Annotated in this window: 114 protein-coding genes (1 of these 114 cut by a window edge); 56 read left to right on the top strand and 58 right to left on the bottom strand. The window is 75.6% G+C overall.

The window, feature by feature from the left end; all coding sequences use genetic code 11:
* Window positions 1–334, top strand: the final stretch of a protein-coding gene (locus ACI789_RS11575) for a response regulator (RefSeq protein WP_457009092.1). It extends 362 nt beyond the left edge of the window; only the last 334 of its 696 coding nucleotides appear in the window; its start codon lies beyond the left edge, outside the window; its stop codon occupies window positions 332–334.
* A 32-nt stretch (window positions 335–366) separates the two neighbouring features.
* Window positions 367–783: a peptide-methionine (R)-S-oxide reductase MsrB gene (gene msrB / locus ACI789_RS11570; protein WP_457009090.1), complete on the top strand. Its 417-nt coding sequence runs from the start codon at window positions 367–369 to the stop codon at window positions 781–783.
* 48 nt (window positions 784–831) lie between these two features.
* Here the strand turns inward: msrB and hemQ are convergent, their stop codons facing one another.
* The 3 genes from hemQ to hemE form a co-directional block, all read right to left on the bottom strand.
* Window positions 832–1,548: a hydrogen peroxide-dependent heme synthase gene (gene hemQ, locus ACI789_RS11565; RefSeq protein ID WP_456919167.1), complete on the bottom strand. Its 717-nt coding sequence runs from the start codon at window positions 1,546–1,548 to the stop codon at window positions 832–834.
* Window positions 1,549–1,615: 67 nt separating this feature from the next.
* A complete protein-coding gene (hemG, locus tag ACI789_RS11560; protein WP_457009088.1) occupies window positions 1,616–3,013 on the bottom strand; it encodes a protoporphyrinogen oxidase in 1,398 nt (465 codons plus the stop codon).
* On the bottom strand, window positions 3,010–4,065 hold the full coding sequence (gene hemE, locus ACI789_RS11555) for a uroporphyrinogen decarboxylase (protein WP_457009086.1): 1,056 nt from the start codon (window positions 4,063–4,065) through the stop codon (window positions 3,010–3,012). Before hemE ends, hemG begins: the two co-directional genes overlap by 4 nt.
* 71 nt (window positions 4,066–4,136) lie before the next feature.
* Between hemE and ACI789_RS11550 the strand changes: the two genes are divergently transcribed.
* On the top strand, window positions 4,137–4,769 hold the full coding sequence (locus tag ACI789_RS11550) for a DUF3000 domain-containing protein (RefSeq protein WP_456919171.1): 633 nt from the start codon (window positions 4,137–4,139) through the stop codon (window positions 4,767–4,769).
* Window positions 4,770–4,928: 159 nt separating this feature from the next.
* A complete protein-coding gene (locus ACI789_RS11545) occupies window positions 4,929–6,146 on the top strand; it encodes an HRDC domain-containing protein (protein WP_457009084.1) in 1,218 nt (405 codons plus the stop codon).
* A gap of 153 nt (window positions 6,147–6,299) precedes the next feature.
* Here the strand turns inward: ACI789_RS11545 and dxs are convergent, their stop codons facing one another.
* The 5 genes from dxs to ACI789_RS11520 form a co-directional block, all read right to left on the bottom strand.
* Entirely contained in the window at window positions 6,300–8,213 is a 1,914-nt protein-coding gene (dxs, locus tag ACI789_RS11540; protein WP_457009082.1) for a 1-deoxy-D-xylulose-5-phosphate synthase, read from the bottom strand.
* Between the two features lie 116 nt (window positions 8,214–8,329).
* Window positions 8,330–8,698: a hypothetical protein gene (locus tag ACI789_RS11535; RefSeq protein ID WP_457009080.1), complete on the bottom strand. Its 369-nt coding sequence runs from the start codon at window positions 8,696–8,698 to the stop codon at window positions 8,330–8,332.
* Window positions 8,699–8,756: 58 nt separating this feature from the next.
* Window positions 8,757–8,987 carry a DUF4177 domain-containing protein gene (locus tag ACI789_RS11530; RefSeq protein ID WP_457009078.1) on the bottom strand — a complete coding sequence of 77 codons (231 nt, stop codon included), beginning with the start codon at window positions 8,985–8,987 and terminating at the stop codon, window positions 8,757–8,759.
* A 452-nt stretch (window positions 8,988–9,439) separates the two neighbouring features.
* Window positions 9,440–10,729: a class I SAM-dependent RNA methyltransferase gene (locus ACI789_RS11525; protein WP_457009076.1), complete on the bottom strand. Its 1,290-nt coding sequence runs from the start codon at window positions 10,727–10,729 to the stop codon at window positions 9,440–9,442.
* 78 nt (window positions 10,730–10,807) lie between these two features.
* Window positions 10,808–12,844: an APC family permease gene (locus ACI789_RS11520; RefSeq protein ID WP_457009074.1), complete on the bottom strand. Its 2,037-nt coding sequence runs from the start codon at window positions 12,842–12,844 to the stop codon at window positions 10,808–10,810.
* 151 nt (window positions 12,845–12,995) lie between these two features.
* Here ACI789_RS11520 and ACI789_RS11515 point away from each other — a divergent pair, with 151 nt between their 5' ends.
* Window positions 12,996–13,664 (top strand): potassium channel family protein, encoded by a 669-nt coding sequence (locus tag ACI789_RS11515; protein ID WP_457009072.1) that lies wholly within the window; start codon window positions 12,996–12,998, stop codon window positions 13,662–13,664.
* The gene (locus ACI789_RS11510; protein WP_457009070.1) at window positions 13,664–14,332 is read left to right on the top strand and encodes a potassium channel family protein; all 669 of its coding nucleotides are present in this window, start codon (window positions 13,664–13,666) and stop codon (window positions 14,330–14,332) included. The genes ACI789_RS11515 and ACI789_RS11510 overlap by 1 nt, the downstream gene beginning before the upstream one ends.
* Before the next feature lie 86 nt (window positions 14,333–14,418).
* Here the strand turns inward: ACI789_RS11510 and ACI789_RS11505 are convergent, their stop codons facing one another.
* From ACI789_RS11505 to ACI789_RS11475, 7 genes are all read right to left on the bottom strand, one after another.
* Complete coding sequence (locus ACI789_RS11505) at window positions 14,419–15,189, bottom strand: DUF3159 domain-containing protein (RefSeq protein WP_457009068.1); 771 nt, start codon at window positions 15,187–15,189, stop codon at window positions 14,419–14,421.
* 80 nt (window positions 15,190–15,269) lie between these two features.
* The gene (locus ACI789_RS11500; protein WP_456919194.1) at window positions 15,270–15,647 is read right to left on the bottom strand and encodes an OB-fold nucleic acid binding domain-containing protein; all 378 of its coding nucleotides are present in this window, start codon (window positions 15,645–15,647) and stop codon (window positions 15,270–15,272) included.
* 2 nt (window positions 15,648–15,649) lie between these two features.
* Window positions 15,650–16,438: an alpha/beta hydrolase family protein gene (locus ACI789_RS11495; RefSeq protein ID WP_457009065.1), complete on the bottom strand. Its 789-nt coding sequence runs from the start codon at window positions 16,436–16,438 to the stop codon at window positions 15,650–15,652.
* Entirely contained in the window at window positions 16,435–17,175 is a 741-nt protein-coding gene (locus tag ACI789_RS11490) for a DUF3710 domain-containing protein (RefSeq protein ID WP_457009063.1), read from the bottom strand. The genes ACI789_RS11495 and ACI789_RS11490 overlap by 4 nt, the downstream gene beginning before the upstream one ends.
* 1 nt (window position 17,176) lies before the next feature.
* On the bottom strand, window positions 17,177–17,692 hold the full coding sequence (dut, locus tag ACI789_RS11485) for a dUTP diphosphatase (protein WP_457009061.1): 516 nt from the start codon (window positions 17,690–17,692) through the stop codon (window positions 17,177–17,179).
* An 82-nt stretch (window positions 17,693–17,774) separates the two neighbouring features.
* The gene (locus ACI789_RS11480) at window positions 17,775–18,680 is read right to left on the bottom strand and encodes a hypothetical protein (RefSeq protein ID WP_457009059.1); all 906 of its coding nucleotides are present in this window, start codon (window positions 18,678–18,680) and stop codon (window positions 17,775–17,777) included.
* A gap of 87 nt (window positions 18,681–18,767) precedes the next feature.
* The gene (locus ACI789_RS11475; RefSeq protein ID WP_089306675.1) at window positions 18,768–19,070 is read right to left on the bottom strand and encodes a DUF4193 domain-containing protein; all 303 of its coding nucleotides are present in this window, start codon (window positions 19,068–19,070) and stop codon (window positions 18,768–18,770) included.
* Between the two features lie 318 nt (window positions 19,071–19,388).
* Between ACI789_RS11475 and ACI789_RS11470 the strand changes: the two genes are divergently transcribed.
* Together ACI789_RS11470 and ACI789_RS11465 are read left to right on the top strand one after the other, a co-directional pair.
* Window positions 19,389–20,435, top strand: coding sequence for a phosphotransferase family protein (locus ACI789_RS11470; RefSeq protein ID WP_457009057.1), 1,047 nt, complete (start codon window positions 19,389–19,391; stop codon window positions 20,433–20,435).
* Between the two features lie 58 nt (window positions 20,436–20,493).
* Window positions 20,494–21,042: a LytR C-terminal domain-containing protein gene (locus ACI789_RS11465; protein ID WP_456919200.1), complete on the top strand. Its 549-nt coding sequence runs from the start codon at window positions 20,494–20,496 to the stop codon at window positions 21,040–21,042.
* Window positions 21,043–21,061: 19 nt separating this feature from the next.
* Here the strand turns inward: ACI789_RS11465 and ACI789_RS11460 are convergent, their stop codons facing one another.
* Window positions 21,062–21,880 carry an inositol monophosphatase family protein gene (locus ACI789_RS11460; RefSeq protein WP_457009055.1) on the bottom strand — a complete coding sequence of 273 codons (819 nt, stop codon included), beginning with the start codon at window positions 21,878–21,880 and terminating at the stop codon, window positions 21,062–21,064.
* Between the two features lie 58 nt (window positions 21,881–21,938).
* Here ACI789_RS11460 and ppgK point away from each other — a divergent pair, with 58 nt between their 5' ends.
* Together ppgK and ACI789_RS11450 are read left to right on the top strand one after the other, a co-directional pair.
* Window positions 21,939–22,682: a polyphosphate--glucose phosphotransferase gene (gene ppgK, locus ACI789_RS11455; protein ID WP_457009053.1), complete on the top strand. Its 744-nt coding sequence runs from the start codon at window positions 21,939–21,941 to the stop codon at window positions 22,680–22,682.
* A 305-nt stretch (window positions 22,683–22,987) separates the two neighbouring features.
* Window positions 22,988–24,358 carry an RNA polymerase sigma factor gene (locus ACI789_RS11450; protein ID WP_457009051.1) on the top strand — a complete coding sequence of 457 codons (1,371 nt, stop codon included), beginning with the start codon at window positions 22,988–22,990 and terminating at the stop codon, window positions 24,356–24,358.
* Window positions 24,359–24,420: 62 nt separating this feature from the next.
* On the opposite strand, the gene ACI789_RS11445 is transcribed toward ACI789_RS11450, so the two are convergent.
* Window positions 24,421–25,851, bottom strand: coding sequence for an acyl-CoA dehydrogenase family protein (locus ACI789_RS11445; protein WP_457009049.1), 1,431 nt, complete (start codon window positions 25,849–25,851; stop codon window positions 24,421–24,423).
* A 633-nt stretch (window positions 25,852–26,484) separates the two neighbouring features.
* Between ACI789_RS11445 and ACI789_RS11440 the strand changes: the two genes are divergently transcribed.
* From ACI789_RS11440 to ACI789_RS11430, 3 genes are all read left to right on the top strand, one after another.
* Window positions 26,485–26,709 carry a DUF7455 domain-containing protein gene (locus ACI789_RS11440; protein WP_012949566.1) on the top strand — a complete coding sequence of 75 codons (225 nt, stop codon included), beginning with the start codon at window positions 26,485–26,487 and terminating at the stop codon, window positions 26,707–26,709.
* 143 nt (window positions 26,710–26,852) lie between these two features.
* Window positions 26,853–29,252 carry a VanW family protein gene (locus ACI789_RS11435; RefSeq protein ID WP_457009047.1) on the top strand — a complete coding sequence of 800 codons (2,400 nt, stop codon included), beginning with the start codon at window positions 26,853–26,855 and terminating at the stop codon, window positions 29,250–29,252.
* 81 nt (window positions 29,253–29,333) lie between these two features.
* Window positions 29,334–30,401 carry a YihY/virulence factor BrkB family protein gene (locus tag ACI789_RS11430; RefSeq protein WP_457009045.1) on the top strand — a complete coding sequence of 356 codons (1,068 nt, stop codon included), beginning with the start codon at window positions 29,334–29,336 and terminating at the stop codon, window positions 30,399–30,401.
* Between the two features lie 68 nt (window positions 30,402–30,469).
* On the opposite strand, the gene ACI789_RS11425 is transcribed toward ACI789_RS11430, so the two are convergent.
* Window positions 30,470–30,697: a DUF3039 domain-containing protein gene (locus ACI789_RS11425; RefSeq protein ID WP_457009043.1), complete on the bottom strand. Its 228-nt coding sequence runs from the start codon at window positions 30,695–30,697 to the stop codon at window positions 30,470–30,472.
* Window positions 30,698–30,785: 88 nt separating this feature from the next.
* On the opposite strand from ACI789_RS11425, the gene ACI789_RS11420 reads away from it, so the two are divergent.
* Window positions 30,786–31,715, top strand: a complete 930-nt coding sequence (locus tag ACI789_RS11420; RefSeq protein ID WP_457009041.1) for a pseudouridine-5'-phosphate glycosidase — start codon at window positions 30,786–30,788, stop codon at window positions 31,713–31,715.
* A 10-nt stretch (window positions 31,716–31,725) separates the two neighbouring features.
* Window positions 31,726–32,598, top strand: coding sequence for a carbohydrate kinase family protein (locus ACI789_RS11415; RefSeq protein WP_457009039.1), 873 nt, complete (start codon window positions 31,726–31,728; stop codon window positions 32,596–32,598).
* A gap of 4 nt (window positions 32,599–32,602) precedes the next feature.
* Here the strand turns inward: ACI789_RS11415 and ACI789_RS11410 are convergent, their stop codons facing one another.
* Window positions 32,603–32,944, bottom strand: a complete 342-nt coding sequence (locus ACI789_RS11410; protein ID WP_456919209.1) for a DUF3099 domain-containing protein — start codon at window positions 32,942–32,944, stop codon at window positions 32,603–32,605.
* A 163-nt stretch (window positions 32,945–33,107) separates the two neighbouring features.
* Window positions 33,108–33,692 (bottom strand): HhH-GPD-type base excision DNA repair protein, encoded by a 585-nt coding sequence (locus ACI789_RS11405; protein ID WP_457009036.1) that lies wholly within the window; start codon window positions 33,690–33,692, stop codon window positions 33,108–33,110.
* 74 nt (window positions 33,693–33,766) lie between these two features.
* Between ACI789_RS11405 and ACI789_RS11400 the strand changes: the two genes are divergently transcribed.
* The 7 genes from ACI789_RS11400 to sigB all read left to right on the top strand — a co-directional run bounded on the left by ACI789_RS11400 (window position 33,767) and on the right by sigB (window position 40,397).
* Window positions 33,767–34,747 carry a patatin-like phospholipase family protein gene (locus ACI789_RS11400; protein WP_457009034.1) on the top strand — a complete coding sequence of 327 codons (981 nt, stop codon included), beginning with the start codon at window positions 33,767–33,769 and terminating at the stop codon, window positions 34,745–34,747.
* On the top strand, window positions 34,680–35,360 hold the full coding sequence (locus ACI789_RS11395; protein ID WP_457009032.1) for a 2OG-Fe(II) oxygenase: 681 nt from the start codon (window positions 34,680–34,682) through the stop codon (window positions 35,358–35,360). The genes ACI789_RS11400 and ACI789_RS11395 overlap by 68 nt, the downstream gene beginning before the upstream one ends.
* A gap of 118 nt (window positions 35,361–35,478) precedes the next feature.
* Window positions 35,479–36,219: an ATP-binding protein gene (locus ACI789_RS11390; RefSeq protein ID WP_457009030.1), complete on the top strand. Its 741-nt coding sequence runs from the start codon at window positions 35,479–35,481 to the stop codon at window positions 36,217–36,219.
* A 513-nt stretch (window positions 36,220–36,732) separates the two neighbouring features.
* A complete protein-coding gene (locus ACI789_RS11385; RefSeq protein ID WP_457009028.1) occupies window positions 36,733–37,581 on the top strand; it encodes a DUF4142 domain-containing protein in 849 nt (282 codons plus the stop codon).
* Entirely contained in the window at window positions 37,578–38,663 is a 1,086-nt protein-coding gene (locus ACI789_RS11380; RefSeq protein WP_457009026.1) for a hypothetical protein, read from the top strand. Before ACI789_RS11385 ends, ACI789_RS11380 begins: the two co-directional genes overlap by 4 nt.
* Before the next feature lie 63 nt (window positions 38,664–38,726).
* Window positions 38,727–39,158: a D-aminoacyl-tRNA deacylase gene (dtd, locus tag ACI789_RS11375; protein ID WP_457009024.1), complete on the top strand. Its 432-nt coding sequence runs from the start codon at window positions 38,727–38,729 to the stop codon at window positions 39,156–39,158.
* 249 nt (window positions 39,159–39,407) lie between these two features.
* Complete coding sequence (sigB, locus tag ACI789_RS11370) at window positions 39,408–40,397, top strand: RNA polymerase sigma factor SigB (protein WP_457009022.1); 990 nt, start codon at window positions 39,408–39,410, stop codon at window positions 40,395–40,397.
* Window positions 40,398–40,512: 115 nt separating this feature from the next.
* Here sigB and ACI789_RS11365 read toward each other — a convergent pair whose 3' ends face one another.
* Entirely contained in the window at window positions 40,513–43,260 is a 2,748-nt protein-coding gene (locus ACI789_RS11365; RefSeq protein ID WP_457009020.1) for a bifunctional acetate--CoA ligase family protein/GNAT family N-acetyltransferase, read from the bottom strand.
* Window positions 43,253–44,434 carry an acetoin utilization protein AcuC gene (locus tag ACI789_RS11360; RefSeq protein WP_457009018.1) on the bottom strand — a complete coding sequence of 394 codons (1,182 nt, stop codon included), beginning with the start codon at window positions 44,432–44,434 and terminating at the stop codon, window positions 43,253–43,255. Before ACI789_RS11360 ends, ACI789_RS11365 begins: the two co-directional genes overlap by 8 nt.
* Before the next feature lie 168 nt (window positions 44,435–44,602).
* Here ACI789_RS11360 and ACI789_RS11355 point away from each other — a divergent pair, with 168 nt between their 5' ends.
* From ACI789_RS11355 to ACI789_RS11340, 4 genes are all read left to right on the top strand, one after another.
* Window positions 44,603–45,310 (top strand): metal-dependent transcriptional regulator, encoded by a 708-nt coding sequence (locus tag ACI789_RS11355; protein ID WP_457009016.1) that lies wholly within the window; start codon window positions 44,603–44,605, stop codon window positions 45,308–45,310.
* A gap of 174 nt (window positions 45,311–45,484) precedes the next feature.
* Window positions 45,485–46,081, top strand: coding sequence for a TetR/AcrR family transcriptional regulator (locus ACI789_RS11350; RefSeq protein WP_456919221.1), 597 nt, complete (start codon window positions 45,485–45,487; stop codon window positions 46,079–46,081).
* 33 nt (window positions 46,082–46,114) lie between these two features.
* Window positions 46,115–47,506, top strand: coding sequence for a phenylacetate--CoA ligase family protein (locus ACI789_RS11345; RefSeq protein ID WP_457009014.1), 1,392 nt, complete (start codon window positions 46,115–46,117; stop codon window positions 47,504–47,506).
* A gap of 126 nt (window positions 47,507–47,632) precedes the next feature.
* Window positions 47,633–49,735 carry a S9 family peptidase gene (locus ACI789_RS11340; protein ID WP_457009012.1) on the top strand — a complete coding sequence of 701 codons (2,103 nt, stop codon included), beginning with the start codon at window positions 47,633–47,635 and terminating at the stop codon, window positions 49,733–49,735.
* Window positions 49,736–49,759: 24 nt separating this feature from the next.
* Here the strand turns inward: ACI789_RS11340 and ACI789_RS11335 are convergent, their stop codons facing one another.
* Entirely contained in the window at window positions 49,760–50,842 is a 1,083-nt protein-coding gene (locus ACI789_RS11335) for a DUF4192 domain-containing protein (RefSeq protein WP_457009010.1), read from the bottom strand.
* Window positions 50,843–51,010: 168 nt separating this feature from the next.
* Window positions 51,011–51,304: a Dabb family protein gene (locus tag ACI789_RS11330; protein ID WP_457009008.1), complete on the bottom strand. Its 294-nt coding sequence runs from the start codon at window positions 51,302–51,304 to the stop codon at window positions 51,011–51,013.
* An 88-nt stretch (window positions 51,305–51,392) separates the two neighbouring features.
* On the opposite strand from ACI789_RS11330, the gene ACI789_RS11325 reads away from it, so the two are divergent.
* The 5 genes from ACI789_RS11325 to ACI789_RS11305 are packed head-to-tail and all read left to right on the top strand — an operon-like array spanning window position 51,393 to window position 56,262.
* Complete coding sequence (locus ACI789_RS11325) at window positions 51,393–52,646, top strand: glycosyltransferase family 4 protein (RefSeq protein ID WP_457009006.1); 1,254 nt, start codon at window positions 51,393–51,395, stop codon at window positions 52,644–52,646.
* The gene (locus ACI789_RS11320) at window positions 52,640–53,395 is read left to right on the top strand and encodes a class I SAM-dependent methyltransferase (RefSeq protein WP_457009004.1); all 756 of its coding nucleotides are present in this window, start codon (window positions 52,640–52,642) and stop codon (window positions 53,393–53,395) included. Before ACI789_RS11325 ends, ACI789_RS11320 begins: the two co-directional genes overlap by 7 nt.
* A 22-nt stretch (window positions 53,396–53,417) precedes the next feature.
* Window positions 53,418–54,482, top strand: coding sequence for a prenyltransferase (locus tag ACI789_RS11315; RefSeq protein WP_457009002.1), 1,065 nt, complete (start codon window positions 53,418–53,420; stop codon window positions 54,480–54,482).
* On the top strand, window positions 54,479–55,330 hold the full coding sequence (locus ACI789_RS11310; protein WP_457009000.1) for a glycosyltransferase family 2 protein: 852 nt from the start codon (window positions 54,479–54,481) through the stop codon (window positions 55,328–55,330). Before ACI789_RS11315 ends, ACI789_RS11310 begins: the two co-directional genes overlap by 4 nt.
* Window positions 55,327–56,262: a glycosyltransferase family 2 protein gene (locus ACI789_RS11305; protein ID WP_457008998.1), complete on the top strand. Its 936-nt coding sequence runs from the start codon at window positions 55,327–55,329 to the stop codon at window positions 56,260–56,262. The genes ACI789_RS11310 and ACI789_RS11305 overlap by 4 nt, the downstream gene beginning before the upstream one ends.
* A 42-nt stretch (window positions 56,263–56,304) precedes the next feature.
* On the opposite strand, the gene ACI789_RS11300 is transcribed toward ACI789_RS11305, so the two are convergent.
* The 5 genes from ACI789_RS11300 to ACI789_RS11280 all read right to left on the bottom strand — a co-directional run bounded on the left by ACI789_RS11300 (window position 56,305) and on the right by ACI789_RS11280 (window position 59,396).
* Window positions 56,305–56,685, bottom strand: coding sequence for a nuclear transport factor 2 family protein (locus ACI789_RS11300; RefSeq protein ID WP_457008996.1), 381 nt, complete (start codon window positions 56,683–56,685; stop codon window positions 56,305–56,307).
* 62 nt (window positions 56,686–56,747) lie between these two features.
* Complete coding sequence (locus ACI789_RS11295; RefSeq protein WP_457008994.1) at window positions 56,748–57,074, bottom strand: TraR/DksA family transcriptional regulator; 327 nt, start codon at window positions 57,072–57,074, stop codon at window positions 56,748–56,750.
* On the bottom strand, window positions 57,071–57,697 hold the full coding sequence (locus tag ACI789_RS11290; RefSeq protein ID WP_457008992.1) for a class I SAM-dependent methyltransferase: 627 nt from the start codon (window positions 57,695–57,697) through the stop codon (window positions 57,071–57,073). Before ACI789_RS11290 ends, ACI789_RS11295 begins: the two co-directional genes overlap by 4 nt.
* Window positions 57,694–58,995, bottom strand: a complete 1,302-nt coding sequence (locus tag ACI789_RS11285) for a YibE/F family protein (RefSeq protein WP_457008990.1) — start codon at window positions 58,993–58,995, stop codon at window positions 57,694–57,696. Before ACI789_RS11285 ends, ACI789_RS11290 begins: the two co-directional genes overlap by 4 nt.
* Window positions 58,996–59,045: 50 nt before the next feature.
* On the bottom strand, window positions 59,046–59,396 hold the full coding sequence (locus ACI789_RS11280; RefSeq protein ID WP_456919235.1) for an STAS domain-containing protein: 351 nt from the start codon (window positions 59,394–59,396) through the stop codon (window positions 59,046–59,048).
* A gap of 250 nt (window positions 59,397–59,646) precedes the next feature.
* Here ACI789_RS11280 and ACI789_RS11275 point away from each other — a divergent pair, with 250 nt between their 5' ends.
* The 6 genes from ACI789_RS11275 (at window position 59,647) to ACI789_RS11250 (ending at window position 64,449) form a co-directional block, all read left to right on the top strand.
* Complete coding sequence (locus ACI789_RS11275) at window positions 59,647–60,141, top strand: Hsp20/alpha crystallin family protein (RefSeq protein ID WP_457008987.1); 495 nt, start codon at window positions 59,647–59,649, stop codon at window positions 60,139–60,141.
* Between the two features lie 77 nt (window positions 60,142–60,218).
* Window positions 60,219–60,608 (top strand): helix-turn-helix domain-containing protein, encoded by a 390-nt coding sequence (locus tag ACI789_RS11270; protein WP_457008985.1) that lies wholly within the window; start codon window positions 60,219–60,221, stop codon window positions 60,606–60,608.
* A 77-nt stretch (window positions 60,609–60,685) separates the two neighbouring features.
* Window positions 60,686–60,979, top strand: coding sequence for a metal-sensitive transcriptional regulator (locus ACI789_RS11265; RefSeq protein WP_456919238.1), 294 nt, complete (start codon window positions 60,686–60,688; stop codon window positions 60,977–60,979).
* Window positions 60,980–61,005: 26 nt separating this feature from the next.
* Entirely contained in the window at window positions 61,006–61,212 is a 207-nt protein-coding gene (locus ACI789_RS11260) for a heavy-metal-associated domain-containing protein (protein ID WP_457008983.1), read from the top strand.
* Between the two features lie 7 nt (window positions 61,213–61,219).
* On the top strand, window positions 61,220–62,128 hold the full coding sequence (locus ACI789_RS11255) for a hypothetical protein (RefSeq protein WP_457008981.1): 909 nt from the start codon (window positions 61,220–61,222) through the stop codon (window positions 62,126–62,128).
* A gap of 11 nt (window positions 62,129–62,139) precedes the next feature.
* Entirely contained in the window at window positions 62,140–64,449 is a 2,310-nt protein-coding gene (locus ACI789_RS11250) for a heavy metal translocating P-type ATPase (RefSeq protein ID WP_457008979.1), read from the top strand.
* 97 nt (window positions 64,450–64,546) lie between these two features.
* Here the strand turns inward: ACI789_RS11250 and ACI789_RS11245 are convergent, their stop codons facing one another.
* Entirely contained in the window at window positions 64,547–65,464 is a 918-nt protein-coding gene (locus ACI789_RS11245; RefSeq protein WP_457008977.1) for a M56 family metallopeptidase, read from the bottom strand.
* A 28-nt stretch (window positions 65,465–65,492) separates the two neighbouring features.
* Window positions 65,493–65,855, bottom strand: coding sequence for a BlaI/MecI/CopY family transcriptional regulator (locus ACI789_RS11240; RefSeq protein ID WP_457008975.1), 363 nt, complete (start codon window positions 65,853–65,855; stop codon window positions 65,493–65,495).
* Window positions 65,856–65,970: 115 nt separating this feature from the next.
* On the opposite strand from ACI789_RS11240, the gene ACI789_RS11235 reads away from it, so the two are divergent.
* The 4 genes from ACI789_RS11235 to ACI789_RS11220 are packed head-to-tail and all read left to right on the top strand — an operon-like array spanning window position 65,971 to window position 72,585.
* Window positions 65,971–67,551, top strand: coding sequence for a cytochrome ubiquinol oxidase subunit I (locus ACI789_RS11235; RefSeq protein ID WP_457008973.1), 1,581 nt, complete (start codon window positions 65,971–65,973; stop codon window positions 67,549–67,551).
* A 12-nt stretch (window positions 67,552–67,563) separates the two neighbouring features.
* On the top strand, window positions 67,564–68,577 hold the full coding sequence (cydB, locus tag ACI789_RS11230) for a cytochrome d ubiquinol oxidase subunit II (RefSeq protein WP_457008971.1): 1,014 nt from the start codon (window positions 67,564–67,566) through the stop codon (window positions 68,575–68,577).
* An 8-nt stretch (window positions 68,578–68,585) separates the two neighbouring features.
* Window positions 68,586–71,993 (top strand): thiol reductant ABC exporter subunit CydC, encoded by a 3,408-nt coding sequence (cydC, locus tag ACI789_RS11225; RefSeq protein WP_457008969.1) that lies wholly within the window; start codon window positions 68,586–68,588, stop codon window positions 71,991–71,993.
* Window positions 71,994–72,030: 37 nt separating this feature from the next.
* Entirely contained in the window at window positions 72,031–72,585 is a 555-nt protein-coding gene (locus ACI789_RS11220; RefSeq protein ID WP_457008967.1) for a dihydrofolate reductase family protein, read from the top strand.
* Here ACI789_RS11220 and ACI789_RS11215 read toward each other — a convergent pair whose 3' ends face one another.
* Together ACI789_RS11215 and ACI789_RS11210 are read right to left on the bottom strand one after the other, a co-directional pair.
* On the bottom strand, window positions 72,586–72,861 hold the full coding sequence (locus ACI789_RS11215) for a hypothetical protein (protein ID WP_457008964.1): 276 nt from the start codon (window positions 72,859–72,861) through the stop codon (window positions 72,586–72,588).
* Window positions 72,862–72,925: 64 nt separating this feature from the next.
* Window positions 72,926–73,579 (bottom strand): hypothetical protein, encoded by a 654-nt coding sequence (locus ACI789_RS11210; RefSeq protein WP_457008962.1) that lies wholly within the window; start codon window positions 73,577–73,579, stop codon window positions 72,926–72,928.
* Window positions 73,580–73,597: 18 nt separating this feature from the next.
* Here ACI789_RS11210 and ACI789_RS11205 point away from each other — a divergent pair, with 18 nt between their 5' ends.
* Both ACI789_RS11205 and ACI789_RS11200 read left to right on the top strand, forming a co-directional pair.
* Window positions 73,598–73,834 (top strand): hypothetical protein, encoded by a 237-nt coding sequence (locus tag ACI789_RS11205; protein ID WP_457008960.1) that lies wholly within the window; start codon window positions 73,598–73,600, stop codon window positions 73,832–73,834.
* 191 nt (window positions 73,835–74,025) lie between these two features.
* Window positions 74,026–75,156, top strand: a complete 1,131-nt coding sequence (locus tag ACI789_RS11200) for a PP2C family protein-serine/threonine phosphatase (RefSeq protein WP_457009222.1) — start codon at window positions 74,026–74,028, stop codon at window positions 75,154–75,156.
* A 203-nt stretch (window positions 75,157–75,359) separates the two neighbouring features.
* Here the strand turns inward: ACI789_RS11200 and eutC are convergent, their stop codons facing one another.
* The 3 genes from eutC to eat form a co-directional block, all read right to left on the bottom strand.
* Window positions 75,360–76,127: an ethanolamine ammonia-lyase subunit EutC gene (gene eutC / locus ACI789_RS11195; protein WP_457008958.1), complete on the bottom strand. Its 768-nt coding sequence runs from the start codon at window positions 76,125–76,127 to the stop codon at window positions 75,360–75,362.
* A gap of 74 nt (window positions 76,128–76,201) precedes the next feature.
* On the bottom strand, window positions 76,202–77,617 hold the full coding sequence (locus tag ACI789_RS11190; RefSeq protein WP_457008956.1) for an ethanolamine ammonia-lyase subunit EutB: 1,416 nt from the start codon (window positions 77,615–77,617) through the stop codon (window positions 76,202–76,204).
* A complete protein-coding gene (eat, locus tag ACI789_RS11185) occupies window positions 77,614–79,074 on the bottom strand; it encodes an ethanolamine permease (RefSeq protein WP_457008954.1) in 1,461 nt (486 codons plus the stop codon). Before eat ends, ACI789_RS11190 begins: the two co-directional genes overlap by 4 nt.
* A gap of 193 nt (window positions 79,075–79,267) precedes the next feature.
* Here eat and ACI789_RS11180 point away from each other — a divergent pair, with 193 nt between their 5' ends.
* Window positions 79,268–79,987 (top strand): GAF and ANTAR domain-containing protein, encoded by a 720-nt coding sequence (locus ACI789_RS11180; RefSeq protein ID WP_457008952.1) that lies wholly within the window; start codon window positions 79,268–79,270, stop codon window positions 79,985–79,987.
* A 1-nt stretch (window position 79,988) separates the two neighbouring features.
* On the opposite strand, the gene ACI789_RS11175 is transcribed toward ACI789_RS11180, so the two are convergent.
* Together ACI789_RS11175 and ACI789_RS11170 are read right to left on the bottom strand one after the other, a co-directional pair.
* Window positions 79,989–80,888: an SDR family NAD(P)-dependent oxidoreductase gene (locus ACI789_RS11175; protein ID WP_457008950.1), complete on the bottom strand. Its 900-nt coding sequence runs from the start codon at window positions 80,886–80,888 to the stop codon at window positions 79,989–79,991.
* An 86-nt stretch (window positions 80,889–80,974) separates the two neighbouring features.
* Window positions 80,975–81,376 carry a hypothetical protein gene (locus tag ACI789_RS11170; protein ID WP_457008948.1) on the bottom strand — a complete coding sequence of 134 codons (402 nt, stop codon included), beginning with the start codon at window positions 81,374–81,376 and terminating at the stop codon, window positions 80,975–80,977.
* Between the two features lie 117 nt (window positions 81,377–81,493).
* Here ACI789_RS11170 and ACI789_RS11165 point away from each other — a divergent pair, with 117 nt between their 5' ends.
* The 3 genes from ACI789_RS11165 to ACI789_RS11155 all read left to right on the top strand — a co-directional run bounded on the left by ACI789_RS11165 (window position 81,494) and on the right by ACI789_RS11155 (window position 83,068).
* A complete protein-coding gene (locus tag ACI789_RS11165) occupies window positions 81,494–82,114 on the top strand; it encodes a hypothetical protein (protein ID WP_457008946.1) in 621 nt (206 codons plus the stop codon).
* A 52-nt stretch (window positions 82,115–82,166) separates the two neighbouring features.
* Window positions 82,167–82,436, top strand: coding sequence for a DUF2277 domain-containing protein (locus tag ACI789_RS11160; protein WP_457008944.1), 270 nt, complete (start codon window positions 82,167–82,169; stop codon window positions 82,434–82,436).
* Window positions 82,437–82,528: 92 nt separating this feature from the next.
* Window positions 82,529–83,068, top strand: a complete 540-nt coding sequence (locus ACI789_RS11155; protein ID WP_457008942.1) for a hypothetical protein — start codon at window positions 82,529–82,531, stop codon at window positions 83,066–83,068.
* Between the two features lie 128 nt (window positions 83,069–83,196).
* On the opposite strand, the gene ACI789_RS11150 is transcribed toward ACI789_RS11155, so the two are convergent.
* A complete protein-coding gene (locus ACI789_RS11150; protein WP_457008940.1) occupies window positions 83,197–83,427 on the bottom strand; it encodes a hypothetical protein in 231 nt (76 codons plus the stop codon).
* 115 nt (window positions 83,428–83,542) lie between these two features.
* Here ACI789_RS11150 and ACI789_RS11145 point away from each other — a divergent pair, with 115 nt between their 5' ends.
* Both ACI789_RS11145 and ACI789_RS11140 read left to right on the top strand, forming a co-directional pair.
* The gene (locus ACI789_RS11145; protein ID WP_456918299.1) at window positions 83,543–84,070 is read left to right on the top strand and encodes a DUF6328 family protein; all 528 of its coding nucleotides are present in this window, start codon (window positions 83,543–83,545) and stop codon (window positions 84,068–84,070) included.
* A gap of 77 nt (window positions 84,071–84,147) precedes the next feature.
* Entirely contained in the window at window positions 84,148–85,584 is a 1,437-nt protein-coding gene (locus tag ACI789_RS11140; RefSeq protein WP_457008938.1) for a hypothetical protein, read from the top strand.
* On the opposite strand, the gene ACI789_RS11135 is transcribed toward ACI789_RS11140, so the two are convergent.
* The 8 genes from ACI789_RS11135 to ACI789_RS11100 form a co-directional block, all read right to left on the bottom strand.
* Complete coding sequence (locus tag ACI789_RS11135) at window positions 85,581–86,546, bottom strand: HNH endonuclease signature motif containing protein (RefSeq protein ID WP_457008936.1); 966 nt, start codon at window positions 86,544–86,546, stop codon at window positions 85,581–85,583. The genes ACI789_RS11140 and ACI789_RS11135 overlap by 4 nt on opposite strands.
* Entirely contained in the window at window positions 86,516–87,418 is a 903-nt protein-coding gene (locus ACI789_RS11130) for a hypothetical protein (RefSeq protein WP_457008934.1), read from the bottom strand. Before ACI789_RS11130 ends, ACI789_RS11135 begins: the two co-directional genes overlap by 31 nt.
* A gap of 105 nt (window positions 87,419–87,523) precedes the next feature.
* The gene (locus ACI789_RS11125; RefSeq protein WP_457008932.1) at window positions 87,524–88,210 is read right to left on the bottom strand and encodes a glycosyltransferase; all 687 of its coding nucleotides are present in this window, start codon (window positions 88,208–88,210) and stop codon (window positions 87,524–87,526) included.
* Window positions 88,207–89,061 (bottom strand): NAD-dependent epimerase/dehydratase family protein, encoded by an 855-nt coding sequence (locus ACI789_RS11120; protein WP_457008930.1) that lies wholly within the window; start codon window positions 89,059–89,061, stop codon window positions 88,207–88,209. Before ACI789_RS11120 ends, ACI789_RS11125 begins: the two co-directional genes overlap by 4 nt.
* On the bottom strand, window positions 89,058–89,867 hold the full coding sequence (locus ACI789_RS11115; protein WP_457008928.1) for an aldolase/citrate lyase family protein: 810 nt from the start codon (window positions 89,865–89,867) through the stop codon (window positions 89,058–89,060). The genes ACI789_RS11120 and ACI789_RS11115 overlap by 4 nt, the downstream gene beginning before the upstream one ends.
* 217 nt (window positions 89,868–90,084) lie before the next feature.
* Entirely contained in the window at window positions 90,085–91,131 is a 1,047-nt protein-coding gene (locus ACI789_RS11110; RefSeq protein WP_457008926.1) for an ABC transporter ATP-binding protein, read from the bottom strand.
* Between the two features lie 22 nt (window positions 91,132–91,153).
* Complete coding sequence (locus ACI789_RS11105) at window positions 91,154–92,671, bottom strand: ABC transporter permease (RefSeq protein WP_457008924.1); 1,518 nt, start codon at window positions 92,669–92,671, stop codon at window positions 91,154–91,156.
* Window positions 92,672–92,736: 65 nt separating this feature from the next.
* Window positions 92,737–93,759 (bottom strand): iron ABC transporter substrate-binding protein, encoded by a 1,023-nt coding sequence (locus tag ACI789_RS11100; RefSeq protein ID WP_457008922.1) that lies wholly within the window; start codon window positions 93,757–93,759, stop codon window positions 92,737–92,739.
* A 97-nt stretch (window positions 93,760–93,856) separates the two neighbouring features.
* Between ACI789_RS11100 and ACI789_RS11095 the strand changes: the two genes are divergently transcribed.
* Window positions 93,857–94,384 carry a GNAT family N-acetyltransferase gene (locus ACI789_RS11095; protein ID WP_457008919.1) on the top strand — a complete coding sequence of 176 codons (528 nt, stop codon included), beginning with the start codon at window positions 93,857–93,859 and terminating at the stop codon, window positions 94,382–94,384.
* Between the two features lie 58 nt (window positions 94,385–94,442).
* Here the strand turns inward: ACI789_RS11095 and ACI789_RS11090 are convergent, their stop codons facing one another.
* Window positions 94,443–95,957 carry an alkaline phosphatase PhoX gene (locus tag ACI789_RS11090; protein WP_457008917.1) on the bottom strand — a complete coding sequence of 505 codons (1,515 nt, stop codon included), beginning with the start codon at window positions 95,955–95,957 and terminating at the stop codon, window positions 94,443–94,445.
* Between the two features lie 190 nt (window positions 95,958–96,147).
* Between ACI789_RS11090 and ACI789_RS11085 the strand changes: the two genes are divergently transcribed.
* Together ACI789_RS11085 and ACI789_RS11080 are read left to right on the top strand one after the other, a co-directional pair.
* On the top strand, window positions 96,148–96,477 hold the full coding sequence (locus ACI789_RS11085) for a hypothetical protein (protein ID WP_457008915.1): 330 nt from the start codon (window positions 96,148–96,150) through the stop codon (window positions 96,475–96,477).
* A gap of 131 nt (window positions 96,478–96,608) precedes the next feature.
* A complete protein-coding gene (locus tag ACI789_RS11080; RefSeq protein ID WP_457008913.1) occupies window positions 96,609–96,977 on the top strand; it encodes a hypothetical protein in 369 nt (122 codons plus the stop codon).
* Window positions 96,978–97,047: 70 nt separating this feature from the next.
* Here ACI789_RS11080 and ACI789_RS11075 read toward each other — a convergent pair whose 3' ends face one another.
* The 9 genes from ACI789_RS11075 to ACI789_RS11035 all read right to left on the bottom strand — a co-directional run bounded on the left by ACI789_RS11075 (window position 97,048) and on the right by ACI789_RS11035 (window position 105,948).
* Window positions 97,048–98,310, bottom strand: a complete 1,263-nt coding sequence (locus ACI789_RS11075; protein ID WP_457008911.1) for an RNA polymerase sigma factor — start codon at window positions 98,308–98,310, stop codon at window positions 97,048–97,050.
* 16 nt (window positions 98,311–98,326) lie between these two features.
* On the bottom strand, window positions 98,327–98,755 hold the full coding sequence (locus ACI789_RS11070; protein WP_457008909.1) for a YciI family protein: 429 nt from the start codon (window positions 98,753–98,755) through the stop codon (window positions 98,327–98,329).
* Window positions 98,756–98,878: 123 nt separating this feature from the next.
* Window positions 98,879–99,733 (bottom strand): alpha/beta hydrolase, encoded by an 855-nt coding sequence (locus ACI789_RS11065; RefSeq protein WP_457008907.1) that lies wholly within the window; start codon window positions 99,731–99,733, stop codon window positions 98,879–98,881.
* A gap of 76 nt (window positions 99,734–99,809) precedes the next feature.
* Window positions 99,810–100,802, bottom strand: coding sequence for an ABC transporter substrate-binding protein (locus tag ACI789_RS11060; protein WP_457008905.1), 993 nt, complete (start codon window positions 100,800–100,802; stop codon window positions 99,810–99,812).
* A gap of 118 nt (window positions 100,803–100,920) precedes the next feature.
* Window positions 100,921–102,102: an acyl-CoA dehydrogenase family protein gene (locus ACI789_RS11055; protein WP_457008903.1), complete on the bottom strand. Its 1,182-nt coding sequence runs from the start codon at window positions 102,100–102,102 to the stop codon at window positions 100,921–100,923.
* 192 nt (window positions 102,103–102,294) lie between these two features.
* Window positions 102,295–103,197 carry a LysR family transcriptional regulator gene (locus ACI789_RS11050; RefSeq protein WP_457008901.1) on the bottom strand — a complete coding sequence of 301 codons (903 nt, stop codon included), beginning with the start codon at window positions 103,195–103,197 and terminating at the stop codon, window positions 102,295–102,297.
* Window positions 103,198–103,223: 26 nt separating this feature from the next.
* Window positions 103,224–103,913, bottom strand: coding sequence for a maleylpyruvate isomerase family mycothiol-dependent enzyme (locus tag ACI789_RS11045; RefSeq protein WP_457008899.1), 690 nt, complete (start codon window positions 103,911–103,913; stop codon window positions 103,224–103,226).
* 40 nt (window positions 103,914–103,953) lie between these two features.
* A complete protein-coding gene (locus ACI789_RS11040; protein ID WP_457008897.1) occupies window positions 103,954–104,826 on the bottom strand; it encodes a fumarylacetoacetate hydrolase family protein in 873 nt (290 codons plus the stop codon).
* Window positions 104,827–104,853: 27 nt separating this feature from the next.
* Window positions 104,854–105,948, bottom strand: coding sequence for a cupin domain-containing protein (locus ACI789_RS11035; RefSeq protein WP_457008895.1), 1,095 nt, complete (start codon window positions 105,946–105,948; stop codon window positions 104,854–104,856).
* A 97-nt stretch (window positions 105,949–106,045) separates the two neighbouring features.
* On the opposite strand from ACI789_RS11035, the gene ACI789_RS11030 reads away from it, so the two are divergent.
* The 3 genes from ACI789_RS11030 (at window position 106,046) to ACI789_RS11020 (ending at window position 107,688) form a co-directional block, all read left to right on the top strand.
* Complete coding sequence (locus ACI789_RS11030) at window positions 106,046–106,858, top strand: IclR family transcriptional regulator (protein ID WP_457008893.1); 813 nt, start codon at window positions 106,046–106,048, stop codon at window positions 106,856–106,858.
* A 35-nt stretch (window positions 106,859–106,893) separates the two neighbouring features.
* Window positions 106,894–107,274: a PaaI family thioesterase gene (locus ACI789_RS11025; protein ID WP_457008891.1), complete on the top strand. Its 381-nt coding sequence runs from the start codon at window positions 106,894–106,896 to the stop codon at window positions 107,272–107,274.
* Window positions 107,275–107,418: 144 nt separating this feature from the next.
* Window positions 107,419–107,688 (top strand): DUF4242 domain-containing protein, encoded by a 270-nt coding sequence (locus tag ACI789_RS11020; protein WP_456918276.1) that lies wholly within the window; start codon window positions 107,419–107,421, stop codon window positions 107,686–107,688.
* Here the strand turns inward: ACI789_RS11020 and ACI789_RS11015 are convergent.
* Window positions 107,620–110,544 (bottom strand): helix-turn-helix transcriptional regulator, encoded by a 2,925-nt coding sequence (locus ACI789_RS11015; protein ID WP_457008888.1) that lies wholly within the window; start codon window positions 110,542–110,544, stop codon window positions 107,620–107,622. The two genes, ACI789_RS11020 and ACI789_RS11015, sit on opposite strands and share 69 nt — an antisense overlap.
* A 163-nt stretch (window positions 110,545–110,707) precedes the next feature.
* On the opposite strand from ACI789_RS11015, the gene ACI789_RS11010 reads away from it, so the two are divergent.
* A complete protein-coding gene (locus ACI789_RS11010) occupies window positions 110,708–112,078 on the top strand; it encodes an FAD-binding oxidoreductase (protein WP_457008886.1) in 1,371 nt (456 codons plus the stop codon).
* Window positions 112,079–112,171: the final 93 nt, after the last annotated feature.

Here is a 112,171-nt window from a genome sequence, read left to right as displayed (position 1 = left end):
GCTCAAGGGCGCCGACCAGGAGGAGGTGGTCCGCGCGATCACCACGGTGGCCGGCGGCGGCGCGGTCTTCGGCGCGGCGCTGGCCCGCCGGATCGCCGAGTTCTTCGCCGCCGGGCCGAGCGGGCCGGAGACGGCGTTCCCGCAGCTCACCGCCCGCGAGCGCGAGGTGCTCGACCTGGTGGCCGCCGGCCGGTCGAACGCGCAGATCGCCGCCGCGCTGTACCTGTCGCCGAAGACGGTGCGCAACAACGTCTCCAACGTGCTGACCAAGCTGCAGGTCACCGACCGGGCGCAGGCGATCGTGCGGGCGCGGGAGGCCGGGCTGGGCCGCTGACCGGCAGGTTCCCGGGTCGTACCGTGGAGCGCATGACGACGTCCGCGGAGAACCAGCCGAAGGTCACCAGGAGCGACGAGGAGTGGCGGGCGCAGCTGTCCCCGGAGGAGTACTGGGTGCTCCGCCAGGCCGGCACCGAGCGGCCCTGGAGCGGTGAGTACGTCGACACCAAGACCCAGGGCGTCTACACCTGCCGGGCGTGCGGCGCGGAGCTGTTCCGCTCCGAGACGAAGTTCGACTCGCACTGCGGCTGGCCGTCGTTCTACGAGCCGACGGCCGCCGACAACGTGGTCCTCCGCGAGGACCGCAGCCACGGGATGGTCCGCACCGAGGTGCTCTGCGGCTCCTGCCACAGCCACCTGGGCCACGTCTTCGAGGACGCGCCGCAGACCCCCACCGGCGACCGCTACTGCATCAACTCGGTGAGCATCCGGCTGGTCGAGGCCTGAGCGGAGTGTGGGAGTGCAGGAAAACTGCACTCCCACACTCCACTTCCGTCAGGGCAGGTCGGCGACGAGCTCGGCGACCGGCTTGCGGACGCCGGTGTAGAACGGCACCTCCTCGCGGACGTGCCGCCGCGCCGTCGAGGCCCGCAGCTCGCGCATGAGGTCGACGATGCGGTGCAGCTCGTCGGCCTCGAAGGCCAGCATCCACTCGTAGTCGCCCAGCGCGAACGACGCGACGGTGTTGGCCCGCACGTCCGGGAAGCCGCGAGCCATCTGCCCGTGCTCGGCGAGCATCGCCCGCCGCTCCTCGTCGGGCAGCAGGTACCACTCGTAGGACCGCACGAACGGGTAGACGCAGACGAACCGGCGCGGCTGCTCGTCGGCGAGGAACGCCGGGATGTGGCTGCGGTTGAACTCCGCCGGCCGGTGCAGCGCCATCTGCGACCACACCGGCTCCAGGTGCCGGCCCAGCGCCGTGCGGCGCAGCCGGGTGTAGGCCTCCTGCAGCGCCTCCGCCGACGGCGCGTGCCACCAGACCATGAGGTCGGCGTCGGCCCGCAGCCCGCTGACGTCGTAGGTGCCGCGGACGACGACGTCCTTGCCGGCCAGCTCGTCGACCAGGCCCTGCACCTCGTCGGAGAGGACCGTGCGCGGCTCCTCCCCCAGCGGGCGGGCCAGGCGGAACACCGACCACATCGTGTAGCGGATGGTTGCATTGAGCTCGTTGGCCCGCTTGCCGATGCTGCGCTCGTCGGTCTGCTCGCTCATGCGTCCCATTCTCGCGCGCGGGCGCGGGCCGCCGGTCGCGCGGGTGGTGTGGCCCTGATCGCCCGGCTCAGGCGAGCGCGTCGAGGGCGTGGTACGCGTCGCGGATGCAGGCGGGCACCCCGACGCCGCGGAACGCCGCGCCCGCGATCGCCAGCCCGGGCACCTCGCTCACCGCGGCCCGGACGGCGTCCACCCGGGCTGAGTGACCGACGAGGTACTGCGGCAGCCCGCCGCCCCAGCGCACCAGCCGGGTGGCGACCGGCTCGGGGCGGGACAGCCCCAGCAGGTCGGCGACGTCGGCCACCACGGCCGCGGTGAGGTCCTCGTCGGTGCGCTGCAGCTCCGTCTCGTCGCGGAAGCGGCCGACCGAGGAGCGCACCAGCAGGTGGTCCCCGGCGAGGTGCGGCCACTTCGCCGACGACACGGTGACGCCCTTGACCAGGCGCCCGGTCACCGGCGGCACGAGCAGGCCCGACCCGGCCGCGACCTGCTGCGCCGGGAAGGCCATCGCCACCACGGCCATCGACGCGTACGGGATGCCCTGCAGCGGCTCCACCGCGGCGGGCGCGACCTCGCCGAGCAGCCGCGCGGCCTTCGGCGCCGGGGCGGTGACGAGGACGGCGTCGGCGGTCAGCCGCTGCGGGGCGGCGGCCGGGCCGACCGACAACTCGAAGCCGGTGGCGGTCCGGGTGAGGCCGTGCGCCGGGGTCCGGAGCCGGACGTCGGCCCGGGCGGCGGTTACGAGCGCCTCGGGCAAGCCGCCGATGCCGTCGGACACGGTCACGAACACCGGCCCGTCGGCGTCGAACCGGCTGCGCGCGCCCGCGTCGCGGGCGGCGGCCGCGGCGGCCAGCACCGACCCGGCGCCCGGCAGGTGCGCGGCCAGCTGCGGCATGGTCGCGGTCAGCGAGAGCTCGTCGGCCCGGCCCGCGTACACCCCGCCCAGCAGCGGCTCGACCAGCCGGTCGACCACCTCGTCGCCGAGCCGCTCGCGCAGCAGCGCGCCGACCGCGACGTCGCCGTCCAGGGACAGCGGCGGCAGCTGCGCCTCCGCGGCCACCCGGGCCACGCCGTCCGGCGTCAGCACGCCCTCGAGCCCGTCGGCCGAGGCGGGCACGCCCAGGACGGTCCCGGCGGGCAGCGGGTACCGCCCGTCGGGCAGGACGACGGCCGCCTGGGTGGTCGCCGGCGCCACCAGCCGGTCGGCCATCCCGAGGCGCTCCACCAGCTGCACCGCCTCCGGCACGCGGGCGAGCATCGCCTCGGGGCCGGTGTCGTACCAGTGCCCGGCCAGCTCGACGCGGCCCAGCTTGCCGCCGATGCGGTCGCCGGCCTCCAGCACGACGATCTCGTCGTCCGGACGCCGGCGGCGCCACTCGAACGCGGCGGCCAGGCCGGTGATGCCGGCGCCGACGACGACCAGCCGGCGCGACCTCGCCGGGACGGTGGGGTGGGACGGAGTCACCGCGTGGTCAGCTCGTGGACCAGCTCGACGACGTGGGTCAGCACGCCCGGGTCGGTCTCGGGCAGGACGCCGTGGCCGAGGTTGAACACGTGCCCGCGGGCGGCCCGCCCCTGCTCGACGACCCGCCGCACCTCCCGGTCGACGGTCGCCGGGTCGGCCAGCAGGACGGCGGGGTCGAGGTTGCCCTGCAGGGAGCGCTGCGGCCCCACCCGGCGGGCCGCCTCGTCCAGCGGCACCCGCCAGTCGACGCCCACGACGTCGGCGCCGGCGTCCCCGATGAGCGCCAGCAGCTCCCCGGTGCCGACGCCGAAGTGGATGCGCGGCACGTCGCGGTCGCCCAGGCCGTCGAAGACCGCCCGCGAGTGCGGCAGGACCCGCTCGGCGTAGTCCGCGGCCGACAGCACCCCGGCCCACGAGTCGAACAGCTGCACCGCCGAAGCGCCGGCGTCGACCTGGGCCCGGAGGAACGTCGCCGCCGAGACCGCGAGCCGGTCCAGCAGGCGAGTCCAGGCCTCGGGCTCGGCGTACATGAACGCCTTGGTGCGGGCGTGCTCCTTCGACGGGCCGCCCTCGATCAGGTAGGTGGCCAGGGTGAACGGCGCCCCGGCGAAGCCGATGAGCGGGGTCGGCCCGAGCTCGGCGACCAGTGCGCGCACCGCGGTGGCGAGGAACTCCAGCCGCTCGGGCTCCAACGGCGGCAGCGCGTCGACGTCGGCGACGGTGCGCACGGGGTGGGCCACGACCGGGCCCACCCCCGGCTTGATGTCGACGTCGACGCCGGCGACGACCAGCGGCAGCACGATGTCGGAGAAGAGGATCGCGGCGTCCACCCCGTGCCGGCGCACCGGCTGCAGGGTGATCTCGGTGATCAGGTCCGGGTGCTGGCAGGCGTCGAGCATGCGGGTGTCGGCGCGCAGGGCCCGGTACTCCGGGAGCGACCGGCCCGCCTGGCGCATGAACCACACCGGCGTCCGGGACACCGGCAGGCCGCGCGCGGCGGAGACGAGGTCCGAGTCGGCGGGATGGGTCCGGGCGTCGCCAGCTGGGGTCACGACCGTCGATCCTCCCAGAACGGTGCGGCGCGTCGGCGGCGCGGGCCCGGTTCTGGTCCTAGTCTGCGAGCGTGGAGCCATCGAGCCTGGCCGGCGCCGGGCGCGGCCCCGGGGACCGGCCCGGCGAGGAACCCCCGGAGGAGTTCCGGGCTGCCCTGGAGGCCCTGACGCGGGTGACGGTCCGCCCGGAGATCCAGCTCGAGCACATCCCCGCGCCGCAGCGGCTGGCGCCGTTCGCCCACGCCATCGGCGCGCTGGTCACCGAGCCCGACGGCGACGAGGACGTCGAGGTCGCCAGCGCGCGCTTCATCGTCCTGCACGACCCCGCGGGGCACGAGTCCTGGGCCGGGACGACGCGCTGCGTCGGCTACCTGTCGGCGGCCACCGACGAGCACATGGTGGACGACGCGATGTTCTCCGAGGTGGCGTGGAGCTGGCTCACCGAGGCCCTCACCGAGGCCGGCGCCGCGCACCACGCCGTGGGGGGCACGGTCACCCGCACCGCGTCGACGCGGTTCGGCGAGCTGGCCGGGCCGCAGCACTCCGTCGACGTGGAGATCCGCGCCTCCTGGACGGCCGAGGACACCGCGCTCGACCGACACCTCGCCGCCTGGCTGGAGGTTCTCGGCAACGCGGCCGGTCTGCCGCCGCCCGGCGTCCGGCTGCTGGGTCCCTCCGGTCCTGCCGGGAGCGGGACTCCGTAACATCGGTGTCCGACGGGGGGCGCGACGCCCCCGCGCCGGCTGCCCCTCCCCGGCCTCCTGCGGTCCCGTTCCGCGCAGGCTGCGTGCTGCCGGCACCGCACTGGTCGACGACACGGGCGAGAAGGTGGACGAGCGCTGAGCACCGAGCCCATCCCGGCAGTGGACGAGGAACCGACCCCTCCCCCGGCGACCCCGCTGCTCGTCCCTCGCGACGGGCTGCCCCCCGTCATCGAGACCTCCACCGCGCTGGTCGAGTACGCCGAGGCGCTGCGCGCCGGGACCGGCCCGGTCGCCGTCGACGCCGAGCGCGCCTCCGGCTACCGCTACGGGCAGCGCGCCTACCTGGTCCAGCTGCGCCGCGACGGCGCGGGGACCGGGCTGGTCGACCCGGTGCCGCTGCCGGACCTGTCGGTGCTCCAGGAGGCGATCGCCGACACGGAGTGGGTGCTGCACGCGGCCAACCAGGACCTCCCCTGCCTGGCCGAGCTCGGCCTGGTGCCCACCCGGGTCTTCGACACCGAGCTGGCCGCGCGGCTGGCCGGGCTGCCGCGGGTGGGCCTGGGCGCCGTCGTGGAGTCGCTGCTCGGGTACTCGCTGCAGAAGGGCCACTCGGCCGCGGACTGGAGCACCCGGCCGCTGCCCGAGGAGTGGCTCGTCTACGCCGCCCTGGACGTCGAGGTGCTCGTGGACCTGCGCGACGCGCTGGCCGAGATCCTGGACGAGCAGGGCAAGACCGAGTGGGCCCGCCAGGAGTTCGAGGCGATCCTCGCCGCCGGGCCGCCCGCGCCCAAGCTCGACCCGTGGCGGCGCACCTCCGGCGTCCACGGGCTGCGCAACCGCCGGCAGCTGGGCATGCTGCGCTCGCTGTGGCAGGCCCGCGACGACCTGGCCCGGCGCCGCGACGTCGCCCCCGGGCGGGTGCTGCCCGACGCCGCGATGGTCTCCGCCGTCCAGGCCGACCCGCGGTCGGAAGCGGCCCTGCTGGAACTGCCGGTCTTCCGCGGGCGGGCCAACCGCAAGCTCGTGGGCATCTGGTTCGGCGCGCTCGCCCGCGGCCGGGAGCTGCCGGAGTCGGAGCTGCCGCAGCACAGCAAGCCCGGCGACGGCCCGCCGCCGGTGAGCCGGTGGGCCGACCGCGACCCCGCCGCGGCCACCCGGCTGCAGGCGGCCCGCGCCGGCCTGGCCGAGCTGTCGGAGAAGCACCGGGTGCCGGTGGAGAACCTGCTCTCCCCCGACCTGGTGCGCCGGCTGATGTGGACCCCGCCGGAGCCGCGGGACGCCGAGACGGTCGCGGCGACCCTGCGCGCCGGCGGTGCGCGCGAGTGGCAGATCGAGCTCACCCGCGGCCTCCTCACCGACGCGCTCGCCCGCGCCTGAGCCCGGCGGCCCGCGAGGTAGCCCGGCGGCCCGCGAGGTCGCCGTTGCGTGCGTTCCTCGCGCGCTGCCGGCGCTGCAGCGCCCGCACCGCGCGAGGAACCCCGGCAATCCGGCTCGGGCGCTCCTACCGGGTCGCGGCGACGACCGTGCCGGTCACGGCGTCTCCTCCACCGCCGCGGCGACGCGGCCCTCGGTGCGCTCGGCCAGGACGGCGGTCCACTCGGTGATCCGCCGGGCGACGTCCTGCTCGGTGAGCCCGGCGTCGGCGAGCACCTGACCGCGGCTGCCGTGCTCGAGGAACTCCTGCGGCAGACCCATCGTCCGCAGCGGGACGTCGAAGCCCCGGTCCTGCAGCGCCCGGGTCAGCGTGGACCCGACCCCGCCGGCGCGGCCGCCGTCCTCGACCGTGACGACCAGCCGGTGCCCGGCGGCCAGCTCCACGAGCTCGTCGGAGACCGGCAGCACCCAGCGCGGGTCGACGACCGTGACGTCGATGCCGTGGTCGGCCGCGCGCTCGGCCGCGGCCAGGCAGGTCGGCACCATCGACCCGACCGCGACGAGCAGCACCTCCGGCGTCGCCCCCCGGCGGAGGACGTCGACCGGGCCGCGCCGCTCCAGGGCCGGGATGTCGACCGGCGGCGCGCCCTTCGGGAAGCGGACGACGGTCGGCCCGTCGGTCACCGCGACGGCCTCGCGCAGCGCCTCGCGCAGGGTCGGCTCGTCGCGCGGGGCGGCCAGCCGCACCCCGGGGACCACCGACAGGATCGACATGTCCCACATGCCGTTGTGCGAGGCGCCGTCCGTGCCGGTCACCCCGGCCCGGTCGAGGACGACGGTCACCGGCTGGCGGTGCAGGGCGACGTCCATGAGCAGCTGGTCGAACGCGCGGTTGAGGAAGGTCGAGTAGACGGCGACCACCGGGTGCATCCCGGCCATCGCCAGGCCCGCGGCGGAGGTCAGCGCGTGCTGCTCGGCGATGCCGACGTCGTAGGTCCGCTCGGGGAACCGCTCGGCGAAGGGCGCCAGCCCGGTCGGGTGCAGCATCGCCGCGGTGATCGCCACGACGTCGGAGCGCTCCGTGCCGATCCGGACCAGCTCGTCGGAGAAGGCGGCGGTCCAGTCGCGGGCCGCGGCGGCGCAGGCGCCGCTGTCGGGGTCGAAGACGCCGGTGGCGTGCCAGGCGTCGATCTGGTCGGTCTCGGCCGGCGGGTAGCCGAAGCCCTTGGTCGTGACGGCGTGCACGATGACCGGCCCACCGAACGAGCGGGCCCGCCGCAGCGCGGACTCCATCGCCCGGACGTCGTGGCCGTCGACCGGACCGAGGTACTTGAGGCCGAGGTCCTCGAACATGCCCTGGGGCGAGAGGACGTCCTTGAGCCCCTTCTTGATCGCGTGCAGCGCGTCGTACAGCGCCGAACCGAGCACCGGGGCGCGGTGCAGCGCCTGGCGCACCTGCAGCAGCGCCTGCTCGTAGCCCGGCCGCAGCCGCAGGGTGGCCAGCGCGTCGGCGACGCCCCCGATCGTCGGCGAGTAGGAGCGGCCGTTGTCGTTGACGACGATCACCACCGGGCGGTTCTTCGCCGCGGCGATGTTGTTCAGCGCCTCCCAGGCCATGCCGCCGGTGAGCGCGCCGTCACCGATCACCGCGACCACCGGCCGCCGCTCCCCGCGCAGGGCGAAGGCCTTGGCCAGCCCGTCGGCGTAGGACAGCGAGGTGGAGGCGTGGCTGTTCTCGACCCAGTCGTGCTCGCTCTCGGCACGGCTCGGGTAGCCGGACAGGCCGTCGCGCTGGCGCAGCCGCTGGAAGTCCTCGACGCGGCCGGTGAGCATCTTGTGCACGTAGCTCTGGTGACCGGTGTCGAAGACGATCGGCTCGCGCGGGGAGTCGAAGACGCGGTGCAGGGCGATGGTCAGCTCGACGGCACCGAGGTTGGGCCCGAGGTGGCCGCCGGTGCGGGCGACGCTGGTGACGAGGGCGTCACGGATCTCGGCGGCGAGGACCGGCAGTTGCTCCGGGGAGAGCGCCTTGAGGTCGGCAGGGGTGCGGAGCGATCGCAGGAGCGACACGAGGGGGAAGCGTCCTCTCCATCGGCGGCAGGTGCACGGCTCGGCAACGGCCGCCGATCAACTGTAGCCGTGGTTCCCCACCTCTTCCGGTCGAGCACCGGCTGCGGATGCGCCGCTCACAGACGGGGCACCCACCGCTCCCCGCGCAGCGCCCCGGCGACCACCTCGACCCCCCGGGCGGCGGCCGCCAGCCGGGCGCCCTCGCGCTCGTAGGCGCCGATCGCCGCCTCCATCGCGTCGGCCGGCAGGTCGTCGGCGAGGTCCACGCGGACGGTGCGCCAGCCCGCGCGCGCCGCCTCGAGCCCGGCGTGGACGTGGTCGCGCGCGAAGCGGGCGAGCAGCACCGGGTAGCGGCGCAGCACCTCGTGCGCCCGGTAGTCGGGCGGGACGAGGTCGAACAGCCACGCGACGGCGCTCTGCTCCCAGTCCGGGGCGCCGGGTGGGCGCACCGGGTCCGGCCAGCCCGGCGGCACCGTCGCGTCCACCGCACCAGTGTGCCACCGGTTCGAACGGACGTTCGATGCGGAACGCCGGCCGGACCTGCTAGGCCGAGGTCGGCCGCTTCAGCCAGAACTGCTCGAAGCCCCAGGTGCCGGCACCGCTGGAGTGGTAGCTGACCAGCTCCCACCCCTCGCTACCGAGCCGGTTGAGCACCGAACTGGTGTCACCGGCCTGCCGCTCGAGCTGGCCACCGGGGAGCTTCACGCTCACCCCGGCTCGCTTGGACTCGGCCTCGTTCGCCGTGATGACCGAGGCGTACTCCCAGGTGGTCACGGGTCGTCACGGTAGCCGAGGCCCCGGGGCGGCCGGACGGCGACCGCGACACCGGTCACTCAGGGAAACTGGACCGAACCCTCCCGTCACCCCTCCTGGTCAGGCTGACGTGACGCCGGCGCTGGACCGACTCCACTGAGTGTCCGTCCCTCCGTCCCCGAGCCTCGGCGCCGCCTGCTGCCGGACCCACCCGCGAGGGGGCCTCCATGCCGTCGTCGCACCGCCATGCCTCCCCGCAGGACGGCGCCTGCCACACCGGGTTCCCGTCGTCGGCGTCCACGTGGCTCGACGTCTGGGTCGACGGCCGGGACGGCAGCTCGTCGTCCGCCGACGACTGCATGGGCCGGCTGACCGGCGTCCACCCCGTCGTCGTCGACCCCGGGCCGGGCCTGCCGGTGACCGCCGCCCGATCGCCTCCGGCGGCGGCTGCGCCTTCTGACGCCGCGGCCGGCTCAGGCCGGGGTGAGCAGCGCGACGCACTCCACGTGGTGGGTCATCGGGAAGGCGTCGAAGCCGCGGATCGCCGCGAGCCGGTACCCCGCCGCGCTGAACGCCGCCACGTCCCGGGCCAGGGACGCCGGGTCGCAGGCGACGTAGACCACGGCCCGGGGGCCCCCGCCGGCCAGCACCCGGCTCACCGCCTGACCCGCACCGGCCCGGGGCGGGTCGAGGACGACGACGTCCGGCGGGGTGCCGAGCTCGTCGAGCAGGTCGGCCAGCCCCTCGGCGTCCACCTCGCCCTGCCACACCTCCGCCTGCGGCAGGTCGGTCAGGTTGGCCTCGGCCGCGGCACAGGCGCCCGCGTCGGCCTCCACGCACACCACCCGGCCGCCGGTCCCCACGGCGGGCGCGAGCGCCCCGCCGAAGAGCCCTGCGCCGGCGTAGAGGTCCAGCACCGTCTCCCCCGGTGCGACGGCGGCGAACTGCTCCACCGCGGCGACCAGCGCGTCGGCCGCGGCCGGGTGCACCTGCCAGAAGCCGGTCCCCTCGACCTCCCAGTCCCGCCCCGCCGCCGTGCGCGCCGCGCGGCCGGCCGGTTCGGCAGCCGCGTCCTCGCCGGGCCGGGACACCCGCGTGGACCGGGCGCGGCCCTGGCGGTCGAGCCGGGTCGTGGTGACCGCCCCGGTCCCGTCGACCGCGACGTCCACCGCCCCGGCGCCCGGCCAGCGCCGGTCGAGCACCGCGTGCGCGGCCGCCTCGACGGTGATCGGGCAGTCCTCGAGCAGCACCAGGTCGTGCGAGCGGTGCCGGCGCAGGCCGGGCGCGCCGGACCGGTCGACGGCGAACCGGGCGCGCGACCGCCAGCGCAGCGGGCCGCCGGGCAGCTCCTCGACGACCACCTCGACGTCGGGCAGCCCGGCCAGGCGGGCCAGCTGCTCGCGGACCACGGCCGCCTTGAGCCGGCGCTGCTCGGCCGGCGTGACGTGCTGCCAGTCGCAGCCGCCGCACCGGCCGGGTCCGCTGTAGGGGCAGGGCCGCTCGACCCGCCCCGGCGAGGCGGCCAGCACCCGCACCGCGTCGGCCCGGCAGAAGCCGGGGTGGCGGTCCTCGGTCACCCGGACGACGACCCGCTCGCCGGGCAGGGTGTGCCGCACGAAGACGACCCGGCCCTCGTGCCGGGCCACGCAGTGCCCGCCGTGGGCGACCGGACCGACGGTGACCTCGAACTCCGAGCCGGTCCAGCCGCCGCCCCGGTCGACCCGGGGCGGACGAGGTCCGGGGCGCCGGCGGCGGTCAGCCACAGCGGTCCCCGGCCGGCCGCGTCGACGGACGGCGCTCAGCCACAGCTGTCTCCGGTCGGCCGCGTCGACGGACGGCGCTCAGCCATAGGGGGTGGCTCCGGTCTCCTCGGTCAGCCCACGGCGCAGGTCGCCGGGCGCGGGCCCGTTGCCGCGGCCGTCGTCGTCCCGGCCGACCGAGCTCTCCAGCTGCCACGGCACCGTGGTGATCATGACGCCGGGCATGAACTGCAGCCGCGCCCGCAGCCGCAGCGCGCTCTGGTTGTGCAGCACGTTCTCCCACCAGTGGCCGACGACGTACTGGGGCACGAAGACGACGACCAGCTCCCGCGGGCTGTCCCGCCGGATGCCCTTGACGAAGTCGAGGACCGGCCGGGTGATCTCCCGGTACGGCGACTCGAGCACGGTCAGCGGGACCGGGATGTCGTACTTCTCCCACTGCGCCTGCAGCCCGCGGGTCTCGGCGTCGTCGACGTTGACCGTGAGGGCGGTCAGCACGTCCGGGCGGGTGGCCCGCGCGAAGGCCAGCGCGCGCAGCGTCGGCTTGTGCACCTTGGAGACCAGCACGATGGCGTGCACCTTGCTGGGCAGCATCCGGGAGTCGGTGTCGGGCACCAGCTGCTCGGCCACGTGCGAGTAGTGCCGGTTGATCGCCTTCATCAGCAGGAACAGCAGCGGCATCACGAGGATGACCAGCCACGCGCCGCGGGTGAACTTGGTGATCACGATGATCACCAGGACCACGCTGGTCAGCGACCCGCCGAGGGCGTTGATGGTCTGCGAGCGCCGGATCCGGCGGCGGGCCAGCGCGTCGGTCTCGGTGCGCAGCTCCCGGCTCCAGTGCCGGACCATCCCCCACTGGCCGATCGAGAAGCTCGTGAAGACGCCCACGATGTACATCTGGATCAGCCGGTTGACATCGGCGTCGAACGCGACGATCAGCAGCGCGGCGAACCCGGCCAGCAGCAGGATGCCGTTGCTGTAGACCAGCTTGTCCCCGCGGGTGTGCAGCTGGCGCGGCATGAACCGGTCCTGCGCGAGCACCGACCCCAGCAGGGGGAAGCCGTTGAACGCGGTGTTCGCGGCCAGGATGAGGACCAGCGCGGTGGCCGCCTGGATGTAGAAGAACAGCGGCGAGGTGTCCCCGCCGAAGGTCGCCGCGGCGAGTTGGGCGATGACCGTCCGCTGCGGCTCGGTCTCGCAGTTGGCGAAGCCCTCGAGGTCGCAGGGGTTCTCGACGTACTTGACGTCGCCGGCCAGGGCGAGCGCGGTGACGCCGGCGAACATGGTCGCGGCGATCCCGCCCATGAGCGCCAGCGTGGTGGCAGCGTTCTTGCTCTTCGGCGGCTTGAAGGCCGGGACGCCGTTGGCGATCGCCTCCACCCCGGTCAGTGCCGTGCAGCCGGAGGCGAACGCGCGCAGCGCGAAGAACAGCAGCGCGAACCCGGCCAGGTTCTCGTAGCCGGGCTCGGGCGTGACCGTGTAGCCGGCCGTCTCGGCGACCACCGGGGAATCGGTGAACAGGTCCCGCACCAGCCCGGTGGCGACCATCACCAGGATGCCGGTGATGAACAGGTACGTCGGGACGGCGAAGGTGCGCCCCGACTCGCGCAGCCCGCGCAGGTTGGCCGCCGCGAGCAGCGCCACCAGCCCCACGGCGATGACCACGCGGTGCTGGTTGAGCGAGGGGAACGCGGAGATGATGTTGTCCGTGCCGGAGGCCACGGACACCGCGACGGTCAGCACGTAGTCGACCAGCAGCGCGCTGGCCACCGTGAGGCCGGCGAACTGCCCGTGGTTCTTGAAGGCGACCTCGTAGTCCCCACCGCCGGAGGGGTAGGCCCGGACGACCTGGCGGTAGGAGAGCACCACGGTCGCCAGCAGCGCGACGACGGCGATCGCCAGCCACGGCGCCAGGAAGAGGAACGCCGTGCCGGCCAGCGTCAGCACGATGAGGATCTCCTGCGTGGCGTAGGCCACGGAGGAGAGCGGGTCGCTGGCGAAGATGGGCAGGGCGAGCCGCTTGGGCAGCAACGACTCCCCGGCGCGGTCGCTGCGGACGGCGCGGCCGAGGAGCAGCCGTTTCGGGAGGTGTCCGAGGTCGGACAGGTGTGGCACGGCGCGATGGTACGGACGCCGGGTGACCTGCCGCCCCCGCCCGGAGGGTGAGATGCGGCGCTGCGGACGACGGCGACGGCCCCGCCCGGGTGTAGCTTCGCGGCCGGACAGCGCGGGCGGCAGGCGCCGGCGCACGAGCGGGGAGAACCCAGTGCACGTGGTCGTGATGGGCTGCGGCCGCGTCGGATCGGCGATCGCCCGTCGCCTGGAGGAGATCGGCCACAGCGTGGCCGTCATCGACCAGGACCCGGAGGCCTTCCGCAGGCTCGGCCCCGACTTCACCGGCCGCCAGGTGACCGGGCTCGGTTTCGACCGGCAGACGCTGCTGGACGCCGGCATCGACTCCGCCGGGGCGTTCGCCGCCGTCAGCAGCGGCGACAACTCCAACATCATCAGCGCCCGCGTCGCGCGCGAGACCTTCGGCGTCCAGCACGTCGTCGCGCGGATCTACGACTCCAAGCGCGCCGAGGTCTACGAGCGGATGGGCATCCCGAGCGTGGCCACCGTCCCGTGGACGGTGAACCGGCTGCTCCGCGAGCTGCTCTCGGTCAAGGTCAGCGAGCTCTGGCGGGAGCCCACCGGCCAGGTGCTGCTGATGCGGGTGACCGTGACCGAGGCCTGGGTGGGCCGCAAGCTCGCCGACCTGGAGGCCGCCTCCGGCGCCCGCGCCGCCTGGCTGGTCCGCTACGGCGATGCCCAGCTGCCGACCCCGGCCACGGTCCTGCAGGACGGCGACCAGCTGGTGGTCGCCTCGACCGACGCGATCACCCCGCGGGTGCACGAGGTGGTCGAACGGGGTCCCCAGGGAGGGGAACACTGATGCGCGTTGCCATCGTGGGTGCCGGCGCCGTCGGCCGCTCCATCGCCGGCGAGCTCCTCTCCAACGGGCACACCGTGATGCTCATCGAGAAGGACGGCCGCAAGGTCCGCACCCGCTCGGTGCCCGGTGCCGAGTGGGTGCAGGCCGATGCCTGCGAGGTCTCCTCGCTGGAGGAGGCGCAGCTGGCCACGTGCGACGTCGTGGTGGCCGCGACCGGCGACGACAAGGCCAACCTGGTCGTCTCGCTCCTGGCCAAGACCGAGTTCGCCGTCGGCCGCGTCGTCGCCCGGGTCAAGGACCCCCGCAACGAGTGGCTCTACACCGAGGCCTGGGGCGTGGACGTCGCCGTCTCCACACCGCGGGTGCTCGCGGCGCTGGTCGAGGAGGCGGTGACCGTCGGCGACGTCGTCCGGCTGATGAGCTTCCGCAAGGGCGCGGCCAACCTCGTCGAGATCACCCTCGCCGAGGACACCCCGTGGGTGGGCAAGGCGCTGGGCGAGGTGCCGCTGCCGCGGGAGACGGTGCTCACCGCGATCCTGCGCGGCGAGCGGGTCATCACCCCCGGGCCCGACGAGCCCCTCGAGGCCGGGGACGAGCTGCTGTTCGTCACGCACGCCGACGTCGAGGAGCAGCTGCAGCAGGTGCTCTCCCCCGCGACGGTCGCCTGAGACAGGACCCCGTCCTGCTCACCGCTCGGCCCCCCTGCAGGGTCCCGCCGCGAGCGTGCGAGTGGCGGGGGGCAGGGGGTCCTTTCTCACGCGGCGGGGCGTTGCTCCTCGGGGCCGGAGTCGGCCGGCTCGGCGCGGTGCCGGTGCAGCCGGGACACCACCCACAGGGTCACCACGACCTCCACGGCGGTGACCGGCAGGCCGAGCAGCAGCGACGCCGTGCCGAGCAGCTCCACCTCGTCGGCGCGGTAGAGCACCCACTGGACGAGGACGCGCGCGAGGAAGACCAGACCCCACATCACCGTCAGCCACGAGTAGGCGCGCAGCATCCGCGGGTCCTCGCGCCAGTGCCGCTCCGGCTCGGGGTCCTTCGGTCGCTCGCCGGTCTGCGGGTCCGGCGCGGGACGGTGGTGCAGGTGTGCGTTCACCCGGTCGATCCGCCGCCGCAGCCCGGGCATCGAGTGCGACGCCATCGCCCCCAGGTGGCTCGGGGCCAGGAACTCGGCGATCACCCCGACCAGCGGCCAGCGCACCGGGATCGAGCCGAGCAGCACCACGCCGAGCGCGGCGTTGCGGATCAGCCCCGGTACGAAGAAGTCCCGGGCCCGGCCGGAGAAGGCGGCGATGCCGACGGCGATCGCGACGCCGAACAGGCCGCTGACCGCCTGCTGCACGCTCTCCCGGCGCACCAGCCGGAGCCCGAAGACGAGGACGGCGGCGCCGAGCGCCGACACGATGCCCGCCCGCAGCCCGCCGAGCGAGTTGCCGACGATGAACGCGATCGTCGGCAGCGAGGCGTCGATCATGCCCCGCCAGCCACCGAGCTGCTCCAGGACCAGGTGCCGGTCGAAGGCCACGGGGCCGGGCGTGGCCCCGCTCTCGGCCGGCTCGGGTCCGCCCCCGGGACCGGGGCGCCCGTCCCCCTCGGGCGCAGCCGTCACCCGGCGCTCAGCTCGTACCGGGGGTTGTAGATGACCTGCCGGCCGTCGAAGGACGCGAACCGGCCGTGGGCGCTGAGCGTGCGGCCCGGCTCGATGCCGGGGATCCGACGGCGGCCCAGCCAGACGAGCGTGACCGACCCCGAGCCGTCGAACAGCTCGGCCTCGAGGGTCGGGACGGTCTCGCGAGGGGTGTAGACGACCGACTTCAGCCGGCCGGTGACCGTGACGACCTCCCCCTTGCGGCACGCGCTGACCGGCTCGCACCCGGACCTGGCCGACCCGGCGCGCAGCTGCTCGGCGTCGATGGTGTGGTCGTCGGCGGTCAGCCGCTGGAGGGTCCGCGCGAGCCAGCCGCCCGAACGAGTCTCTGTCACCCCTAGAGCGTAGATCGGGCGCGCCGCCCGGCGGTGCGGTCCCGCAGCCACTCGCGGACCAGCGCCCACGGCGCTCCGGCGGGGTCGATCAGCACCATGTGGTCGCCGTCGACGAGCCGCACCTCGACCCGCTCCCCCGCCGCCTCCGCGGCCCGCGCGTAGCGCTCGCTCTGCTCCGGCGGCACGACGTCGTCCGCGGTGCCGTGCACGCACAGCAGGTCGGCGCCGGCCGGCACCAGCCGCACCGGGTCGGCGGCGGCGTACCGCTCCGGGACGTCCGACGGCTCCCCGCCGAGCAGCGCCTGGACAGCGCGGTCGCCGAGCCCCTGCGCGGCGGCCGTCTCCAGGTCGAGCACCCCGGCCTGCAGGACGGCGGCGGCCACCCGCACCCGCGGGTCCGCGCCGGGCGCCCCCTCCGGCAGCCGGGCGCGGCCGGCGGCCCACGCGGCCAGGTGGCCGCCGGCGGAGTGGCCCACCACGGAGACGTCGGTGAGGTCGAGCCGGTCCGCGCCGTCGAGGCCGGGCAGGGCGTCCAGCGCCGCCGCGACGTCCTCCAGGGTGGCCGGCCAGCCACCGTCGGCGCCGACCCGGCGGTACTCGACGGCGACCGCGGCGAACCCGGCGCCGGCCAGGTCGGCGGCCAGCGGACGGGCCAGCTCGACCCCGTACGCGGCCCGCCAGAAACCGCCGTGCAGGACCACGGCCACCGGTGCAGGCCCGGGCCCGTCCGGGAGGGTCAGCTCGAGGAACTGGTCCGGGTGCGGTCCGTACGCGGCGGTGGTGGTGCTCACGGGCCGGGCGGCGGCGGGGTCGGGGCCTGCGGCGGCGCGGGCTGCGGCCCGGCCTGGCCCTGCCGCCGGGCCGCCTGGGCGGCGACCTGCGCCGCCGCCTGCGGCGGCAGGGTGAGCGGCAGCTGCTCACGGACCGGCATCGGGTCGTGCCCGCGGACGACGACGATCTGCCGGAACGCCTCCTCCAGCGCGGCCGCCGCCTCCGGGCTCTCGGCGGCCGGGCCGCTCACCATGCCGCGCAGGAACCACCGCGGGCCGTCGACCCCGAGGAAGCGGGCAGCACGACGCACCGGCTTGGGTGCCGGCTGGCCGGGCTGCGCGGGCGGCGTCGCCAGCACCGAGCCGGCCAGCTCGGGGCCGAACGGCCCCTCGACCTCCCGGAGCCGGCCGCCCTGCCCGGACGCGCTGCGTGCCAGGTCGGCGCGGACGTCGTCCCAGATGCCACCGGCCCGGGGCGCGGCGAACGCCGACACCTGCAGCAGCGACTCCCCCGCCCGCAGGGTCGCGCCGATCACCTTCTGCTGGGCGTTGACGTCGACCCGCAGCTCCATCCCCGGGACGGCGGGCAGTCGCAGCGAGCCCAGGTCGATGCGGGCCACGCCGTCGTCGGGCGCGTCGGCCTCGTCCCACGGGCCGGAGGTCTCCTCGACCTCGCGCTCGCGGTGCTGCGGCTCCGGGGGCACCCCGCGCTCGCGGAGGCTGCGGTCGATCCGGTTGCGTCGGCGTCCGAACGGCATGTCAGCTCAGCCCCTTCGACTGTGCGCTCGCGTGCCCGCCGGTCGAGCCGTGCCCGCCGGTCCCGCGGGAGCTGTCCGGCAGCTGCTCGACCGGGACGAACCGCGCCCGCACCACCGGCTGCACGACGAGCTGGGCGACCCGGTCGCCCCGGCGCAGCGTGAGCGGCGTGGTGGGGTCCAGGTTGACCAGGTTGACCTTGATCTCCCCGCGGTACCCGGCGTCGATGGTGCCCGGCGCGTTGACCAGGCTCAGCCCGAGCCGGTGCGCCAGGCCCGACCGCGGGTGCACGAACCCGGCGTAGCCCTCGGGGATGGCGACGGCCACCCCGGTGCTCACGAGCGCCCGCTGGAACGGCGCCAGTTCGACGTCCTCGGCGACGGACAGGTCGGCGCCGGCATCGCCCGGCAGCGCGTAGGCGGGGACGACGTGCTCGGGGGAGGTCAGCCGGACCGGCACCTCGATCTCGTGGACGGCGACCTCCGGGAGTGCGGTCACGGGCACGGCAGGGTCGGGCACGTCGGCACCCTAGCCGCGCGCCGGCCCGGCCCCGTCCCGAGGCTCGCCCCGAGCCTGCGAGGGCTGAGGAGGACGGGGTCCTTCAGCGGGGTCGGGGCGACTGCAGGTCGGCGCGCACGCGGCGGGCCAGGGCCTCGGTGGCCCGGCGGTTGCCGCGCCCGCCCAGCGCCGCCCCGACGAGGAACGGCGCGGCCGCCGGCACGGTCCGGGCCAGCCGGCGGCCGACGCTGCGGCGCAGGCCCCGCACCGTGGCTCCGGTCAGCAGGACGCCGAGGCCGGGGACGGGCGAGTCGGCGACGGCCCGCCGCGACGACCAGCTCGACAGGTAGGCGGCCGCGCGGGCCCGGGCGTCACCGGGCGCCGGCCGGCCGTAGAGCTCGTGCAGCTCGCCGATGAGCACGACCTCCACCGCGGCGCTGAGCACCGTCTCGGCACCCAGCTCCAGGGGCAGTGCCACCAGCGACGCCGGCGCGAACCACGACGCGGCGGTGATCCCGCCGGTGGCCGCGCCGATCGCCCCGGTCAGCCGGACGGCGCGGTCGACGAGGGCGTCGGCGATCTCCTCGTCGGTGGCGTCCGGGTACGCCTCGCGCAGCCGGCGGCCGTCGCGGATGGGCAGCGCCGGGACGGCCGCGGCCAGCAGGTCGCTCAGGACCGCGCCGGGCGCCCAGCCGGTGCCGCCCTCCGCCGGCGGGGTGTCCCCACCGCGCGGGCGGTCGCGGTCGCCGCTGCCCCCGAGGAGGGACCCGGCGGCCGCCGCGACCGCGGACGCCACGTCGCGCAGTGTGGCGGCGGCAGCCGACCGGCGTCCCTCGTCGGCGCCGCCGGCCGGGCCGCCGAGCAACCCGGAGACGGCGTCGGCGACCTTCCGGCCGGCCCGGGCGAGCGGGCCCTCCTCGGCCGGTGGGCCAGCGGTGGCCGCGGCCGGAACCGGGCGCGGGGGCGGTACGTCACGCACCGCGGCCGTCCGCTCACGGTCGTCGGTCATCGACTCCTCCTCCGTCGAGCCCTCTCCCGGGCGGCTCCCCTGCAGGGTCCCGCCGCGAGCCTGCGAGGGGGGCAGGGGGGTCCTTTCTCAGGCGGCGCAGTCGCGGCAGTACAGCTGGTCGCCCTTGGTGGCGGCGAGCCGGCTGCGGTGCTGCACGAGGAAGCACCGGGAGCAGGTGAACTCGTCCTCCTGCTTGGGGAGGACACGGACGGTGAGCTCCTCGTTGGACAGGTCCGCGCCGGGGAGCTCGAGGTTCTCGTTGAAGTCGGTCTCGTCGACGTCGACCGACGAGGACTGCGCCTCGGCTCGCCGCGCCTTGAGCTCCTCGAGCGAGTCCTCGCCGAGCTCGTCGGCCTCGTTGCGGCGTGGGGCGTCGTAGTCGGTGGCCATGGGGTGTGCCCCTCCTCCGGGGATTCTTCGGGCGTCGGCGCCCGCATCGTCTGACGGCTGCGCCGGGGCGCTGTCGTCCTGGCCGGTCGCCGGGGGCGACCGGTGGTCGGGAGGCCGGCACCCGCCTGAGCGGGCACCGACCGGGTGCTGCAGTCCGCGCCGGCCGACCCTCCGGCGACGGGGGGCTCCGGCTCCGGAGTGACCGGCGGACCCCCCAACGTCGCGCGGTCCCCGTTTGTGCCCGGTCCGACGGGTCGAACACATCGGCACCGGATCCGGTCGGACGGGATGCGGAGCGCCAGAGGTTACCCTGCGCCCGTGGCGACTCCGGTGGGTGCCGATCCGTCCGTCGTGGGGCCCTACCTGGCCTCCGTCTTCTGCGACGAGCGCTGGCGCGACGTGCGCGTCGACCTCATCGCCGCGGGCATGTCCAACCTCACGTACATCGTGACCCCGGACTGCGGGGCGCCCGGCGACGAGGTCATCCTGCGCCGGCCCCCGACCGGAGCGGTACTGGCGACCGCGCACGACATGGAGCGGGAGCACCGGGTCGTCAGCGCGCTGGGGCCGACGCCGGTGCCGGTCCCCCGCACCCTGCACCTGTGCACCGACCCCGCCGTCCTCGGCGCCCCCTTCTACGTGATGGAGCGCGTGGTGGGGCTGCACGTCGTCGACACCATCCCGCCCGGCTACGCCGACGAGCCCGCCCAGCGCGGGCGCATCGGCGAGGGGCTCGTCGACGTCCTCGCCGACCTGCACTCGGTCGACTACGAGGCCGTCGGCCTGGGCGGCTTCGGGCGGCCGGAGGGCTTCATGACCCGGCAGGTGCGCCGCTGGACCAAGCAGTGGGACGCCACCCGCGACCGCGACCGCCCCGGCCTGGACGCGCTGGCCGCCCGGCTGGCCGAGACGGTGCCGGCCACCCAGCGGCACGCCGTCGTCCACGGTGACTACCGGCTGGACAACTGCCTGCTCGACCCCGACACCCCCGGCCGCATCCGGGCCGTCCTGGACTGGGAGATGTCGACCCTCGGGGACCCGCTCGCCGACCTGGGGATGCTGTTCGTCTACTGGCCCCAGGCCGGCGAGGAGAGCATCACCGGCCAGAGCAGCGTGACGGCGCTGCCGGGCTTCCCCAGCCGCACGGAGGTCGCCGAGCGCTACGCATCCCACACCTCCCTCGACCTCGCCGACCTCCGCTGGTACGTGGCGTTCGCCTACTTCAAGTTCGCCGCGATCGTCGCCGGCATCGTGGCCCGCTCGAAGGCGGGCGCGATGGCCGGCAAGGACACCTCCGGCTACGAGGAGCGCATCGACCCCTGCGTGGAGCGGGGACGCGCCGCGCTGGACGACGGTGCCATCTAGCCCCGCCGACCGGCCCTAGACTCCCGCCGACCACCAGGCATCGAGGGGGAGACAGCCCGTGAGCGCGCCGCCGACCGACCGTCCCGCGGTGCGCCCCCGCAGCGGCCGGCGCCCGATCCCCCCGCTGATCTTCCTGCTCGTGCTGGCCCTGGCCGCGCTGGCCGTGTGGTGGAACGTCCTGCAGGACGAGCAGGACCGCGACGCCGCCCAGGCGGCGGCGTGCACCACCGCGTCGGCCGCCCCGCCGTCGCTGGACCCGGGCACCCTGTCGGTACGGGTCTTCAACGCCACCGACACCGCGGGGCTGGCCCAGCAGGTCGCCGCCGAGCTGCAGGGCCGCGGCTTCGTCGTCGACGAGGTCGCCAACGACCCCAGCGACCGCGAGGTGACCGGGGTGGGCGAGATCCGGCACGGCCCGCGGGGCAACGACGCGGCCGCCTACCTGGGGCTGTTCCTCCAGGGCGCCGGCGACTACCTCGACACCCGGGCCACCGCCCAGGTCGACCTGGTCATCGGCCCGGAGTTCGCCTTCCCCGACAGCCTCTCCGGCCCCGAGGAGGTCGCTGCCGCGCTCAGCACCGTCGAGAGCGCGGCCGCCGCCTGCTGAGAGCGGACGGCGTCCTCCCTCAGCGGGGGTGCAAGCGGTCCAGGAGCGCGACGAACTCCTCGGCGACCGACGGCGCGGCCGCGATCCCGAGCGGGTCGGCGAACGGGCGGCCGGGCAGCCCGGTGACCACCAGCCCCGCCTCGGCGGCCACGAGCGCCCCGGCGGCGTAGTCCCAGGGGTTGAGTCCCTCCTCGTAGTAGGCGTCCAGCCGGCCGGCCGCGGCCGCGCACAGGTCCAGCGCGGCGCAGCCGAAGCGGCGGATGTCGCGGATCTCGGGCAGCAGCCGGGCGACGACCGCCCCCTGCGCGCGCCGCTGCTCCTCCCGGTACCCGAAGCCGGTGGCGACCAGCGTCTGGCCCAGCGACGCCGGCCGGCTGCACTGCAGCCGGACCGGCTCCCGGTGCGCCGGGGAGGTGACGAACGCCCCTCCCCCCGCGGTGGCGGTGAACGTCTCCCCGGTGGCCGCATTGAGCACCACGCCCGCGACCACCCCGGCGCCGTCCACCTCGGCCCCGATGGAGACCGCGTACGCGGGCAGCCCGTAGAGGAAGTTGACGGTGCCGTCGATGGGGTCGACCACCCAGCGCACCCCGCTGCGCCCCTCCCGCGACGCGCCCTCCTCACCGAGGACGCCGTCGTCGGGCCGCGCCCCCAGCAGCCGCGCCGTGATGAGCTCCTCGCACTGCTTGTCGACCGCGGTCACGACGTCGGTCGGGCTGGACTTGACGTCGACCTGCGCGGCCGCCGAGGCGCGCCCGCGGGCCACCAGGTCGGCGGCCTCGCGCGCGGTCGCGACGGCGAGGTCGAGCAGGGCGGCGGGGTCCACGGGGGTGGTCACGGGGCGATCCTGCACGAGCGGGACTGCCGCCTGCGGCGCCGGTCACTAGATTGACCGCGTGCTGGGCTTCGGGGTGGACATCGGTGGCAGCGGGATCAAGGGGTGCGTGGTCGACCTCGACACCGGGGAGCTGAAGGGTGAGCGGCTGCGCATCGAGACGCCGCAGCCGGCCCTGCCGCAGCCGGTCTACGACGTCGTGTCGCGGGTGGTCCGGCACTTCGAGTGGGACGGGCGCGTCGGGGTCACCTTCCCCGGCGTCCTCAAGCACGGGGTCGCCTTCACCGCGGCCAACGTGGACAAGACGTGGCTGGGCACCGACGTCGCCGCGGGGCTCGACGCCGTCCTGCCCGACGGCGTGCAGACCCTCAACGACGCCGACGCCGCCGGGCTGGCCGAGATGCGCTACGGAGCCGGCCGCGACAAGAAGGGCGTGGTGCTGATGCTGACCTTCGGCACCGGCATCGGCAGTGCGCTGTTCACCGACGGCGTCCTCGTGCCCAACACCGAGTTCGGGCACATCCAGGTCGACGGCGAGGACGGCGAGCGGCGGGCGTCCGCCGCCGCCCGCGAGCGGGAGGACCTCAGCTACCCCCAGTGGGCCAAGCGGGTCGACCGCTACCTCGACGTCCTGGAGACCGGGCTGTGGCCGGACCTGGTCATCGTGGGCGGCGGCGTGAGCAAGAAGGCGCACAAGTGGGTGCCCATGCTGACCACGCGCACGCCGGTCGTCCCGGCGCAGCTGCTCAACGACGCCGGCATCGTGGGGGCGGCCCTCGCGGCGGAGGAGCGCATCGGGCAGTGAGCCCGGCGCGCCGCGTGCCCATCGGCTGCCGGGCCACCACACAGGGTGAGAACGTGCCTGGACCGGTCCGTTCACCCCGTGCGAGCGAGCACCACGGGTCCGCAACGGTGGTTTCGGCGCGGTCCGTCGTTACAATGAGAGAGCCCCGCCCCGTCGCTCCTCAGCCGAGAGGCATCCCCCGCACCCGCGCCGGCCAAACGCCGGTCGTTTCGTCGGGACCTCTCCCGCTCCGGACGCCGGCCGAGGCCGCTGCCCGGGGACCACAGGGCCCCCGGGGAACGCACCCAGAACGGGAAGGAACCTGAGTGCCCGCCGACCAGCCAGCACCGGAAGCAGCCGCAGCGAGCACCTCGAGTCGCTCCAGGACGGTCGCCGCCGCCCCCCGGGCGACCAGGACCAGCGCACCGGTATCCGCAGGCGACGCCAAGGCCGCACCGGCCAAGGCCCCGGCCCGCAAGAAGGCACCGGCGAAGACCAGCGCCGCCAAGGGCTCCCGCAAGCCGAGCATCACGCCGTCGCCGGGCACCGGTGAGGGCGGCGCCGTGCTGACCGCCGTGGCCACCGACGACGCCACGGTCGCGGTCGTCGACGGCGAGGGGCTCAAGATCGACGAGACCGTCGTCGCCGGCCCCGACGGCGTCGCCGACGCCGAGCCCACCCCCGAGGAGGCCGCCGCCGAGGGTGGCGACTTCGAGTGGGACGACGAGGAGGAGTCCGAGGCCCTCCGCCAGGCCCGCAAGGACGCCGAGCTCACCGCCTCGGCCGACTCGGTCCGCGCCTACCTCAAGCAGATCGGCAAGGTCGCGCTGCTCAACGCGGAGGAGGAGGTCGACCTCGCCAAGCGGATCGAGGCCGGGCTCTACGCCGCCGAGCGGCTGCGCCAGGCCGAGGAGGAGGGCCAGAAGCTCTCCCCGCAGATGCGCCGCGACCTCAACTGGATCGTCCGCGACGGCGAGCGCGCCAAGAACCACCTGCTCGAGGCCAACCTCCGCCTGGTGGTCTCCCTCGCCAAGCGCTACACCGGCCGCGGCATGGCGTTCCTGGACCTCATCCAGGAGGGCAACCTCGGCCTGATCCGCGCGGTGGAGAAGTTCGACTACACCAAGGGCTACAAGTTCTCCACGTACGCCACCTGGTGGATCCGCCAGGCCATCACCCGCGCCATGGCCGACCAGGCCCGCACCATCCGCATCCCGGTGCACATGGTCGAGGTCATCAACAAGCTCGGCCGCATCCAGCGCGAGCTGCTCCAGGACCTGGGCCGCGAGCCCACCCCGGAGGAGCTGGCCAAGGAGATGGACATCACGCCGGACAAGGTGCTGGAGATCCAGCAGTACGCCCGGGAGCCGATCAGCCTCGACCAGACCATCGGCGACGAGGGCGACAGCCAGCTCGGTGACTTCATCGAGGACTCCGAGGCCGTCGTCGCCGTCGACGCGGTGAGCTTCACGCTCATGCAGGACCAGCTGACCAGCGTGCTGCAGACCCTGTCCGAGCGGGAGGCCGGCGTCGTCCGGCTGCGCTTCGGCCTCACCGACGGCCAGCCGCGCACGCTGGACGAGATCGGCCAGGTCTACGGCGTGACCCGTGAGCGGATCCGGCAGATCGAGTCCAAGACGATGTCGAAGCTGCGCCACCCGAGCCGTTCCCAGGTGCTGCGCGACTACCTCGACTGAGCAGGGCAGGAGGGCCACGAGGGCCCCTGGGCGGAGACGCCCAGGGGCCCTCGTCGTCTCGGTCAGCGTTGCTGCGCGGTGGGCGCAGGCGCCGCGGGCAGGTCCTCGCCCTGCGCGGTGCGCGGAGTGGGCGCCACCGGCTGGGGCCGCGCCTCGACCTGCTGGACGGTGTCGATGGTCTCCATGGCCTTGGTGAACTCGACGTTCTCGTTGTCCATCAGCGCCCGGGGGTTGAAGTCGGGACTCGCCAGGACGCCGTGGACCCGGCGTCGCTGCATCCCGAAGTTGCCGCCGTCGTAGATGGGGAAGATCGCCGCCTCCCTGAGGTACTTCTCGAACGCGTGCTTCTTGTCGGCACTGTTGACCCCGACGACCTGCATGCACTTGTAGACGCTGTCCAGGAGGATCTCGGTGCAGAAGGTCTTGTTCAGCGCGCCGATCAGTTCGCCGTGGAAGTCGTGCTCGTCGATGTAGTGCGCCGCCTTCCAGCAGAAGTACCGACAGGCCTCGATGCGCGCGGCCACGTCGCCCAGCACGTACCCCACGTTCTGGAACTGGATCATCGGGTGCGGGCTGCCCGCGGTGTAGGTCCTCGCCCACTGCAGCGCGGCCTCGTACGCAGCACGTGCGACACCGACCGCGGCGATACCGGCGACCGGGCCGGACCAGGCGAAGTTGCGGTTGATGAGCAGGTCGCCGTTCCCCAGCGTCCCCTGCACGAGGTTGTCGGCGGGCACCCGGGCGTCCTCGAAGACGATCTCAGCGTTCGGCGTGAGTCGGTGCCCGAAGGTGTCGATCAGGGAGTACGTCACGCCGGGGGTCCCGCGCTCCACCAGGATCGCGGAGAGCCCCTCGGTGCCGCCCTTCTCCGGGTCCGTGCGGACGACGACGAGGTTGACGTTCGCGCCCTCGCCGTCCCACCCCGCGACGTTGCACGGCCAGTACTTGCGACCGTTGAGCACGTAGTGGTCACCGTCCCGCCGCGCGGTCACACCGATGCCGACGGGGTGGGCCAGCGGGGTGTCGAAGTTGGCCGTGCCGCCGGGCGTCCCCGGGGGCTCGCTGGCGGCGTACCCGGCGATGAACTCACCGGACGGGTCCGACGTGGCCGCTCCGATGACCCGCCGCTTCTGCTCCTCGGTCCCCCAGTACCAGACCGGCATCAGCGCCAGGCCGTTCACCAGGACCGTGCAGGCGAACCCCGGGTCGACGGCACACAGCTCCTCGGCGGCCAGGATCAGTTCGACGGTGGTCAGCCCTCCCCCGCCGTACTCCTTCGGCAGCATCCCGAAGGCGATCCCGCGCTTGTACGCCTCGACGTAGGCGGGCTTGGTCATCTGGAACGCCTTCAGGGGGTCCGGCTCCCGGTCCGCGTCCCGGACGATCGGCGCCAGCACGTTCTCCGCGAAGTCGCGAGCGGCGAGCTGGACCTTCTTCTGATCCCCACTGAGCGCGAAGTTGATGCCGCTGGACGGCGCGAAGTCGATCGACATGGCGACCCTCTCCTCGGGAGACCGGAGTGCCGGCCGACCACGTCGGCGGCCGGGAGCACGGCCCCGAGCCGGGTTGCGGACGAGGCTGTGTCGCTTGTCACAGTCGTGCGTCCGCGCTCCAGGCGAGAAGGGCCCAACGTCTCGTCCCGGCACCGGCAGGCCCGGGCGGCTCCACGGCGCGGGTGTCCCGGAGCCCCAGCTCGGGCCGCCGTCGGGAGCGGCCGATCGCCACGGTGCGCCGACGTTCCGGGCGCGTGACACCGCAGTGCCCCAGGTCACAGCCGGGTGTCGAGGAGGTCACGATCTCACCCGGATGAGCCGGAGGGGCGGTGTACGCCGTCACCGTCCGGGTAAGCGGCGTAGCGTGGAGGACGTCAAGACAGCAGCGGACCCACGAGCCGGACACTGACCCGGCGCACGAGACCGACGAGAACCACAGGCACGACGACGACAGACCAGCACCACCCAGTGACGTCCCTGCTGACCCGCCCCACCCGCATCAGGCGGCACCCGGCTCACCGGCACCCGGCGAGTCCCCCGTCCGATCGGCAGGATCGGGAACAGAGGGCTCCATCCTGGCGCTGTGCAGGAGGCCGATCCGCAGCCGCGGGTCCGTGCGGTAGAGAGCGAGTGATGACCCAGATGACCCAGACGCTGACGACGACCCCGCCCGCCGACGACCTGGTCGTCCCCTTCCACTGTGACCGCTGCGGTGCGCTGGCCAAGGTGCGTGTCGTCCTCGCCAGCGGCAGCGACCTCGTCTTCTGCGGGCACCACGCCCGTGAGTACGAGGGCAAGCTGCGCGACATCGCCGTCGACATCATCGAGACAGACGGCGAGCAGCGCCTCAGTCACTGACGGAGGAGCTATCGTCGCAGACTGCGATGAAGCCCTCACCCGACGCCGCCGCCGGCGTCCCTTCCCCGCCTGGTGCGGACGGGACGCCGGCGGCTCCGTCGTTCCCGGGGTCCCCCGGTCGACGGCGACCCGGAGACCCCTCGATGCCCCCACAGATCACGCCGTCCGCGCCGCAGCCCTCGGCTCCGGAGGACGACGCCGCACTGCCGGACCAGACCGTCCGGCTCGGGCAGCCGGTGCTGTCCGACGACACGCGCCCGGTGCCGCGCGACCGCGGCCCGCTGACCGCCGAGGGCAGCGCCCCCGCGGGCCCGCCCGTCCCGCCGGCCGCGCCTCCCGCCGCCGACCCCGACTCCAACTCCGACCTCGACGCCGAGGCCGACGCGGACGCCGAGCCGACGCCGGTCGCCGACGGGGCCGCCGGGGTGGCGGACGAGCCGGAGCCGTCCGGGGACGCGCCGGCCGTCGCGTCGGACGACGAGGACCGCGCGACCCAGGACATCCGCTTCGCTCCCGGCGAGGCCCCCCGCGACCTGCCCGCTCCCGGGCAGCAGGCGCCCACCTCCGTGGTCCCGCCGGTGGAGTCCCCCGCCGTGTCGCCCGCCGCAGCGGACGCGGAGCACGCGCCGCACGCGCCGAGGTCCGGCGACGACGCCACCGACGACGCCGTCCCCGGTGGCCCCGGCTCCGGTGGCCCGGGCTCCAGCGGTCCCGGCGACGGCCCGGCTCCCGACGGCCCGAGCCCCGACGGCGTGGGCCCCGGCCGGCCGTGGTGGCGGCGTCCGGCCGTGCTGGCCCCCGTCGCCGCGGTCGCCGTCCTCGGCGCGGCCTACGGCCTCGACCTGCTCGTCGCCGGCGGGGACGTGCCCCGCAACACCGTCGTCGCCGGTGTCGACCTCGGTGGCCTGTCCCCCGCCGCCGCCGCCGAGCGGCTGCGGGCCGACCTGGAGCCCCGGATCGGCGCCGACCACGTGGTGGTCGCCGAGGACGTGGAACTGCCCCTCTCCCCCGCCGCCGCGGGCATCACGCTGGACGTCGACGGCACCGTCGACGCCGCGGACGACCAGCCGCTCAACCCCTGGACCCGCCTGGTCTCGCTGTTCAGCGACCGGGCCGTCGACCCGGTGCTCACCGTGCAGGACGACGCGCTGACCACCCAGGTCGACGCGATCGCCGCCCAGGTCGACCGCGCCCCGGTCGACGCCACGATCACCCTCGACGGGACGACGCCGACCGTGGTGACCCCCGAGGAGGGGCGCAGCCTCGACCAGGAGGCGTCCGCGGCGGCGATCACCTCCACGCTGGCCTCCGGCGGGGACCCCGCCACGCCGATCGAGCTGCCCGTCGACGTCGCCGAGGTCTCGGTGGACGCCGCGGAGGCCGAGCGGGTGCTGGCCGAGACCGTCACCCCCGCGCTGGCCGCGCCGGTCACGGTCACCAGCCAGGACGGCGCCACGTCGGCGGAGATCCCGGTGGAGGCGATCGCCGCCTCGCTGACCTTCACCCCGCAGGAGGACGGCGTGCTCGCCGTCGCCGTCGACCCGGCGGCCCTGCAGGAGGCGACCGGCGACGACCTCGCTGAATTCGGCACCCCTGCCGAGGACGCCCGCTTCGAGATCTCCGGCGGCGCGGTCGCCGTCGTCCCCTCGGTCGACGGCCAGGGGGTCGACCCGGCGGAGCTGGCCGGCCAGCTGCTCGAGGTGCTGCCCCAGCCGGCGCCGCGCGCCGTGACCGCCCAGCTGGGCCCGGTCCCGGCCGACCTCACCACCGAGGAGGCGCAGGCGCTCGGGATCCGCGAGGAGATCAGCTCCTTCACGACCACCACGACCAACAGCGCCAGCGGCACCAACATCCGCGTGGTCGCCGAGGAGGTGGACGGCGCGCTGGTCATGCCCGGCGAGACCTTCAGCCTCAACACCTTCACCGGCCCGCGGGGCACCGCGCAGGGCTACGTGCCGGCCAACGTCATCAGCGGCGGCGAGCTGTCGACGGCGGTCGGCGGCGGGATCAGCCAGTTCGCCACGACGATGTTCAACGCGGTGTTCTTCGCCGGCCTCGAGGACGTCTACCACAAACCGCACAGCTTCTACATCAGCCGCTACCCGGCCGGCCGCGAGGCCACGGTGTACGAGGGCGTCATCGACCTGCAGTGGCGCAACGACACCGACACCGGCGTCTTCGTCGACACCCGGTGGGAGCCCCGCGCCGGGGGCGGCGGCTCGATCACGGTGACCTTCTACGGGACCAAGCGCTACGAGGTCGAGGCGATCGAGGGCGCGCGGACCAACTACCGCCAGCCGGCGGTGCAGGAGAAGGTCGACGACGGCGACTGCATCGCCCAGTCCGGCGTCCAGGGCTTCGACGTGACCGTCACCCGCATCATCCGCGACCTGCAGGGCGCGGAGGTCCGGCGCGAGACCTTCGAGACCACCTACGCCGCCGAGGCGGTCATCCGCTGCGTGGCTCCCGAGCCGGAGCCCGAGGCCGACTCCGAGCCGGCACCGGACGAGGCGGAGCCGGAGTCCTCCGACTCGGGCGACTGACGCTCCTCCGATCGGGCGACCTGCGCAGCGGCTCCCGGCCGGCCGCAGGTCGCCCGGCGGGGCGACGTGCACACTGGGGTGATGAGCACCGTCCTGCCCGGTGGGTCGCCGGCCCCCGCAGGAAGCGCCCCCGACGGTGCCGCACCGGCCCCCTCCGGCGCGACCGCCGCCACCGCGGCGACCGGGGCCCCACCGCGGGGACGCCTGAGCCGCTGGCCCGCGCCGGTCCGCGTGCCGCTGCAGGTGCTCGCCCGCACGGTGGCCAAGGCCTGGGGCGACCGCATCCTCGGCCTCTCCGCCGAGGCGGCGTTCTGGCAGATCCTGTCGGTGCCCCCGCTGCTCATCGGGCTGCTGGGCTCGCTGGGCTACCTCGGCACGTTCATCGGCGAGGCCACCGTCGCCCGGATCGAGGACCAGCTGGTCACCGCCTCGGCCCGGGCGCTCACGCCCGACGTCGTCAACTCGCTCGTGCAGCCGACGCTCAACGACATCCTCGGCTCCGGGCGGCTCGACGTGGTCAGCGTCGGGTTCCTGCTCGCCCTGTGGGCCGGGTCGTCGGGCACCGCGACGTTCATGAACACGATCGTCATCGCCTACGACCAGCGCGACGTCCGGGGACCGATCCGCACCCGGCTCATGGCGCTGTGGCTGTTCGTCGTCGGCATGGTGCTCGCGGTGCTCACCCTGCCGCTGCTCGTGCTCGGCCGCGAGGTCCTGGTCTCGCTGCTCCCGGCCGACTGGCGCGACACCGCCACGGTGCTGGTCAACGCCGTCTACTGGCCGGTCGTGCTCGTCGGCCTGGTCCTGGCCCTGACCAGCTTCTACCACGTGGTCCTGCCTCGGCGGCTGCCCTGGCGGCGGCACCTGCCGGGCACCCTGCTCGCCGTGGCGTTCTTCATCGTCACCGCGCTGCTGACCCGCGCCTACGTGGCCGACATCCTCACCGCGACGCTGCCCTACGGGGCGCTGGCCACCCCGATCGCCGCGCTCCTGTTCTGCTTCTTCTTCGGGATGGCGGTGCTGCTCGGCGCGGAGCTGAACGCCACCATCCAGGCGCGCTGGCCGGCACCGCTGCGCCGGCACCAGAAGCGCCGGCAGGAGCGCCGGGCGGCCAAGCTGGAGCGCGCCCGGCGCCTCGACCTGCTCTGAGAGCGTCCCTCGGCCCCGTCCAGGGCACCGCCGCGAGCCTGCGAGCGGCGGGGGGCAAGGGGGTCCTCCTACTTCTTGAGCTGCTCGTAGACCTCCTTGCAGGCCGGGCACACCGGGCTGCCGGGCTTGGGCGACTTGGTCACCGGGAACACCTCGCCGCAGAGCGCCTCGACGAGCGTGCCCATGACCGCACTCTCGGCGATCTTGTTCTTCCGGACGTAGTGGAAGACCTCGTTGGCGTTGCCGGTGTCGCCCTCGCGGACGTCGGGCTTCTCGAGGATGCCGGTGCTGCTCACGGGCTGCTCCCTGGAGATCGGGGACGGCGGTCGGGGCGCGCCCGCCGCCAGCGGCCGGACACGGCTCCCCCGCCCCCATGATGGCAGGGTGCACGCCGAGACCCCGCCGCATCCCGCCCAGCTCTCCCCCGAGGTCGCCGACGCGCTCGCTGCCGGCCGCCCGGTGGTCGCCCTCGAGAGCACCCTGCTCGCCCACGGACTCCCGCGGCCGGACAACCGCGCCGCCGCCGACCGGGTGGAGGCCGCCGTCCGGGCCGGCGGGGCGGTGCCCGCCACGATCGCCGTCCTCGACGGCGTGCCGCACGTGGGGCTCACCGCCGAGCAGGTGGACCGGGTCTGCGGCGACCCGGACCTGGCCAAGCTCGGGGTGCGCGACCTCCCGGTGGCGACCGCGCTGGGGCTCAGCGGCGCGACGACGGTGTCGAGCACCGCGCTGCTGGCCGCCCGCGCGGGCATCGGGGTGTTCGCCACGGGCGGGCTCGGCGGGGTGCACCGCCAGTCGGCGGAGACGTTCGACGAGTCCGCCGACCTGGTCGCCCTCGCCCGCACCCCGCTGGTCGTGGTCTGCGCCGGGGTGAAGTCGATCCTCGACGTCCCGGCCACGCTGGAGCGGCTGGAGTCGCTGTCGGTGACCGTCGTCGGCTACCGCACCACGACCTTCCCCGGCTTCTACGTCGCCGACTCCGGCGCGACCGTCGACTGGTCCGTGGACGACGCCAAGCAGGCCGCCGCGGTCTTCGCCGCCCGCCGCGACCTGGCGCCGGGCGCGGTCGTCGTCGCCAACCCGCTGCCGGCCGACGAGCAGCTGGACCCGGAGCTGCACGACCGGGTCATCGCCGGGGCGCTGGCCGCGGCCGAGACGGCGGGGGTGCGCGGCAAGGCCGTGACCCCGTTCGTCCTCGACCACCTGCACCGGGCCAGCGAGGGCGCCACCCTGGCGGTCAACGTGCGGCTGGTGCTCCGCAACGCCGAGCTGGCCGGCGAGATCGCCGCGGCCCTGGCCGCGCACGCCCGCTGAGCGGCCGCCCGTGACCGTCGTGGTCGTCGGTGACCTGGCCACCGACGTCGTCGTGGTGCTCGACGGCGAGCCCGCGCCGGGGTCGGACCGGCCGGCGGCCATCCGCAGCCGTGGTGGCGGCGCCGGGGCCAACGTCGCCGTCCACCTGGCCGAGCTGGGCACGCCGGTGGTGCTCGCCGGCTGCGTGGGCGACGACCCGGCCGGGCGCGGGCTGGTCGCCGACCTCGCCGCGGCCGGGGTGACCCCGGCGGTCCGCACCGTCCCCGGCGCGGCCAGCGGCACCGTCGTCTGCCTGGTGGAGCCCGACGGGCAGCGCAGCATGCTCGCCGACCGCGGGGCCAACCTGGCGCTGCGGCCCGAGGACGTCCCGGCGCCGGTCCCCGGCGGCCACCTGCACCTGTCCGGGTACACGCTGCTCGACCCGCGGCCGCGCGCGGCGGGTCTGGCGGCGCTGACCGCGGCGGCGGCGGCCGGGTGCACCGTGTCGGTGGACCCGGCCTCGACCGGTCCGCTGGGCCGCTACGGCGTCGACCGCTGGCTGGCCGACACGGCCGCGGCCACGCTGGTGCTGCCCAACGAGGCCGAGGCCCGGCTGCTCACCGGGTGCGCCGACGCGGCGACCGCGGCCCGCGCGCTCGCCGTCCGCCACCCGGTGGCCGTGGTGACCCTCGGTGCGGACGGCGCGCTGTGGGCCTCCGGCGACGTGCTGCTGCACCGGCAGGCGCACGCGGCGGCCGTCGTCGACACCACCGGCGCCGGCGACGCGTTCGCCGCCGGCCTGCTGTCGGTGTGGCTGGCCGACCCCGACGGCGACCCGGTGCGGGCGCTGGACGCCGGCCTGGCGCGGGCGGCGGCCGTCGTGGCGCGGCCGGGAGCCCGCTGACCCGCTAGTGCTCGATGACCCGGCCCGGGCGGGCCGGGTTCTCGAGGATCCGGTCGGGTCGCGGTGCGGCGTACCGGTTGACGTCGAGCTTCTTCTTCGGCGGCTCGTCGTTGGCCATCATCACCGCGATCCACGGCAGGACCGTGCCGAGGAGCGCGAAGATCAACGCCAGCCACAGCGTCTGGTAGAAGACCGCTGCCAGGATCAGGCTGACGGCGCGGACGGCCATGGTGAGCACGTAGCGCTTCTTGCGTGCCGCGTGCAGCTCGGCCCGGCTCGGCGCGGCCTCGGTGATGAGGACCGGCTGCGGCCGGCGGGAACGCGCGGGCTGCTGGCTCGAGGCCACGGGCTTCCTCTCCTCCGCCGACCGGGTGACCGGCGCTCGGCGGATCCCCTCCGCGGGTCGTGCCGCCCGGCGTCCCGACGGCGCCCGGCCCGGCACGGCCCCGGGTCGCCGCCCATCGTGCCACCCGATCCGGGCCGGTGCAGGCGCCCCCGGCGCGCCGTCCTCAGGAGCCGGCAGCGGCCTTCGCGGCCTGCTTCTTCTCCTGCTTGAACCGGCGGACCTCGGCCAGCGACTCCGGGCCGGTGACGTCGGCGACCGAGCGGCGGGATCCCTCCTCGCCGTACTCCCCCGCGGCCTCCCGCCAACCCGGCGGGGTCACGCCGTACTGCTTGCCGAGCAGGGCGACGAGGATCTTGGCCTTCTGCGCACCGAACCCGGGCAGCTCGCCGATCCGCTTCAGCAGGGTGCGGCCGTCCGGGACGTCGGCCCACAGCGCCTCGGCGCGGCCGTCGTAGCGCTCGACCAGCAGCCGGCAGACCGCCTGGGCACGCCCGGCCATCGAGCCCGGGTAGCGGTGGACCGCCGGCGGGCCCTGGAACCACGCGGTCAGCTGCTCGGGGTCGGCGTCGGCGACGTCGGCCGCCGACAGCGTGTCGACCCCCATGCGGTCGGCCAGCAGTCGGGGACCGGCGAACGCCCGCTCCATGGGGAACTGCTGGTCGAACAGCATGCCCAGCAGCAGCGCGAGCGGGTCGCGGCCGAGCAGGTCGTCGGCGGCGGCGTCCTGGGCGATGGTCACGGTCGGCACCCGCGCGATCCTGCCGCATCGACTCCCGTCGAGCTGCGCTCCGCTCCGCGCCCCGCAGGGAGGAGACTGTCCCAGTGACACGCGTCGGGCTGGTCCTGGGCGCCGGTGGCGTGGTCGGGCAGGCCTACCACGCCGGTGTCCTCGCGGTGCTCGAGCACGACTTCGGCTTCGACGCGCGGACGGTCGACGTGATCGTCGGTACCTCGGCCGGCTCGATCACGGGCACGCTGCTGCGGCTCGGCGTCAAGGCCGAGGACCTCGCCGCGTGGACGGTCAAGGCTCCGCTCTCCGGCGACGACGACGTGCTGCGGCAGATCGCTGCCACGCCGGTGCCCGAGCTGGCCCCGTTCCGTCCGCTGGAGCTGTTGCTCCGCCCGATGCGGCTGCCGGCACCGCGGATGGTGCACCGGGCGCTGACCCGGCCGTGGCGGTTCCGGCCGCTGGCCGCCGCGATGGCCCTGGTGGCGCCCGGGCGGCACGACATCGTCGAGCAGCTCGCCGCCCTGCGGGAGCTGGAGCGGCCGCAGTGGCCCGAGCGCGCGCTGTGGATCTGCGCCGTCCACCGGCACGACGGTCGCCGGGTCGTGTTCGGCCGGCCCGGCACGCCACCGGCGCCGATCCACCTGGCGGTCGCGGCGTCCTGCGCGGTGCCCGGGTACTTCGCGCCGGTCCGGATCGGGGCGCACACCTACGTCGACGGCGGCGTGCACTCGCCGACGAACGCCGCGCTGCTGCGCCGCTGCCGTCTGGACCTCGCCGTGATCGTCTCGCCGATGAGCGGGCCAGCGGGGTCGCAGCTCAACGTCTACGCGGCCTCGCGCCGGCACTCCGCCCGGCTGCTGCGACACGAGGCGCGGGCGCTCGAGACGGCCGGCGTCCGGACGGTGGTCTTCGCTCCGGGCCCGGCCGAGCAGGCGGTCATGGGCGACGACATGATGTCGCGGCACCGCCTGGACGAGGTGATCCAGCAGTCGTTCCTGGCCGCCGGTGCGTACTGCGCGCGTCCCGAGGTCGCCGAGCTCGTGCGGGCCGCGGTCGCGGCGAGCCGCCGGTAGCGGTTCCCCGACGGCCGACTCCCCGATCGGGCGGTCCGGCCAGGACCGAGCGGACCAGCAGCTCGCCACGTGCGTCGACCACCTCGACCGGCCGGCACCCAGCGCCCGCCTCGACGCGAGCGGCTCGGCGCTGTCCGGTCCGCTGCTGACCCCGCAGGAGTTCCGGCAGATCGCCGGCTTCGACGAGTGGATGGACCGGTGCCACGCAGCCGGGCAGGCCAAGCCCACGCCGATCCTGCTGCGGTACGGCCCCGGCGATCGGAACGCGCTGCACCGCGACCTCCACGGCGACCTGGTGTTCCCGCTGCAGGTCGTCGTCGGTCTGGACACGCCCGGCACCGACCACACCGGTGGGGAGTTCCTCGTGGTCGAGCAGCGGTCCCGGGCCCAGTCCCGCGGCCACGCCACCGTGCTCCCCCAGGGACACGCGCTGGTCTTCACCACCAGCGACCGCCCGGTCCGCTCCGCCCGCGGCTGGTCGGCCGCACCGGTCCGCCACGGCGTCAGCACCATCCACACCGGATGCCGCCACACCCTCGGCCTGGTCCTGCACGACGCGGCCGGACCGGCCGCGAGACGCCCGGTGCCGCATGGACACGCCGTGGGTGGGTAGACCGGCATCACCGACGGAGGTCGAACAGAACGAGCCCGGCCGGTCCGAGGGTGTGTCCACGTCCGCCCCAGGGCGTGGACCCCGCGGGTCGCGCCGCCTCGGGGCCGGGGGTGGACGCGTGAGCGTGAGCGTGTGGGCGCACCACCCCCCGCCGGTACGCGACCCCCACCGGACGGCGACCTGGGAGGGACAGCCGGGCAGCACCGCGGACCTGGCGGTTCTGCGCCGCCGTGTGCGCGCGGCGCTGCACGACGGGTCGTTGCCGACCGGCACCGACGACGGCGAGCGACTCCTGCTGGTCGTCGAGGAACTGGTCTCGAACGCGCTGCGACACGGTCGGCCACCGGTCCACGTCACCGTCACCGCGGCCGTGCTCGGCTGGCTGGTGGCCGTCAGTGACGCCGCACCCGGTCGCCCGCCGACCCCGGCGCTGGACCGCGACCCCGGACTCGGCGGCATGGGCCTGTCCCTGGTCGCGCGGATGTGCGGCGCACGGGGATGGGTGGTCGAGGACGGCCGCAAGGTCGTCTGGGCCCGGGTGCCGTACCGCGAGCCGCTGCCGCCCGACCGGCTCCAGGAGGTCACCCGCGACGTCCTCGCCCTGGCCACCCGCCTGGTCGCGTCGGCGGTCCAGGTGGCCGCGACCCTGGAGGAACTGGCAAGGGACGCGGACGAGGCCGGGCGGGCCCAGGTAGCGGGCCGGTACCGGAACCGGGCGGCGCGTGCCCGCCTGGACGCCGAGCGGGCGCGCTGGGTGGTCCTCACCGCCGCGGCCTCCGGTGGCCACAGCCGCGGCGAGCCGGTCGGCCGACCCGCTCCCGGGGAGCCGACCCCGCCGGCTGAGGACGCCGCCGGCTGAGGACGTCACCGGCCGAGGACGTCACCGGCCGAGGACGCCGCCGGTCCCCCACCGCAGCGCTCCCGTCGTCCCCCGGCCCTGCGGTGCCCGCGAGTCCCGCCCGGCGTGCCGCCGCGACGCGCGTGGGATCTCTCACCTTGACGGTGGCGGGAGACCTCTGGGCGTCTTCAGGACGACGCGCCCGGGGCGTGCGCGGGCCGTCGGCGTGGCGGGCGGCTCACCTGCCCCTTCCTCCCGGCCCTCTCGCAGGGGGCTGGCGCGGCGTCGGAGAGGCGCAGCGGCGCGTCCCGGACGGGTGGATCCCGCACCCCGTGAGAACCGTTCCGTCACGGGCTTCCGATCACGCTCTGCTCATGCCTAACCTCTTTCGGTCACACCCGCTCACCCGATCGAGGGCTTCTCTTCCCCATGCACCACCGTCCCTCCGGGCAGCGACTCGTTCCGGTCCTGCTGCGCTGGTCCCACTCGGGAACCCGTCGCGCAGGCCTGCCGGTCCTCGCGGTCGTCGCCCTCGTGGCCGTCGCCATCACGCTGATCACGCCCACCGGGCAGGAGGCCGCCGAGAGCGTCCCCCTGCGCGAGGCGTCCGTCACCAGCCCGCTCGCCCACGAGGGCGAGGACGCGGGCGCGGGCATCGGCTCCGCCCTGCAGTCCGACGGGCAGGCCGTTCCCGAGGCCGCCGAACCGGCCGACACCGACAGCGGTCCCCTCTCGGTCACCGACCGCGAGGTGCTGCACAAGGTCAAGCAGGCCGGCCTGTGGGAGATGCCGGTCGGGACCTGGATGAGCGAGCGGGCCGAGGACCCGGCGGTCCGTGAGGTCGGCAGCAAGATCTCCGCCGAGCACAGCGAGCTCGACGGGATCGTCGAGGACGCCGCCGGCCGGCTGGGCGTGGCGCTCCCCCCGGAGCCCTCGCCCGAGCAGCAGGGCTGGATGGCCGAGATCGACGGGCTGCAGGGCGCCGCGTTCGACGAGCGCGCCGTCTTCCTGCTCCGCCAGGCGCACGGGAAGGTCCTGCCGGTCCTCGCCGAGGTGCGCGGCGCGACGCGCAACGCGGTGATCCGTGAGTTCACCGCCGAGGCGATGGCCTTCGTCCAGCGGCACATCGAGTACCTCGAGTCGACCGGGCTCGTGGACTACGACCAGCTGCCCGGCACGTCCGACGTCGACAACCCCGCCTGGGCGTCGAACACGCTCAACTTCGTGCTGTTCGCCCTGGTCACCGCCCTCTTCGCCGTCCTCCTCGTCCTCTTCGGCCGAACGCTGGGCCGGACCGTCAAGGCCCTGAGCGGACCGAGGGAGACCCGAGCCACCACCACGCGGGCACGAGCCCGTGGTCACCACGCAAGGAGCAGAGCATGAGCAGGTCCACCACCAACCGAGCGTTCCCGATCGCCGCGGCGATGGCCGTGGGGGCGGTGCTCGGCGGGGTCGCGGTGGCCGGCACGGGCAGCCTCGCGACGGCGTCCGCCACCACCAGCACGCCGGACGCCGGGTCCTCCGCGGCGGCGAGCGAGGAGTCCGCCGCGGCCGCGGGCCACGACCACGACGCGCCGGCGTCCGCCGATGCGGCGCCGCTGGTGCCGCTGGCGGTGGGCTGCGAGGACTCCGACCTGCCGCCGCACGACGGCAACCAGATCGGGCCCGCGTGCGTCTCGACCCCGTTCGGCGAGGTCGGCGCGGCCGAGGACAACCCGCAGCTGCTGATCACCGACGCCCCCGACTCGGTGACGGTCGGCCAGCCGTTCACGCTCACCGTGTCGACGCGCAACCTCGTCCGGGACCGCTTCCTGCCCGCCGCGCAGGGTGGCTACTACCTCGAGTCCTCGACCCTCGACGACAACGGCATCGTCCGCGGCCACTTCCACACCGCCTGCCGCGTGGTCGGCGACGCCGACGTGGCGCCCGAGCCGGTGCGTCAGGACGTCTTCGTCGCGACCGAGGACGGCGAGGGCGGCGCCGCGCCCGACAGCGTCCCCGTCCAGATCCCGGGGCTGCCCGCCGCCGGTGAGGCCCAGTGCATGTCGTGGGCCGGCGACGGGTCGCACCGCATCCCGATGATGGTGTTCGCCAACCAGATGCCGGCGGTCGACTCCGTCCGCATCCGGGTCGAGGAGGGCGACGCGGCGGCCGCTCCGGCCGACGACGCGGCCGCGGAGGACGCCGACGCCGCCGAGGAGACCGACGCCGCCGAGGAGACCGAGGCCCCGGCGGACACCGACGAGCGCCCGGCCACCCGCACGCAGGAGTCCACCGAGGCCCGCGAGCGCGGCGAGACCGGGGAGGGCACCGAGGACGCCGACGCCGCGACCGACGCCGCGACCGACGCCGACGCCGACGCGGACACGAGCACCGACACCGGCGCCGACGCCGACGCCGGGACCGCCGACGCCGACACCGACGCGGCTCCCACCACCCGCAGCGACCGCTCGAACGGTCGCTGACCGCCGGCCGTCCTCTGCCCACCGCGAGCGGTCGCCGCTCCCGGTGTGGCAGAGGATGGCCCGGTGCGCGCGGTGGTGAGCAGGGTCGGTACGGCGGCGGTGACCGTCGACGGGGAGGTCGTCGGCGAGATCGGGCGCGGGCTGCTGGCCCTGGTCGGCGTCGGTCGGGACGACGACGCCGACCGGGCCCGCACGCTGGCCCGCAAGGTGCACGAGCTGCGCGTCTTCCCCACCGAGGACGGCGCCCGCTCGGTCGGCGACCTGGGCCTGGCGGTGCTGGTCGTCAGCCAGTTCACGCTCTACGCCGACACCCGCAAGGGCCGCCGTCCCTCCTGGGACGCGGCCGCCCCCGGCGAGGTCGCCGAGCCGCTGGTCGACGAGGTCGTCGCCGAGCTGCGCCGGCGCGGGAGCGAGGTGGCGACCGGGGTGTTCGGCGCCCGCATGCTCGTCTCCTCGGTGAACGAGGGCCCGATGACCTTGCTGCTGGAGGTCTGAGCCCCGACGACCGTGGGTAGTGCGGGGTGACGGAACACACGCCCTGTGCGTTTGCTGTGAAGCGGGCATCCGTGGAACACCCGAGTGGGTCGGCGCCGTTGGACAGGGCGTACCACAACGGACACACGAGCGAGGCTCATCGGCCGACCGAGCCGGCCGACCGGAGCCCCACCCACGACGCCCGGACGCACCGTCGCCACCGCCGACCGACGGACGCATCCGAACCGAAGGCAAGGACGAAGACAGATCGTGACGCTGCTGCAGTCTTCCCCCACCGACACCCTCGAGGTGCGCTCCCGGACCGCGCGCCGCGAGCCAGACACCACTGGCCTGGTCTCGACCGACCTCGTCCGGGTGTACCTGAACACCATCGGCAAGACCGCGCTGCTCACGGCCGAGCAGGAGGTCGAGCTGGCCAAGCGGATCGAGGCCGGCCTCTACGCCGAGCGGCTGCTGGCCGAGCGTCAGCTGACCCCCGCCCTCCAGCGTGACTACAAGGCCCTGGCCATCGACGGCAAGGCCGCCAAGCGGCACCTGCTGGAGGCCAACCTGCGGCTGGTCGTCTCCGTGGCCAAGCGCTACACCGGCCACGGCATGACGTTCCTGGACCTCATCCAGGAGGGCAACGTCGGCCTGATCCGCGCGGTGGAGAAGTTCGACTACACCAAGGGCTTCAAGTTCTCCACGTACGCCACGTGGTGGATCCGCCAGGCCATCACCCGCGCGATGGCCGACTCCGGGCGCACCATCCGGCTGCCCGTGCACCTGGCCGAGCAGGTCAACAAGGTGGTGCGCACCCGTCGCCGGATCCACCAGGAGCTGGAGCGCGAGCCCACCGCCGAGGAGCTCGGTCTCGAGCTGGACATGACCCCCGAGCGGATCACCGAGCTGCTCGAGTACTCCCGCGACCTGGTCAGCCTCGACCAGACCGTCGGCGCCGACGAGGAGTCGCGCCTCGGTGACTTCATCGAGGACGCCGACGCCGCGGTCGCCGAGGACGCGGTCGCCTTCCAGATGATGAAGGGCGACGTCCGCAACGTGCTGTCGACCCTCGAGGACCGGGAGCGCGACGTCGTCGTCCTGCGCTTCGGCCTGGACGGCGGCCAGCCCCGGACGCTGGAGCAGATCGGCAAGCAGTTCGGCCTCTCCCGCGAGCGGGTGCGCCAGATCGAGCGCGAGACGATGGCCAAGCTCCGCGACCCGGAGCGCGCCGACGCGCTGCGCGACTACCTCGCCTGAGAAGGGACCCCGCGTCCCCCCGTCCCTCGCGAGCTCGGGACGGGCCCCTGACGCGGGGCCGTTCCAGACAGTCGCCGAGAGCCGGCCACCCAGTGGGTGGCCGGCTCTCGGCGTCTCAGACGCCGGGGACCCGCATCCGCCGGGGGCCGGGCTCGACCCGGGCCGTCGGCGGGCCGACCCGCACGCTGGCGCCGGCGACCACCAGCGACCGGCCGCCGTGCCAGGGGTTGGCCGGGCCGACGATGACCGGCTCCAGCCGCAGGCCCAGCACCTCGGGCAGGTCGTCGGCCAGTCGCGCGACCCGGAGCAGCAGGTCCTCCAGCGCGGCGACGTCGACCGGCTCGGAACCGCGGTACCCGTTGAGCAGCGGCCAGGCCCGCGGCGCCCGGACCAGCTCGGCGGCGTCCAGGTCGGTCAGCGGCAGGGTGCGGTAGGCGCGGTCGCCGAGCAGGTCCGTGGCGACCCCGCCCAGGCCGAAGCTGACCAGCGCGCCGAAGGACGGGTCGTCGACGATCTCCACGACGGTGGCCACCCCGGGCGCGGCCATCTCCTGCACGATCACCGGGTCCCCGGAGGGGATGGCGGCGAACGCGGTGCGCACCGCCTCGGCGCTGCCCAGGTCCAGCCGGACACCCCCGAGGTCGGAGCGGTGCCGCAGCCACGGCGCCGTCGACTTGAGCACGACCGGGTAGCCGATCTGCTCGGCCGCGGCGACGGCGGCCTCGGCGTCGGTGACCGTGTGGGTCGCCAGCAGCGGGACGCCGTAGGCCGCCAGCAGCGCGATGATCTCCTCGTCGGTGAGCGCGCGGCCTGCGGCGGTGTCGCCGAGCACCCCCTGCACGAGGGCGCGGGCGACCGCCTCGTCGACGCCGGCCAGCTCCGGCACCTCCCCCACCGGGCGGCTGCGCCAGCGCGCGTACTCGACCACCTTGGCCAGCGAGATCACCGCCCGCTCAGGGGTGGAGTACGACGGCACCGAACCGCGGGCCGGCGTCCCGTCCTCGCCGGGGACGGCGAGTTCCGGCGGGATCCCCTCGGTCGACAGGAAGGTCGCCGCGATCGGCTTGTCGGCGCCCTCGGCCACCTCGCGCAGCGCGCGGCCGAACTCGGCCGAGCCCCGGCTGACCGGCGGCAGGAACACCGCGATGACGGCGTCCACGCCCTCGTCGTCCACCGCCTCCTGCAGCGCCGCCCGGAACTCCTCGGCCGAGCCGCCGGCGCCGATGTCGATGGGCGCCTCGCGGGCCAGCCGCAGCCCCTCCTCCAGGACGGCGTCGGTGACCAGCACCCCCATCGCGGTGGAGTTGCCGACGACGGCGACGCGGTCGCCGGCCGGCAGCGGCTGGTGGGCCAGCAGCGTGCCGACGTCGAACAGCTGGGCCAGCGTCTGCACCCGGATCACCCCGGCCGAGGCGAACAGCGCGGCCACCGACTCCTCGGGCACCGAGACCGACGTGCCGGCCAGGCCCTCGGTCATCCGGACGTGCCGGCCGCTCTTGACCGCCACGACCGGCTTGTCGCGGCCGACCTGGCGGGCCAGGCGGGCGAACTTGCGGGGGTTGCCGAAGCTCTCCAGGTGGAGCAGCACCACCTCGGTGCCGGGGTCGGTGGACCAGTACTGCAGCAGGTCGTTGCCGCTGACGTCGGCGCGGTTGCCGGCCGACACGAAGCTGGACAGCCCGATGTTGCGGCTGCGCGCCTGCTCGAGCAGCGCCGAGCCCAGCGCGCCGGACTGCGCGAAGAAGCCCACCCGCCCCCGCCCGGGGACCCGCGGGGCCAGGCTGGCGTTGAGCCGCACCGCCGGGTCGGTGTTGACGATCCCCAGGCAGTTGGGGCCGACGACGCGCATGCCCGAGGCGCGAGCCGCGGCCACCAGCTGCCGCTCGGCGAGCCGCCCCTCGGGGCCGGACTCGCCGAACCCGCCGGAGATCACGACCAGCCCGCGCACACCCTTGCGCCGGCACGCCTCCACGACCCCGGCCACCTCGTCGGCCGGCACGGCGAGCACGGCGAGGTCCACGACGTCGGGGATCGCCTCGATGCCGGTGTAGGCAGGCACCCCGCGCACGTGCCGGGTGCCCGGGTTGACCGGGTAGACGGGGCCGCGGAAGCCGTAGTCGAGCAGGTGCCGCAGGACGGCGTGCCCGATCTTGCTCTCGTCGTTGCTGGCACCGACCACCGCCACCGACGTGGGCGTGAGCAGCCGGGCGATCGAGCGGGACTCGCTGCGCTGCTCCCGCTCGTAGAGCACCTGCAACGCCGTCTCGGTCGGCGCGATCGGGAAGGTGAGGTGGACGACGCCCTCCTCGTAGGTGCGCTCCGGCGTGTAGCCGGCGTCGAGGAAGACCCGGACCATCCGGTTGTTCTGGGCCAGCACCTCGGCGACGAACCGCTGGATGCCCCGCTCCCGCGCCGCGGCGCCCAGGTGCTCGAGGAGCACCGAGCCCAGGCCGCGGCCCTGGTGGGCGTCCTCGATGAGGAAGGCGACCTCGGCGTCGTCGGTGTCGGGGTAGCGGTCGTAGCGGCCGACGCCGATCACCTGGTCGCCGAGGACGAGCACGAACGCCACCCGGGAGTCGTGGTCGACGTGGGTGAACCGGTGCAGGTCCTTGTCCGACAGCCGCTTCATCGGGCCGAAGAACCGGTAGTAGCGCGTCTGGTCCGAGCTGCGCTCCATGAGGCCGACCAGCCCGTCGGCGTCGCTGGGCCGGATCGGCCGCAGGTGCACGGTGCCGCCGTCCGCGGCGATGACGTCGGCCTCCCAGTGCGCCGGCGCGGCGGGGGGCGCGGTCTCGGCCGCCACCGGCTCGGGCGGGAGGTCCTCGACGGCGAGCTGCTGGGTCGGGGGGTGCTGCTCAGTCACGGGGGTCGTCCGGGTCCAGACCGACGTAGGGGAAGGAGGCGTGGCGGGTGCGGGAGATGGCCCGGTCGACGCGGGACTCGGTGAACGGGTCCCAGTGCGCGAAGCCGGTGTAGCCGCCCTCGGTCATGTGCGTGGGCGGCCGGGCCCGCAGGCCGCGCCGGACGACGTCCTCCCGCCAGGACTCGGGGATCTCGGTCATCGGGTCCAGCCGGTGCCCGCAGGCCTCGGCGATGAGGTGGGTCCAGGCGCGCGGCACGCAGCGCACCAGGCCGTACCCGCCGCCGCCGAGCGCCAGCCAGCGGCCGTCGCAGACCTCGTGGGCCAGGTCGTGCAGCGCCCGGTAGCTGGCCCGCTGCCCGTCGACGGTGAGCGCGAGGTCGGCGAGCGGGTCCTCGTGGTGGGCGTCGCAGCCGCACTGGGTCACCAGGATCTCCGGCTGGAACGCCCGGACCACGCTGGGCACGACCGCGTGGAAGGCCCGCAGCCAGCCGGAGTCGTCGGTGCCGTTGGGCAGGGCGAGGTTGACCGCGCTGCCGAGGGCCTTGTCGGCGTCGCCGGTCTCCTCCGGGTACCCGGTGCCCGGGAACAGGGTCAGCGGCGTCTGGTGGACGCTGACGGTGAGCACCCGCGGGTCGTCGTAGAAGGCGGCCTGGACACCGTCGCCGTGGTGGACGTCGATGTCGACGTAGGCGATCCGCTGGTGGCCCTGGGCCAGGAGCCAGGCGATGGCCACCGCCGCGTCGTTGAACACGCAGAACCCCGAGGCCCGGTCCCGCATCGCGTGGTGCAGCCCGCCGGAGATGTTCACCGCGTGCTCCGCCCGGCCGCTGTGCACCTGCTCGGCGGCGAGCACGCTGCCGCCGGTGATCAGCGCCGCGGCGTCGTACATCCCCTCGAAGATCGGGTTGTCCGGCGTCCCGAGGCCGAACCCGATCTCGGGGTCGGCCGGGGCGCGCTTGACCGCCTCGAGGTAGGCGGGGTCGTGCACGAGGGTGAGCTGGTCGACCTCGGCCGGTGTCGGGCGCAGGATCTGCAGCCGGTCGGTGGACAGGACGCCCAGCGAGTCGGCCAGCCGCATGGTGAGGTCCAGCCGGACCGGGTGGAGGGGGTGGTCCCCGCCCATCGTGTAGCCGAGCAGCGCGTCGTCCCAGACGACCGTGACCGAGTCACTCACAGCTCTCCTCGCTGCGTGCGCGGGACCGGCCGAGGGTGGACGGCCCCGGGACGCGTCCAGCGCGACGCTACCGCCGGACCCGGCTCGACGTGCCCGTACGGCCGCGCCGCGTGACCCGGCGCACGGCGTCGCTCCCCGTACCATCGTGGGAAGACACGGAGGAGACCTGTGAACGACCTCATCGACACCACCGAGATGTACCTCCGGACGATCTTCGAGCTGGAGGAGGAGGGGATCGTCCCCCTCCGCGCCCGCATCGCGGAGCGGCTGCACCAGAGCGGCCCGACGGTCAGCCAGACGGTCGCCCGGATGGAGCGCGACGGGCTGCTGACCGTCGAGGGCGACCGCCACCTGCAGCTGTCCGACGAGGGCCGGCAGCTGGCCACCGCGGTCATGCGCAAGCACCGCCTCGCGGAGTGCCTGCTCGTCGACGTCATCGGGCTGGACTACGCCGACGTCCACGAGGAGGCGTGCCGCTGGGAGCACGTCATGAGCGAGGCGGTGGAGCGCAAGCTGCTCACCCTGCTCGGCAACCCCAGCGTGTCGCCGTTCGGCAACCCCATCCCCGGCCTCGACGCGCTCGGCGGCGAGACCTCCGCGGTGCTGGACTCGCTGACGCTGCTGTCGACGACCGCCACGCCCGAGGGGCGCCGGGTGGAGATCAAGCGGATCAGCGAGCAGCTGCAGGAGCACTCCGACCTGCTGCGCACGCTCGCCGACCAGGGCGTCCGGCCGGGCGCCTCGGTGGTCGCGCAGCTCGTCTCGGGCTCGGTCAGCATCGACGGGCACGTGCTGCCGGCCGGGGTGGCCCAGCACGTGTTCGTGAGCGCGCTCGACGAGGACCTGACCCCCGTCGAGGCGGCACCCCGCCTCTGAGGCGGACCGCTCCAGGAGGCCGTGGACCCGACGGGTCCACGGCCTCCTGGCGTTCCGGACCGGCCGCCCGCTCGGTGCGGCCCGGCCGCCGGCCGGCGAGCGACCGCTGACGCCCGCTGCGGGTGGAGCCCAAATACCCTGGGAATCCAGATACCGCCGGTATCTACTGGGCTGGTGGCGACGCGACTGAGCCGGGTGGAGCAGGTGGAGCGCAACCGGGGGCTGGTCCTGGACGCCGCCCGCCGCGTCTTCCTCGCCCGCGGCTACGGCGGGGCGACGCTGGACGCGATCGCCGAGGAGGCCGGCTTCTCCAAGGGTGTCGTGTACTCCCAGTTCAGGGGCAAGGCCGACCTGTTCCTGGCCCTGCTGGAACGGCGCATCGCCGAGCGCGCGGAGCAGAACACCCGGGTGGCCGCGGAGCACTCGGGCATCGACGCCCTGTGCGCGCTGCTGCGGGTCAACGCGCGGCGCTCCCGGGAGGGCGCGGACTGGGCCCGGCTGCTGATCGAGTTCCGCACCGCGGCGGCGCGCGACCCTGCGGTCAACGCCCGCTACGCCGCACTCCACGCCCGGGCGGTGGAGCTGCTCGCCGAGACGGTCGACGATGCGCTGGCCCGGGACGGGCTCGCCCCCGTCTACCCCCCGCGCACCTTCGCCCAGCTCTACTTCGCCCTCGACAGCGGCGCCGTGCTGGAACGCGCCACGGACCCGGCGGCGCTGCCGGACGACCTCGCCGTCGACCTGCTCACCCGGCTCGTGAGACCCCGCTGAGGCCGGGGATCCCCCCATCGGGAAGGAACAGCCATGCAGCCGACACCGACCTCCTCCGCGACCCGGCTGCGCGAGGACCTGCAGCGGGAGCTCCTCACCGGCTACGACGAGCTCATCCCCCGGACGACCTGGGGGCGAAACCGCATCCGCGAGCACCAGCGCACCCGGTTGCGGGCCCTGCTGCACCACGCCGTCCGGCGCTCGCCCTTCCACGCCGACCGGCTCGCCGGCGTGGACATCGACGGGCTGGATCCCGGCGACCTCTCCGCCCTGCCGGTGATGTCCAAGTGCGACCTGATGGAGCACTTCGACGACGCGGTCACCGACCCCGCGGTGACCCGCGAGCGCGTCGAGGCCGCTCTCGCGCGAGCGGAGGACGCGGTCGCGGCCCTGCCCGGCTCGGTGCTCGCGATGACCTCGGGCGGCAGTTCGGGGCCGCGCGGCGTGTTCGTCCAGGACCTCCCGGCGTCCCGGCAGTTCTTCGGGGCGCTGTCCCGCGGGCTGGTCGCCCGGCTGCGCGCCGACGGCGCTCCCCCGGGCGGCCTGCGCATCGCGATGGTGGGGGCCCGCTCGCCGGTGCACGCCACCGGGGCGGCGTGCTGGCTGACCGCAGGGGGCGAGCTGCCGTTCCACCTCCTGTCGGTCCCGGTCACCCAGCCCCTGGCCGACGTCGTCGACCAGCTCACCGCACTGCGTCCCGACGCCCTCTACGGCTACCCGACGGTGCTGGCCCGCCTCGCGCAGGAGCAGCGCAGCGGCCGGCTGCGGATCGCGCCGTCGGTGGTGACCTGCACCAGCGAGACCCTCACCCCGGAACTGCGGGCCACCATCCGGGCGGGGTTCGGCGTCCCCGTGGCCGACACCTTCGGCTCTACCGAGGGTCTCGTGGGGACCAGCGCCCCCGACGACGACGTCCTCGTGTTCGCCGAGGACGGCTGCATCGTCGAGCTGGTCGACGACCGCGACCGGCCCGTGCCGCCGGGCACGCCCTCGGCCGCGGTGCTGGTCACCACGCTGGAGAACCGCCTGCAGCCGCTCATCCGGTACCGGCTCGCCGACTCCTTCACCGAGCTGCCACCCGTGCCGGGGCCGGGGCACCTCCGCGCCCGGGTCCAGGGGCGGTCCGACGACGTCCTGGCGTTCGGCGGCGTTCCGCTGCACCCGCTGGTGGTGCGCTCGGTGCTCGTCCACCGGCCGGAGGTCGTGGACCACCGGGTCCGCCAGACGTGCCGCGGCATCGTGGTCGAGGCCCTGACGTGCGGCGCGGCGGACCACCCCGCACTGCGGGCGGCGCTGCGTGCCGACCTGACCGCGGCGCTCACCCGCGCCGGCCTCTCGGACGCGGAGGTGACCGTGTGCACCGTGGCGGACCTGCCGCGGGATCCGCGGACCGGGAAGGTGCGCCGCGTCGTCCCGCTGGCCTGAGGGCCGGAGGCGCTCCGAGCCTCCGCCCGGACCGGAGCGCTCGGCCCGGGGCGCGGGCGGGAGGACGGCCCGGCTCACTAGCGTGGGTCCTGCCCGCTGCCCGCCGGAGAAGAGAGAAGGCCCCGCGTGAGCCAGCCGCCCGCTGCGTCCGCCGAGTCCCACCCCGCGCCGGAGGCCGGCTCCGACGGGCCGGCGTCCCCCTTCACCGACCTCGCCGCGTTCGTCGCGATCCCCCGGGTCGCGGGCCTGGCGCTGTCGCACGACGGCCGGCGGCTGGCGGTCGCGGTGCAGACGCTCGACCCGGAGCGCACCAAGTGGCAGACGGCCCTGTGGGAGGTCGACCCGGACGGCCGGCGCCCGGCCCGCCGGCTGACCCGGAGCGCGCCCGGCGAGTCGGCGCCGGTGTGGGCGCCCGACGGCTCGCTGCTGTTCACCTCGGCCCGCCCCGACCCGGAGGCCAAGCCGAACGGCGAGGACCCCAAGCCGGCGCTGTGGAGCCTGCCGGCCGACGGCGGGGAGGCCCGGCCGGTGCTGACCCACCCGGGCGGGATCGGGGGCGTGCGCGTCGCCGCGGACACCGGCGAGGTCGTCGTGGTGGCCTCGGCGATGCCCGGCGCCGGGGACACCGAGGCCGACGCCGAACGCCGCAAGCAGCGCAAGGAGGCGGGGGTCACCGCGATCCTCCACGAGGTCTACCCGGTGCGGTACTGGGACAGCGACCTCGGGCCCGCCGCGCCGCACGTGTTCTGGGCCGGCCGGCTGCCGGCCGAGGCTCCCGCCGGCGCGGCCGCCGAGCCGGTCGAGCTGCGCGACCTCACGCCGGACGCCGTGCCGCCGAAGGGTGCCGGGGACGCGGTCACCCTCTCCCCCGACGGCCGGCTGCTCGCCCGGGTCGAGACGGTGCCCGACGGACCGGCCGGGGAACGCGACCGCCTGGTGGTGCTCGAGACGGCGACCGGCACCTCCCGCGTCCTGGTCGACGACCCGCTGGCCGAGGTGCACTCGGCTCGCTTCTCCCCCGACGGCTCGGCGCTGGTGTGCGTGCGCGAGGCGATGCCGACCTACGAGGAGCCGCCGGACTACACGCTGCTGCACGTCGACGTCGCCACCGGCGCGGCGCGGGAGCTCACGCCGGACTTCGACCGCTGGCCCAGCGCCCCGCAGTTCAGCGCCGACGGCCGGGCGGTCTACTTCCTGGCCGACGACGACGGCCGGCACGCGCTGTTCCGCGTCCCCGTCGAGGGCGGGACGCCGGTGCGGCTCACCGCCGACGGCGCGTACAGCGACCTGCAGGTGGCCCGTGACGGCAGCGCCCTGTACGCGCTGCGCTCGGCCTACGACGAGCCACCCGCGCCGGTGCGGCTGGACCCGGAGGCGCCCGGCCAGCACCCGGACCCGCTGCCCGCTCCCGGCGCCCTCGACTCCCTGCCCGGCACCCTGCACGAGGTCGAGGCCACCGCGGCCGACGGCACCCGGGTGCAGTCCTGGCTGGCGCTGCCCGAGGGCGCCTCGGCCAGTGCCCCCGCGCCCCTGCTGCTGTGGGTCCACGGCGGGCCGCTGATGAGCTGGAACTCGTGGTCGTGGCGGTGGTGTCCGTGGGTCATGGCGGCCCGCGGCTACGCGGTCCTGCTGCCCAACCCGGCGCTGTCGCAGGGCTTCGGGCAGGACTTCGTCCGACGCGGCTGGGGCGCGTGGGGTGAGGCCCCGTACACCGACCTCATGGCCGCCGTCGACGCCGCGGTCCAGCGACCCGACGTCGACGAGACCCGCACCGCGGCCATGGGTGGCTCCTTCGGTGGCTACATGGCCAACTGGATCGCCACGCAGACCGACCGCTTCCGGGCGATCGTCACCCACGCCAGCCTGTGGGACATCGACACGTTCACCGGCACGACCGACGTGGCGTACTACTGGGAGAAGGAGTGGGGCGACCCGCTGCAGCGGCCCAAGCGGTACGAGCAGAACTCGCCGCACCGCTACGCCGACGCGATCCGCACCCCGGTGCTGGTCATCCACGGCGACCGCGACTACCGCGTGCCGATCGGCGAGGCCCTGCGGCTCTGGTACGACCTGCAGAAGCGGGGCGTCCCGTCGAAGTTCCTGTACTTCCCGGACGAGAACCACTGGGTGCTGACGCCGGGCAACGCGCAGGTCTGGTACCAGACCGTGCTCGGCTTCCTCGGCGAGCACGTGCTCGGCGAGGAGTGGCAGCGGCCCGAGCTGCTCTGACCGCCGGCGGCCTCGCGCGCCCGGTCACGACGCCGCCCAGACCTCGTCGAGGTCGGCGGCCGCGGCGGTGATCAGCGCGCGCAGGTCGCCGGGCGGGAGGCAGGCGGCCAGGCCCTGGGCGAGCAGCTGCGCGAACGTGTAGGTGGGGCGGCTGGTCAGCGCGCGGTCGAGCGCGACGTTGGCCAGCGCCCCGTCGCCGCGCAGCCACGCGCTGACCGCGAGCAGCGTGGCCGGCGCGGCGTCGAGCGGAGCGGGTGCCCGCCGGGTGCACTCGGTCCACAGCGCCTCGGCCGCGGCGGCGTCGTCCCCGAGCGCGAAGGTGAGGGCCCGGTCGCGGACGCGGACGTCGGCCAGCGCCCACAGCACCCCGGCGACGTCCCGGTCCGCGAGACGGTCCGTCACGCCCGGGCGGCACCGGCCCAGCACCCCGACGACGGTGTCCCAGGAGCGGCGGGCCGCGGCCTCCGCGTCCGTGCGTGCCGCCCGAGCGTGCCGGTCGCCGACCCGCCAGGTGAGCTCCTCCATCGCCGTGAGGGCCGGCCCGTCGAGGCGGGCGATCCGCGCCTCCAGCGCGGCCCGGTCGCGCTCCACGACCACGCCGCTGGCCACCGAGGCCACCTCGAGCTCGGTCACCCCCGCCGGCAGCGGCGTGCCGCCGTCGGGGGCGCAGCACGCCTCGGGGCAGTCGTAGGACCACCACCGCCGGCGGCGCACCAGGAGCGCGTCCCGGACCGGGATGCCGATGTCGGTCAGGGCCAGGACGAGCTCGTGGACGACGTCCCGGTGCGGCAGGCCGGCCACGACCTCGCCGGCCGGCTGCCCCGGCAGCGGTTCCTCGTCGTCGGGCGCCTCGGAGACCACCGCGACGACGACCCCCGCCGGCTCGTCGGTGGCCACGCTGCGCGCCAGGGCCCGGGCGACGGCCGGCGACGCGCGCCGCCCGGGCAGGTCGGCGCGCACGGTCAGCCCGAGCCGGCCCCCGCTGGGACCACCCAGGGCCACGAGCAGGACCGACTCGTGCGGGTGGAACCCGACGAGCGCGGGCAGTGCGGCGGCGATGTCGCCGGGGTCGGAGAGGCGCACCTCGGCGCGCAGGCGGTCGTCCATGCGCCCGACCCTCGCCGGGCGGCGGGGCCGCCGGGGCCGGTCCGAGCCGTCTGTGGACGGGCCGGACCCCTGTGGACACCCGCCACCCGACCGTCGGCAGGCCGTGCCGGTGCGACCGGCCGGGCGGCTCGAGGTCGTCCGCGGCAGGGCGCCGGCCCGGGCCGGCGGTCAGACCTCGTACTGGGCGGCGGTCCGCGAGGCCAGGTACGGCGCGACGTGCTCGGCGATCACCTGCAGGTGCACCGGGTGCTCGGCGTAGCGCCGCCAGGCCTCGGCGTCGGGGAAGTCGGCGACCAGCGCGGTGTGCGCGTTGCCCTCGCGCAGCCCGGCGTCCGCCCCGACGGCGAAGGAGGTCATCCCGCCGACGTCCTCGGGCAGCCGGCGGAGGGCGGCGAGCGTGGCCGCCCGACGCGCCTCGTCGGCGTCGTCAGACCAGGTGAAGAGCACGACGTGGCGCAGCATGACGGTCACCCTGTCAGCCCGGCGCCGTGCTCCGCAGCCCGGGCTTGCGGAACTGGACGGTGACGGACGCCGGATAGAGTCGCCGACCATGGGACGGTCGCTGCGCATCGCACTGCTGTCCTACCGGAGCAAGCCGCACAGCGGCGGCCAGGGCGTCTACGTCCGCGCCCTGTCCCGAGAGCTCACCGAGCTCGGCCACGACGTCACCGTCTTCAGCGGCCAGCCCTATCCCGAGCTCGACGGCGGCGTGCCGCTGACCCGGGTGCCCAGCCTCGACCTCTACCGCGAGCCCGACCCGTTCCGCACGCCGCGGCCGGGCGAGTTCCGCGATTGGGTCGACCTGGCCGAGTGGGCGCTGATGTGCACCGCGGGCTTCCCCGAGCCGCTGACCTTCAGCCTGCGCGCGGCCACGCTGCTCCTCCCCCGCGCGTCCGAGTTCGACGTCGTCCACGACAACCAGAGCCTGGGCCTGGGCCTGCTGCGCCTGGTCCGCGCGGGGGTGCCGACGGTGGCCACCGTGCACCACCCGGTGGCCATCGACCGCGACCTGGAGCTCGCCGCCGCGCCGACCGCGCGTCGCCGGCTGACGCTGCGCCGCTGGTACGCCTTCACCGGCATGCAGGCCCGCGTGGCACCGCGGCTGGACGCGGTCACCACGGTGTCGGAGAGCTCCCGGCGCGACATCGAGACCCACCTCGGCGTCCCCGCGACCGGGGTGGAGGTCATCCCGGTGGGCATCGACCCCGCCGTCTTCACCCCTCCCCCGCCCGGCCGCCCGCGCGACCGCGACTCGATCGTCGTCACCACGAGCGCCGACGTCCCGCTGAAGGGCCTGGTCCACCTGCTGGAGGCGGTGGCCAAGCTGCGCACCGAGCGCCCGGTGCAGCTGACCGTGGTCGGCTCCGCGCGGCCCGGCGGGCCGGCCGAGGCGGCGCTGGACCGGCTCGCGCTGCGGGACGCCGTCCGCTTCACCGGCCCCCTGCCCGAGGCCGACCTCGTCGCGCTGCTGCAGCGCGCGGCCGTGGTCGCCATCCCGTCGCTGTACGAGGGCTTCTCGCTGCCGGCGATCGAGGCCATGGCCTGCGGCACGCCGCTGGTGACCACCGACGCCGGCGCGCTGCCGGAGGTCGTGGGCAGCAAGGCCGGGCTGCGGGTGCCCGCGGGGGACGTCGAGGAGCTCACCGCCGCCCTGCAGCTGGTCCTCGACTCGCCGTCCCTCGGCGAGCAGCTGGGCCGGGCCGGCCGCCGCCGGGTGCTGGCCTCGTACACGTGGCGGTCCACGGCCGAGCGGACGGCGGAGTGGTACGCGCGGGTGCTCCATCGGAAGGGAACACCGTGCTGACCGTCGACTACGACCGGCTCGACGTGCGGCCGGGGATGACCGTGCTCGACCTGGGCTGCGGCGAGGGCCGGCACGCCTTCGAGGCCTACCGGCGGGGCGCGCGGGTGGTGGCGGTCGACTGGGGCGTCCCCGAGGTGACGACGACGAAGCGCTGGCTGGGCGCGATCGCGGCGGCCGGCGAAGCGCCGGCGGGGGCCCGCTACGAGGTGGTGCGCGGCGACCTGCGCGCCCTGCCGGTGCCCGACGCGAGCGTCGACCGGGTCATCGCCGCCGAGGTGCTCGAGCACATCCCCGACGACACGACCGCGCTGGCCGAGATCGCCCGCGTGCTCCGACCGGGCGGCCGGGTGGCGGTCACGGTGCCCCGGTATGGCCCCGAGCGCATCTGCTGGGCGCTGTCGGACGCCTACCACGCCAACGAGGGCGGGCACGTCCGCATCTACCGCGGGGACGTCCTGCGCACCCGGCTCGCCGCGGCGGGCCTGGTGCCGGGCCAGCAGCACCACGCGCACGCGCTGCACGCGCCGTTCTGGTGGCTCAAGTGCGCCGTCGGCGTGGAGCGCGACCCGGCCGCCGTCCGCGCCTACCACCGGCTGCTCGTCTGGGACCTCACCCACCGCCCGTGGCTGACCCGGACCGCCGAGCGGCTGCTGGACCCGGTGCTCGGCAAGAGCCTGGTCGTCTACGCCGACAAGCCGGGGGTCGCGCTGCCGGAGGTCGAGCCGGAGCGGGAGCGGACCGCTGTCTGAGCTGCTGCCCGAGCTGCCGGGGGTGCTCAGCGGGGGGCAGGTGCGCGCGACGGTGGCGTCGATCGCCGCCGAGCAGGACGGCGACGGCGCGCTGCCCTGGTTCCGCGGCGGGCAGCTGGACCCCTGGGACTCCGTCGAGGCCGCGATGGCGCTCGACGTCGGCGGCGCCCACGGCCGCGCCCGCGCCGCGTACCGCTGGCTGGCCGCGCGGCAGCGGCCGGACGGGTCCTGGGCGGCGGAGTACCGCGCCGGCGTCGAGACGCTGCCCGCGGCGGAGAGCAACCACGCCGGCTACCTGGCCGTCGGGCTGTGGCACAGCTGGCTGTGCAGCGGCGACGAGGAGCTGGTCGCCGGGCTGTGGCCGGTCGTGCGGCGGGGGCTGGACCTGGTCACCCGCATGCAGCTGCCCGGCGGCGCGGTCAGCTGGGCGCTGCGCCCCGACGGCACGCCCGACGACACCGCCCTGCTCACCGGCGGCGCCAGCCTGTTCCAGTCCCTGCGCTGCGGCGTGGCGCTGGCCGCCCTGACCGGGCAGCCCCAGCCGGACTGGGAGCTGGCCGCCGACGACCTCGGCGCCGCCCTCCGCACCCGGCCGGAGGCCTTCGCCGACCGCTCGCGCTACTCGATGGACTGGTACTACCCGGTGCTGACCGGCGCGGTCTCCGGGGCGGCGGCCACCGAGCGGCTGGCCGCCGACTGGGACCGGTTCGTCGTCCCCGGGCTCGGCGCCCGGTGCGTGGCCGACCGCCCGTGGGTGACCGGCGCGGAGACCTGCGAGCTGGCGCTGGCCCTCGCCGCCGCGGGTCAGCCCGACGCCGCCCTGGAGCAGGTCGCGGCCATGCAGCACCTGCGGCACGACGACGGCTCCTACTGGACCGGCTTCGTCTACCCCGACGACGCCCGCTGGCCGGTCGAGCGCACCACGTGGACGGCGGCCGCGGTGGTGCTCGCCGCGGACGCGCTCTCCGGAGCCAGCCCCGCGTCCGGGCTGTTCCTCGACCCGGCGGCGCTGCCGGCCGCCGGGACGGGCGGATCACAGGAGACCGCCGATTGGCTGCCGGACGGCGCGGGCAGAGGGAGGGCGTGACCTCCCCCGACCCCGACGTGACCGTCGTCGTCATGAGCCGCGACCGGCGCGAGGACCTCCTCGCCACCCTCCCCCGCCACGAGGCCCCCGTCGTCCTGGTGGACAACGCCTCGACCGACGGCACGGTGGCGGCCGTGCGCGCGGCCCTGCCCGAGGTCACCGTGCTGCCGATGGAACGCAACGTGGGCTCCTACGCCCGGACCGTCGGCGTGCAGCAGGCGACCACCCCGTTCGTGGCCTTCGCCGACGACGACTCGTGGTGGGCGCCCGGCGACCTGGCCCGCGCAGCGGCGGTCATGCGCGCCCACCCGCGGCTTGCGGTGCTCAACGCGCGCATCCTCGTCGGCCCGGAGGAGCGGCTCGACCCGGTGTGCACCGAGATGGCCGAGAGCCCCCTGGGCACACCTGCGGACCTCCCCGGCCCGGCGCTGCTGGGCTTCGTCGCGTGCGCGGCGATGGTGCGCAGGGAGGCGTTCCTGGCGGTCGGCGGCTTCGACCCGGTGGTCCGGTTCCCCGGCGAGGAGGAGCGCCTGGCCCTCGACCTCGCGGCGGCCGGCTGGGGCATGGCCTACGTCGACTCGGTGGTCGTGCACCACCACCCGTCGACGCGGCGGCACGCCCCCGAGCAGCGACGGGCGGCGATCTGGCGGAGCCGGGTCCTGACCGCCGTGATGCGCCAGCCGGCACCCGAGCTCGCCCGGGTGGTGGGTCGCGCGGTGCGCGCCGGCGGGCCCGAGCGGCGGGGGCTGGTGCGCGCGCTGCCCGACGTCCCCGCCGCCCTGCGCCAGCGCCGGCCGGTCCCGGCGGCCGTCCGTGCCGACCTCCGCGTGCTGGCGGGCGCCCGATGACGGCGACCCAGGCCGCGCCGTCGACGACCGACACCGGCCCGGACCCGCGGGTCGCCGTCGTCGTGATCACCCATCAGCGCCGCGACGAGGTGCTGCTGGCCCTGGAGCGGCTGACCGCCCTGCCCGAGCAGCCGCACGTCATCGTGGTGGACAACGGCTCCACCGACGGGACGGCGGCGGCGGTCGCCGAGCGGTTCCCCGCGGTCGAGCTGGTCGCCAGCCCGGAGAACCTCGGCGCGGTCGGCCGCAACGTCGGCGTGGCCCGGGTCGACACCCCCTACGTGGCCTTCTGCGACGACGACACGTGGTGGGAGCCGGGCTCGCTGCGTGCCGCCGCCGACGTGCTCGACGCCCACCCGCGGCTGGCCGTGGTGACCGCGCGGATCCTCGTCGAGCCCGGCGGCCGGGAGGACCCGATCGTCCCCGAGCTGCGCGACTCCCCCGTGCGCGGCGCCGGCTGGCTGCCCGGCCCGGCGCTGGGCTCCTTCCTGGCCGGGGCCTCGGTGCTGCGGCGGGAGGCGTTCGACGAGGTCGGCGGGTTCTCCGAGCGGCTGTGGCTGGGCGGTGAGGAGGAGCTCATGGCCGGCGACCTGGCCGCGGCCGGCTGGGAGCTGTGCTACCTGCCCGAGCTGACCGTGCACCACCAGGCCAGCACCGCCCGGGACCCGCACAAGCGCCGCCGCGACGGCATCCGCAACACCCTCTGGACGACGTGGCTGCGCCGCCCGCTGCGCCCGGCGCTGCGCCGCACCGCTCACCTGCTGCGCACCGTCCCGCGGGACGGGCTCAGCGTGCTTGGAGTCCTCGACGCGGTGCGCGGCCTGCCCTGGGTGCTGCGCGAGCGCCGAGTGCTGCCCGCCCACGCCGAGGCCCGCTTCGCCGCGCTCGAACACGCGCAGCGGACCTCCACCGCCCGCCGCTACGTGAGCTGAGGCCGGGCCGCGCTGACAGCGGCCGGGCCCCGGTCGCCGCGCTCAGCCCTTGACGTAGGAGAGCTTCTCCACGACCTTGCCGCCCCGGACGGTCATCACGTCCACGCCGCGCACGTGCCCGGCCGTGGCCTCGTCGGTGCCCCACGCGTAGCGCCACAGCGCCACGGCCCGGTCCCCGTGCGGCAGGACCGCCTCGGTCGCGAAGCGGGCACCGGGCGTGGCGAACAGCTGCTCCCACACGCGGCGCACCTCGGCCTGACCGCGGTAGCGGCCCCCGTCGGGCGGCTCGGTCGACTCGAAGAGGACGTCGTCGGACATCTCGGCCATGATCGCGTCGACGTCCCCCCGGCCGAACCCGTCGAGCAGGCGCTGCACCACGGCGAGCGTCTCCTCCGTGGTGCGGTCCAGGACCTGGTCTTTCATCGCCCCTCCTCCCACGGCCCCGTGGCGCCACGATCCCACCGGGGCCGCCGGCGCGGGAGGGTTCAGCGGGCGCAGTCGATGCAGGTGCGCGCAGCCGGGCGGGCGGCCAGCCGCTCGGGTGCGATCGGCCGCCCGCAGCGCTCGCAGACGCCGTAGGTCCCGGCGTCCCGGCGGGCCAGGGCGGCGTCGACGTCGGCCAGCCGCCGCCGCGCCGCGGCCAGCAGCGCGGCCACCTGCTGCCGCTCGAACGCGATCGTCGCGCCCTCCGGGTCGTGCTCGTCGTCGGCGTTGGACGCCTGCGACGCCGCGACGACCGCGTCGAACTCCCCGGTCAGCGCGGCGATCTGGGCCAGCACGGCGGCCCGCTCGGCGGCCAGTGGATCGCTCACCACGTGCGCCGCAGCAGCCGCAGCGAGCCGGTGCCCGGCAGCTCGGTGAACTCCCCGGAGGCCAGCACCCGGCGGTAGACGCCGTAGGGGGCCTGGCCACCGTCGGCCGGGTCGGGAAAGACGTCGTGGATGGCCAGGGTGCCGCCGACGGCGAGCTTGGCCACCCACGCGTCCTGGTCGCGGCGGGCGGACTCCTCGGTGTGGCTGCCGTCGAGGAACAGCAGGGCCAGCGGGGTCGACCACAGCGCGGCCAGGGTCTCCGAGCGGGCGACGACGGCGACCACGACGTCCTCGGCACCGGCGTCGGCGATCGTCCGCCGGAACCGCGGCAGGGTGTCGACGCGCCCGACGGCCGGGTCGACCAGCGACGGGTCGTGGTACTCCCAGCCCGGCTGGTGCTCCTCCGAGCCGCGGTGGTGGTCGACGGTGACCACCTGCCGGCCGGTCTCCCGCGCGGCGGCGGCCAGGTAGAGCGCCGACTTCCCCATCCAGCTGCCGATCTCCAGCAGCGGGCCGGGGACGGCGACGGCGCGGGCGGCCTCGTACAGCGCCGTCCCCTCGTCGTCGGGCATGAACCCGGGCGCGGCGCGGGCGGCGGTCAACAGCTCCGACACCGCGCTCATCGGGCGAACCGGGCGCGCAGGGCGGTGATCCGCCGCTCGGTCGCCGCGCCCGCCTCGGTGCCGGCCGCCTTGGCGAAGAACGCGCCGGCCGCCGTCGTCACCGGGACCGCGAGCACGAGCGCGATCGAGCCGACCAGCGTGCGGATCACCTCCTCTGCCAGCGCGGAGCTGGTCAGGACGACGTCCCACGGCTGCGCGTAGAGCTCGAAGAGCATGAGCAGCGGCAGCGAGGCACCGGCGTAGGCGAACACGATCGTGTAGACGGTGGAGGCGATGTGGTCGCGGCCGACCGCCATGCCGCGGCGGTAGAGCTGCCGCCAGCTCATCTCCGGGTCGACCTCGTGCAGCTGCCAGAGCGCCGAGGCCTGGGTGATCGTGACGTCGTTGAGCACGCCGAGCCCGGCGACGACCACGCCGGCGAGGACCAGCCCCGAGAAGTCCAGCGTGGGGTCGTACTGCAGCAGCGTGGTGGTCTCCTCGCTGGTCAGCCCGGTCAGCTTCGCGGTCTCCACCGCGACCGAGCCCAGCACCGCCACCAGGGCGAGGCCGAAGAGCGTGCCGACCAGCGCGGTCGTCGTCCGGGCGGAGAAACCGTGCGCGAGGTACAGGACGACGAACATGATCGCCGCCGAGCCCACCAGGCTGGTCAGCGTCGGCGACTGGTCGGACAGCAGGCCCGGGAGGACGAACTCCAGCAGCACGAAGAAGGCGAACGCCAGCCCGACCAGCGCGGCCAGCCCGCGCAGCCGGGCCACGGCCACGACCACGACGGCGAAGGCCAGCGTGAGGACGACGATGGGCACGTCGCGGTCGTAGTCGAAGAACGTGTACTGCGCACCGCCCTCGGCCGCGGCGTCCCGGGTCAGGACGATGCCGTCGCCCTCCTCGATCCCGGCGGCGTACACCTCGGCGGGGACGTCGACCTGCACGAACTCCCCGGCCCCGTCGCCGTCGAGCACCTCGACGACGAGGGTGGCGCAGGTCAGCTGCTGGGCCGGCTGGTTCCCCCCGCCGGGCAGCGAGCAGTCGACCGGCTCGACGGAGGAGACGCGGGCCTGCGGATAGGTGGTCCCGGGCGGCAGGTACAGCTCGGCCGCCTGCTGGGCGCGGGTCGGCTCGCCGGAGGGCCACAGCGCGACCAGGCCGATGACGGTGGCCAGTCCGACCGGCACGAGGAGCAGCAGCATCAGCCACACGGCCCGGCGCCGGCGGGTCAGGACCTCCGGGGTGGGCGGTGGCGCGTCCGGGTCGGGACCGTGGCTGTGGGCCCCGTGGTCATGGGCATGGCTGGGCGGCACCCGGCCAGGCTAGGAGTCGCCGCCGGAGGCCCGCCCACGGCACCCGGGCGTCAGGTGGCCGAGCCGCCCTCCGCGACGGCGCCCTCGGCGGTGCCGTCGTCCTCCACGGGGAAGCGCAGCCACAGCCCGGACAGCTGCAGCGGACGGGCCACCGCCGTCGGCGGCGCCACGAGCACCAGGTCCACCCCGCGTGGCCGGCCGAGCTTCTGCAGTTGCACGAGCACCGCCATGCCGGCGGAGTTGAGGTAGGTGACCCCGCGGGTGTCCAGGCGCACGCGGCGCAGCGCCGCCTCGGCCAGCAGCAGGTCGGTCATGGTGCGGACCAGCGGTCGCCGCGCGCCCTCGGTCAGCTCTCCGGTCACGGTGACCGTGGCGACGTCGCCGTCCAGTGCGGTGCTCACCTCCGCACCCGCCTCGTCGCCTCCGCGCTCCTGGTGCCCCTGCGCTCGGGGGTCGGTCGTGTCGTCCACACCGGGGCACTGCCCCGCACGGCCGGTGTTCACGCGCGGCTCCGGCCGCCGCCGTGCGGCGGGAACAAATTTCCCCCACAACAGGTTTACACGAGTGCATGTCGGAGGTAATCTCTAGTCGCCACTTGAGGTTCACCTCGGGCAGCGAACCCGCCAGTACGACACAGGAGGTTGCACAGCCATGGCGATGCTGACCGCCTACGACCCGTTCGCCGCCACCAACGCCGCCTTCCGCGCGCTGGACCAGCTGACCGGCCGGACGGGCTCGACCGCCCGCCCGCTGTCGGGCATGCCGATGGACGCCTACCGGGTCGGCGACAACTTCGTCGCCCACTTCGACCTGCCCGGCGTCGACCCCGGCTCGATCGACCTGTCGGTCGAGGGCAACACCCTCACGGTGACCGCCGAGCGGTCGGTGCCGCAGCTGGAGAACGCCGAGTGGGCGGTGGCCGAGCGGCCCTACGGCAGCTACACCCGCCAGCTGGTGCTGGGCCGGAGCCTGGACACCGACCGGCTCGAGGCCAGCTACCACGACGGCGTCCTGACCCTCAGCATCCCGGTCGCCGAGAAGGCGCGGGCCCGCAAGATCACCGTGACCCGGGCCGACACGCCGACCTCCGTCGAGGGGCGCACCATCGAGCACGAGGCGTCCGAGCAGAAGGCCGTCGAGAGCTGACCGTCGGCTCGCGCCGGCAGGGGCCGGGTCCGCACGGACCCGGCCCCTGCGCACATCCCGGACCAGGAGGACCTGCCATGGCCGACGCCGGGCGAGCGGGCGGGACGCCGGGGGACGACGCGCTGCGGCGCCTCGACGACCCGGACTTCCCCGCGCTGACCATGAGCCAGGCCGCCGCGCTGCTCGGTGTGCAGGCGGCCTTCCTGCGCAGCCTCGACGCCTCCGGGGTGCTCCAGCCGCACCGCTCCCCCGGCGGGCACCGGCGCTACTCCCGGCACCAGCTCGGCCTGGCCGCCCGCCTGCGCGGCCTGCTCGACGAGGGCCACACCCTCGCCTCCGCCGAGGTCATCCTCGGCCTGCAGGACGAGTTGGCCGACGCCCGGGCCGACAGCGAGCGGCTGCAGCAGACCGTCGACCGGCTGCGCGCCCGCGACGGCGACGGCGACGGCGCCGATCCGGGGGCGTGAGCGGCGCCACCCGCACAGGGAACCCTAGGGGGGTATAGTTCCTCGGCGAGAGCTCCCGAGCCGCCTGGAGGAACAGCGTGGACAGCGCGCCGCACGGCTACATCCACCGCAAGGACGACTACCTCAAGCGGCTGCGCCGCATCGAGGGCCAGGCCCGCGGGCTGCAGCGCATGGTCGAGGACGAGAAGTACTGCATCGACATCCTCACGCAGGTCTCGGCCATGACGAAGGCGCTGCAGTCGGTCGCTCTCGGCCTGCTCGAGGAACACATGTCGCACTGCGTCGTCCAGGCCGCCCAGGCCGGCGGCCGCGAGGCCGACGAGAAGGTCCGCGAGGCCTCCGAGGCGATCGCCCGCCTCGTCCGCTCCTGAACCCACCCCCCTGCGAGGACACCCCCATGAGCACCGCCACCTACACCGTCGTCGGCATGACCTGCAACCACTGCGTCACCGCCGTCACCGAGGAGGTCTCCGCCGTCCCGGGCGTCACTACGGTCGACGTCGACCTGGCCAGCGGCGGCCTGACCGTCACCACCACCGAGCCGGTCGACGAGGGCGCGGTCCGCGCCGCCGTCGAGGAGGCCGGCTACGAGATCGCCGGCTGACGAGCCCGTGGACACGCTCGCCAAGCTGGCCGTCGTCGCCGTCGGCCTCGGTGCCGTCTTCGCCGCGGCCGTCGGTGTCGGCGCCGCGGTGGGCCCGATCGGCGCCCCGGTGCCGCACACCGCGACGCCGGCGTCCCCCGCCACCCCGGCGGCCGACGAGGCCGCCGGCGGGCTCGCCGTGGCCGGCTCCGGGTACACCCTCGACGTGCTGGACGCCCAGCCGCCCGCGGGGACGACGACCCTCGCCTTCCGCGTCCTCGGACCGGACGGCGCCCCGGTGCTCGACTTCACCGAGGAGCACGAGGAGGACCTGCACCTGGTCGCCGTCCGGCGCGACCTCAGCGGGTACCAGCACGTGCACCCCGAGCGCGACGCCGACGGGACGTGGCGGGCGCCGCTGACCCTGACCCCCGGCAGCTGGCGGGTGTTCGCCGACACCACCCCGACGGCGCTGGGCGAGGACCTCGTCCTCGGCGCCGACGTCGAGGTGGCCGGCGACTACGCCCCGACCGCGCTGCCCGAGCCGGCCGCGGTCACCGACGTCGACGGCTACACCGTCGTCCTGACCGGGGAGCCGCGGGCCGGCCAGGAGTCCGAGCTGACCCTCAGCGTCAGCCGGGACGGCCGGCCGGTCACCGACCTGCAGCCCTACCTGGGCGCCTACGGCCACCTGGTCGCGCTGCGCGACGGCGACCTGGCCTACCTGCACGTGCACCCGGTCGAGCCCGACGACGGCACCACCCCGGCTCCCGGCCCGCACGTCGGGTTCGCCACGACGGCGCCGTCCGCGGGCACCTACCGGCTGTTCCTCGACTTCCGGCACGGCGACGCCGTGCACACCGCCGCCTTCACCGTCCGGGTCGGCCCCAGCGGCGCGGCCCCCGCCGAGCCCGCCCCGCACGGGCACGGCGACTGAGGAGATCCCTGATGAGCACCACGCACGCGCCCGCCGGCGAGATCGAGCTCGCGATCGGCGGCATGACCTGTGCCTCGTGCGCCGCCCGCATCGAGAAGAAGCTGAACAAGCTCGACGGCGTGACCGCGACGGTCAACTACGCCACCGAGAAGGCGCGGGTCACCTACGGCGAGGACGTCACACCCGAGGACCTCGTCGCCACCGTGGAGAAGACCGGCTACACGGCGACGCTCCCCCAGCCCCCGGCCGCTCCGGTCGAGGTCGCCGAGGAGGACGGGGTCGGCCCGCTCCGCCGCCGTCTCGCGGTCTCCACGCTGCTCACCGTGCCGGTGGTGGCCATGGCGATGGTCCCGGCGCTGCAGTTCGAGTACTGGCAGTGGCTCTCGCTCACCCTGGCCGCCCCCGTGGTGGTCTGGGGTGGGCTGCCGTTCCACCGCGCCGCCTGGACCAACCTGCGCCACGGCGCCGCGACCATGGACACCCTCGTCTCGCTGGGCACCGGTGCGGCGTTCCTCTGGTCGCTCTACGCGCTGTTCCTGGGCAGCGCCGGCGAGCCCGGGATGACCCACCCGTTCGAGCTGACCGTGGCCCGCGGCGACGGCGGCGCGAACATCTACCTCGAGGCCGCCGCCGGGGTGACCACCTTCCTGCTCGCCGGGCGCTACGCCGAGGCGCGGTCCAAGCGGCGGGCCGGGGCCGCGCTGCGGGCGCTGCTCGAGCTGGGCGCCAAGGAGGTCTCGGTGCTGCGCGGAGGCGTCGAGCGCCGGGTGCCGGTGGACCAGCTGGCCGTGGGCGATGAGTTCGTCGTCCGGCCCGGGGAGAAGATCGCCACGGACGGCGAGGTGACCGAGGGGGCCTCCGCGGTCGACGCCTCGATGCTGACCGGCGAGTCCGTGCCGGTGGAGGTGGGCCCCGGCGACGCCGTCGTGGGCGCCACCGTCAACGCCGGCGGCCGGCTGGTGGTGCGGGCCACCCGCATCGGCGCCGAGACCCAGCTGGCGCAGATGGCCCGGCTGGTCGAGGAGGCGCAGAACGGCAAGGCCGAGGTGCAGCGCCTGGCCGACCGGGTGTCCGGGGTGTTCGTGCCGATCGTGCTGGCCCTGGCGGTGGCGACCCTCGGGTTCTGGATCGGCGCCGGCGCCGGGCTGGCCGCCGCGTTCACCGCGGCCGTCGCGGTGCTGATCATCGCCTGCCCCTGCGCGCTGGGGTTGGCCACGCCCACCGCGCTCATGGTGGGCACCGGCCGCGGGGCGCAGCTGGGCATCCTCATCAAGGGCCCCGAGGTGCTCGAGTCCACCCGCGCCGTCGACACCGTCGTCCTGGACAAGACCGGCACCGTCACCACCGGACGGATGACCCTGCGCGACGTCGTCCCCGCCGACGGGGTGGACGCCGACCGCGTGCTGGCTCTCGCCGGCGCGCTCGAGGCCGCGTCCGAGCACCCGATCGCCCGGGCCGTCGCCGCGGCGGCCGCCGAGCGCACCGGCCCACTGCTGCCGGTCGAGGGGTTCGCCAACGTCGAGGGGCTGGGCGTGCGCGGCGTGGTCGACGGTGCCGCGGTGCTGGTGGGGCGCCCCCGCCTGCTGGCGGACCGCTCCGTGCCCGTGCCGGCGGACCTCGCCGCGGCGCAGGCGGCGGCCGAGGCCGGCGGCGCGACGGCGGTCATCGTCGCGACGGACGGCGTGGCCTGCGGGCTGCTCGTCGTCGCCGACGCGGTCAAGGAGACCTCGGCCGAGGCCGTCCGCCGGCTGCGCGAGCTGGGCCTGCGGCCGATCCTGCTGACCGGTGACAACGCGGCGGTGGCCCGGGCGGTCGCGGCCGAGGTCGGCATCGACGAGGTCGTCGCCGAGGTGCTGCCGCAGGACAAGGTGGCCGTCGTCCGCCGCCTGCAGGCCGAGGGCCGGGTCGTGGCCATGGTCGGCGACGGCGTGAACGACGCCGCCGCCCTGGCGCAGGCCGACCTCGGGCTGGCGATGGGCACCGGCACCGACGTGGCGATCCAGGCCTCGGACCTCACCCTGGTGCGCGGTGACCTGCGCGCGGCCGCCGACGCCATCCGGCTCGCCCGCCGCACGCTGGCCACGATCAAGGGCAACCTGTTCTGGGCGTTCGCCTACAACGTGGCCGCCCTGCCGCTGGCCGCGGCGGGCCTGCTCAACCCGATGATCGCCGGCGCGGCGATGGCGTTGAGCTCGGTGTTCGTGGTCACCAACAGCCTGCGGCTGCGCCGGTTCGCGGCGACACCGCGGTCCTCCGGGCCGCACGGCGGCCGGACGCCGGTCCGCGCCGACCGGAGCACCGAGGTCTCCACCACCGGCTGACCGGACCGGGTCCTCCCGCGGAGGCTCGTGCTCTGCGTGCCCCGGGTACGCAGAGCACGAGCCTCCGCCGGTGCACTCCTGCCCGACGCCGGCTCGGTCAGAGCGCGGGGAGGAGCAGCAGCGCGGTCGGGAGCAGCAGGAGCAGCCCGGCGGCCAGCAGCGCCGACCACCGCGCCCAGCCCGGCAGCGGGGCCGGCGGCTCGATCAGCCGGACCACCCGCTCGCGCACCGCTCCCCCGGCCACGGCGAGGGCTCCGCTCGGCACGGTCGCGCCGGCCGCCGCGACGATCGCCCGGGCCAGCGTGCGGCGCGGCGCGGCGCCGGTCAGCGAGCCGAGGGCGACGTCGTCGGCCCGCATCTCCACGAGCGTGCGCACCGCGGCGGAGGCGCGCGCGGCCGCGGGCAGCACCGGCAGCGCCGCCGCCCAGGCGAGGAACGGCAGCAGGTAGAGGTGGTGGTGCTCGCGCAGGTGCGCCCGCTCGTGGGCGACGACGGCGGCGAGCTGGTCGTCGTCGAGCTCGGCGACCATCCCGGAGGAGAGCACCAGCAGCGGCCGGGCCCCCGGGATGCAGAAGGCCACCGGCGCGGGGTGTTCGAGCAGCCGGGCGTCGGGGAGCGCGTGCGGCTGCACGACCAGCTCCAGCAGCGCCCGGTGCCGGCGGCGGGCGCGGGCGGTGCGCACCCAGGAGAGCAGCAGCACCCCGAGCAGCTCCGAGGCGAGCACGCCGGCCAGCGTCAGGGTGACCCAGTGGTCGCCGCGGACGGGCTCCCCCGCGGGCGAGCCGGTGAGCACCGACCAGGCCGCTTCGGGCAGCGAGTGGCCCCACGGCGCCAGGCCGTGCACCAGCAGCGCCCCGATCATGGACAGGCCGCCGGCCAGCCCGATCGCCTGCCAGCAGACCAGCGCCACGAGCGGGTCGCGCCGCGGCCAGCGGGCACGGGCCAGCAGCGCGGGGACCGGCCACGCCAGCAGCGCGGCCAGCACCGCGAGGGCGGCCGCGGTCGCGGGGAGCACCGTGTCGGGGGGCTGTGCGCTCAGGCGGTCAGCGGTCGGCGTCCGGACCCGCGGCGGCCAGCAGCTCGCGCAGCAGGCGGGCCTCGTCGGGGTCGACCCCGCCGACGAAGCGGGCCAGCACCGCCTGCCGGTCCCCGGCCGAGCCGAGCACCTCGTGCATCAGCTCGGCGGCGTGCTCCTCGCGGGTCGCCCGCGCGCGGAAGCGGCGGGGCCGGGCGTCGTCGTGCTCGACGAGCCCCTTCTGCTGCAGCCGGGTCAGCACGGTGTGCACGGTGGTCAGCGCCAGCCCGCGGTCGGCCAGGCCGTCGCGCAGCTCGGTCGCCGAGACCGGACCGTCGGCCGACCACAGCCGGTCCATGACGGTGCGCTCCAGCTCACCCAACGACGCCACGGGTCCTCCTGTCCTGCGGATCACACACGCACTTTCTACGTGTCGTAGAAAAGTGTCTTCTACTCGGCGTAGAAAGAACTCGACCGATCGTACGTCGTCCGGGGAAGGAGCGGCCGTGGACGTCCTGGACGTGGCGCGCTGGCAGTTCGGGATCACGACCGTCTACCACTTCCTGATGGTCCCGCTGACCATCGGCCTGGGGATCCTGGTCGCGGTGATGCACACCCTCTGGGTGCGCACCGGCAAGCCCGAGTGGCTGCGGATGACCCGCTTCTGGGGCCGCATCTACCTGATCAACTTCGTGCTCGGCGTGGCCACCGGGCTGGTGCAGGAGTTCCAGTTCGGCCTGGCCTGGAGCGAGTACAGCCGCTTCGTCGGCGACGTCTTCGGGTCGTTGCTGGCGCTCGAGGCGCTGCTCGCGTTCTTCCTCGAGTCGACGTTCCTCGGCCTGTGGATCTTCGGCTGGGGGCGCATCCCGAAGAAGCTGCACCTGGCCGCGCTGTGGGCCGCGGTGATCGGCTCGATCGTCAGCGCGTACTTCATCATCGCGGCCAACTCCTGGATGCAGCACCCGGTCGGTGTCGTGGTCACCGAGGACGGCCGGCCGCGGCAGGTCGACTTCCTCGCCGTCCTGACCAACAACACCGCGCTGGCCGCCTTCAGCCACGCGATCGTCGCCGCGCTCATGGTCGCCGGCGCCCTGCTGGTCGGCGTCGGGCTGTGGCACCTGCGCCGCCGCGAGCTCGCCGGGCAGCCGACGACGGACGTCTCGGGCGGGCGGGACGACGGCATGGTGTGGCGCCGCTCGGTGCGGCTCGGCGGCTGGGTGTCACTCGCCGCGTTCGTGCTGGTCGCGCTCACCGGCGACTGGCAGGGCAAGCTCATGTACGAGCAGCAGCCGCTGAAGATGAGCTCGGCCGAGGCGCTGTGCGAGACCGAGGCGCCGGCGTCCTTCTCGATCCTCGCCTGGGGCAAGCTCGGCTCCAACGAGTGCGACGACGTCCACTCGATCACCGTGCCCGGGCTGCTGTCCTTCCTCGCGCACAGCGACTTCTCCACCGCCGTCCCGGGTGTCAACGAGCTGCAGGATCGCTACGCCGAGGTCTACGGGGCGACCTACCCCGACGACCCGTCGCGGTTCGGCGACCTGGCCGGCGCGGAGGTCGACTACACCCCGCTGCTGGCGGTCACCTACTGGAGCTTCCGGCTCATGGTGGGCATGGGCGCGGTCTCGGCCGGGGTCGCCGCCTACGCGCTGTGGGCGACGCGGCGGGGCCGGGTGCCGACGTCGCGGATCGGCGTCTACGGCTCGCTGCTCGCGGTGGGCGCGCCGTTCGTGGCCAACGCGACCGGCTGGATCTTCACCGAGATGGGCCGCCAGCCCTTCGTCGTCTACCCCAACCCCGACGTGCCCGTCGACGAGCAGGTGTGGTTCTTCACCGCCCAGGCGGTCTCCCCCGGCATCACCGCCGCCGAGGTCTGGACGTCGCTGTCCGTGCTCACCCTCGTCTACGGCGCGCTGGCCGTCGTCGAGCTGTGGCTGATCGGCCGCTTCGTCCGCCGCGGGGTCACCACCGGCGACGCCGCCCCCACCCCCGGGCACACCCACGAGGGGACGCCGGACGACGACCTGCCGGGCGGCCGCGACGGCACCCGCGCCGGCACCGACGACGACGTCCTCTCCTTCGCGTACTGAGGAGCACCTCCCATGGACCTGCAGACCCTCTGGTTCGCCGCCGTCGCCGTGCTCTGGACCGGCTTCCTGCTGCTCGAGGGCTTCGACTTCGGCGTCGCCGCGCTGCTGCCGGTGCTCGGCCGCCGCCCCGCCGACCGGCACCTGATGCTGCGCACGATCGGCCCGCTCTGGGACGGCAACGAGGTCTGGCTGATCACCGCCGTCGGCGCGGTGTTCGCCGCCTTCCCCGGCTGGTACGCGACCTGGCTGCCGGCGCTGTACCTGCCGTTCGTGCTGGTTCTGTTCGGCCTGATCATCCGGGCCGTGGCCTTCGAGTGGCGGCACTCCCACTCCACCGCGGCGTGGGACACGACGTGGACCCACGTCATCACCGCCGGCTCGCTGATCGCCGCCCTGGGCATCGGCGCCGCCCTGGGTGCGACCACGCTGGGCCTGCCGATCGACGCCGACGGCAACCGGGTCGGTGGCGCCTTCGCCGGCCTGGGCTGGTCGGCGCTGCTCGGCGCGGTCGCCGTCCTGGCCTTCTCCCTGGTGCACGGCGCGGTGTTCCTGGCGCTGAAGACCGACGGCCCGGTGCGCGCCGCCGCCCGCCGGTTCGCCACCCGGTGGACGCCGGTCGCCGCGCTGCCGCTGCTGGCCTGGGCGGGGCTGGTGCACCTGCGGTACGGGACCCCGGCCACCGCGGTGCTGTGGCTGGTCGCCGCGCTGGCGGTCGTCGTCGCCTGGGCGCGGATCCGGGTCGGCCGCGAGGGGCAGGCGTTCGCCGCCTGGGGCACCGTGCTGGTCGCCGCTGCCGCGACGCTGTTCGGGGCGGCCTACCCGGTGGTGGTCCCGTCGACCGTCGACGCGGCCTTCGACGTGACCGTCGCCGACGCCTCGGTCAGCGACTACACGCTCACCGTGATGACCTGGGCCGCCGGGATCGGCCTGCCCGTGGTGCTCGCCTACCAGGCGTGGACCTACTGGGTGTTCCGCAAGCGGCTGACCGCCGAGCCGGTGCACGCCGACGTCCCCGCGCACGCATGAGGGCAGAGATGGCCATTTCTGCCCCTCGACGGGAGCGGGGGCCGCTGGCGCCGCTGGCCGGGGTCCCGGGGCTGCCCGGGGCGCTGGCCCGGCAGGCGGCCGCGGCGCTGGTCCAGGTCGCCGGCCTGGTGCTGCTCGCCGCCGGGCTGGCGCACGCGGTGGCCCGCGCCGCCGGGCTGGCCGACGGGCCGCTGACCGGCCCGCTGGTAGCCGCCGCCGCGGGCGCCGCGCTCCGGGCGGTCGCCGGGTCCCTCGGCGACCTGCTGGCCGACCGCGACGCCCGCCGCGCCGAGGACCGGCTGCGTGCGCGGCTGCTGGCGCGGCTGGCCGGCTCCCCGGCCGCGGTCGCCGCGGCGGGCGGTCCCGGTCCCGCGGCGGTGCTGGCGACCACGCGGCTGGCCGACCTCGGCCCGGGGCTCACCACGTACCTGCCGGCCCTCGCCCGGACCCTCGTCGTCCCGCCGGTGCTGCTGACCGTTCTCGCCGGGACCGACCTGCTCTCGGCCGCGCTCGTCGCGGTCACCCTGCCGCTGGTGCCGGTGTTCATGGTGCTGGTCGGCCTGACCACCCGGGACGGCACCACCGCCGCCGCCCGCGCGCTGGACCGGATCGCCGCGCACGTGGCCGAGCTGGTGCGCGGACTGCCGGTGCTGGTGGGCCTGGGCCGGGCCGCCGAGCAGGCCGCCGCCCTGGCCGAGCTGGGCGAGGCCTCGCGCCGCCGCACCCTGGCCACGCTCCGGCTGGCGTTCCTCTCCTCGCTGGTGCTCGAGCTGCTGGCCACGCTGTCGGTCGCCCTGGTCGCGGTCACCGTGGGCCTGCGGCTCGTGCACGGCGAGGTCGCGCTGGCCGCCGGCCTGACCGCGCTGCTGCTGGCGCCCGAGGCCTTCGCCCCGCTGCGCGCCCTGGGGGCCGCGCACCACGCCAACGAGGACGCCGCCCTGGCCGCCGCCGAGGCGCGGGCCGTGCTCGCCGCGCCGTCCGCCGCCCCGCCCGCGACGACGCCGGACGGCGACGACCCGTGGGGCGCCGACGTCACGGTCACCGGGCTGACCGTCCGCTTCCCCGGCCGCGCCGTGCCCGCCCTCCCGCCGGTGGACCTCGCCGTCCGCGCCGGCGAGTTGGTCGCCGTGCGCGGGGCCAGCGGGTCGGGCAAGTCGACGCTGCTCGCCGTCCTGGCCGGGCTGACCGACCCGGCGGCGGTCGTCGAGGGCACCGTGACCGGGGTGCCGCACGCCGGGGTCGCCTCCGTTCCCCAGCACCCCCGGACCACCGGGGAGACCGTCGCCGACGAGCTGCGCCGGCACGCGGCCTCCGACCCGGGCGTGGACGAGGTGGTCGGCGAGGCGTTCGTCGTCGAGGCGCTGGAGCGGGTGGGCGCGAGCGCCCTGGCCGGGCGGCGGTGCACCACCCTCTCCCCCGGCGAGCTGCAGCGGGTGGCGCTGGCCCGCGCGCTGGTGCGGGTCCGGCGCGGCGCGCGGCTGCTGCTCCTCGACGAGCCCACCGCGCACCTGGACGACGCGGCGGCCGCGACGGTGGCCGCGGTGCTCGCCGGCCTGCGCGGCACGGTCACCGTCCTGCTGGTCACCCACGACCCCGCGCTGGCCGCCCTCGCCGACCGGACGATCGACCTGCCGGGGCCTGCTCCCTGCTCCTCCGCGACACGTGCACACACCGCCGCACCGGCCCCGGCCGGGACGACCGCACGTGCACACACCGCCGCGCCGACCGTGACCGGATCGACCGCGGCCGTACCCACCGTGGCCGCGCCGGCCTCCGCGGTGGGCGTGCCCCGCCGACCGCGGAGGGCGCTGCTGCGGGCCGTGGCCGCGGGCACCGCGTCGGCGGGTGCCGGCGTGGCGCTCACCGCGGTCTCCGGCTGGCTGATCGTGCGGGCCGCGGAGATGCCGCCGGTGCTGACCCTGCTGGTCGCGATCGTCGGGGTGCGCGCCTTCGGCCTCGGCCGCGCCGGCCTACGCTGGGTGGAGCGGATGACCGCCCACGACGCCGCACTGCGCACGGCCGCGGACCTGCGGGTGCGGGTGTGGCGGGCCCTCGCCGCGCAGGGGATCGCCGCCGACCGGACGCCCGGCTCGGCGCTGGCCCGGGTGGTCGGCGACGTCGCGCTGGTGCAGGACCTGTCGGTGCGCGTCGTCCCGCCGGCGCTGGTCGCCGGGACGGTGACCGCCGGCACCGTCGGCGCCCTGGCCCTGGTCTCGCCCGCCGCGGCGGGCGCGGCCGGCCTGGTGCTGCTGGCCACCGTCGCCCTCGTCGTCGTCGCGCACCGGCGGGTGGACGCCGGCGCCGCGCGGGCGGAGGGGGCGCTGCGCGTGGCCGCCCTGCGGGACACCACGACCGTGCTGGAGGGAGCGCCGGACCTGCGCGCGCACGGCCTCGCCGACCGGACCGCCGCCGACCTCGCCGCCCTGGCCGGCCGCCGGTCCTCCGCCGCCGGCACCGGCGCCCGCGCGGGCGCGCTCGGCGAGGGCGTGGTGGTGCTCGGTACCGGGCTGGCCGCGGTCACCGCCGCGGCCGTGGCCGCCGCCGCCGGGGGAACCGGCCCGGTCCTCGCGGCCGTCGCCCTCGCGCCGCTGGCGCTCGCCGAGCCGCTCAGCGGCCTGGTCGGCGCGCTGCGGCGGCGCGGCGCCCTCACCGACGCCCGCGGCCGCCTCGAGGCCGTGCTCACCGCGCCGGTGCCGGCCGACCCGGACGACCCACTGCCGGCGCCGGCGCCGGTCCGGCGCGTGGCCACCACGGACCTGACCGCGGGCTGGCCGGGCGGCCCCGACGTGCTGCGGGGCCTGACCACCGCGGCGGACGCCGACGGCGGCTGGCTGGTGGTGCGCGGGCCCTCCGGAGCGGGCAAGTCGACCTTCCTGGCCGTGCTCATGGCGGCGCTGCGCCCGCGCGACGGCCGGTACGTGGTGCAGGACGTGCCGGCCGACCGGCTCGCCGGGGACGACCTCCGGTCGCGGATGGCGGAGCTGCCGCAGCAGTCGCACGTGTTCGCCTCCAGCATCCGGGCCAACCTGGCGGTGGCCGCGCCGCGCGGCGCCCTGACCGGTCCCGACGGCGAGGCGCGCATGCGGGCGGCGCTGACCGCGACCGGGCTGGGCGGGCTGGTGGCCGGCCTGCCCGACGGCCTGGACACCCCCGTCGGCGCCGGCGGGACGGCGCTGTCGGGCGGTGAGCGACGCCGGCTGGCCGCCGCGCGGGCGCTGCTCGCCGACCGCGACGTCGTGCTGCTCGACGAGCCGACCGCCCACCTGGACCCGCCGACCGCCGCCGCCCTCGTCGGCGACCTGCGGCGCGCGCTCGCCGGCCGGGTGGTCGTCTGCGTGACCCACGACGACGCCGTCGAGCGCCCCGGCGACACCGTCGTCCGGCTCGGGACGCCGGTGGCCGCGCTGGCGGGCTGAGCGGGAACTGTCGGACCCGACCGGCAGGCTGCGCCGCATGGACGCGCCCTTCACCGGTTCGGTCTTCCTCGGCATGAGCGTCGACGGGTTCATCGCCCGCCGCGACGGCGACCTCGCGTGGCTCACCGGCGACGGGGAGGTCGGCGGCTCGCCGGACGACGGCGCCGGCGGCGACTTCGGGTTCTCCGCGTTCGTCGCCGGCATCGACGCGCTGGTGATGGGCCGGAGCACCTACGAGGTGATCGCCCCGATCGACGAGTGGCCCTACCAGGGCAAGCCGGTGCACGTGGTCAGCACGACGCTGGAGCCCGGGGCGGACGCACGCATCACCGTGCACCGGTCCTTCGACGACGCCGTGGCCGCGCTGACCGCGGCGGGGTACCGCCGGGTGTACGTGGACGGCGGCCGGATGGTGCACACCTTCCTGACCGCCGGGCTGATCGCCGACCTCACCCTGTCGCGGGTGCCGGTGCTCATCGGCGAGGGGCTCACCCCGTTCGGCGCGCTGCCGGCCGACGTCCCGCTCGAGCACGAGCGCACCGAGGTGTACCCCGGCGGCATGGTGCAGACGACCTACCGGGTGCGCCGGTGACTACGCCGCGGCCGCCTGGTCCGGCCGGGCCCGCACCACCTCGAACCCGGGGAACGGGGGCAGCCCCGCGTCGAGGACCACCGGGACGCCGGGTGGCCGGCCCAGGCGGCGGGTGTCCGCCACGGCGGCGCGGTCGTCCGCGGCCATCTGGGCGAGCATCCGCTCGTACAGCTCGGGACGGATGCGGATCTCCCGCGGCGGCGCGGCGGCCGGGGCGAGAGCGATGGCGACGACGTCTCCGGCGATGTCCGGCCGGGCCCAGTGGACGCTGCTCATGGCGGCCCTCCTGTGCTGGCCTCCCCGCGCCCTGGTCCGACATCGGGAGGCCGTGGTCTCTGCCTTACCCGTCAGACACGACGGTCCCACCTGGGAACGGCACGTCGACAGGGATCTCCGACCCCAGTCGGGCCCCCTGCAGCAGCGCTAGGTCGTCGCCGGACCAGAAGCTGCCCGGGTCGTAGGCGTTGCGCGGTCGGCGGCCGTCCAGCAGCCCCATCGCGGTGTAGGTCGCGGCCACCAGTTCGGCGCAGTAGACGGTCTCGGCAGCCGTCCGCCGGCGCAGCCGCCCGCCCAGCCAGCTGCCGACCAGCCCGCGCGTCGTCGGGAACGGCCTGCCGTCGAGCCGGGCGACGGTGCGCAGGACGGCGTCCTCCATCTCGCCGGTCACGCCACCGTCGTCGGCCGGGCCGACCAGCTGCCGCAGCCAGACCCGCTGGCCGTACCGGTGCCGCCAGGTGCGGACGGCGTCGGCCAGGTCGTGCAGCTGCACGCCGCGCTGGTGCTGCCCGGTCCAGACGTCGGGCAGCGAGCGGCCGAGCTCGGCGTGCCACAGCAGCGGCGGCAGGTCCTCGAGCACCACGGCCATGCCGACGTGGTTGACCGGCGCGTTGGTCAGCGCCCGGATGGCCCGATCGGCGACGGAGGCACCGCGGAAGACCCACACGTCGCCGGTGCGGGTCAGCTCGACGGCCTCGTCCAGGCTCAGCTCGGGCACGGCGCTACGTTACGGATCATGCGCCTCTGGAAGCTGCTCGGACTGGCCGGGCTCGCCGGCGTCGCGGCGACCGGGGCGGTGCTCGCCCGCAACGAGCGCCAGCGCCGCGCGCACACCCCCGAGGAGATCCGGGCCCGGCTGCGCGAGCGGCACGCGGCGCTGGCCGACGTCCCCGAGCCGGTGCCGGCCGAGGAGCTCGCCGGTGGACGCCGGCACGCGCTGGCCCGGGTGCTGCGCCGCCGACCTGTGGTTTGAGGTCCTGACCCGGCGCTCATGCACACGGAGTGCCGGACGACCACACGGAGCCGCTCGTGGGCTTCCACGACACGAGGGGCGACCCCACCCCCGACGAGAGCGTGGGCGAACGACTCCTGGGCGCGCTGCTCGACCGGGCCCACCTGATCCCGCCGCGCCTGGCCGGCCCCCTGGTGGCCCAGGAGCTGGGGATGGCCGGAGCCACCGACGTCAGCATCCACCTGCAGGACTTCGACCAGCTCCAGCTCCAGCCGGTGCCCGGCCGCGGGCTGACCGGAAAGCCGGTCGCCATCGACGACAGCCCCGAAGGCAGGACCTTCACGACCGACACCCGGACCGAGCAGCTGCAGCCCGACGGCAGCGTGCGCCCCCACCTGCCCATGCTCGACGGCTCCGACCGGGTGGGGGTGCTGTCGTTCACCCTGGCGACGGTCGCCGAGCACGACCGGCAGCTCGCGCACCGCGTGGCCGGGCTGGTCGCCGACCTGCTCGTCACCAAGGACAGCTACACCGACACGTTCGCCCGCGTGCGCACCGCGCGGCCGATGACCCTCGCGGCACAGCTGCAGTGGCAGTCCCTCCCGCCGCTGTCGATGACCACACCGGACGTCGACCTCGCGGGGATCCTCGAACCGGCCTACGAGGTGGGCGGCGACTGCTTCGACTACGCCTTCGACGAGCACGTCCTGCACCTGGGGGTCTTCGACGCCATGGGGCACGGCGCGGACGCGGCGACCATGGCGACCGTGGTCCTCGCCGCGTACCGGCACGGCCGCCGCCGGGACGTCCGGCTCGCCGAGCTCTACACCGAGATGGACGCGGTCGTCGCCCGGTCGTTCCCCGGCCGGTTCGCCACGGGACAGCTCGGCCGGCTGGACACCGAGACCGGCGAGCTGCGCTGGGTCAACGCCGGGCACCCGGACGCGCTCTGGGTGCGGAACAGCCGGGTGATCGGCGAGCTGACCGGCGCCCGGACGCGGCCGATCGGCTTCGGCGGCGCGGCGCCGTCGGTCGCCTCGGTGCAGCTGGAGCCGGGCGACCGCGTCCTGTTCTTCACCGACGGCGTCGTGGAGGAGCGGCTGGACGGCGGCGAACAGTTCGGCGAGGCCCGCCTGCGCCGGCTCATCGAGCAGACCACCGCGGAGCGGCTCGCGGCGGCGGAGACCGTGCGCCGGCTGTCGCACGCGCTCATGGCGGCCCGGGCCGGCCGCACCAGCGACGACGCCTCGCTGCTGCTGGTCGAGTGGAAGGCCCCGCCGCGGGACGACGAGCTCGCTCCGGACATCCCGGAGGCATCACCGCGGGGGGCGGAGAAGCGCTGACGGCTCACGGACGGCGACCGCCACACCGGGCGCCGTCCGGAGCCGTTCCGCACCGGCCGGGAGAGGTCGACACTGCACGCGCCCGCCGGTGTCGCCGGGCGTCGTGTCTGGGTCATCCGTCCGGCGACGCCGACGCGGTGCCCTGGCCCCCTGCAGGGTCCCGCCGCGAGCCTGCGAGTGGTGGGGGGGCAGGGGGTCCTTCTTCAGCCCGCCCCGGCGGCCAGCGCGGGTCCCTCGTCCTTGAGCGCCACCCCGGACGCGCCGAGCTCGCGGGCGGCGGCCAGCAGCGCCACCACCGTGTCGGCCGCCTGCGCGTAGGACAGCCCGTGCGGTGGCCGGACGTTGGACACGCAGTTGCGCTCGGAGTCCGCCCGCCCGGGCCGCGGGTCCCAGGTGAGGTAGACGCCGAGGGAGTCCGCGGCCGACAGGCCCGGCCGCTCGCCCACGAGGACGACGACCGCGCGCACGCCGAGAGCTGCCCCGACGGCGTCACCGAGGGCCACCCGGGCCTGGTGCGCCAGCACCACCGGGGCCACCGCACAGCCGGAGAGCCGCTCGAGCAGCGCCGTCGTCAGGCCGGCGGCGTGCTCGTGGACCGCCCGCGGCGAGAGCCCGTCGGCGATCACGACGGCCAGGTCGGCGTCGGCGCGGGGCAGCTCCGTCCCCGGAGCGAGCTGCCGCCCGAGGTCGGGCCGCTGCAGGTAGGTGGCGCGGTCGCCGGCGGCCGAGTGCACCTCGAGCACCTCGACGCCCGGCAGCCGGGCCTCCCGCAGCGCCGAGTCCAGCGCGGCGCGGACGGCGGCCGGGTCCAGCGGCTGGTGCACCGCGTCCCGGGCGGCGGCGTGGGCGGCGCGGAACTCGAGCTCGCGGGCCGTGGGCAGGGCGTCGCCGGCCCGGCCGAGCGCGACCCGGGCCCGGGTGGCCGACCGCAGCACCGCCCAGGGATCGTTCCCCGGGGCAGAGATGGCCATTTCTGCCCCGCTCGGATCCGGGGTCGACCGCCCGACGGCAGAAGTGGCCATCTCTGCCGGATCGAGGGCCGAGCTCATGCCGACGCCGCCGCGAGCAGCGCCCGGGCCGCGGGCGCGTCGGCGGTCAGCTCCCGGACCCGGCCGTCGTCGTCGAGCAGGTCCATCCGCGCGAGCCAGGCCTCGAACTCCGGGGCCGGCCGCAGCCCCAGCACCGACCGGGTGGTGAGCACGTCGGAGAACGCCAGCGACTGGTAGTGCAGCATCACGTCGTCCATCCCGGGAACGGCGATCAGGAACGTGACGCCGGCCGCCCCGAGCAGCAGCATCAGCGCGTCCATGTCGTCCTCGTCGACCTCGGCGTGGTTGGTGTAGCAGACGTCCACGCCCATGGGCAGGCCGAGCAGCTTGCCGCAGAAGTGGTCCTCCAGCCCGGCGCGGAGCACCTGCTTGCCGTCGTAGAGGTACTCCGGCCCGATGAACCCGACGACGGTGTTGACCAGCAGCGGGGAGAAGTGGCGGGCGACGGCGTAGGCGCGGGTCTCCAGCGTCTGCTGGTCCACCGGGCGGCCGCCGATGCCGCGGTGGGCGTCGGCCGACAGCGCCGACCCCTGGCCGGTCTCGAAGTAGGTCACGTTCTCCCCCACCGTGCCCCGGCCCAGCGCCAGCGCCCCCGCCCGCGCCTCGGCGAGCAGGTCGAGGGTGACGCCGAACCCGCGGTTGGCCGCCTGGGTTCCGGCGACCGACTGGAACACCAGGTCCACCGGCGCCCCGGCCTCCAGCGCCCGCAGGGTCGTCGTCACGTGCGCGAGCACGCAGGACTGGGTGGGGATCTCGTAACGGCTGATGACCGCGTCGACCAGCTCCAGCAGCGCGACGGTGCGCGCCGGGGAGTCGGTGGCCGGGTTGATCCCGATGACGGCGTCCCCGCACCCCTGCAGCAGGCCGTCGACGATCGACGCGGTCACCCCCAGCGGGTCGTCGGTGGGGTGGTTGGGCTGCAGCCGGGAGGCCAGCCGGCCGGGCAGGCCGAGGGTGCTGCGCAGCCCGGTCACCACCCGGGTCCGCCGGCCGACGGCGACCAGGTCGGCGTTGCGCATGAGCTTCGACGTGGCCGCGACCATCTCCGGGGTCAGCCCCGGGGCGAGCGCGGAGACGGCCGCCTCGTCGCCGGCCGCGGCCCAGGCCAGCAGCCGGTCGCGGAACTCCCCCACGGTCAGCGACGCCACCGGCGCGAAGGCGGCCCGGTCGTGGGTGTCGAGGACCAGCCGCGTGACGTCGTCCTCCTCGTACCCGACGACCTGCTCCTCCAGGAAGGTGGCCAGCGGCAGGTCGGCGAGCAGCGACTGGGCGGCCACCCGCTCGGCGGCGGACTCCGCGGCGCAGCCGGCCAGGACGTCGCCGGAGCGGACCGGGGTCGCCTTGGCCAGCAGCTCGACCAGGGTGGGGAACTCGTGGGTGTGCCCGCCCACCGTCGCCCGGCGCACGCTCATCCCATCTCCTCCTCGGCGGCGGCCAGCAGCTCGAACTCCTCCTCCGGAGCGGAGGCGACCAGGTGGTGCCGGCTGTAGAGGGCGAAGTAGGCGAGGAACACCGCGTAGGCGCCCAGGGTCCAGAACGCGGCGGTGACGTCGACGAGGAAGGTGGCGACCACCGCCGCGGCGGCCAGCACCAGCGCCACCCCGGTGGTGACCACGCCACCGGGGGTCCGGTACGGGCGCTCCAGGTCCGGCTCGCGACGGCGCAGCACGATGTGGCTGACCATCATGAGCACGTAGGACACCGTCGCCCCGAAGACGGCCATGTTCAGCAGCATCGCGCCCTGCCCGGTCAGCGAGAGCAGGAAGCCGATCGCGCCGGGCACGAGCAGGGCGAGCATCGGCGCCTTGCGCGCGTTGGTCACCGACAGCGCCCGCGGCAGGTACCCGGCGCGGGAGAGCGCGAAGGTCTGCCGCGAGTACGCGTAGATGATCGAGAAGAAGCTCGCCACCAGGCCGAACAGGCCCGCGTAGTTGACCACCGTGGTGAGCGCGTCGGGCGCGGCCGAGGCGGCCAGCGCGTCGACCGGCGGGTTGCCCGACGCGGCGATCGTCGACGACCCGCCGGCGCCGGGGGTGAAGACCAGCATGAGGACGGCGAGCAGGACGAGCACGCCCATCGCCGCGACGATCCCGCGCGGCATCGAGCGGGCCGGGTCGCGGGCCTCCTCGGCGGCGAGCGGCACGCTCTCCACGGCGAGGAAGAACCAGATCGCGAACGGGAACGCCGCCCAGATGCCGATCAGCCCGTAGGGCAGGAACGACGACGCGCCCGCCGCGTCGGTGGGCGCGATGTCGAGCAGGTTGCCCGCGTCGAACTGCGGGACCGCCCCGACGAGGAAGACGACCAGCCCCAGCAGTGCGACCACGGTGACGGCGAACATCGCCTTGAGCGCCTCGCCGACGCCCATCAGGTGGATGCCGATGAACAGCGCGTAGACGACCAGGTAGACCCACCAGCCGTCGGTGATGCCGAACAGCCCGAGCGACTCCACGTAGGCGCCGATGAAGGTGGCGATCGCGGCCGGGGCGATGGCGTACTCGATGAGCACCGCCACGCCGGTCGCGTAGCCGCCCCAGGGGCCGAGCGCGCGGCGGGCGAAGGTGTAGCCGCCGCCGGCCGTCGGCAGCGCCGAGCCGAGCTCGGCCAGCCCGAACACCATGGCGGTGTACATCACCGCCATGAGGACCGTCGCGATCAGCAGTCCCCCGAAGCCGCCCTCGGCGAGGCCGAAGTTCCAGCCGGCGTAGTCGCCGGAGATGACCGCCGAGACGCCCAGGCCGGCGAGCAGCAGCCAGCCCGCGGTCCCGGTGCGCAGCTGGCGCTTGTGGAGGTACCCCTCGTCGACGCGCTCGGCCTCGACGCCGGCGTGGTGGGGGGCGGAGGAGCGGGCAGCGGGATCGGCGGTCATGCCGTGCCTTCCGGTCGGCCCCCGGCGGACGGGTGGGGTCAGGGTGGTCCTCCCGCCCGGACCGGTCAACCGTCGTCGACGGATCGGTACGCGCCGTTCACGGGCTTGACGCGGGCGTCCCTGTCCCGGCGCGGGCCCGCGGTGACGCATACTCGTTGGTCGTGCACGACCGGATGGCGCGGGGAGGACATCGGTGAGAGAAGGGCTCGGGCCGGAGGACGCCGACCTGCTCGCCCTGCTGGCCTCCGGCGGCGACCTGAACGAGTTCCTGGGCGACCTCGTCCACCTGGCGGTGCGCCACACCCCGAACGCCCGGGCGTGCGGGCTGACCCTGGCCCGCTCGGACGGCGCGGTGACCGTCAGCGCCACTGACGCCCTCGCCGAGGAGGCTGACGAGCGGCAGTACCGGCTCGACGACGGCCCCTGCCTGGCGGCGATGCGGGAGGGCGTCGTCGTCCGGGTCGAGGACATGCTCGCCGAGCAGCGCTGGGACGGTTACCCGGCGCTGGCGGCCCAGGTCGGCGTCCGGTCGTCGCTGTCGCTGCCGCTGACCGTCGAGGGCCGCAGCCGCGGGGCGCTCAACCTGTACTCCACCGAGCCGCGCGCCTTCGGTCCCGCGGACGAGGCGGTAGCCGCCCGCTGGGCGGGCCAGGCCGCCGGCGCGCTGGCGGTGGCGCTGCGCATCGCCGACGGCGACGACAAGGCCGAGCAGCTGCGCGGCGGCCTGGACACGCGCACCGTCATCGGCCAGGCCGTCGGGCTGCTGATGGCCCAGGAGCGGTGCACCGCGGAGCAGGCCTTCGCGCTGCTCAAGCACTCCTCGCAGCGGCGCAACGTCAAGCTCCGGGACGTCGCCGCCGGACTCGTCGCCGCCTTCGAGGCCGACCTGCCGGAGCGGCCCGCCCGCTGGTGAGTCAGATCCCGCGCCAGCGGCCGTCCTTCGCGTTGCCCTGCGGCCGGGAGGCGAACACGTTGCCCTCCGTGGGGCCGGCGTCGTCCCCGGACAGCGCCAGCCTGCGGAACAGCGGGCCGACCAGGACGTCGTAGAGGCCCGGCAGCATGCGGAACCCGGCGATGACGAACCAGTTGCCGAACCCGGACTGCACCAGGCGCCGAGGCCGGTCCAGCCGGGCGACGACGGCCCGGGCGACGCGGTCGGCGGTGTAGACCGGTGGGGGTGGCCGGCCGGTGCTGCCCGCCCACGTCGCGCCCTGGGAGTAGATCGGCGTGCTGACCCCGCCCGGGGCGACCGCCGAGACGTGCACGCCGGGGGCGTCCCGGAGCTCCTGCTGCAGCGTCCGGACCAGCCCCAGCTGCCCCCACTTGGCCGCCGCGTAGGTGCCCATGAGCGGCGCGGTGACCGAGGCCAGCAGCGAGCTCACGACGACCAGGTGGCCGCTGCCCTGCCGCCGGAACACCGGCAGCACCGCCCGGGCGACGTTCGCCGTGCCGTGGAGGCTGGTGTCCACGACGGCCTCGAACACCTCGCGAGGGACGTCCTCGATCCGGCCGTAGGCCATGGTCTGGCCGGAGTGGACGACGGCGTCCAGCCGCCCGAAGCGGGCGACGGTGGCGTCGACGACCTGCTGGACGCCCTCGGCGTCGTTGACGTCGACAGGGCAGACGAGCACCTCACCGGCGCCGCGCTCCCGGGCCTCGGCGGCCGCCTCCTCCAGCGACTCGCGGCCCCGGGCGACCAGCACCAGGGCGGCGCCGCGCGCGGCCATCGCGTGGACGGTGGCCCGGCCGATCCCGCTGGAGGCGCCGGTGACGAGGACCGTGGGCGGGCGGGACGGCGGTGCGGACGGCGGCATGCGGCTCCTCGGGGAGGGGGAGGGCACGCACAGCGCTGGCACGCCCCGGCTCGACGTCCGCCGTCCCTACCCCTGCCGCGAGCGGGTCATGCGGGCGGGGCGTCCAGCGCGGACCACAGCCAGCCAGGGCCGGCCACCGCCACGCCCTCCGGCAGCCGCGCCCGCAGCCCGCGGTCGGCGGTCACCACCAGGGCGTCGCGCCCCTCCCGCGCGAGCTCTCCCGCCCGGGCGACCAGCGCGTCGTCCCCGCTCCCGGGCGCGCGGACGAGGGTGACGCCGTCCGGCGCGCGCACGGAGCGGGCCGCGCCCTCGACGACGGCGACGATCTCGTCGACCCCCACGCGTGCCCCGTCCGGGCCGGCCAGCGGCCGCCCGCCCAGCGGGGCGAGCCGCGCCAGCAACCGGGACGTCGCACCCGCCCGGTCGCGCCACCAGCCGTCGGGGCGGGCGCCGACCACGTTGGCCGCGTCGACCAGCAGCACCGTCATGTGCGCCTCCGTTTGTCGGCTGCGACCTGGGGAATCGTCCCGCTGCACCCGCGGCGGCGACCGGCCGGCGCGGCCACCGTCCGGGAGCGGCGCTCCCGGCCCGCCGGAGGAGCCGCCATGGCGAGCAACGAGCCCACGGTCCACGACTCCGACGCTGCCCGCGAGGGCGCCTCGGCCACCCGCGGCGCCGCGCGCGACGCGGTCGCCGCGCAGCGGTCGGCCTTCGGCGGCGTGAAGTGGGGCGCGGCGTTCTTCGGCTGGCTGTCGGCCAACGGGCTGGCCGTGCTGCTCATCGCGCTGCTGTCGGCCGCCGGTGTCGCGCTGGGCCTCACCCAGGGGATCGCCTCCGCGGACGACGCCGCGCAGCAGGCCGACACGATCGGCCTCGGGGGCGCGATCGCGCTGCTGGTGGTGCTCTTCGTGGCCTACCTCGCCGGCGGGTACGTGGCCGGGCGGATGGCCCGCTTCAGCGGGGTCCGCCAGGGCGTCGCCGTCTGGCTGGTCGGGCTGCTCGTCGTGGTGGTGCTCTCGGTGGCCGGGTACCTGCTGGGCCGCGAGTACAACGTGCTCGAGGCGCTGCACCTGCCGCGGATCCCGATCGACGAGGGCACCGCCACCACGGCCGGGATCGTCACCCTGCTCGCGATGGCCGTCGTCACCCTGCTCGGCGCCGTGGTGGGCGGCCGGCTCGGCACCCGCTACCACCGGCGGATCGACCGGGCGGGGTTCACCGCCTGATCCCTCCGCGGGGGCCTCCCGGCTGTCGGCGGCCGCTCCTACGCTCTGGCCCATGTGCCGGAACATCCGACCGCTGGCCAACTTCGAGCCGGCGGTGACCGACGAGGAGATCCAGGCGGCCGCGCTGCAGTACGTGCGCAAGATCAGCGGCTCGACGCGGCCCTCCCGGGCCAACGCGGAGGTCTTCGACCGCGCCGTCGCCGAGGTGGCCGAGGCGTCGGCGCGGCTGCTGGCGGCCCTGGTCACGACCGCTCCCCCGAAGGACCGCGAGGTGGAGGCGGCCAAGGCGCGCCAGCGGGCGGCGCTGCGGTACGGCACCTGACCCGCCGCCTTCGATTGCGCACAACCGGTGTGGCGGCCGGCGGCCAGGGGTAGGACCGGCGGGTCCCCTCCCCCCTCCCCCGGAGCGCAGCCATGGCTCGCAACACCGTGTCCCGCAGCCTGCACGACCTCGGCCTGGCGGCCTGGTTCGGCGGCACCCTCGCCAACGCGGTCGCCCTCAACCCCGCTGCCGGGGAGGCGGGGACCGGCCGCGGCACCGGCCGGGTCGCCAACGCCGGGTGGGACCGCTGGACGCCGGTCAACGCCGCGGCGATCGGCGCCCACCTGGTCGGCAGCGTCGGGCAGCTGCTCGGCAACCGCGGCCGCGTCGCGCGCCAGCAGGGGGTGGCCGGCATGAGCGTGCTCAAGACCGCCCTGACGTTCGCCGCGCTGGGCGTCACCGCCTACAGCCGGACCCTCGGCCAGGTCGTGTCGGGCGCCGGCTCCGTGCCGGCGCGGTCGGGCACCAAGCCGGCCAAGCGCACCAAGGCCGAGGTCGCCGCCGCGCAGGAGCAGCTCGACCGGCTGCAGTGGGTGATCCCGGCACTGACCGGCGCGCTGGTCGCGGTCAGCTCCTACGCGGGTGAGCAGCAGCGGCCGGCCGAGGTGGCCCGGGGCGTCGCCCAGCGGTGACCCGCCGCCCGGCAGAGCGCGGAACCCGCAGCCCCGCGAGCCACGACGACGCCCCGGCGGTGCCGGCCGGGGCGTGACCTGCGCGGGCCCAGCCGCGACGCTCAGCCGCGACGCTCAGCCCCGGCGCGTCAGCGGTCGCCGCGGGTGAGGTCGCCCGGGTCCGGGGTCCGGAAGGGCGGGTCGGCGTGCTGGCCGCCGTCGTCCGCCGACGGCTGCCGCTCCTCCGGCCGGTCGGGCTCCTCCCCACCGACCCCGTACCCCTCGGCCGGTGCGGGCGCGCCCGCGCCCGGGTCGGCGGCGGGGATGCCGTCGTCCTGCGCCCGGCCACCCTCTGCCTCCATCGGCGCCCACATCGACATGGCCGACCCACCTCTCCTGGCCCGTCACGGACGTCATCCGCATACCCCGGACGCGTTGGTGGAAGTACTCACCACCAGGTGAACGGCGGGTGAACGCCAGGAGGCGGTGACAGGCATGGTCGACACGGAGCGCGGCCCGGCGCGCCACTCCGGCCGGGAGAGCGACGGCGAACCGGGCGAGTCGCGCAAGCAGCGGATCGACCGCGAGCTGATCGAGCTGCTCAACGAGCTGCGAGTGGCACTGCCCGGTGTGCAGTTCCTCTTCGCCTTCCTGCTGGTCGTGCCGTTCCAGCCGGGTGGCGAGGAGCTCACGGAGTTCCAGCGGGACGTGTACTTCGTGACCCTGCTGGCGGCCGCCGTCGCGACCGGGCTGCTCATCGCCCCGGCCGCGCAGCACCGGGTGCTGTTCCGCCAGCACGACAAGGAGAACCTGCTGCGGCGCAGCCACCGGTCGGCGTTCGCCGGACTGATCGTGCTGGCCCTCGCCATCTCGTCGGCCGTGCTGCTGGTGACCGACGTGGTGTTCGCGGCTCTCCAGGCGTGGATCACCGCCGGGGCGGTTGCCCTGCTGCTGGTGTGGTGGTGGATCGCGGTGCCGTACTGGGCGCGGGCGCACAGCGGGCAGGACGAGCCGGAGGACTGACGGCGGCCTCCGCGGGCCCCGCGACACCCGCCGCGCGCAGAGGGCCGCAGCGGGGAAGGGTCGCCTAACCTGCCCGTGTGAGCGCGACGGCGGACCGGCTCCAGGCTCCGCCGTCGGTGGCTGCGACCTCGGTGCGCTGGTCACCGGTCGAGCTCCTCCCCCCGCTGCTCGTCGTGCTCCTCGGCGCGGTGCTCCTGTCTCCCGGGCACGGGCTGTGGTTCGACGAACTGTTCACCGCCGAGGTCGGCCGGCTGCCCTTCCGGGAGATCCTCGCGGCGGTCCTCAGCGGCCAGGGGACGACGAGCTACCTGGTCGACGTCCCCCCGTCGTACAACGCGCCCTACTACCTGGTCGTCTCCGTCTGGACGTCCCTGCCCGGCCTGGGCGGTGACACGTCGCTGCGGGTGCTGTCGCTGCTGGCGACCGCCGGCGGGATCGCGCTGGTGACCCGTGCGGTGAGCCGGGTGGCCACGCGAGCCACCGGCGTGCTGGCCGGCGCCGTGCTGGCTTCGGCTCCCCTGCTGCTCGAGCAGGCCGTCGAGGCGCGCAGTTACGGGTTGGCGGTCCTGGCGACCGGCGGGGCCGCCCTGGGGCTGGTCCGGTGGTTGCAGGAGGCGCCGCGCGGGCGGGTCCTGTTCGGCCTGGCCGGCGTCGCGATGGGGCTGATGCACTGGTACGCGGTCACCGTCCTGGCCGCCTTCGTCGTCGCGGCACTGCTGCTGCGCGGTCGGCGTGCCCTGCCGCTGCTGGCCATCGGGGCGGCCGCCGTCCTGCCGACCGTCGGGCTCGTCGTGGTGAACCTGCTCAACGGCACCGGTGCCCGCAACGCCGAGCACCTGCGCGACACCGGCGGGACGCTGGCGAACCAGGCCGTCGAGGCGTGGGCCGGGGGGCGCGGCCCGCTCCTCTACCTCACCGTCGGGCTGGCCGTGCTCGGCGCCGTGCGTGCCGTCGGAGTGCGGGTCCTGGGGATCTGCTGGGTGCTGGTCCCGCTGGTGCTCCTGCTCGCCGCCGAGCTGGTGCGGCCGGTCTACCTGCCCCGCTACCTGCTCGCCGGCCTCCTCGGCCTGGGTGTGCTGGCGGCGGCGGGAGCCCTGACCGTGCCCCGGGCGGCCCGCGCTCCGGTGGCCGGGCTGCTCGTGGCCTGCTCGCTGCTGGCCAGCGCCCCGCTCGCCGACCGTGAGCCGCGGGAGCGCGCCGACGAGGTGGTTGCCTTGATCGCCGAGCGTCACCGGGCCGGGGAGCCCGTCGTCGCGGCCGATCAGCGCTCGGCGACCGGGTTGGACCACTACGTCCGGACGGCGGCACCGCAGCTGCGTCCCGATGTCGTCCTCCCGCCGGACGACGCCCCCGCCGACGCGGCCCGCGTCTGGCTCGTCCGCCGGCTCATCGACGGGCAACCGGTGCCCACCGACGACGACGGCATCCTCGAGTCCGCGGGGATGCGGATGACCGCCGAGTACGACTTCCCGGCCGGCAAGACCGACCTCGTCGTCCAGGTCTGGGAACACTAGAGCGGCGGGACGTCGAGGTCGGTCCCGAACCTCGGTGGGTGGCTCACCAGCACCGTGCCGTGGGGCATGGTGACCGCCAGGGCGCCGTCGTCGGCCTCGTCGAACCGCCAGCCGGGCGCCTGGTGCTTGAGCCGGTGGTGGTGCTCGCACAGGCAGCAGAGGTTGTGGTGGGCGGTCGGCCCGAGCGGCCATTCCTGCCGGTGGTCGAGGTCGCAGGATCGGGCACGGGCACGGCAGCCGGGGAACCGGCAACGCCGATCGCGCAGTCGCACGTAGCGGTCCAGCTCGGCGCCGGGGTCGTGCGCATCGGTGGCCACCGGTGGGCCGGGGGACTCGCCGCGGCGGATACCGGTGGCATCGGTGAGGGCTACGAGGCTGCCGCGCAGCTGGTCGACGACTGCGATGTGCGGGCGGTGCGCCAGGCCGGTCCCGCGGACGTCGCGCACGCCGATCAGCTTCCCGAGGTCGAGGACGGCGCGCAGCTCTCCGTCGGTCCAGACGCCGTCGAGGATCGCCTGGCGAGCGCTGCCCAGACCGGCCTCCACGGCAGCCTCGTGCCGGGCCGCGGCCCAGGCGAGCCACTCGGCGAGCGGGCGGTCCCCGACCGGGGTGGCCGGTCCGCGCATCGACCCGGGGGGCTCCCCGGCCGAGCCGGCTGAGGTGGGCACCGCAGCCCCGTCCCTTGGTGCGGGTTCGTGGGACGGCGTGGTGAGGTCCGGCGCCTCGGGCTCTCCCGGCGGTGCCGGGAGGTCGTCCAGCCGGGGCGCGGAACGCGGCATCAGGCCGAACGCGTAACCGAGCTCGCCGACCATCTCCGCCGGCACGAGGTGACCGTCCACCTGACCGGGTTCGTTGCCTCCGAGCAACGTCTCCACCGTGGCGACTAGGGTGAGCGCGATCGTGACCGGCGGCATGCCGTGCTCACCGGCCCTCAGCACGAGGTCGGCCAGACAGTCCGCCATGCGCTGCTGCTTGGTGCGCTCGTCACCCTCGACGCGCGTCTGGTCGGCATAGACCTCAGCTGCCGGTAGATGGCCGCGGCAGTCGGCAGCGGCAGGTCGACGACGAGGGTGCCGGTGCCGTCGCGCCGGTCGCGCAGGCACACACCACGACCTCTGACCGCGGCGACCAGCTTCCGCCCGGCGGCCTCGGCGTCCTTGCGGAGGACGATGCGCCGGGCACAGTCCCCCAGCTGCGGCGGCGTCTTGTCGCCGAGCAGTCGGAGCACGTGTGCCTCGATGTCGGCGCGAACGGCGTCGTCGGACACCGGCCCCACGACGGTCACCATCTGGCGCGCGTGCTCGGGGCTCAGCCGGCCCCGGGCGAGCAGGTCGAGCGTCCGTGGCCGCTCGGTGAGCACGATCGACTCGCTGAGCCAGACCGTGGCCGCCGGAGCGCTGATCCGCAGCGCGGGTGCCACCTCGTCGACCGCCCACTCGCTCACCTCGGCCAGCGCCTCGGGCCGCGCCGCACGGGTCGCCGCCGACATGGCGCCCCGTTCCCCGGGCTGCCGGTCGAACCGCCCCGCCGGGCGGTACCGCGCGAACTCGGTGAGGGACGTCGCCATGACCGCCGACCACCGCGCGATCGCCCGGGACGCCTCGGCGGCCCGATCGAGCGGCGCTGCGCCGGCCTCCAGCAGCCGGCGCAGCTCCGAGAACTCCGGTGTCACGGTCCCGCCCCCGCGGGCGTGGGCGCCGCCCGCGGGGGCGAGCCACGTCCGGCCGGACCGCAGCCCAGGGTGGACGGCGTCGACGACGACCCGCTCGGGCCGGTCGAGGACGGCGGTCAGACCGAGCTCGAACGCTGAGCCTCCGCCGCCGGTCTCGAACACGCGTTCGATGCTAGCCGCATCATGGCCCTCTCACCAGCGGAGATGTGACCTGTGGACGACAGCCAGCCGGACCCCGGCCGGGCTGCGGCTCGCGACGGGGCCCGCTCAGCCTCGGCGGTGGCGGGCCGCCCAGAGCAGCGACCGCGCCGACTGCACCAGCCGGGCCCGCGCGCTCCAGGCCGACCGACCCTCGGGGCGGCGCGCGCGGGCAACCGGCACGGTGGCCACCGGCCGCCGCGCCAGCCCGACGGCGAGCACGATGCTGGGCGCCTCCTCGGCGAGCACGGCCGCCCGGACGCGGGGCCCCATCGCGAGGAAGGCACCGGCGTCCGGCGGCAGGCCGGTCAGCCGCGCCGCGACCCGGCGGTGCGCCGTGCCGGTGAGCCGGCGCAGCCGCGACTCGTAGTCGCCGCGGCGTCCGGCGAAGACCGCCTCGACGTCGCCGTCGGCCAGCCGGTCCAGCAGGAGGGGCACCGCCTCGGGCGGGTCCTGCAGGTCGGCGTCCATGCACACCCAGACGTCGGCGCCGGGCTCGGCCGCCAGCCCGCGGGCCAGCGCGGCGTGCTGCCCGGCGTTGACCGTGAGCCCGGTGACGGCGATCCGCGGGTCGGCCGCGCTGAGCGTGAACGCCACGCGCGCACTGTCGTCGGGCGAGGCGTCGATGACCAGCCGCAGTCGCCAGTTCCGCCCGGCGAGCGCGGCGGCCAGCCGGTCGGCGAGCGGCTCGAGCGTCGCCTCGTTCCGGTACACCGGCACGACGACGGCGACCAGCGGTCCGGTCGCGCCGGTCACGACAGGGCTGCCCAGGTCCGGGCCAGCCCCTCGGCCAGGCCGACCGTCGGCCGCCACCCCAGCAGCGCCGCTGCCAGGGACGGGTCGCTGACCCAGCAGTCGGTGTCCCACTCCCGGCCCGGGTGGGCGCCGGGCGCCGTGGTGATCGGCCGACCGGTGACCCGCGCTGCGATCTCCACGAGCTCCTCGATGGAGGTCTGCACGCCCGTGCCCACGTTGAGAACCTGCCCCGCGGGCAGGTCGTCGGCCAGAGCGGCCCGCACGCACGCGTCGACGACGTCGCCCACCCACACCCAGTCGCGACGGCTCGCCCGGGGCGGCAGCGGGACCACCGCGCCGGTCCGGGCGGCGTCGAGCACGACCGGCACCAACCGGGTCGGGTGGTCTCCGGGGCCGTACACCTGGAAGGCGCGCAGCACGACGGCCCGGACGCCACGTTCGGCGGCCGCGGCCTGCAGCAGCAGCGACCCGGCCGCCTTGGTGGCACCGAAGAAGCCGCGGGGGCGCAGCGCGGCGTCCTCCGTGAGCGGCGCGGGGCCGGCGGCGTACTCGGTCGACGAGCCCAGCCGGACCACGGTGCGGCAGCGGTCGGGCAGCGCGTCGACCAGCCACGGGCTGGTGTTGACCGCGACCGTGGCGGCCCGCTGCGCGGCGGTGCCCTTCGCCCGCCCGGCGGCGAGGGAGAACACCACCTCGGGATCGGCCGCGCGGACCGCGGTGGCGGCGGCGTCCGGGTCGGTCAGGTCGACGTCGGCCCGGGTGAGTCCCACGACCGACCAGCCGTCGGCGCGCAGCCGGGCCACCAGGTGCCGTCCGACGAAGCCGCCGGCACCGGTCACCACGGCCCTCATGCCGGCTGCGGCACCGGCACCACGCCCTGGGACGCCGTCACGCCCCCGGTCACCGCCGCCACGAAGGCCGCCCGCCGCTCGGCGGCCTCGTCGGGGGTCGCCCGGTCCAGCGCGTCGAGGGCGCCGAGCAGCCGGGGCACCTCCACCGCCGGGTCGCGGCCGGCCATGTCCGCGGTGAACGAGCGGCGCAGGAAGGTGAAGCCGGTGTCGAGCCGGAGCAGCTCGGCGGCCAGCAGTTCGCCCGGGACCGGGAAGCCGCCGCCGGGGAGGGTCAGCCCGCCGACGCCGAAGGGCTGGGTCACCGCGGCCCGGACGGCGTCGACGGTGCCGTCGACGAGCGGGGCGAACAGCGAGTCCGAGCGGCGCTCGATGCGCAGGTCGTTGAGGCCCACGTAGACCCGGGACAGCGGCCGGCGGGCCAGCTCGGCCACCTCCGCGACGGCGTCCAGGGTCTCGACGAGGATGCCCAGGCCGCAGCGACCGGCGACCAGGTCGAGGGTGCGGTCGACCTCCTCCGGCGTGCGCACCATGGGCAGCAGCAGCTCGTCGGCACCCCGGGCGACGGCGTCGTCCACCTCGTCGGCCGTCCACGGGCCGAAGCCGTTGAGCCGGCACAGGAGCCGGCCGGCGGTGGCCGCCCGCATGCGGCTGAGGTCCTCGGGGGTGTCGGTGCTGATCTGGGTGCCCTCCCCCAGCTGCCGGCGGTGCTTTCCGCGGCGTTCCCAGTCGACGACGATCCCGGCCGCGCCGGCGGCCACCACGTCGGCTCCCCAGTCGGCGTCGACCGTGAAGAGGAAGAGGTCCACGGGCGTGAGCTTAGGCATACCTAACGCTGCGCGGCGCCTCGAGGCGCGCCGTCAGACGACGGTGCCCACGGGTCGCCTTCCACCGCCGGTCCGCTCCTCGCTCGCTGGCGCTCGCTGCGATGCTCCCGACGGCGTCAGACGACGGTGCCCACGGGTCGCCTTCCATCGCCGGTCCGCTCCTCGCTCGCTGGCGCTCGCTGCGATGCTCCCGACGCCGTCAGACGACGGCGGCCGGCCCCGCGGGGAACGGCACCGCCGCACCGACCACGCGGATCGACACGTCGTCCCCCGCCGAGGGCAGGTCCCAGCCCTCCAGCCGGGCACTCAGCCGCAGCCCCGAGGGGAGCTCCAGCCGGACCCGGGCGTCGTGGCCGAAGAAGTCGACGCCGCGCACCCGCGCCGCCGGCCCCTCCCCGACCGGTCCGAGGCGGAGCTGCTCGGGGCGCAGCAGCACCCGCGCCGGGCCGTCGGGGCAGGTGCCGCCGAGCGCGAGGTCGCCCAGCGCCGAGTGCGCCCGCCCCGCCCGGACCTCGGCGTCCAGGACCACCGACTCCCCCACGAACGTGGCGACGTCGAGGTCGCGCGGACTGCGGTAGAGGGTCCGTGGCTCGGCCAGCTGCACCAGCCGGCCGCCGCGCAGCACCGCCACCTCGTCGGCCATCGACAGCGCCTCGGCCTGGTCGTGGGTGACCAGCACCGCGGTCGCCCCGGCAGCGGCGAGCGCGTCGGCCACCGCCTGCCGGGTCTCCTCCCGCAGCGACGCGTCGAGGGAGGAGAACGGCTCGTCGAGCAGCACGAGGCTCGGTTCGGGGGCCAGCGCGCGGGCGAGCGCGACCCGCTGCTGCTGGCCGCCGGAGAGCTGGTGCGGCGAGCGCTCGGCGAGCCCGGCGTCCAGGCCGACCAGGCGCAGCAGCGCACCCACCCGCCCGGCGTCGCGACGCTGCCGGCGGGGCAGGCCGAAGGCGACGTTGCCGGCGACGGTCAGGTGCGGGAACAGCCCGCCCTCCTGCGGCACGAAGCCGATCCGCCGACGACGGGCGGCCACGCTGCGGCCGGGTCCGGCCACCTCCCGGCCGCCGATCGCGATCGTCCCGGCGTCCGGGTCGTCGAAGCCGGCGACCAGGCGCAGCAGCGTCGTCTTCCCGCACCCGGAGGGCCCCAGCAGCGCGGTGAACCCGCCCTCCGGCACGTGCAGGTCCACCCCGGTGAGCACAGGGGTGGCGCCGTAGGACTTGGTCACGGCGGTGACCGTCAGGGAGCTCATGTCGTCGGGTCCTCGTCGGGCATCAGGTGGTCAGCCCCCGCCGGGCGTCGCGGGAGAGCAGCACCGTGGCCGGCGCCGACAGCAGCACCATGACCACGGCGTAGGGCGCGGCAGCCCCGTACTCCAGGGCGCTGCTCGCCGACCAGAACGCCGTGGCCAGCGTGGTCGTCCCGGTGGGGGCGAGCAGCAGCGTCGCGGTCAGCTCCGTGACGACGGCGAGGAAGACCAGCGCGGCGCCGGCGCCGATGCCGGGCGCGAGCAGGGGCAGGGTCACCCGCCGCAGCCGGTCGGCCGCCGAGGACCCGAGCGAGGCGGCGACGTCGTCGTGGATCGGCGGCGACTGCTCCACCGCCGCGCGCACGGTCACGATCGCGCGCGGCAGGAAGAGGATCGCGTAGGCGGCGAGAAGCACCGGGACGGTCTGGTAGATCCACGGCGTGACGTTGATGGCGATGGTCACGAGCGCGAGCGCGATGACGATCGCCGGAACCGAGCTGCCCAGGTAGGTGCTGCGCTCCAGCACCGTGGCCACCCGGCCGCGGGCCCGGACGGCGAGCCAGCCGGTGGGCAGGGCCATCGCGGTGGTGACGACGGCGGCCGCGGCGGCCAGCGCGAGCGTCGTCCCGGTGGTGGTGGCCAGGGCGGCCGGGTCCAACCCGGTGGACGAGCCGCGGACCAGCCAGGTGGCCAGGCTGCCCAGCGGCACGGCGAGGGAGAGTCCGACCAGGGCGGCCAGGCCCAGCAGCGCCGGGACGTCCAGCGCCCCCAGCGGCACCGGCCGGCCGGCCCGGGCCACCCCGGCCCCGGTGCGCGCGTAGCCGCGCCGCCCGCGCAGCCGCAGCTCGGCCAGCAGCAGCACCAGGCACAGCAGCACGAGGACGCCGGCGAGCATCGTGGCGCCCGGCCCGTTGAAGGTGGCCCGGTACTGGTCGTAGATGGCCGTGGTGAAGGTCGGGTAGCGCAGCATCTGCAGCGCGCCGAACTCGGCCAGCACGTGCAGCGCGACCAGCAGGCTGCCGCCCAGCAGCGCGACCCGCAGCTGGGGCAGCTGCACCCGCCGGAACACCGCCCAGCCCGACAGCCCCAGCCCCCGGGCGGTCTCCTCCAGCGCCGGGTCCAGGCCGCGGAAGGCGGCGACCACCGGCAGGTAGACGAAGGGGAAGTAGGACAGGGTCACGACCAGCAGCGCGCCGCCGAAGGTGTCCAGCCCCGGCAGCAGGGAGATCCAGGCGAAGCTGTTGACGAACGCCGGCACGGCCAGCGGCGCCACCAGCAGCACGTGCCAGACCCGCCGTCCGGGCAGCGCCGCGCGCTCCACCAGCCACCCGGCGCCGACCCCGAGGACGGCGCACAGCAGCACCGTGCCGCCGACCAGGCGGGCGGTGTTCCACAGCAGCTCGGCCACCCGCGGCCGGAACACCAGCTCGCGGACGCCGCTCCAGCCGACGTCGACGGTGGAGACGGCGATGTAGCCCAGCGGCAGCAGGGCCAGCGCGGCGACGGCAGTGGCCAGCAGCAGCACCACCGGGCTGCGGCGCACGGCCGAGCGCGGGCGGACGCGCCCCGGGACGGCCGTCGTCCCGGGGCCGACGGCCGGCGGCGCGCTCAGAGCAGCCCCACCTCCTGCATCAGCTCGGTGACCCGCTGCTGGTCGAGCGAGCCGGGGTCGACGTCGGGCGCCTGCAGGTCGGCCAGCGGGGGCAGCGCCTCGGCGGAGGCGACGCCGTTGCCGACCGCGTACTCCAGCGCCGAGCTCTCCGCCAGCTTCTGCTGGGCCTTCGGGCCGGTGAGGTAGGCGACCAGCTGCTGGGCCTCCTCCTGCTGGTCGGAGGAGGCGAGGACACCGGCGCCGGAGACGCTGAGGAAGGCGCCGGGATCGCCGTTGCCGAAGTAGTGCAGTGCGGCGTCGTCGCCCTTGAGCGCGTTCTCGGCCTGGTCGCGGTACCAGTAGTAGTGGTACATCACGCCGGCGTCGATCTCGCCCTCGTCAGCGGCCACCATGACCGCGGTGTTGCTCTGGTAGACGGCGGCGTTGCGCTCCAGCCCCTCCAGCCACGCGCGCGTCTCGTCCTCCCCGCGCAGCGCGAGGACGGCGGCGACGATCGCCTGGAAGTCCGGGCCGCCGGCCGCGATGCCGATCCGCCCCTGCCACTCCGGGTTCGCCAGGTCCAGGATCGACGCCGGCAGCTCGCCCTCGGGCAGCTGCGCGGGGTTGTAGACCAACACGGTCGACCGGGCGGCGAACCCGGTCCAGTTGCCCGACGACGGCCGGTACTGCTCGCCCACCTGGTCGAGGGTCGAGGAGTCCAGCGGCGCCAGGAGCCCCTCGCGGTCGAGGATGTCGATCGACGGGCTGTTCTCGGTCAGGAAGACGTCGGCCGGCGAGGCCTCGCCCTCCTGCACGATCTGGTTGGCCAGCTCGGCGTCGTTCGCGTCGCGGAACTCCAGCTCGATGCCGGTCTCCGCGGTGAAGTCCTCGAGCATCGTGCGGACCAGGCTCTCGTGCTGGGCGCTGTAGACGGTCAGCGCGTCCCCGCCGGAGCCGCCGTCGGACCCGCACCCGGCGAGCACGGCCGCCACGGTCAGAGCGGGCAGGAGCGTGGCGGACGTCCGCCCGGGCCTGGTCACGTGCGGTCCTCCGCGAGATAGGCAAGGCAACCCTGACCGCTAGGTGTACCACGGGTAGCCCGCCGGCGGGCCCGGGCGCGTGGGTTACAACTGGGGCATGACCGCCGGATCGCCCGCCGTCCGACCGCGCCTGCGCACCGCCCGCTTCGCCGAGCTCACCCCGCTCGAGGTCTACGGCCTGTGCCGCCTGCGGGTCGACGTCTTCGTCGTCGAGCAGCAGTGCCCGTACCCGGAGCTGGACGGGCGGGACGTCGAGCCGACCACCGTGCACCTGTGGCACGAGGTGGACGGCGAGGTCGCGGCGACGATCCGGGTGCTCGACGACGGCGCCACCCGCGCCATCGGCCGGGTGGCCACCGCGGCGGCGCACCGGGGGAAGGGGCTGGCCGCCGAGCTCATCGAGGCCGGCATCGCGTTGTGCGACGGGCTGCCGATCACCATGGGCGCGCAGGCCCACCTGGAGGACTGGTACGGCCGGTTCGGCTTCCGCAGGAGCGGCCCCGGGTACGTCGAGGACGGCATCCCGCACATCCCGATGCGCCGCGAACCGCCCGACGACAGCCGCGTGAGCATCGCAGCGAGGAACGAGCGAGGAGCGGAGCGCGGCACGGAGTCGGGCCCGTGATGCCGTCTGACGACGAGGGGCGGCCGCCGGGAACTCCGGCGGCCACCCCTCCCGGGTCTCAGAGGTGCCTGAACGGACCGGTGATGGCGAACACGTAGCCCGGGTTGGCCGGGTCCGCGCCCTCGTCGGGACCGGCCTCACCCTCAGCAGGGCCGCTGCCGTCGCCCTGGATGTTGGCGAACAGGATCCGGCGGTCCGGGGAGAAGTTGGGCCCGGTGAACTCCGACTGGGCCGCGGTCTCGTTGCGGGCGAAGAAGAAGGCCTCGCCGTCGTCGGTGGCGCCGACCAGGTGCTGCACGCCCTCGCCGTCTTCGGCGATGATGACGCCGCCGAACGGCGAGACGGTGATGTTGTCGGGACCGTCGGGGTCGCCGTCCTGGTCCGACGGCGTGTACGCGAAGCGCAGGGTCAGCTCGATGGTCCCCTTCCTCGGGTCGAGGAACCACACCTGCCCGTCGTGCGACGCGGCACTGGCCTCCTCCGCGTCGTCCTCGGCGGTCCGGGCGAAGGAGGCGGTGAAGTACGCGCCGCCGTCGGCCCACCACATCCCCTCGAGCTTCTGACTGCGGGTGATCTCGTCGTCGGCGAACTGCTCGCGGGTGGACACCGTCGTGGCGTCCCGGTCGAGCACCTCGACCCACTCCACGGAGTAGGTCGTGCCGATCTCCTCGGCGACGGAGAGGTCGGGCACGTGCCGGCCGCCGTCGAAGGCCTTCAGGGCCTCGAGCGTCCCGGCGTCGTCGGGGAGGTCCCGCAGCCGGTCCTTGCCCGGGCGGAAGTCCTCCGGCGGCGTCCAGCGGTAGAACAGCCCGTAGGGACCGGCGGCGTCCTCGGTCAGGTAGAAGTGGCCGCGCCGCGGGTCGACGACGACCGCCTCGTGCGGGTAGCGCCCCAGCGCCTTGATCGGCTTCGGGTCCTGGTTCGCGTCCTGGTCGTAGGGGTCGACCTCGAAGACGTAGCCGTGCCGCTTGGTCAGCGCGCCGTAGCTGCCCTCGTCGCCCTCGACCACCTCGGTCTCCTCGCAGGTCAGCCACGTGTCCCACGGCGTCTTGCCGCCCGCGCAGTTGTTCACCGTGCCGGCCAGGCTGACGTACTCGCGCACCCGGTTGCCGTCCCGGTCGACCTCGAGGTTCGTCGTCCCGCCGCCGCCGGACTCGTCGTAGACGAGACCCGCGATCCGCGGGACGGGGTTCTCCTCGTCACTGCCGACCTCGTGGTTGTAGACGAGGACGGTCCCGCCCCGGCGGAGCGGGAAGCTCGCCGCACCGTCGGGGTCGGCGGGGGTCTTGCCGCCCTCCTCCAGGTCGGTGACCCCCGTCTCGGCGATGATCGTGTAGGAGAAGCCGGCCGGGAGGGCGAGGATGCCCGCGGGGTCGGGCACGAGCGGGCCGTACCCCGCCTCCCCGGCCCCGTCGCCGTTCCGGTCGCGCCCCTGTGCTGCGGCCGGGCCGGCGCCGAAGATCGTGTCGACGCTGCCGACGAGGACGATGCCCAGCCCCGTCGCCGCGCCGCGGCCGAGGAACGAGCGGCGGGAGACGGCTGGGGTCTCGGGGAGCTGTTCGGATGTGGTCACGGGCCTCTTCCCTCTTTCGCTGACCGTGCAGACGGAGCTCACGCTGAGCAGCGGAGGTGACGGACTCCGGAACCAGGGACGAACGTCCCGTGTCCCGGAGCCGGAGGGCCCACGAACGCCGCGGCGCGTCGCCCGACACGCGTGCAGCGTCGTGGCCTGGTGACGCTGCGCAGTCGGGCACGATGCGCGCGTGGACGAGGCCGAGCTCCTGCGGACGGCGGCCGACCGGCTCGAGGCGCTGGCGGCCCGGACCACGGCCGGCGACTGGCGGGTCGGTGGCCTGCTGGCGACGCGGCCGGAGGTGGTCGCGCACCTGCCCGGCGGCGGGACCGAGCACGTCGCCGAGGCCCGCGCCGGCACCGGGGCCTGGATCGCCGCGCTGTCGCCCGCGCTCGCCGGTCCGCTCGCCGCCTGGCTGCGCGCCGCTGCCCCGGCCGACCCGGCTGCGGCCCCGTCCGACCCGGCCGCTGCCGCGTTCGCCCGGGCGCTGCTGGCCCGGCTCGGCGGGCACCCCGGCTGAGACCGGGCGGAGGCCCGGGCCCCCCGTGCCACCGGGCCTCCGCCGATCGACCCCAGTCTACGAGACGGCCCCGTTCTGTATGAGGTGGGCCACCGGTGGACACCGCGCCGCCCGCGGCCCACGCTCCGGGCGTGACCACCGGCCGTCGCGCCTACGCCCACGACGCCGTCCTCGCGTTCCCGGCCGGCGGCGACGACCGCGCTCCGGGCGGTGCGGTCACCCTCGCCCTCTGCGGCAGCTGGACCCACGAGCCGCCGTGCCCCCTGGCGCCGCACCACACCGCGACGGTGCGCGACGGCGAGCAGCTGCGGGTCCGGGTGCTGTTCGCCAGCGACCCGGCGGACGAGCCGCGGGTCCGCGCCCTGGTCGAGGAGGCGCTGGCCCGCGGGGAGTGCGTGGGGCCCGACGGCGTCCGCACCGAGTGGCGGCTGGCCGGGTCGTCGGCCTCCGACGTGCGGCCGGAGGAGGCCGAGCACGCCGGGCGGCTGGCGCGCAGCTGAGGTCGGCCGGGCGGCCGGGCGGCCGGCGCGCAGCCGACCGTCAGCTGGGCGGCCGGTGCGCAGTCGAGCGTCAGCCCGGCAGCCCGCAGGCTTCGGCCCGGCCCAGCAGCACGTCGCGCTCCCGCTCGTTGCGGGTCAGCGCGGCGGCCCGCTCGAACTCCCGGCGGGCCTCGGCCGCGCGGCCGAGCTGCAGCAGCAGGTCACCGCGGGCGGCCGGCAGCAGGTGGTACCCGCGCAGCGCCGGGACGCCGGTGAGCCGGTCGACCAGCTCCAGCCCGGCCGCCGGCCCGTAGGCCCGGGAGACGGCGACGGCGCGGTTGAGCTCGACGACGGGTGAGGGTGACAGCTCGGCCAGCGCCTCGTAGAGGGCGGCGATCCGCGGCCAGTCGGTCGCCTCCGCCGTCCGGGCGCGGGCGTGGCAGGCCGCGATGGCCGCCTGCAGCCCGTAGGGCCCCAGGCCGGTGCCGGCGTCCTCGGCCCGGCGCAGCGCGGCCAGGCCGCGGCCGATGAGGACGTGGTCCCAGCGGGCGCGGTCCTGGTCGAGCAGGAGGACCGGCTGCCCGTCGGGACCGGTGCGCGCCCGCATGCGGGAGGCCTGGATCTCCATGAGCGCCACCAGCCCGTGCACCTCGGCCTCGCCCGGGGTCAGCCCGGCGAGGATGCGGCCGAGCCGCAGCGCCTCCTGGCACAGCTCCGGGCGGGTCCAGGACTCCCCCGCCGTCGCCGCGTAGCCCTCGTTGAACACCAGGTAGACCACCTCGAGCACCGAGGTGAGCCGGGCGGTGAAGTCGGCACCGGTGGGCATCTCGAACGGCACCCGGGCGGCGGCGAGCGTGCGCTTGGCGCGGACGATCCGCTGGGCCACCGTCGACTCCGGGACGAGGAAGGCCCGCGCGATCTCGTCGGTGGTCAGGCCGCCGAGCAGGCGCAGGGTCAGCGCCACCCGCGCCTCGCGGGAGAGCACCGGGTGGCAGGCGATGAACACCAGCCGGAGCAGGTCGTCCTCGACCACCTCGTCGAGGGCGGCCGCCCAGTCCGGCTCCTCGGCGTCGGTCAGCTCGCGGCCCAGCTCGGCGGTCTTGCGCTGCAGCCGCTCCGCTCGCCGGAAGACGTCGATCGCCCGGTGCTTGGCCGTGGCCATGAGCCAGGCCGCGGGCTTGTCGGGCACCCCCGTCTCGGGCCACCGCTCCAGCGCCGCGACCAGGGCGTCCTGGGCCAGCTCCTCCGCCAGGCCGACGTCCCCCGTGACGCGGGTGAGGGCGGCGACGAGCTTGGCGGACTCGATCCGCCACACCGCCTCGACGACCCGGTGCGTCGTCGTCGCGCTGCTCATCGCCGCCCTCGGGGGTTCACGAGCCCTGCTGCTGCTTCTCGACCGTCGCCCGCAGCCGGTCCTCCTGCTCGCGCAGCTCGGGGGTGAACGCCTCGCCGAAGTCGTCGGCCTCGAACACCTGGCGGATCTCCACCTCGCCCTCCCGGAACGGCGCCCGCTTCAGCCACTCGACGACCTCCTCGCGCGAGCTGACCTGGAGCACCCAGTAGCCGGCGATCAGCTCCTTGGTCTCGGCGAAGGGGCCGTCGACGACGGTGCTCTTCCCGTCCTCGTCGTACCGGATCCGCACGCCCTTCGAGCTGGGGTGCAGGCCCTCGCCGGCGAGCATCACGCCCGCCTTGACCAGCTGCTCGTTGTAGGCGCCCATCTCGGCGAGCTCCTGCTCGGTCGGCAGGACGCCGTTCTCGGTGGCCTCGTTCGCCTTGACGATCACCATGAAACGCATCGCGGTTCCTCCTCGCCGACGGGGCCCCGGCCTGGGCTGACCGGCGTCCACCCCGCCCTCACCACCACGTCGAACAGCAATCGCACAGATCGACACGGCGCACCAGGAGTTCTCGAGCGGACCTCAGACGTGGGCGTCGACGAAGCGGGTGATCTCCGCGGCGAGGTCCGCCTCGACGCCGCCGTACTCGTGGCCCGCGCCGGGCAGCTCGACGCAGCGCCGGTCGGCGACCGCCATGCGCTCGTAGAGGTCGCGCCAGGCCGGCGCCCGGGTCTCCGCGCCGCCCCAGGCCAGCAGCAGCGGTGTCGGCGAGGCGTCGACGCCGTCCAGCCAGCGGCCCGGCCGCTCGGCGAGGCGCTCGAGGAAGGAGGCGGCGGAGATCGCGAAGTACCAGGCCGGGACCGGGATCAGCAGGTGACCGTTCCCGCGGTCGACCAGCTCCTGGGCGTGCGCCCGAGCGCGGTCCAGCGCCGCGTCGTCGTCGAACCAGGCCGTCAGCGGGAAGCGCACCGAGGTCAGCGGGGAGAGGAACACCCGCCCGGCCACCTCGTCGGCGCCCGGCGCCCAGTCGCCGAGGAAGTAGCCGCCGGCGGAGTGGCCGACGACGAACACCGGCAGGCCGGTCCGCTCGCGCAGCCAGGCCGCGCCGGCGCGCAGGTCGACCGGCCCGTCGTCGAGCCGCTCCCACATGCCGCCGTACGCGGCCTCGGCGCCGGTCGCGATCCCGGGGGCGTCGCCGAGCCGGCTGTAGCCGAGGTCGTGGCAGCGCAGGTTGAGGGCCAGGTGCACGAAGCGGTCGGGGGCCACCAGCGGCGGCAGGGTCCGCGGCGGGCCCGAGTAGCAGTTGCCGCCCTTGCCGTGCACGTGCAGCAGCGCCGCGACGGGCTCGCGCGGCGGCGGGTGCAGCAGGCCCTGGAGCAGCTCGCCGTCCTCGGCGGGGACGTCCACCAGCTGCGGGCCGCCGGTGGGCAGGCTCACGGGGCTCCTCGTGGTCGGGAGGAGGACGCCCCCGGCGCGGCGTCGTTGCCGCACCGGGGGCGTCCGGTCAGTCGTCTCAGTTGTCGACGATGGCCGCGTCGTAGTCGATCTCCTCGTCGACGAGGCCGTACTTGACCATCAGCTCACCGAACGTCCGGATCGACTCCGGGTCGTTCTTGCCGCGCCACTGGATGAGGTTGATCTTCTCGGCGAGGGCCGGGTCGATGTCGATCAGGTTCGGCATGGCCTGGCGGAAGGACTCCGGGTCAGCCTCGATGTCGTCGGCGGTGGCCTGCACGGCGCGCCCGAAGGCCGCCACCACGTCGTCCCCGACGCGCGCGATGGTCTCGTCGGTCATCACCATGGTGCCGATCTGCAGGCCCGGCGCGATCCCGACCCACGGGCGGTGGACGACGCGGAGGCCCTGGTTCTGCCCGATGGTGGCGAACGGCTCGATGACGATGCCGGCGTCGACGTCGCCGCGGCTGATGGCGGCCAGGATGTCCGGGAAGGGCAGCTCGACCGGGTTGATGGCGTCCTCGGCGAAGCCCTGCTCGTCGCGGATCCGGCCGATGGCCAGGTCGTTGACGTTGCGCAGCGCGTTGACGCCCAGCCGGACGCCGTCGAGGTCCTGCGGGCCCTGGATCGGGCTGTCCGGCTTGACCAGGATCGCGGCGAAGTCGCCGTCGGGCTCCTCGGAGGTGGCGCTGCCGGCGGCGACCATCTTGATCGGCAGGCCCGCACCGATGCTGGTGATGGCCGAGACCAGGTCCAGGCCGAGGACGTCCATGTCGCCCTGCACCAGCGCCGGGACGGTGGCGGTGCCGCCACCGGGGTTGACCCGCGCCTGCAGGTCGATCCCCTCGTCCTCGAAGTGGCCGCGCTGCACGCCGTAGGCCACGAAGGAGTACGGGCCACCGGGCGTCTCGGCCATGGTGAGCGTCGTCAGGCCGCCACTGCTCGGCGCGGCGCCGGCGGCGTCGGCCGACCCGTCGTCCGACCCGCACGCCGTGCCGGTCACGAGCACGGCGGCCGTGAGCAGCGCCCAGGCGGCTCTCGAGGACTTCATCCGATCTCCTTGCAGGTCGTTCGGGGACGCCGGCCTGCCGGACGGCGCGCTGTAACGTACGTCACCGTTCCACGCTGGACAATCACCGTGGACGAAGTTCCGCTGGGTCGAATCCTGTTCACTTGAGGGAGAAGTGCACCCAGCGCTTGCCCTCGGCCAGCCCGGCCAGCTCCCGGCCGGCCGACTGCATGATCAGCGGGGACGACGACACGTGCTGCGTGCCGCCGTGCACGTCGCGGAACAGCCGCTGCAGGGTGCCCCGGCGCAAGGCGTCGGTGCCGGCGGACACGTAGGCGAACTGGGCGATCCCGGCGACGGAGAACGTGGCGTTGTGCAGCGCGACCCGGTTGAGGGTGTGCAGCCGCAGCGGGATCTCCTGCCCCGCCGCCAGCGTCTGCTCGATCTCCTCCCACACCTCGTAGAGCAGCGCCTTGGCGGCCCGCAGCTGCACCTCCGCCTCGGCGAAGCGCTGGGAGAAGGCGTCGGTGTCGGTCTGCGCGCCGGGGCGGCCGACCTTGGCCCGGACGACGGCGGCCAGCTCGTCGAGGACCCGCCGACCCACCCCCAGCACCCAGCCGCCGTGGTTGATGCTGGCGAAGTTGCCGATCCCGATCCGGTAGAGGTCTCCCCCGGTGACCGGCTCGGTCGACAGCGACGGGTAGCTGTACTCGATCGGGACGAAGCAGTCCTCGAGCGTGTAGTCGATGCTGCCGGTGCCGCGCAGGCCCAGCACGTCCCAGTTCTCGATGAAGGTGACCTGCTCGACCGGCACGATGAAGAACCGCGTCTGCCCGGTCTCGACGTCCAGCGCGGCGGTGTGCAGGTGAGTGCAGTGCTTGATCCCGGAGGCGAACGACCACTCGCCGCTGATCCGGTGACCACCCTCGACCGGGACGGCGCGGCCGGGCTTGGTGCCCTGACCGGCGATGCCCAGCCGCGGGGTGGCGAACAGCTCCCGCGCGGCGTCCTTCTCGAAGAACGCGCCGGCCAGGCCGGTCGCCAGCCCCATCGCCATGGTGACCCAGCCGGTCGAGGGGTCGGCGTAGGACAGGGCGCGGAAGAGGTCCATCGACTGCCGCGGGGTCATCTCCGCGCCGCCGAGCTCACGGGGGGTGAAGACCCCGATGGCGCCGATCCGGTAGAGCTCCTCGACCACCGGCTCGGCAATCCGGCCCTCGCGGTCGTTCTCCTCGCCGTGGCGGTCGACGAGCTCGAACAGCCCCTGGGCCGCGCGGATGACCTCCTCCGGCTCGGGCGCGGTCGCCCCGAGCGCCACCGGCTGCTCCTCCACCGTCGTCATGCCTGCTCCTCCGTCGTCCCTCGGCGTTCCGGAGCGACTGTAAGGAGCTGTGACCGGCGCGACACCGCTGGCGCTGATAGGGATTCGGGCGGTGCTGATTCCGCAGGGGAATGAGCGCGCTGAGCTGGGCAGCAAGGAGCTCCGGACCGGTCCGGGTCGGCGGCGGGTCACCCGTCTGATGACGCCCGGGTGTCAGTCCTCCGCGGGCGCGCCGCGGTCCTCCCACGGGCGCAGCCCGAGGAAGTTGTCGAGCACCGCCGGGCGCGGCCCGGCACGCCAGAGGGCGCCCATCGTCAGCGAGAGGTCGCCGTCCTCCAGCGGCACGTGCGCGACGGTGGCCTGCGCGGCCAGCCGGGCCGACGCCGGAGCGAAGGCGACCCCGAGGCCGCCGGCCACCAGGCCGAGGGCGATCGAGGTGCTGCTCACCTCGTGGGCGACCCGCGGGCTGAAGCCGGCCCGGTTGCAGGCGGTGACGTAGTAGTCGTGCAGGCCCGGCTCCACGGAGCGGTCGATGAGGATGACCTCCTCGCCGGCGATCTCCTCCAGCCGGACCGACGGCCGCTCGGCCAGCCGGTGCCCGCGCGGGACGACCAGCAGCACCGGCTCCTCGCTCACCGGCTCGGTCCGCAGCTCCGGCCGCGGCGGGACGGGCAGCCGCGTGAACGCCAGGTGCATGCTGCCGTCGGTGACCCGCTCGAGCGCGGTCCGGCTGGTCGCCTCGCTGAGCACGAGGGTCACGTCGGGGTGGTGCCGGCGGAACACCCGAAGCGACCGGGGCAGCAGGTCGGCCAGGGCCGGCTGGATGAACCCGATGGCCAGCCGGCCCACCTCACCCCGGACGACGGCGCGGGCGCGGTCGACGGCGCCGTCGGCGCGGGCGAGCACCTCGACCGCCTCGGCGAGGAAGACCCGCCCGGCCTCGGTGAGCGTCACGCCCTGGCGGTCCCGGTCGAGCAGCCGGACGCCGAGCTCGTGCTCGAGCGCGCTGATCTGCTTGCTCAGCGCCGGCTGGACGATGTGCAGCTTCTGCGCCGCCCGGCGGAAGTGCAGCTCCTCGGCGACGGAGACGAAGTAGCGCAGGTGGCGCAGCTCCACGGGCTACCGCGCCGCGGCGGGCACGGTCACAGCCACGCGGGCACCTCGGGGATGCCGCCGTCGGCCTGGAGTCCCTCGCCCCGGGAGCGCCCGGTGAGCCACGCGGTCACCGCCGGCAGCGGGCCGGAGACGGCCACCGCGCCGGTCCCCCACTCGCGGTCGCCGGCGAACACCACGACGTCGGGGACCTGGTCGCGGCGGTCCCACATGCGGAACACGTCGTCGACCATGGCCGCCTGCACCTCGTCGTCGACGTCGGCGAAGGTGACCCCCGCGTCGAGGTCGACGGCGTGCACGTAGACCTCGCGGCAGCGCATCCACGGCACCTCTGAGGCGGGCACGTCGCGGCCCTGCGCGGTGCGCACCCGCGCCGCCCAGGCCTCGTCGGGCAGGCCGTGCACCGCGTCGGCCAGCCGCCCGGTGGCGGCGAGCACCTCGGCCCGCAGCTCGGGCGGGGACAGCTTCGCCGCCTCGGCGATGCCCGCCTCGCGGGCCTCGGGCGAGGCGTACATCGGCGTCTCGACGCCGGTGCGCGCCCAGGTCAGCAGGTTGACCAGGGCGTCGGCGTTGCGGGCCACGTGCGCCAGGAGGTACTGCCGGTTCCAGCCGGGGAGCAGCGACGGGGCGTCGAACTCCTCGTCGGTGAGCCGGCCGAGGGCGGTGCCGAACAGCCGCTCCCCGTCGGCCCACCAGTCGAGCGTCTCGGGCTTGCTCATGCGGTCCTCCTCGACCCGGGCGGTGCGACGGCCGCCCGGGTCAGCGGACGGTCACCGCCATCGACCCGATCCGGCTGATGGTCATCTCCAGCTTCTCACCGGCCGCGATGGGGCCCACACCGGGCGGGGCCCCGGTGAACAGCACGTCGCCGGGCAGCAGGGTCATGACCGTCGAGGCGTAGGCGACGATCTGCGGCACGGGGGTGAGCAGGTCGCGGGTGTTCACCGACTGCCGCACGTCCCCGCCGCTGGTCAGCAGGATGTCGAGGTCGGAGCCGTCGCCGATCTCGTCGGCGGTGACCAGCCAGGGCCCGAGCGGGCTGAAGGTGTCGTAGCTCTTGCGGCGGGACCGGTCCGCGGCGCTGCGGACGGTGATGTCCAGCCCGGCGGTGAACCCGAGGACGGCGTCCATCGCCGACTCCACCGGGATGTCCTTGCCCCCGGCGCCGATCACCACGACCAGCTCCGACTCGTGGTGCACCTCGTGCCCGGCGGCGACGACGTCGCGGGGCAGCACGACCTCCGCGCCCGGGCCGACGATCGAGGACGGCGCCTTGAGGAAGACGTCGAACTCCATCATCCAGGACTCGACCCGGCCCAGCGTCCGCTCCTGGACGCCGTGCATCTCGGCCACGTGCTCGCCGTAGTTGCTGGCCGCGGCGATGACCTTGGACGGGCCCAGCACCGGCGCCCGCAGCACGACCTCGGCGACCGGCCGCGGCGTCCCGCCCTCGGCGGCCTCGCGCAGCCGCGGGGCGACCGTGGCGAAGTCCCGGCACAGCGCCCGCCACCACCCGGCGGTGACCGGGTCGGGGTCGTGCGGCCAGGGCAGCGCGTCGGTGACGTCGACGAGGGTCGCGTCGTCGGCGGAGACGACACCCAGCCGGTTGTCGTCGAACAGTGCGAGCTTCACGGGTCTCCTGGTGTCGGGGGTGTGGGGTCAGCGCGGGGAGAAGGTGCCGGTCACCGTCTGCGGCTCGGGCAGGACCTGCTCGCGGTAGATGCCCAGGGCGCGCAGCACCGGGGCGTCGGTCAGCTGGAACAGCACGCTGTCGGTGTCGGCCGCGTGCTCCACGGCCGACCAGGACGGCGCCACGAACATGTCGCCCGGGCCCCAGTCGAAGCGCTGGCCGTCGATGACGGTCGACCCGGCGCCCTGGAAGGCCACGAACAGCGCGTTGCCCGACCGGCGCACCGCGGCGCCGTGCCCGCCGGCCCGGACCCGCAGCACCGAGCAGCCGAGGGTCGGCAGCACGCTGGCGCCGGTGGTCGGGTTGACGTACTCGAGCGCGAGCACCGGCTCGTCGGACTCCGCGGCCAGCCGGTCGAGCTCGGCGGCGGTGTCGGCCCAGCGGTAGACCAGCAGCGGCGAGGGCGCGGGGGTCAGCGGCCCGTCGACCGCGCCCTGCACGTAGCGGGTGCCCGGGGGGTGCGCCCGCTCGGAGAGGTTGTGCTCGGCCGGCTGCGGCTGGCTCTCCCCCGGCCCCGGGTAGGGCTGGAAGAACACCGCGTCCAGGGCCTCGACCATCGGCAGGTCCAGGCCGTCGAACCAGAACATCTCCGAGTCGCCGCCGTTGACGTGGTCGTGCCAGTTCCACGAGGGGGTGAGCACCAGGTCGCCGGGGTGCATGTCGCAGGCGTCGCCGTCCACGGTCGTCCAGACGCCCTCGCCCTCGAGCACCCAGCGGATCGCGCCGGGCGTGTGCCGGTGCGCCGGGGCGGTCTCGCGCGGGCCGAGGCACTGGATGGCGCCCCACAGGGTGCCGGCGGCGTAGGGGCGGCCGCCGAGGCCGGGGTTCTGCAGGCTGAGCACCCGCCGCTCCCCGCCGCGCTCGACCGGGACCAGCTGGATCGCCCGGCGGGCCAGCGGCTTCATCGTCGACGCCGACCACAGCCACGGGATCGCCCGCGGCTGCGGGGTCGGGGTGAGCAGCTGCTCGGTGATGGTCCACAGCGGCCGGAGGTCGACCGCGGCGAGGTCGCGGTAGAGCGCCTCCAGCTCCAGGTCGGTGCTCGTCTCGGGGGTGGCGGTCATCGGAGAGGCCTCCAGTTCGGCGGTCCGCGGGCGGCCGGGCAGCTCAGGCTAGGCGTGAGTTCCTCTGTCCACATAGCAGGCGGCATACAGTTCCTGTATGTCGAATCCGACGCGTCGTCCGGACCCCGCGCCGTCCGCACCCCCGGACGGGCCGACGACCACGTCGGTCGACAACGCCCTCTGGCTGCTGCAACTGGTCGGCGACCGCCAGGCGCTGCGCGTCGCCGAGGCCGCCGAGCTGCTCGGCGTCGCCCGGTCGACGGCGCACCGGCTGCTCACCGCGCTGCGCCGCCGCGGGTTCGTCACCCAGGACCGGCCCAACGGCGCCTACCGGCCGGGGCCGGCGCTGTACGAGATCGGCCTGGCCGCGGTCAGCCGCATCGACATCCGCCGGGTGGCCCGTCCGGTGCTCGAGCAGCTGCGGGAGGAGACCCAGGAGACGGTGAGCCTGGCGCTGCTGGAGGGGACGACGGTGCGCTTCCTCGACTGCGCCGAGAGCCAGCGGTCGGTCCGGGTCGGCAACCGCACCGGGGTGGTCCGGCAGGCGCACGCCTCGGCGGTGGGCAAGGCGATCCTCGCCGGGCTGTCCGACGCCGAGCTGGACCGCCGCTACCCCGGCGGCTCCCTCCCGCCGGCCTCGACGGCCGCGGCCCTCGGCGACCTCGCGGCGCTGCGCGCGGAGCTGGCCGCCATCCGGGCGCAGGGCTACGCGGTCAACTGGGAGGAGAGCGCCGACGGCGTCTGCGCGGTGGCGGTCGCGCTCAAGGACACCGTCGGCCAGCCGCTGGCCGGGCTGGGCGTGGCGGCCCCCAGCAGCCGCACCGGGGACGTCGAGGCCATCCGGGCGCTGGCGCCGGCCGTGCAGCGCGGCGCCGCGCTCATCGAGGAGCGGCTGCGCACGCCGTCCTGACGCGTGGCCGCCGCCCCGGCGGGTAGGGGCCGGCCATGGCAGCAGGAGGACCGGGGGGCTACGCCGAGCGGCTCGGGGCGCAGGTGGCCGGCACCGAGGACGGCGGCGCGCGGATCGAGTTCGAGGTCGGCGAGGAGCACCTCAACCCGGCCGGGACGCTGCACGGCGGGGTGGTCGCGACGCTGGTCGACACCGCGATGGGGCAGGCGGTGCGCACCACGACCGGGGAGGGCGAGGTGCCGGCCACCAGCCAGCTGACCGTCACCTACCTGCGCCCCGGCGCACCCGGGCCGCTGTCGGTGACCGCCGCGGTGCGGACCCGCGGCGAGCACCTGACCGTCTGCGAGGCCGACGTGGAGCAGCACGGGAAGGCGATCGCGCACGCGGTCGCGACGTTCGCACTGCTCTCCCGCTGACGCACCCGGCGGCGGGGTGCTCGAACCGCCGCTGCGCGAGCAGGTGCAGTGGCGGCCGGTCCGGTGACGTCCGGACCTGTCGGGGCACCGGTCCCCGGCGGTACGGTCAGCCCCGCCGACCGACCCCTCCGGGGAGGACCTGCGATGCCCGTCTTCATGATCGAGCGCCGCTACGCCGACGCGCTCGAGGTCACCGCCGACATCGCCGAGGGGGTCAACCGGATCAACGACGACGAGGGCGTGCGCTGGCTGTACTCCTTCCTCTCGGTCGACAAGCGCAAGACCTACTGCCTGTACGAGGCCGCGTCCGCCGACGCGATCCGCCGGGCGGCGGTGCGCGCCGGGCTACCGGCCGACGTGGTCGTCGAGGTCTCGGCGACCGTGCAGCCCGACGGGTCGCTGGTGCCCGTCTGACCCGTCGAGCAGGCCGTGCGCGGCGGCGTACATCGCCGCCTGCGTGCGGTTCCCCGCGCCGGTCTTGGCCAGGATGCTGCGCACGTGGTTGGCGACGGTGTTCTCGCTGATCACCAGCCGCTCGGAGATCTCCCGGTTGAGCAGCCCCTCCCCCACCAGGCGCAGCACCTCGGCCTCCCGCGCGGTCAGCCCAGCCGGGCGGGCCGGTGCCGCGGCGGGCGCGGGCACGGCCGCCGGGCGCAGCGCCCGCAGCACCCGCCGCAGGCCGAGGTCGCGGGCGAGCTGCCCGGCCTCCTCGGCCAGCGCGGAGGCCCGCCGTCCGGCGTCGCCGGTGCGCCGGAGGTGGCCGGCGAGGGCCGCGAGGCTCTGCGCCCGGTGCACCGGAGCCTCCATCCGGGTGTCCATCTCCAGGGCGGCCTCGAACAGCGGCACGGCCGAACCCCGCCCGAGCGCCGAGTCGACCGCGCCGAGGTAGCGGTCGGCGCTGCCGAAGACGGCGACGAACTGGCCGGCGCGCAGGTTGGTGCCGGCGTACTCGGCGACCCGCGGCCGCAGCTCGCGCAGCACGTCGGCGTCGTCCAGGTGCAGCGCCGCCTCGACGGTGAAGGCCAGGACGCAGGGCCACTGGGCGTCCTCGTACCGCTCCAGCCCGCCGTCGAGCAGCCAGCGCAGCACCCGGTGCGCGGCCCGGTCCAGGCCCAGCTCGGTGTAGAGGGCCAGCAGACCGGGCGCCCAGTGTCCGTCCGGTGACTCCTCCCCGGTGACCAGCGGGCGGACCGCCTCCAGCGCCCCGGTCTCCCGCCGCACCATGAAGGTCTGCACCGCCGAGGACCCCTCGGTGTCGTCGGTGCCGAAGAACTCCCCCCGGGCCAGCAGCTCCGCGCAGGTGCGGTCGGCGCCGGCGAAGTCCCCGGCGCAGAACTGGCGGGCGTAGCGGATGCACCCCGCGATGTAGTCGTAGTACGGCTCGCCCATGGCGCGCGCACTGCGGGTCACGTCCCAGTACGCCGCCGCCAGCGCCTCGGGGTCGCCCTGCTGGTAGGCGAGCGCGGCCCGCCAGTACCCCGCCGGCCCGAGCGCGGCAGGGTTCCCGGTCCGGACGGCCAGGCGGGTCAGCTCGGTGGCCCGGCCCAGCTTGTCGGCGGCATCGGCGGGGCGCAGCCCGTTCCAGAGGCTGGCCTCCAGCGCGTCGGCGAGCAGGGCGTCGTCCGCCAGGGCCCGGGCGAGCTCGACCGCGCGCCGGCCCAGCACGCCGGACTGCTCGTCGGCCCCGGTGAAGGCCAGCGCCCGGCCCAGGCGGGCCAGCCCGCGCACGTAGAGGGGGTCGGTGGCGTCGTGCACCACGCCGCGCAGCGCCTCGGTGAGCAGCTCCACCGCCCGGTGACCGAGCAGACCGGGCCGCCAGGACGCCCCCTCGAAACCGATCGCCGCCTCCAGCCGGTCCCGCGGCGTCGCCGCGCCCGCCACCTGCTCGAACAGCGCCCGGGCGCGGGCGAAGTCGCCACCGAGCAGATGGGCGCCGGCTGCCGACAGCAGCAGCCGGTGCCGGTCGGCCGGGTCCTCGGCCAGCGCCGCGGCCTGCTCGTACCACCGCGCGGCGTCCTCGTGGGCCAGGCTGCGCGAGGCGGCCCCGGCGGCCTCGGTCAGGTAGTGCACCGCCCGGTCGGCCCCACCGAGCGCCGCCCCCTGGGCGTAGTGGTGCGCCAGCCGCTGGGTGCGCCGGTCCGAGGCGACCCCCGAGGCCTCCAGGACGGCGGCCACGCGCAGGTGCTCGCGGGCGCGGCGGGTGGCCGGCACCAGGTCGAGCACCGCCTGCCGGGCCAGGCTGTGCGGGAACCGGAAGCCCGGACCGGCCGGCTCGAGCAGGCCGTAGGCGACCGCGGTGTCCAGCGCCGCCAGCGTGGTGTCCGAGCTCCACGTGGAGACGGCCAGCACCGTGGCCAGGTCGCACTCCTCCCCCACCACGGCGGCCAGCTCCAGGGTCTGCCGCTCCGGCGCGCTGAGCTTGTCCAGCCGGCCGGCCACCATGTCCTGCACCGACAGCGGGGCCGCGGTGCCCGGGACCGGGACCGTCCCGGCCGCCTCCCGCAGCACCTCCCGGAGCAGGAAGGGGTTGCCGCCGGTGCGGTCGCGCAGCAGCGCCGCGGCGACCCGGGCGCGGTGGTCGGGCAGCTGCGCCTCGTGCGCCAGGTACTCGGTGATGTCCTCGGTGGACAGCCCCGCCAGGTCCAGCCGCCGGACGCCGTCGAGCCGGTAGAGCTGCGCGATGGCGCCGGTCAGCGTCGCCGAGCGCTCCGGCGCCGTCGTCCGGTGCGTGGCCAGGACCAGCAACGGCGCCTCCGCCGTCCGCTCCACCAGGTGGCCGAGCAGCTGCAGGCCGGCGGCGCCGCACCAGTGCAGGTCCTCCAGCGCCAGGACGACCGGCCCGGTGCGGGTCAGCGCCCGGACCGCGTCGACGGCGGCGTCGTAGAGCTCCCGGCGGGTGTCCGGCTCGGCGGCGTCCTCGGCCCGCCCCGCCAGCCGGGCCAGCGCGTCGCGCGTCCCGCCCGGGTCGGTCGCCGCGAGCAGCGCGTCCAGCGGTTCGACGAACGGCTGGTAGGGCGGCCCCAGCTCGGCGACGCAGGTACCGAGCAGCACCGTGGCGCCCCGGTCGTGCAGCAGCGTGCAGAACTCGGCGAGCAACCGGGACTTGCCGGCGCCGGGCTCACCGCCGAGGAAGGCCACCTGGCGGGCGCCGCCGAGCACCGCCGTCCACAGCTCCTCGAGGCAGCTCAACTCGGTCCGACGGCCGACGAACAGCGGGCGCGCGGCCCTGGTCCAGCGCGCCGGCAGGGGTGGCGGCGTCCACCCGGACACGCCCCGGACGCTAGCCGCCCCCTCGGGGGCTGTCGATGGCCAGAAGTGACCATGGCCGGGCCGGGGCGACGCCGCCGCGATTCGCGCACTTCTGGTCATGCGCCCGCCCCGGTCCGCTCCCTAGCGTCGTCAGCCACCGACAGCGCGGCACCGAGGAGGGGCCATGACGACACAGGTACCCGGGACGCTGGCCGACCGCGTGCGAGGCCAGGTCGTCCGGCCGGGGGACGCCGACTACGACGACGCGCGGCGCGTCTACAACGCCATGATCGACGCGCGCCCCGAGCTCGTCGTGCGCTGCACCGGCACCGAGGACGTGGCCGCGACGGTGCGGTACGCGGCGGAGAACGGCCGGCCGCTCGCCGTCCGGGGCGGCGGGCACAGCGTGCCGGGCTTCGGCACCGCCGACGGCGCGGTGGTGGCCGACCTGTCGCTGATGCAGGCGGTCGACGTCGACCCGGAGGCGCGGACGGCGACGGCCGGCGGCGGCACCACCTGGGGCCGGTTCAACGACGCGACGGCGGCCTCCGGGCTGGCCACGACCGGCGGGATCATCTCGACCACCGGGATCGGCGGGCTGACCCTCGGCGGCGGGATCGGCTACCTGTCCCGGGGCTACGGCCTCTCCTGCGACAACCTGCTCTCGGCCGAGGTGGTCACCGCCGAGGGCACCGTGCTCACCGCGGCCGAGGACGAGAACGCCGACCTGTTCTGGGCGCTGCGCGGCGGCGGGGGCAACTTCGGCGTCGTCACCCGGTTCACCTACCGGCTGCACCCGGTGGACACCATCTACGGCGGGCCGGTGTTCTTCGAGCTCTCCGACGCGCCGGCGCTGCTCGCCTTCTTCCGCGAGTTCATCCAGGACGCCCCCCGCGAGTACGGCGGCTTCCCGGCGTTCCAGATCGCCCCGCCGCTGCCGTTCGTGCCGGAGGACCGGGTCGGCGACACGTTCCTCGCGGTGGTGTCCTGCTGGACCGGCTCGCCGGCCGACGGCGAGGCGGTGGTCGACCGGTTCCGGCAGGTGGCCCGGCCGGTCGCCGAGCACGTCGGTCCGATGCCCTACCCGGCGCTCAACGCCGCCTTCGACCCGCTGGTGCCGCCGGGGCTGCAGCACTACTGGAAGGCCGCGTTCGTCACCGAGCTCACCGACGAGGCGATCGCCGCGCACGTCGAACACGGCGCGCGGGTGCCGGTGGTCAACTCGACGATGCACCTGTACCCGATCAACGGGGCGGTGCACGACGTCGGTCCCGACGCCACCGCGTTCGGCCACCGCGACGCGACCTTCGCCACGGTCATCGCCGGCATGTGGCCCGACCCGGCCGACAACGAGGCGAACACCCGCTGGGTGCGTGACTACTACGCCGCGATCGCGCCGCACTCCGAGCCCGGCGGCTACACCAACTTCGCCTCCGGCGACGACCAGTCCAAGGTGGCGGACAACTACGGGGCCAACTACGAGCGGCTGCGCGAGGTCAAGCGGAGCTACGACCCCGGCAACCTGTTCGCCCTCAACCAGAACATCCGACCCTAGGGACCCGGTGGAAGGGCCCGGTGGAGGGCCCGGTGCAGGGGCGCGGCGGCTGAGCCCAGGCCGCCCGGGGCGGGGCGGACGACGTCGTCCGCC

The sequence above is a fragment of the Geodermatophilus sp. SYSU D00965 genome (assembly GCF_054050075.1).
The sequence above is the reverse complement of the archived record's forward strand: the minus strand, read 5'-3'. Positions and strand labels throughout refer to the sequence as shown.

What these genes read in the sequence shown, in the direction of transcription:
- cydC (WP_457008969.1), top strand. Translation starts at nt 68,586, where the DNA reads ATGGCCATTTCTGCCCCTCGACGGGAGCGGGGGCCGCTGGCGCCGCTG.
- ACI789_RS11480 (WP_457009059.1), bottom strand. Translation starts at nt 18,680, where the DNA reads ATGACCGACGACCGTGAGCGGACGGCCGCGGTGCGTGACGTACCGCCC.
- ACI789_RS11025 (WP_457008891.1), top strand. Translation starts at nt 106,894, where the DNA reads ATGGCAGCAGGAGGACCGGGGGGCTACGCCGAGCGGCTCGGGGCGCAG.
- ACI789_RS11435 (WP_457009047.1), top strand. Translation starts at nt 26,853, where the DNA reads ATGCCCCCACAGATCACGCCGTCCGCGCCGCAGCCCTCGGCTCCGGAG.
- ACI789_RS11440 (WP_012949566.1), top strand. Translation starts at nt 26,485, where the DNA reads ATGACCCAGATGACCCAGACGCTGACGACGACCCCGCCCGCCGACGAC.
- ACI789_RS11030 (WP_457008893.1), top strand. Translation starts at nt 106,046, where the DNA reads ATGTCGAATCCGACGCGTCGTCCGGACCCCGCGCCGTCCGCACCCCCG.
- ACI789_RS11035 (WP_457008895.1), bottom strand. Translation starts at nt 105,948, where the DNA reads ATGACCGCCACCCCCGAGACGAGCACCGACCTGGAGCTGGAGGCGCTC.
- ACI789_RS11260 (WP_457008983.1), top strand. Translation starts at nt 61,006, where the DNA reads ATGAGCACCGCCACCTACACCGTCGTCGGCATGACCTGCAACCACTGC.
- ACI789_RS11290 (WP_457008992.1), bottom strand. Translation starts at nt 57,697, where the DNA reads ATGAGCGCGGTGTCGGAGCTGTTGACCGCCGCCCGCGCCGCGCCCGGG.
- hemQ (WP_456919167.1), bottom strand. Translation starts at nt 1,548, where the DNA reads ATGAGCGAGCAGACCGACGAGCGCAGCATCGGCAAGCGGGCCAACGAG.
- ACI789_RS11020 (WP_456918276.1), top strand. Translation starts at nt 107,419, where the DNA reads ATGCCCGTCTTCATGATCGAGCGCCGCTACGCCGACGCGCTCGAGGTC.
- ACI789_RS11155 (WP_457008942.1), top strand. Translation starts at nt 82,529, where the DNA reads ATGGCTCGCAACACCGTGTCCCGCAGCCTGCACGACCTCGGCCTGGCG.
- ACI789_RS11325 (WP_457009006.1), top strand. Translation starts at nt 51,393, where the DNA reads ATGGGACGGTCGCTGCGCATCGCACTGCTGTCCTACCGGAGCAAGCCG.
- ACI789_RS11010 (WP_457008886.1), top strand. Translation starts at nt 110,708, where the DNA reads ATGACGACACAGGTACCCGGGACGCTGGCCGACCGCGTGCGAGGCCAG.
- ACI789_RS11275 (WP_457008987.1), top strand. Translation starts at nt 59,647, where the DNA reads ATGGCGATGCTGACCGCCTACGACCCGTTCGCCGCCACCAACGCCGCC.
- msrB (WP_457009090.1), top strand. Translation starts at nt 367, where the DNA reads ATGACGACGTCCGCGGAGAACCAGCCGAAGGTCACCAGGAGCGACGAG.
- ACI789_RS11120 (WP_457008930.1), bottom strand. Translation starts at nt 89,061, where the DNA reads ATGAGGGCCGTGGTGACCGGTGCCGGCGGCTTCGTCGGACGGCACCTG.
- ACI789_RS11220 (WP_457008967.1), top strand. Translation starts at nt 72,031, where the DNA reads ATGGACGCGCCCTTCACCGGTTCGGTCTTCCTCGGCATGAGCGTCGAC.
- ACI789_RS11330 (WP_457009008.1), bottom strand. Translation starts at nt 51,304, where the DNA reads ATGCTGCGCCACGTCGTGCTCTTCACCTGGTCTGACGACGCCGACGAG.
- ACI789_RS11490 (WP_457009063.1), bottom strand. Translation starts at nt 17,175, where the DNA reads ATGCCGTTCGGACGCCGACGCAACCGGATCGACCGCAGCCTCCGCGAG.
- ACI789_RS11070 (WP_457008909.1), bottom strand. Translation starts at nt 98,755, where the DNA reads ATGCGTTTCATGGTGATCGTCAAGGCGAACGAGGCCACCGAGAACGGC.
- ACI789_RS11045 (WP_457008899.1), bottom strand. Translation starts at nt 103,913, where the DNA reads ATGAGCAAGCCCGAGACGCTCGACTGGTGGGCCGACGGGGAGCGGCTG.
- ACI789_RS11305 (WP_457008998.1), top strand. Translation starts at nt 55,327, where the DNA reads ATGACGGCGACCCAGGCCGCGCCGTCGACGACCGACACCGGCCCGGAC.
- ACI789_RS11200 (WP_457009222.1), top strand. Translation starts at nt 74,026, where the DNA reads ATGGCCGGAGCCACCGACGTCAGCATCCACCTGCAGGACTTCGACCAG.
- cydB (WP_457008971.1), top strand. Translation starts at nt 67,564, where the DNA reads ATGGACCTGCAGACCCTCTGGTTCGCCGCCGTCGCCGTGCTCTGGACC.
- ACI789_RS11335 (WP_457009010.1), bottom strand. Translation starts at nt 50,842, where the DNA reads ATGGACGACCGCCTGCGCGCCGAGGTGCGCCTCTCCGACCCCGGCGAC.
- ACI789_RS11270 (WP_457008985.1), top strand. Translation starts at nt 60,219, where the DNA reads ATGGCCGACGCCGGGCGAGCGGGCGGGACGCCGGGGGACGACGCGCTG.
- ACI789_RS11095 (WP_457008919.1), top strand. Translation starts at nt 93,857, where the DNA reads ATGACCGCCGGATCGCCCGCCGTCCGACCGCGCCTGCGCACCGCCCGC.
- ACI789_RS11430 (WP_457009045.1), top strand. Translation starts at nt 29,334, where the DNA reads ATGAGCACCGTCCTGCCCGGTGGGTCGCCGGCCCCCGCAGGAAGCGCC.
- ACI789_RS11055 (WP_457008903.1), bottom strand. Translation starts at nt 102,102, where the DNA reads ATGACGACGGTGGAGGAGCAGCCGGTGGCGCTCGGGGCGACCGCGCCC.
- eutC (WP_457008958.1), bottom strand. Translation starts at nt 76,127, where the DNA reads ATGGCCATCTCTGCCCCGGGGAACGATCCCTGGGCGGTGCTGCGGTCG.
- ACI789_RS11110 (WP_457008926.1), bottom strand. Translation starts at nt 91,131, where the DNA reads ATGAGCTCCCTGACGGTCACCGCCGTGACCAAGTCCTACGGCGCCACC.
- ACI789_RS11165 (WP_457008946.1), top strand. Translation starts at nt 81,494, where the DNA reads ATGGCGAGCAACGAGCCCACGGTCCACGACTCCGACGCTGCCCGCGAG.
- ACI789_RS11160 (WP_457008944.1), top strand. Translation starts at nt 82,167, where the DNA reads ATGTGCCGGAACATCCGACCGCTGGCCAACTTCGAGCCGGCGGTGACC.
- ACI789_RS11150 (WP_457008940.1), bottom strand. Translation starts at nt 83,427, where the DNA reads ATGTCGATGTGGGCGCCGATGGAGGCAGAGGGTGGCCGGGCGCAGGAC.
- ACI789_RS11135 (WP_457008936.1), bottom strand. Translation starts at nt 86,546, where the DNA reads ATGGCGGACTGTCTGGCCGACCTCGTGCTGAGGGCCGGTGAGCACGGC.
- ACI789_RS11380 (WP_457009026.1), top strand. Translation starts at nt 37,578, where the DNA reads ATGAGCAGGTCCACCACCAACCGAGCGTTCCCGATCGCCGCGGCGATG.
- ACI789_RS11345 (WP_457009014.1), top strand. Translation starts at nt 46,115, where the DNA reads ATGCAGCCGACACCGACCTCCTCCGCGACCCGGCTGCGCGAGGACCTG.
- ACI789_RS11175 (WP_457008950.1), bottom strand. Translation starts at nt 80,888, where the DNA reads ATGCCGCCGTCCGCACCGCCGTCCCGCCCGCCCACGGTCCTCGTCACC.
- ACI789_RS11215 (WP_457008964.1), bottom strand. Translation starts at nt 72,861, where the DNA reads ATGAGCAGCGTCCACTGGGCCCGGCCGGACATCGCCGGAGACGTCGTC.
- ACI789_RS11075 (WP_457008911.1), bottom strand. Translation starts at nt 98,310, where the DNA reads ATGAGCAGCGCGACGACGACGCACCGGGTCGTCGAGGCGGTGTGGCGG.
- ACI789_RS11250 (WP_457008979.1), top strand. Translation starts at nt 62,140, where the DNA reads ATGAGCACCACGCACGCGCCCGCCGGCGAGATCGAGCTCGCGATCGGC.
- ACI789_RS11190 (WP_457008956.1), bottom strand. Translation starts at nt 77,617, where the DNA reads ATGAGCGTGCGCCGGGCGACGGTGGGCGGGCACACCCACGAGTTCCCC.
- ACI789_RS11060 (WP_457008905.1), bottom strand. Translation starts at nt 100,802, where the DNA reads ATGAAGTCCTCGAGAGCCGCCTGGGCGCTGCTCACGGCCGCCGTGCTC.
- ACI789_RS11475 (WP_089306675.1), bottom strand. Translation starts at nt 19,070, where the DNA reads ATGGCCACCGACTACGACGCCCCACGCCGCAACGAGGCCGACGAGCTC.
- ACI789_RS11445 (WP_457009049.1), bottom strand. Translation starts at nt 25,851, where the DNA reads ATGTCGATCGACTTCGCGCCGTCCAGCGGCATCAACTTCGCGCTCAGT.
- eat (WP_457008954.1), bottom strand. Translation starts at nt 79,074, where the DNA reads ATGACCGCCGATCCCGCTGCCCGCTCCTCCGCCCCCCACCACGCCGGC.
- ACI789_RS11300 (WP_457008996.1), bottom strand. Translation starts at nt 56,685, where the DNA reads ATGAAAGACCAGGTCCTGGACCGCACCACGGAGGAGACGCTCGCCGTG.
- ACI789_RS11170 (WP_457008948.1), bottom strand. Translation starts at nt 81,376, where the DNA reads ATGACGGTGCTGCTGGTCGACGCGGCCAACGTGGTCGGCGCCCGCCCC.
- ACI789_RS11510 (WP_457009070.1), top strand. Translation starts at nt 13,664, where the DNA reads ATGCGCGTTGCCATCGTGGGTGCCGGCGCCGTCGGCCGCTCCATCGCC.
- ACI789_RS11145 (WP_456918299.1), top strand. Translation starts at nt 83,543, where the DNA reads ATGGTCGACACGGAGCGCGGCCCGGCGCGCCACTCCGGCCGGGAGAGC.
- ACI789_RS11205 (WP_457008960.1), top strand. Translation starts at nt 73,598, where the DNA reads ATGCGCCTCTGGAAGCTGCTCGGACTGGCCGGGCTCGCCGGCGTCGCG.